This is a genomic window from Kribbella sp. NPDC055071 (genome assembly GCF_053608045.1).
Window position 1 is genome coordinate 166,322 of the sequence record NZ_JBSGUS010000011.1, and the last position, 101,252, is coordinate 267,573.

At 66.8% G+C, this 101,252-nt stretch carries 88 protein-coding genes and 1 tRNA gene (1 of these 89 cut by a window edge); 40 read left to right on the forward strand and 49 right to left on the reverse strand.

Features of this window, described 5'->3' with window-relative positions; genetic code table 11:
* Positions 1 to 871, reverse strand: partial view of a Pls/PosA family non-ribosomal peptide synthetase gene (locus ACWF4Z_RS19960; protein WP_452244569.1) — the 5' portion only. 3,062 nt of this gene lie to the left of the window's left edge; the window shows 871 of its 3,933 coding nt (coding positions 1-871); the start codon lies at positions 869 to 871; its stop codon lies off the left edge, out of view.
* A 73-nt stretch (positions 872 to 944) separates the two neighbouring features.
* A complete protein-coding gene (locus ACWF4Z_RS19965; protein ID WP_452244570.1) occupies positions 945 to 1,766 on the reverse strand; it encodes an NAD(P)H-binding protein in 822 nt (273 codons plus the stop codon).
* An 81-nt stretch (positions 1,767 to 1,847) separates the two neighbouring features.
* On the opposite strand from ACWF4Z_RS19965, the gene ACWF4Z_RS19970 reads away from it, so the two are divergent.
* The 3 genes from ACWF4Z_RS19970 (at position 1,848) to ACWF4Z_RS19980 (ending at position 5,802) form a co-directional block, all read left to right on the forward strand.
* Entirely contained in the window at positions 1,848 to 2,792 is a 945-nt protein-coding gene (locus tag ACWF4Z_RS19970; RefSeq protein WP_452244571.1) for an AraC family transcriptional regulator, read from the forward strand.
* A 73-nt stretch (positions 2,793 to 2,865) separates the two neighbouring features.
* Positions 2,866 to 4,701: an arabinofuranosidase catalytic domain-containing protein gene (locus tag ACWF4Z_RS19975; protein WP_452244572.1), complete on the forward strand. Its 1,836-nt coding sequence runs from the start codon at positions 2,866 to 2,868 to the stop codon at positions 4,699 to 4,701.
* A 78-nt stretch (positions 4,702 to 4,779) separates the two neighbouring features.
* Complete coding sequence (locus ACWF4Z_RS19980) at positions 4,780 to 5,802, forward strand: LacI family DNA-binding transcriptional regulator (protein WP_452244573.1); 1,023 nt, start codon at positions 4,780 to 4,782, stop codon at positions 5,800 to 5,802.
* Here the strand turns inward: ACWF4Z_RS19980 and ACWF4Z_RS19985 are convergent.
* The 5 genes from ACWF4Z_RS19985 to ACWF4Z_RS20005 are packed head-to-tail and all read right to left on the reverse strand — an operon-like array spanning position 5,799 to position 11,706.
* Positions 5,799 to 6,959 (reverse strand): Gfo/Idh/MocA family protein, encoded by a 1,161-nt coding sequence (locus ACWF4Z_RS19985; protein ID WP_452244574.1) that lies wholly within the window; start codon positions 6,957 to 6,959, stop codon positions 5,799 to 5,801. The two genes, ACWF4Z_RS19980 and ACWF4Z_RS19985, sit on opposite strands and share 4 nt — an antisense overlap.
* Positions 6,956 to 8,023: a Gfo/Idh/MocA family protein gene (locus ACWF4Z_RS19990; RefSeq protein ID WP_452244575.1), complete on the reverse strand. Its 1,068-nt coding sequence runs from the start codon at positions 8,021 to 8,023 to the stop codon at positions 6,956 to 6,958. Before ACWF4Z_RS19990 ends, ACWF4Z_RS19985 begins: the two co-directional genes overlap by 4 nt.
* 43 nt (positions 8,024 to 8,066) lie before the next feature.
* Entirely contained in the window at positions 8,067 to 9,713 is a 1,647-nt protein-coding gene (locus tag ACWF4Z_RS19995) for an extracellular solute-binding protein (RefSeq protein ID WP_452244576.1), read from the reverse strand.
* 11 nt (positions 9,714 to 9,724) lie between these two features.
* Positions 9,725 to 10,633 (reverse strand): carbohydrate ABC transporter permease, encoded by a 909-nt coding sequence (locus ACWF4Z_RS20000; protein ID WP_452244577.1) that lies wholly within the window; start codon positions 10,631 to 10,633, stop codon positions 9,725 to 9,727.
* Positions 10,630 to 11,706, reverse strand: coding sequence for an ABC transporter permease (locus ACWF4Z_RS20005; protein WP_452244578.1), 1,077 nt, complete (start codon positions 11,704 to 11,706; stop codon positions 10,630 to 10,632). Before ACWF4Z_RS20005 ends, ACWF4Z_RS20000 begins: the two co-directional genes overlap by 4 nt.
* A gap of 66 nt (positions 11,707 to 11,772) precedes the next feature.
* Between ACWF4Z_RS20005 and ACWF4Z_RS20010 the strand changes: the two genes are divergently transcribed.
* The gene (locus ACWF4Z_RS20010; RefSeq protein ID WP_452244579.1) at positions 11,773 to 12,783 is read left to right on the forward strand and encodes a LacI family DNA-binding transcriptional regulator; all 1,011 of its coding nucleotides are present in this window, start codon (positions 11,773 to 11,775) and stop codon (positions 12,781 to 12,783) included.
* A 214-nt stretch (positions 12,784 to 12,997) separates the two neighbouring features.
* Here the strand turns inward: ACWF4Z_RS20010 and ACWF4Z_RS20015 are convergent, their stop codons facing one another.
* The 4 genes from ACWF4Z_RS20015 to ACWF4Z_RS20030 form a co-directional block, all read right to left on the reverse strand.
* Positions 12,998 to 13,801, reverse strand: coding sequence for a right-handed parallel beta-helix repeat-containing protein (locus tag ACWF4Z_RS20015; RefSeq protein ID WP_452244580.1), 804 nt, complete (start codon positions 13,799 to 13,801; stop codon positions 12,998 to 13,000).
* Positions 13,802 to 13,873: 72 nt separating this feature from the next.
* Positions 13,874 to 14,650 carry an FHA domain-containing protein gene (locus ACWF4Z_RS20020; RefSeq protein ID WP_452244581.1) on the reverse strand — a complete coding sequence of 259 codons (777 nt, stop codon included), beginning with the start codon at positions 14,648 to 14,650 and terminating at the stop codon, positions 13,874 to 13,876.
* 1 nt (position 14,651) lies between these two features.
* The gene (locus tag ACWF4Z_RS20025; RefSeq protein ID WP_452244582.1) at positions 14,652 to 16,502 is read right to left on the reverse strand and encodes a protein kinase domain-containing protein; all 1,851 of its coding nucleotides are present in this window, start codon (positions 16,500 to 16,502) and stop codon (positions 14,652 to 14,654) included.
* Complete coding sequence (locus tag ACWF4Z_RS20030) at positions 16,463 to 17,551, reverse strand: neutral zinc metallopeptidase (RefSeq protein ID WP_452244583.1); 1,089 nt, start codon at positions 17,549 to 17,551, stop codon at positions 16,463 to 16,465. The genes ACWF4Z_RS20025 and ACWF4Z_RS20030 overlap by 40 nt, the downstream gene beginning before the upstream one ends.
* Positions 17,552 to 17,615: 64 nt before the next feature.
* On the opposite strand from ACWF4Z_RS20030, the gene ACWF4Z_RS20035 reads away from it, so the two are divergent.
* On the forward strand, positions 17,616 to 19,301 hold the full coding sequence (locus ACWF4Z_RS20035; protein WP_452244584.1) for a DUF2207 domain-containing protein: 1,686 nt from the start codon (positions 17,616 to 17,618) through the stop codon (positions 19,299 to 19,301).
* On the opposite strand, the gene ACWF4Z_RS20040 is transcribed toward ACWF4Z_RS20035, so the two are convergent.
* Both ACWF4Z_RS20040 and ACWF4Z_RS20045 read right to left on the reverse strand, forming a co-directional pair.
* Positions 19,298 to 20,308: a neutral zinc metallopeptidase gene (locus ACWF4Z_RS20040; protein WP_452244585.1), complete on the reverse strand. Its 1,011-nt coding sequence runs from the start codon at positions 20,306 to 20,308 to the stop codon at positions 19,298 to 19,300. The genes ACWF4Z_RS20035 and ACWF4Z_RS20040 overlap by 4 nt on opposite strands.
* A gap of 1,258 nt (positions 20,309 to 21,566) precedes the next feature.
* Positions 21,567 to 22,697 (reverse strand): neutral zinc metallopeptidase, encoded by a 1,131-nt coding sequence (locus tag ACWF4Z_RS20045; RefSeq protein WP_452244586.1) that lies wholly within the window; start codon positions 22,695 to 22,697, stop codon positions 21,567 to 21,569.
* 183 nt (positions 22,698 to 22,880) lie between these two features.
* Here ACWF4Z_RS20045 and ACWF4Z_RS20050 point away from each other — a divergent pair, with 183 nt between their 5' ends.
* Positions 22,881 to 24,563: a DUF2207 domain-containing protein gene (locus ACWF4Z_RS20050; RefSeq protein ID WP_452244587.1), complete on the forward strand. Its 1,683-nt coding sequence runs from the start codon at positions 22,881 to 22,883 to the stop codon at positions 24,561 to 24,563.
* Positions 24,564 to 24,621: 58 nt separating this feature from the next.
* On the opposite strand, the gene ACWF4Z_RS20055 is transcribed toward ACWF4Z_RS20050, so the two are convergent.
* The 4 genes from ACWF4Z_RS20055 to ACWF4Z_RS20070 all read right to left on the reverse strand — a co-directional run bounded on the left by ACWF4Z_RS20055 (position 24,622) and on the right by ACWF4Z_RS20070 (position 28,716).
* A complete protein-coding gene (locus ACWF4Z_RS20055) occupies positions 24,622 to 25,914 on the reverse strand; it encodes a peptidase C39 family protein (protein ID WP_452244588.1) in 1,293 nt (430 codons plus the stop codon).
* 76 nt (positions 25,915 to 25,990) lie between these two features.
* Entirely contained in the window at positions 25,991 to 26,548 is a 558-nt protein-coding gene (locus ACWF4Z_RS20060) for a GNAT family N-acetyltransferase (RefSeq protein ID WP_452244589.1), read from the reverse strand.
* 51 nt (positions 26,549 to 26,599) lie between these two features.
* A complete protein-coding gene (locus ACWF4Z_RS20065) occupies positions 26,600 to 27,430 on the reverse strand; it encodes a lysozyme (protein WP_452244590.1) in 831 nt (276 codons plus the stop codon).
* 104 nt (positions 27,431 to 27,534) lie between these two features.
* Positions 27,535 to 28,716: a neutral zinc metallopeptidase gene (locus ACWF4Z_RS20070; RefSeq protein WP_452244591.1), complete on the reverse strand. Its 1,182-nt coding sequence runs from the start codon at positions 28,714 to 28,716 to the stop codon at positions 27,535 to 27,537.
* A 74-nt stretch (positions 28,717 to 28,790) separates the two neighbouring features.
* Here ACWF4Z_RS20070 and cysS point away from each other — a divergent pair, with 74 nt between their 5' ends.
* The 4 genes from cysS to ACWF4Z_RS20090 are packed head-to-tail and all read left to right on the forward strand — an operon-like array spanning position 28,791 to position 31,909.
* A complete protein-coding gene (cysS, locus tag ACWF4Z_RS20075; RefSeq protein WP_452244592.1) occupies positions 28,791 to 30,236 on the forward strand; it encodes a cysteine--tRNA ligase in 1,446 nt (481 codons plus the stop codon).
* Between the two features lies 1 nt (position 30,237).
* On the forward strand, positions 30,238 to 31,194 hold the full coding sequence (rlmB, locus tag ACWF4Z_RS20080) for a 23S rRNA (guanosine(2251)-2'-O)-methyltransferase RlmB (RefSeq protein WP_452244593.1): 957 nt from the start codon (positions 30,238 to 30,240) through the stop codon (positions 31,192 to 31,194).
* Positions 31,195 to 31,226: 32 nt separating this feature from the next.
* The gene (locus ACWF4Z_RS20085) at positions 31,227 to 31,508 is read left to right on the forward strand and encodes a type II toxin-antitoxin system Phd/YefM family antitoxin (RefSeq protein WP_452244594.1); all 282 of its coding nucleotides are present in this window, start codon (positions 31,227 to 31,229) and stop codon (positions 31,506 to 31,508) included.
* Complete coding sequence (locus ACWF4Z_RS20090) at positions 31,505 to 31,909, forward strand: type II toxin-antitoxin system VapC family toxin (RefSeq protein WP_452244595.1); 405 nt, start codon at positions 31,505 to 31,507, stop codon at positions 31,907 to 31,909. The genes ACWF4Z_RS20085 and ACWF4Z_RS20090 overlap by 4 nt, the downstream gene beginning before the upstream one ends.
* A gap of 49 nt (positions 31,910 to 31,958) precedes the next feature.
* On the opposite strand, the gene ACWF4Z_RS20095 is transcribed toward ACWF4Z_RS20090, so the two are convergent.
* The 3 genes from ACWF4Z_RS20095 to ACWF4Z_RS20105 all read right to left on the reverse strand — a co-directional run bounded on the left by ACWF4Z_RS20095 (position 31,959) and on the right by ACWF4Z_RS20105 (position 34,589).
* Positions 31,959 to 32,846, reverse strand: coding sequence for a S1 family peptidase (locus ACWF4Z_RS20095; protein WP_452244596.1), 888 nt, complete (start codon positions 32,844 to 32,846; stop codon positions 31,959 to 31,961).
* A gap of 158 nt (positions 32,847 to 33,004) precedes the next feature.
* Positions 33,005 to 33,901 carry a S1 family peptidase gene (locus tag ACWF4Z_RS20100; RefSeq protein WP_452244597.1) on the reverse strand — a complete coding sequence of 299 codons (897 nt, stop codon included), beginning with the start codon at positions 33,899 to 33,901 and terminating at the stop codon, positions 33,005 to 33,007.
* 103 nt (positions 33,902 to 34,004) lie between these two features.
* Positions 34,005 to 34,589 carry a TetR/AcrR family transcriptional regulator gene (locus tag ACWF4Z_RS20105; protein WP_452244598.1) on the reverse strand — a complete coding sequence of 195 codons (585 nt, stop codon included), beginning with the start codon at positions 34,587 to 34,589 and terminating at the stop codon, positions 34,005 to 34,007.
* Positions 34,590 to 34,686: 97 nt separating this feature from the next.
* Here ACWF4Z_RS20105 and ACWF4Z_RS20110 point away from each other — a divergent pair, with 97 nt between their 5' ends.
* Positions 34,687 to 35,838, forward strand: coding sequence for an acyl-CoA dehydrogenase family protein (locus ACWF4Z_RS20110; RefSeq protein ID WP_452244599.1), 1,152 nt, complete (start codon positions 34,687 to 34,689; stop codon positions 35,836 to 35,838).
* Positions 35,835 to 36,602, forward strand: coding sequence for an SDR family NAD(P)-dependent oxidoreductase (locus ACWF4Z_RS20115; RefSeq protein ID WP_452244600.1), 768 nt, complete (start codon positions 35,835 to 35,837; stop codon positions 36,600 to 36,602). The genes ACWF4Z_RS20110 and ACWF4Z_RS20115 overlap by 4 nt, the downstream gene beginning before the upstream one ends.
* A 4-nt stretch (positions 36,603 to 36,606) precedes the next feature.
* Here the strand turns inward: ACWF4Z_RS20115 and dgoD are convergent, their stop codons facing one another.
* Both dgoD and ACWF4Z_RS20125 read right to left on the reverse strand, forming a co-directional pair.
* A complete protein-coding gene (gene dgoD, locus ACWF4Z_RS20120) occupies positions 36,607 to 37,752 on the reverse strand; it encodes a galactonate dehydratase (protein WP_452244601.1) in 1,146 nt (381 codons plus the stop codon).
* Positions 37,753 to 37,786: 34 nt separating this feature from the next.
* Entirely contained in the window at positions 37,787 to 39,013 is a 1,227-nt protein-coding gene (locus tag ACWF4Z_RS20125; RefSeq protein WP_452244602.1) for a DUF4032 domain-containing protein, read from the reverse strand.
* A gap of 149 nt (positions 39,014 to 39,162) precedes the next feature.
* Between ACWF4Z_RS20125 and ACWF4Z_RS20130 the strand changes: the two genes are divergently transcribed.
* From ACWF4Z_RS20130 to ACWF4Z_RS20150, 5 genes are all read left to right on the forward strand, one after another.
* Positions 39,163 to 40,155, forward strand: a complete 993-nt coding sequence (locus ACWF4Z_RS20130) for a LacI family DNA-binding transcriptional regulator (RefSeq protein ID WP_452244603.1) — start codon at positions 39,163 to 39,165, stop codon at positions 40,153 to 40,155.
* Between the two features lie 451 nt (positions 40,156 to 40,606).
* Positions 40,607 to 41,977: an ABC transporter substrate-binding protein gene (locus ACWF4Z_RS20135; RefSeq protein WP_452244604.1), complete on the forward strand. Its 1,371-nt coding sequence runs from the start codon at positions 40,607 to 40,609 to the stop codon at positions 41,975 to 41,977.
* Positions 41,977 to 42,933 (forward strand): carbohydrate ABC transporter permease, encoded by a 957-nt coding sequence (locus tag ACWF4Z_RS20140; RefSeq protein WP_452244605.1) that lies wholly within the window; start codon positions 41,977 to 41,979, stop codon positions 42,931 to 42,933. Before ACWF4Z_RS20135 ends, ACWF4Z_RS20140 begins: the two co-directional genes overlap by 1 nt.
* Positions 42,930 to 43,799, forward strand: a complete 870-nt coding sequence (locus ACWF4Z_RS20145; protein WP_452244606.1) for a carbohydrate ABC transporter permease — start codon at positions 42,930 to 42,932, stop codon at positions 43,797 to 43,799. Before ACWF4Z_RS20140 ends, ACWF4Z_RS20145 begins: the two co-directional genes overlap by 4 nt.
* Before the next feature lie 9 nt (positions 43,800 to 43,808).
* Positions 43,809 to 45,350, forward strand: a complete 1,542-nt coding sequence (locus ACWF4Z_RS20150; protein ID WP_452244607.1) for a glycoside hydrolase family 13 protein — start codon at positions 43,809 to 43,811, stop codon at positions 45,348 to 45,350.
* Here the strand turns inward: ACWF4Z_RS20150 and ACWF4Z_RS20155 are convergent.
* From ACWF4Z_RS20155 to ACWF4Z_RS20175, 5 genes are all read right to left on the reverse strand, one after another.
* On the reverse strand, positions 45,343 to 47,553 hold the full coding sequence (locus tag ACWF4Z_RS20155; protein ID WP_452244608.1) for a heavy metal translocating P-type ATPase: 2,211 nt from the start codon (positions 47,551 to 47,553) through the stop codon (positions 45,343 to 45,345). The two genes, ACWF4Z_RS20150 and ACWF4Z_RS20155, sit on opposite strands and share 8 nt — an antisense overlap.
* Positions 47,550 to 48,509, reverse strand: coding sequence for a hypothetical protein (locus ACWF4Z_RS20160; protein WP_452244609.1), 960 nt, complete (start codon positions 48,507 to 48,509; stop codon positions 47,550 to 47,552). Before ACWF4Z_RS20160 ends, ACWF4Z_RS20155 begins: the two co-directional genes overlap by 4 nt.
* Positions 48,506 to 48,724, reverse strand: a complete 219-nt coding sequence (locus ACWF4Z_RS20165) for a heavy-metal-associated domain-containing protein (protein ID WP_452244610.1) — start codon at positions 48,722 to 48,724, stop codon at positions 48,506 to 48,508. Before ACWF4Z_RS20165 ends, ACWF4Z_RS20160 begins: the two co-directional genes overlap by 4 nt.
* Before the next feature lie 18 nt (positions 48,725 to 48,742).
* Entirely contained in the window at positions 48,743 to 49,039 is a 297-nt protein-coding gene (locus tag ACWF4Z_RS20170; protein WP_452244611.1) for a metal-sensitive transcriptional regulator, read from the reverse strand.
* Between the two features lie 840 nt (positions 49,040 to 49,879).
* Positions 49,880 to 50,350: a nuclear transport factor 2 family protein gene (locus ACWF4Z_RS20175; RefSeq protein WP_452244612.1), complete on the reverse strand. Its 471-nt coding sequence runs from the start codon at positions 50,348 to 50,350 to the stop codon at positions 49,880 to 49,882.
* A gap of 115 nt (positions 50,351 to 50,465) precedes the next feature.
* Here ACWF4Z_RS20175 and ACWF4Z_RS20180 point away from each other — a divergent pair, with 115 nt between their 5' ends.
* Together ACWF4Z_RS20180 and ACWF4Z_RS20185 are read left to right on the forward strand one after the other, a co-directional pair.
* Complete coding sequence (locus tag ACWF4Z_RS20180; protein WP_452244613.1) at positions 50,466 to 51,386, forward strand: ABC transporter ATP-binding protein; 921 nt, start codon at positions 50,466 to 50,468, stop codon at positions 51,384 to 51,386.
* Positions 51,386 to 52,378, forward strand: coding sequence for an ABC transporter permease subunit (locus ACWF4Z_RS20185; protein WP_452244661.1), 993 nt, complete (start codon positions 51,386 to 51,388; stop codon positions 52,376 to 52,378). The genes ACWF4Z_RS20180 and ACWF4Z_RS20185 overlap by 1 nt, the downstream gene beginning before the upstream one ends.
* 60 nt (positions 52,379 to 52,438) lie before the next feature.
* Here ACWF4Z_RS20185 and ACWF4Z_RS20190 read toward each other — a convergent pair whose 3' ends face one another.
* Positions 52,439 to 53,518, reverse strand: coding sequence for an ABC transporter ATP-binding protein (locus tag ACWF4Z_RS20190; RefSeq protein WP_452244614.1), 1,080 nt, complete (start codon positions 53,516 to 53,518; stop codon positions 52,439 to 52,441).
* Between the two features lie 237 nt (positions 53,519 to 53,755).
* On the opposite strand from ACWF4Z_RS20190, the gene ACWF4Z_RS20195 reads away from it, so the two are divergent.
* Complete coding sequence (locus ACWF4Z_RS20195) at positions 53,756 to 54,775, forward strand: LacI family DNA-binding transcriptional regulator (RefSeq protein WP_452244662.1); 1,020 nt, start codon at positions 53,756 to 53,758, stop codon at positions 54,773 to 54,775.
* Positions 54,776 to 54,855: 80 nt separating this feature from the next.
* On the opposite strand, the gene snpA is transcribed toward ACWF4Z_RS20195, so the two are convergent.
* Complete coding sequence (gene snpA, locus ACWF4Z_RS20200) at positions 54,856 to 55,551, reverse strand: snapalysin (RefSeq protein WP_452244615.1); 696 nt, start codon at positions 55,549 to 55,551, stop codon at positions 54,856 to 54,858.
* 208 nt (positions 55,552 to 55,759) lie between these two features.
* On the opposite strand from snpA, the gene ACWF4Z_RS20205 reads away from it, so the two are divergent.
* Positions 55,760 to 56,263: a hypothetical protein gene (locus ACWF4Z_RS20205; protein ID WP_452244616.1), complete on the forward strand. Its 504-nt coding sequence runs from the start codon at positions 55,760 to 55,762 to the stop codon at positions 56,261 to 56,263.
* Positions 56,264 to 56,363: 100 nt separating this feature from the next.
* Here ACWF4Z_RS20205 and soxR read toward each other — a convergent pair whose 3' ends face one another.
* The gene (gene soxR / locus ACWF4Z_RS20210; protein ID WP_452244617.1) at positions 56,364 to 56,837 is read right to left on the reverse strand and encodes a redox-sensitive transcriptional activator SoxR; all 474 of its coding nucleotides are present in this window, start codon (positions 56,835 to 56,837) and stop codon (positions 56,364 to 56,366) included.
* A 545-nt stretch (positions 56,838 to 57,382) separates the two neighbouring features.
* Here soxR and ACWF4Z_RS20215 point away from each other — a divergent pair.
* Positions 57,383 to 59,587: a DEAD/DEAH box helicase gene (locus tag ACWF4Z_RS20215; protein ID WP_452244618.1), complete on the forward strand. Its 2,205-nt coding sequence runs from the start codon at positions 57,383 to 57,385 to the stop codon at positions 59,585 to 59,587.
* Positions 59,588 to 59,635: 48 nt separating this feature from the next.
* Here the strand turns inward: ACWF4Z_RS20215 and ACWF4Z_RS20220 are convergent, their stop codons facing one another.
* Positions 59,636 to 60,724 carry an aminotransferase class V-fold PLP-dependent enzyme gene (locus tag ACWF4Z_RS20220; RefSeq protein WP_452244619.1) on the reverse strand — a complete coding sequence of 363 codons (1,089 nt, stop codon included), beginning with the start codon at positions 60,722 to 60,724 and terminating at the stop codon, positions 59,636 to 59,638.
* A gap of 115 nt (positions 60,725 to 60,839) precedes the next feature.
* Here ACWF4Z_RS20220 and ACWF4Z_RS20225 point away from each other — a divergent pair, with 115 nt between their 5' ends.
* From ACWF4Z_RS20225 to ACWF4Z_RS20240, 4 genes are read left to right on the forward strand one after another with little or no spacing between them, the layout of a single operon-like run.
* Positions 60,840 to 63,989, forward strand: coding sequence for a penicillin acylase family protein (locus ACWF4Z_RS20225; RefSeq protein ID WP_452244620.1), 3,150 nt, complete (start codon positions 60,840 to 60,842; stop codon positions 63,987 to 63,989).
* Between the two features lie 32 nt (positions 63,990 to 64,021).
* Positions 64,022 to 64,636, forward strand: coding sequence for a YbjQ family protein (locus tag ACWF4Z_RS20230; RefSeq protein WP_452244621.1), 615 nt, complete (start codon positions 64,022 to 64,024; stop codon positions 64,634 to 64,636).
* Entirely contained in the window at positions 64,626 to 65,990 is a 1,365-nt protein-coding gene (locus tag ACWF4Z_RS20235) for a GH1 family beta-glucosidase (RefSeq protein WP_452244622.1), read from the forward strand. The genes ACWF4Z_RS20230 and ACWF4Z_RS20235 overlap by 11 nt, the downstream gene beginning before the upstream one ends.
* Positions 65,987 to 67,228, forward strand: a complete 1,242-nt coding sequence (locus ACWF4Z_RS20240) for an MFS transporter (RefSeq protein WP_452244623.1) — start codon at positions 65,987 to 65,989, stop codon at positions 67,226 to 67,228. Before ACWF4Z_RS20235 ends, ACWF4Z_RS20240 begins: the two co-directional genes overlap by 4 nt.
* Here ACWF4Z_RS20240 and ACWF4Z_RS20245 read toward each other — a convergent pair.
* Entirely contained in the window at positions 67,212 to 68,486 is a 1,275-nt protein-coding gene (locus tag ACWF4Z_RS20245) for a winged helix-turn-helix domain-containing protein (protein WP_452244624.1), read from the reverse strand. The genes ACWF4Z_RS20240 and ACWF4Z_RS20245 overlap by 17 nt on opposite strands.
* Before the next feature lie 9 nt (positions 68,487 to 68,495).
* Complete coding sequence (locus ACWF4Z_RS20250; protein WP_452244625.1) at positions 68,496 to 68,930, reverse strand: EVE domain-containing protein; 435 nt, start codon at positions 68,928 to 68,930, stop codon at positions 68,496 to 68,498.
* A gap of 67 nt (positions 68,931 to 68,997) precedes the next feature.
* Here ACWF4Z_RS20250 and ACWF4Z_RS20255 point away from each other — a divergent pair, with 67 nt between their 5' ends.
* Genes ACWF4Z_RS20255 through ACWF4Z_RS20275 form a run of 5 tightly spaced genes read left to right on the forward strand, consistent with a single transcriptional unit; the run spans position 68,998 to position 71,463 of the window.
* A complete protein-coding gene (locus tag ACWF4Z_RS20255; RefSeq protein WP_452244626.1) occupies positions 68,998 to 69,522 on the forward strand; it encodes a gamma carbonic anhydrase family protein in 525 nt (174 codons plus the stop codon).
* Positions 69,519 to 69,749, forward strand: coding sequence for a hypothetical protein (locus ACWF4Z_RS20260; RefSeq protein WP_452244627.1), 231 nt, complete (start codon positions 69,519 to 69,521; stop codon positions 69,747 to 69,749). Before ACWF4Z_RS20255 ends, ACWF4Z_RS20260 begins: the two co-directional genes overlap by 4 nt.
* A 48-nt stretch (positions 69,750 to 69,797) precedes the next feature.
* Entirely contained in the window at positions 69,798 to 70,160 is a 363-nt protein-coding gene (locus ACWF4Z_RS20265) for a cupin domain-containing protein (RefSeq protein ID WP_452244628.1), read from the forward strand.
* A gap of 57 nt (positions 70,161 to 70,217) precedes the next feature.
* A complete protein-coding gene (locus ACWF4Z_RS20270; RefSeq protein WP_452244629.1) occupies positions 70,218 to 70,661 on the forward strand; it encodes a nuclear transport factor 2 family protein in 444 nt (147 codons plus the stop codon).
* Between the two features lie 52 nt (positions 70,662 to 70,713).
* On the forward strand, positions 70,714 to 71,463 hold the full coding sequence (locus ACWF4Z_RS20275; protein ID WP_452244630.1) for a hypothetical protein: 750 nt from the start codon (positions 70,714 to 70,716) through the stop codon (positions 71,461 to 71,463).
* A gap of 873 nt (positions 71,464 to 72,336) precedes the next feature.
* Here the strand turns inward: ACWF4Z_RS20275 and ACWF4Z_RS20280 are convergent.
* From ACWF4Z_RS20280 to ACWF4Z_RS20295, 4 genes are all read right to left on the reverse strand, one after another.
* A complete protein-coding gene (locus ACWF4Z_RS20280; protein WP_452244631.1) occupies positions 72,337 to 73,668 on the reverse strand; it encodes an FAD-binding oxidoreductase in 1,332 nt (443 codons plus the stop codon).
* A gap of 800 nt (positions 73,669 to 74,468) precedes the next feature.
* Positions 74,469 to 75,812 (reverse strand): esterase-like activity of phytase family protein, encoded by a 1,344-nt coding sequence (locus tag ACWF4Z_RS20285; protein ID WP_452244632.1) that lies wholly within the window; start codon positions 75,810 to 75,812, stop codon positions 74,469 to 74,471.
* Positions 75,813 to 75,889: 77 nt separating this feature from the next.
* Positions 75,890 to 76,993, reverse strand: a complete 1,104-nt coding sequence (locus tag ACWF4Z_RS20290) for a serine hydrolase domain-containing protein (RefSeq protein ID WP_452244633.1) — start codon at positions 76,991 to 76,993, stop codon at positions 75,890 to 75,892.
* A gap of 42 nt (positions 76,994 to 77,035) precedes the next feature.
* On the reverse strand, positions 77,036 to 80,029 hold the full coding sequence (locus ACWF4Z_RS20295) for a PQQ-dependent sugar dehydrogenase (protein ID WP_452244634.1): 2,994 nt from the start codon (positions 80,027 to 80,029) through the stop codon (positions 77,036 to 77,038).
* Between the two features lie 159 nt (positions 80,030 to 80,188).
* On the opposite strand from ACWF4Z_RS20295, the gene ACWF4Z_RS20300 reads away from it, so the two are divergent.
* Complete coding sequence (locus ACWF4Z_RS20300) at positions 80,189 to 81,088, forward strand: GIY-YIG nuclease family protein (RefSeq protein ID WP_452244635.1); 900 nt, start codon at positions 80,189 to 80,191, stop codon at positions 81,086 to 81,088.
* 30 nt (positions 81,089 to 81,118) lie between these two features.
* A complete protein-coding gene (locus ACWF4Z_RS20305; protein WP_452244636.1) occupies positions 81,119 to 81,694 on the forward strand; it encodes a SecDF P1 head subdomain-containing protein in 576 nt (191 codons plus the stop codon).
* Here the strand turns inward: ACWF4Z_RS20305 and ACWF4Z_RS20310 are convergent.
* Positions 81,684 to 82,424 carry a TrmH family RNA methyltransferase gene (locus ACWF4Z_RS20310; protein WP_452244637.1) on the reverse strand — a complete coding sequence of 247 codons (741 nt, stop codon included), beginning with the start codon at positions 82,422 to 82,424 and terminating at the stop codon, positions 81,684 to 81,686. The genes ACWF4Z_RS20305 and ACWF4Z_RS20310 overlap by 11 nt on opposite strands.
* A 72-nt stretch (positions 82,425 to 82,496) precedes the next feature.
* Here ACWF4Z_RS20310 and ACWF4Z_RS20315 point away from each other — a divergent pair, with 72 nt between their 5' ends.
* Positions 82,497 to 83,297, forward strand: coding sequence for an amino acid-binding protein (locus tag ACWF4Z_RS20315; protein WP_452244638.1), 801 nt, complete (start codon positions 82,497 to 82,499; stop codon positions 83,295 to 83,297).
* Between the two features lie 19 nt (positions 83,298 to 83,316).
* Here the strand turns inward: ACWF4Z_RS20315 and def are convergent, their stop codons facing one another.
* Positions 83,317 to 83,949 carry a peptide deformylase gene (gene def / locus ACWF4Z_RS20320; RefSeq protein ID WP_452244639.1) on the reverse strand — a complete coding sequence of 211 codons (633 nt, stop codon included), beginning with the start codon at positions 83,947 to 83,949 and terminating at the stop codon, positions 83,317 to 83,319.
* A 50-nt stretch (positions 83,950 to 83,999) separates the two neighbouring features.
* Between def and ACWF4Z_RS20325 the strand changes: the two genes are divergently transcribed.
* Positions 84,000 to 84,479 carry a helix-turn-helix domain-containing protein gene (locus ACWF4Z_RS20325; RefSeq protein WP_452244640.1) on the forward strand — a complete coding sequence of 160 codons (480 nt, stop codon included), beginning with the start codon at positions 84,000 to 84,002 and terminating at the stop codon, positions 84,477 to 84,479.
* On the opposite strand, the gene ACWF4Z_RS20330 is transcribed toward ACWF4Z_RS20325, so the two are convergent.
* On the reverse strand, positions 84,445 to 85,842 hold the full coding sequence (locus ACWF4Z_RS20330; protein ID WP_452244641.1) for a pyridoxal phosphate-dependent decarboxylase family protein: 1,398 nt from the start codon (positions 85,840 to 85,842) through the stop codon (positions 84,445 to 84,447). The two genes, ACWF4Z_RS20325 and ACWF4Z_RS20330, sit on opposite strands and share 35 nt — an antisense overlap.
* Positions 85,843 to 85,901: 59 nt before the next feature.
* On the opposite strand from ACWF4Z_RS20330, the gene ACWF4Z_RS20335 reads away from it, so the two are divergent.
* Entirely contained in the window at positions 85,902 to 87,095 is a 1,194-nt protein-coding gene (locus tag ACWF4Z_RS20335) for an MFS transporter (protein WP_452244642.1), read from the forward strand.
* Here ACWF4Z_RS20335 and ACWF4Z_RS20340 read toward each other — a convergent pair.
* Positions 87,025 to 88,221, reverse strand: coding sequence for an MFS transporter (locus ACWF4Z_RS20340; RefSeq protein ID WP_452244643.1), 1,197 nt, complete (start codon positions 88,219 to 88,221; stop codon positions 87,025 to 87,027). The genes ACWF4Z_RS20335 and ACWF4Z_RS20340 overlap by 71 nt on opposite strands.
* 28 nt (positions 88,222 to 88,249) lie before the next feature.
* Here ACWF4Z_RS20340 and ACWF4Z_RS20345 point away from each other — a divergent pair.
* Positions 88,250 to 88,322 (forward strand) — tRNA-Thr (locus ACWF4Z_RS20345).
* Positions 88,323 to 88,419: 97 nt separating this feature from the next.
* Here ACWF4Z_RS20345 and ACWF4Z_RS20350 read toward each other — a convergent pair.
* Positions 88,420 to 89,592 carry a helix-turn-helix domain-containing protein gene (locus ACWF4Z_RS20350; protein ID WP_452244644.1) on the reverse strand — a complete coding sequence of 391 codons (1,173 nt, stop codon included), beginning with the start codon at positions 89,590 to 89,592 and terminating at the stop codon, positions 88,420 to 88,422.
* Positions 89,593 to 90,000: 408 nt separating this feature from the next.
* Positions 90,001 to 90,798: a WD40 repeat domain-containing protein gene (locus ACWF4Z_RS20355; protein WP_452244645.1), complete on the reverse strand. Its 798-nt coding sequence runs from the start codon at positions 90,796 to 90,798 to the stop codon at positions 90,001 to 90,003.
* 467 nt (positions 90,799 to 91,265) lie between these two features.
* Between ACWF4Z_RS20355 and ACWF4Z_RS20360 the strand changes: the two genes are divergently transcribed.
* Together ACWF4Z_RS20360 and ACWF4Z_RS20365 are read left to right on the forward strand one after the other, a co-directional pair.
* On the forward strand, positions 91,266 to 91,874 hold the full coding sequence (locus ACWF4Z_RS20360) for an RICIN domain-containing protein (protein ID WP_452244646.1): 609 nt from the start codon (positions 91,266 to 91,268) through the stop codon (positions 91,872 to 91,874).
* A gap of 238 nt (positions 91,875 to 92,112) precedes the next feature.
* Complete coding sequence (locus tag ACWF4Z_RS20365; protein WP_452244647.1) at positions 92,113 to 94,026, forward strand: Calx-beta domain-containing protein; 1,914 nt, start codon at positions 92,113 to 92,115, stop codon at positions 94,024 to 94,026.
* A gap of 395 nt (positions 94,027 to 94,421) precedes the next feature.
* Here the strand turns inward: ACWF4Z_RS20365 and ACWF4Z_RS20370 are convergent, their stop codons facing one another.
* A complete protein-coding gene (locus ACWF4Z_RS20370; protein WP_452244648.1) occupies positions 94,422 to 95,066 on the reverse strand; it encodes a response regulator in 645 nt (214 codons plus the stop codon).
* Complete coding sequence (locus ACWF4Z_RS20375) at positions 95,063 to 97,042, reverse strand: sensor histidine kinase (protein WP_452244649.1); 1,980 nt, start codon at positions 97,040 to 97,042, stop codon at positions 95,063 to 95,065. Before ACWF4Z_RS20375 ends, ACWF4Z_RS20370 begins: the two co-directional genes overlap by 4 nt.
* Positions 97,043 to 97,204: 162 nt before the next feature.
* Between ACWF4Z_RS20375 and ACWF4Z_RS20380 the strand changes: the two genes are divergently transcribed.
* The gene (locus ACWF4Z_RS20380) at positions 97,205 to 97,918 is read left to right on the forward strand and encodes a hypothetical protein (protein ID WP_452244650.1); all 714 of its coding nucleotides are present in this window, start codon (positions 97,205 to 97,207) and stop codon (positions 97,916 to 97,918) included.
* A 71-nt stretch (positions 97,919 to 97,989) separates the two neighbouring features.
* On the opposite strand, the gene ACWF4Z_RS20385 is transcribed toward ACWF4Z_RS20380, so the two are convergent.
* The 4 genes from ACWF4Z_RS20385 to ACWF4Z_RS20400 form a co-directional block, all read right to left on the reverse strand.
* Positions 97,990 to 98,124 (reverse strand): hypothetical protein, encoded by a 135-nt coding sequence (locus ACWF4Z_RS20385; protein ID WP_452244651.1) that lies wholly within the window; start codon positions 98,122 to 98,124, stop codon positions 97,990 to 97,992.
* A 200-nt stretch (positions 98,125 to 98,324) separates the two neighbouring features.
* Positions 98,325 to 98,957 (reverse strand): fibronectin type III domain-containing protein, encoded by a 633-nt coding sequence (locus ACWF4Z_RS20390; protein ID WP_452244652.1) that lies wholly within the window; start codon positions 98,955 to 98,957, stop codon positions 98,325 to 98,327.
* Between the two features lie 348 nt (positions 98,958 to 99,305).
* Positions 99,306 to 100,130, reverse strand: coding sequence for a class I SAM-dependent methyltransferase (locus ACWF4Z_RS20395; RefSeq protein ID WP_452244653.1), 825 nt, complete (start codon positions 100,128 to 100,130; stop codon positions 99,306 to 99,308).
* A gap of 394 nt (positions 100,131 to 100,524) precedes the next feature.
* The gene (locus tag ACWF4Z_RS20400; protein WP_452244654.1) at positions 100,525 to 100,971 is read right to left on the reverse strand and encodes an SRPBCC family protein; all 447 of its coding nucleotides are present in this window, start codon (positions 100,969 to 100,971) and stop codon (positions 100,525 to 100,527) included.
* Positions 100,972 to 101,252 lie beyond the last annotated feature (281 nt).

The following is a 101,252-nucleotide window of genomic DNA, read 5'->3' on the forward strand; positions in this document are numbered from 1 at the left end:
CGAAGATCAGCAGCCGGACCTGGTCGAGCGCATCGGCCGGCCAGAGCGCGGCCAGCGTCGGCACGGTTGAGACGATAGTGATGCCCTGGGCAACCAACCACGGCCCGAGGTCCATGCCGGTCCGCACCAGCGACCGCGGCGCCGGCACCAGACACGCGCCGTGCCGCCAGGCCAGCCACATCTCCTCGCAGGACGCGTCGAACGCGACCGACAGACCTGCGAGCACGCGGTCGTCCGGCCCGATCGGCTCCTGCTGCAGGAACAGCCGCGCCTCCGCATCGACGAAGGCCGCGGCCGATCGATGCGAGACGGCAACGCCTTTGGGTACGCCGGTCGAGCCCGACGTGAAGATGATCCAGGCGTCGTCGGTGGTCTCGGGTCCGACGGTCTCGCGTGGTGCTTGCGTCGTACCTGCGGAGTCCATCCGGGCGCTGTAGGGGTAGTCGTAGTAGCCGTCCGCGTTCTCGTTGCCGAGGACCGGAGCCGGCAGCGGCCGGGTGACCGTGATGACGAGGTCGTCGCCGACCGTTGCCGCCACGTCCGCTTCGCCGAAGACGAGCTCCGCGCGTTCGTCCGGGTCGTCGGCATCGACCGGGACGTACGCCGCGCCGGCTTGCAGAGTCCCGAGAATGGCGACGTACAGGTCGTTGTGCCCGGACGAGATCCGCACGCCGACGCGGTCACCCGGCCCGACGCCCGCCTCGACCAATCGGCTTGCGAACTTGGTCGTCTGGACCAACAGCTCGCGATAACTCAGGCTGACGCTGCCGTCGTCGAGGGCCGGCTCATCGGCGTACTTCGTCGCCGTCTCCTGCAGCACATCCACCAGCGTTCGCGCGGGTGGCGCCAGGTCCCCGCGTCGTAACGTCACGGCCGGATAATACGCCGCCCGGTAACGAATCGGATAACGCGAAGCGACGCGGAGACGTGAGATTCACTGCTGGTCAGAGATTCCACTGTCCTGCCGTCGCGGCGTCGGTGACGTAGAGCTCGAAGTCCCGGGCCGGGCGGCCGAGTGCTCGGTCCACGTCGTCGGTCACGGTTTCGGCTTCGCCGTTCGCGATCGCGACCAGGATGCTCGTGAGGAGTTGGGCGCCGCCGGGGGTGACGCCGTACTCGATCTGCCGCTTGGTGAAGTCGTCGGGATCGACGTCCTCGTAGCCGATCGGACGGTTTGTCGCTCGAGCGATGAGGTTGGTCGCTTCGCCGAAGCCGACTGGTCGTGGGCCGGTCAGTTCGTACACCTCGCCGCTGTGCCGGCTGTCGATCAATGCTGCTGCGGCGACCGCGGCGATGTCCTCGGCGTCGATGAATGGCGTCCGGCCGCTGCCGGTCGGCAGGGCGAGGACGCCGTCGAGGATGGCTTGACGCCACGGTCCCTCGCTGAAGTTCTGGGCGAACCAGTTCGGATGCAGGATGGTCCAGTCGATGCTCGAGGTGCGGAGCGTCTGCTCGACCGCGTGCAGTGGGTGCCCTTCCTCTTCGGCACGGGCGGCAGACAGCAGGACCAGCCGTCGTACGCCGGACTCCATCGCCCGCTCCGCGAATCGAGCCAGCCGCGCGCCGGCGTGCAGAGTCGGCTCGACGAGATAGGCGGCGGTGACGCCGTCGAGCGCGGTAGCCCAGGTCGTGGGGTCGTCGAGGTCGAGTCGTACGTCGCTGCCCGTGCGAGACGCCGTCCGGACCGGATGGCCGGCGGAGCGAAGGTGTTGAGCGACCCGACGGCCGGTGGTCCCGGTGCCGCCGAGGATGAGGTTTGTCGTCATGGCTTCAGCCAAGCCCGATCCTGGCAGACGATCCATGGGAGAACGTCGAAGATCCATTTGTGATCGTCTAGCCTGATTGGTGTGGATGTCCTGAGCGACCTGCTTCAGCGGGCGCAAGTGCGGGATGTGGTGGTCCGGCAATGGATCGCGCATCCGCCGTGGGCGGTGACGTACGCCGATGCTCCGTCGCTCACGGTCGTTGCGACGCTCGGTGGTCGGGCGTCGTTGCGGCTCGAGGACGGCGTACCGATGGCGTTGGCGGCGGGTGACATCGCGCTGATCACCGGGGTTGGCAGCTATACGGTCGCGGATGATCCGGCGACGGTGCCTGAGTTTGTGATCCGCGATGGCCGGAAGTACTCGGTGGACGGTGTGCCGCTGGAGCAGCAGGGGTTGTCGGCGCCACGCACGTACGGCGGCGACCTGTCGGGCGCGACGATCATGATCCGCGGCGCCTACGAGCTGCGGGGCGGGGTCGGTGAGCGGCTGCTGTCGCTGCTGCCTGCGTCTGCCGTGGTCCCCGCGGATCCGCGGACGCGGCCGGCGCTGGACATGGTCACCGCCGAAGTGTCTCGGGAGGAGCCGGGTCAGGACGCCGTACTGCATCGGTTGCTCGACTTCGTTCTCGTGCTGGCGTTGCGGGCCTGGTGTGCGCGACCGGAAGCCAACCTGCCGCCCTGGTACCACGCGCTGACCACACCGGCCGTCGGCGAAGCGTTGCGCCTCATCCACGCGGATCCCGGCCACCGCTGGACGGTCGCCGAGCTCGCCACCAAGGTCGGCCTGTCCCGCGCGACCTTCGCGGCCCGCTTCACTAAGTTGGTCGGCCAGCCACCGCTCGGCTACCTGACCAGTTGGCGGATGACGCTGGCCGCGGACCTCCTCCACGACACCACCGCGACCGTTGCCGTGGTGGCTCGCCAGGTCGGCTACCAGGACCAGTTCGCCTTCAGTGTCGCGTTCAAACGGGCCTTTCGCTGCTCGCCCTCGGCTTGGCGTCGAGGTGTTGACCTCGCGGAAATCTGACGGTACACCTCTCTGTTAAATCGATTAAGCACGATCAGGCACGGTCAACCCTTTGCTGAAGAGAGGTCCCGTGATGTTGAGTTCGCCCCGCCCAAGACTCCTCCCACTTACTCTCGGGATCGCGGCCCTGCTGGCCGCGATGATCGCCGTACCGTCCCAGTCGCCTGCTGCGGCGGCCGGACAGACCGAAGCCCCCTGCGACATCTACGCGAACGGCGGCACCCCGTGCGTCGCCGCGTTCAGTACGACGCGCGCACTCTTCGCGTCGTACAACGGCCCGCTCTACCGGGTGCAGCGCACCTCCGACAGCGCCACTCTCGATGTCGGACTCCTCGAGCCCGGCGGCTACGCGAACGCCGCCGCCCAGGACGCGTTCTGCGCCGGTACGACGTGCAACGTGACGGTCATCTACGACCACACCAGCCGGCACAACGACCTGACCATCGCCGGTCCTGGTGCCGGTGGGCCGCAGAACAAGCCCGCGAACGCCGCCGCCCTGCCGATCACGGTCGCCGGCCACAAGGCGTACGGCCTGTTCCTTCCGCCGGTCACCGGCTACCGGCGCGCGAGCACGGTGACCACCGGCACCGCTCGCGCCGGCCAGCCTGAGTCGATGTACGAGGTGGCCAGCGGCACGAACGCCAGCGACAACTGCTGCTCCGACTTCGGGAACGTCGAGACCGCGATCCAGGACACCGGTCGGGGCCACATGGACACGCTCAACATCTCGTTCCTCAACGCCACCGAGTCCGCCGATCCCGGGCCGTGGGTCGAGGCCGACCTCGAGGACGGCGTCTGGCAGGGCCGTACCGCGCACTGGGCCAACAACCGGGGAAACCCGAGCAAGTTCGTGACCGCCGTACTGCGGAACAACGGCCAGAACACGTTCTCCCTCAAGGGAGGCAACTCCCAGAGCGGCAGCCTGAGTACCTGGGAAGAAGGCCCGCTACCGCACCCGATGGCTCAGGAAGGCTCGATCGTCCTCGGCGTCGGCGGGGACAACAGCAACCGCGCGACCGGCACCTTCTTCGAGGGCGCGATGACGTCTGGCTACTCCTCGACCGCCACCGACGACGCGGTCCAGGCGAACATCGTCGCCCAGCACTACGACGGAACGAGTACCGGAGGTGGCCCTGGTGAGCTGATCTCCGCGCCCGGCGGCAAGTGCATCGATGTCTACGGCAACGACATCGGTACGAGCGGGACCGTCGTCGACCTCTGGGAGTGCCGCGACCTGGCCGCCGACATGCACTACGTTGCCTCGGACGACTACGAAGGCACCCTGCGCACGCTCGGCCGCTGTCTGTCCGCAACCGGTACGGCGAACGGGTCGTCGATCCAACTGGCCGACTGCTCCGCGGCCGGCGGCGAGGTCTGGCTTCCGCAGGCGGACGGGACCGTCAGGAATCCCGCGTCGGGTCGCTGCCTGACTTCAACCGGTACGACGGACGGTTCGGTGCTGCAACTCGCTGACTGTACGGCGGGTGCCCTGCAGCAGTTCGTCGTACCTGTATCGATCCGGAACCGCGGCGTGTGCGTCGATGTCGCCGGAACGGACAACGGCGGGAACAACGCGGTCGTGCAGCTGTGGGCCTGTCAAACGATCAAGACACCTGGTCCGCTCGCGAAGGACCAGCACTGGCGCTACAACGTGGCAGACCACACGGTACGGACGCTCGGACGGTGCCTGAGCGTGGCCGGCAACGGTACTGCCGATGGGACACGCCTGCTGCTCAACGACTGCAACGGCACCGGCGGGCAGCAGTGGACGCCGCAGGCCGACGGCACGATCCTCAATCCGCAGTCCGGTAAGTGTATGAGTGCGGTCGGTGCCGCAACCGCGAACGGCACCGCTCTGCAGATCCTTGGCTGCAATCAGGTCAGCACGGACAAGTTCCAGTTGAACTGATGCGAACTACGATCGATGAATGAACGGAACACCCGATGACCAGCTGAGGTGCAGCGACCCGAGAGTCCTGAGCTGAGGATGGCCGCGAACAAGAGGGTCACGATCTCCCAGGTCGCGGATCGGGTGGGCGTCACGCCCGCCACGGTGTCGATGGCGCTGGCCGGTAACACCAGGATCAGCGTCGGCACCAGGGCTCGGGTCGAGAAGGCGGTCGCCGAGCTGGGCTACGTGCCCAGCTCGGCGGGCCGCGCCCTGCGCCGCCAGGAGGCCGGCGCGGTGGCGTTGATCGTGCCGAACACGTCCGAGCACACCTTCGGGCACCTCTATTTCATGCACATCCTCACCGGCCTGGCCACGGTGGCGACCAGTCATGGCGCGCAGGTCATCGTGTCGACGAGTGACGGTGACTCCGGTACCGCGTACGAGCGCGTGCTCCGCGCCCGATCGGCCGACGGTGTGATCGTCACCAGCGCCGCGATCGACGATCCGAACATGGAGGCGTTGGTCGCCTCCGGGCTGCCCGCGGTCCTGATCGGGAACTTCCCGTCGCTGGTCGACTCCGTCAGCGTCGGCGTGGACGACGTCACCGCGAGTGAGACGATCACCCGCCATCTGATCGAGGTCCATGGCCGGCGCGACCTGATGCACGTCACCGGCACGCTCGACCACCAGACCGGGATCGACCGGCGCTCCGGTTTTCTCCGGGCGGTAGACGCGGCCGGCCTCGAGCCGACCGTGGTCGAAGGAGATCTCAGCGAGGCCTCCGGAGTTGCAGCGGTCGAGCGGTTGCTGGCGGATCCAGGCCAGGTCGACGGAATCGTCTTCGCCAACGACGACATGGCCGTCGGCGGCCTACGCGCCCTGACCGCCGCCGGCATCGACGTACCAGGTCAGATCTCCATCGTCGGATTCGACGACTTCGGTCTGTCCCGCCTGACCACACCAATGATCTCCACCGTCAGCGTCCCAGCCGAAGAAATGGCCCGGGTCGCCACGGAGAAGCTCTTCGCCATCATCGACACCGGCCCCACAGCCCCCGCCCACATCGAGCTCCCGGTCCGCTACACCTACAGACAGTCCTGCGGCTGCTCCGGCCTCTAGGCAGAGAACGCCTGGGTGATCGTGGTTTGGGGGGTGCCGCCGTTGAGGGCTGTGTAGAACGGGTGGCCCGGGGTGAGGTCGGTGCGGTGGATTTGGGTGCCGGTGATGGCTGAGGCGTAGAGGGCGGTGACGAACTCCATGGTTGGGCGGGTGCTGGCTAGCGTTGTCTCGTGGGGCCGGCCGGCCAGCATGTCGTCTACTAGGTGGGCGATTTGGGCTTGGTGGTTGCTTGGTATGTCGTCGCCCGCTGAGGCCGTCCATGGGTCGGTCGTGCTGTCGCCGATCTCGGACTGTGGTTTCTGGGTGCCGGGATCGAGGCCTAGCGTGGCTGCCTTGGCCGCGCCCGGTGCGGGCGAGAACGACCAGTCGGTATCGGAGTAGCCGTAGACGTGGTCGACCTCGAGGGTCCCGCCGGTCGTGTCGATCCGGATCCGGCTCAGCTCCCGGGGCGACAGCAGGCTGTTGATCACGGTCGCCACCGCACCGCTCTCGAAGATCACCGACGCCATCGACACATCCTCGAACTCGACCGGCCGATCCAGCCGGACTGCCGTCGCATTGATCGTGCGCCAAGGACCGAGGAGATGCAGTAGGAGATCGATCTGGTGGATGCCGTGGCCGAGCGTCGGCCCGCCACCCTCGCCGACCCAGGTGCCGCGCCACTCCGGATCGAAGTAGCTGACCGGCCGGAACCACAGCGTCTCGCAGACAGCGACCTGCGGCACACCGAGCGCGCCGCTGCCCAGCAGCTTCGCGGCGCGCAATCCGCCGGACCCGTGCCGGTGCTGAAAGATCACGTAGACCGAGCCCGCACTCGCCTTCTCGGCCTCAGCGACAGCATCCAGCTCCGCCAGACTCAACACCGGCGGTTTCTCGAGCAGGACCGACTTGCCGGCCGCCAGGATCTCGATCGCGATCTCCGCGTGGCTGCTGGGAGGCGTGGACACCGAGACCAGTTCGGGCTCCTCTGCCGCCAGCAGCTCCGTGACCCCGCCGTACGGCTTCGAACCGTACGTCGCCGCCGACTCCTCGGCCTTCGCCCGCACGATGTCGGCGACACCGACGAGGGTGATCCGGCCGGTGGCGGCGTACGCCTTCGCGTGCGCGCGGCTGATGTTGCCGGCACCGACGATGGCAACCTTCAGCTCGGCCGTCATTGGGCGGCTCCGCGGATGGCCGCATTCTGCTGGGCCGTCAGGGCCAGCCGCATCGTCTCGAAGGTGTGCTGCTGCGGCGCCGCGGTCGTGGTCCGATTGCGTACGTCGTTCAACAGGTCCGCGAAGTAGGTGAGCTCGACGTCGGAGCAGTCGATGTGCTGCATGCCGTCCTGATCGACCAGGAAGAGATGATCACCACCGTCGCGGCCCGCGATGTCGACGTACTTGCGCAGCTCGATGTACCCCTCGGTGCCGAGGATCATCAGCCGGCCGTCACCCCAGGTCGGCAAGCCGGCGGGGGTGTACCAGTCGACCCGGATGTACCCCTGCGCGTTCTGGCTGCGCAGCAGGATGTCGCCGAAGTCCTGCAGGCCGGGCCTGTCCGGGTTGGCGAAGTTCCCGACCGAGCTGGCCACGACCTCGGCGGTGCGGGCGCCGGTGAACCAGAGGAACTGGTCGATCTGGTGGGACGCGATATCGGCCAGGATCCCGCCGTACCGCTCCTTCTCGAAGAACCAGTCCGGCCGACCGGCGCCGCCACCGAGATGGCCGCGGTCGCCGATCCGGTGCGGACCGAGCCCGAGAGTCTGTACGACGGTGCCGATCCGCCCGTCGCGGGCGAGCTCGCCGGCCTTGACCACGCAGCGGACCTCGAAGCGCTCGGAGAACGTCACCGACCAGAACCGGCCACTCTCGGCGACCGCCTTCTCGATCTCCTCCAGTTGGTCGAACGTTACACAGCCGGGCTTGTCGGCGACCACGTCCTTACCCGCCCGCAAGGCAGCGACCGCGATGGGCCCGCGCCGATCGGGTACGGCGGCGGTCACGATCAGGTCGATGCCGTCCCGGCCGATCAACGCGTCGGGATCGTCGACCACGGGAACGTCGGGGTACCGCTCGCGGACCTGGACCGCGATCGCGGCCGACGGGTCGTCGGTCGCCATCGCGACGAACTCCGCGCCGGCGTTGATCAGGCCGGCGATCTGGCCGTGGATATGTGCGTGGTCCAGGCCGACTGCGGCGAACCTGACGATCTGCTGGGATGGTGCGGAACTGTCGGGCAACGGTATTCCTCTCGGTAAGGGCGTAGGAACTGAGAGCCACGCCCTAGCGCGATGCTTCGAGTGCTTGGGCGAGTTCCTCGGCGATCTTGTCGCCGCCCCCGCTCTTCCACTTCTTGACCGTATCGGCCCAGGCGGAAACGGGTTTGCGGCCCTGGATGATGTCGTTGGTGACCGTGGTGATGTCGGCGGCGAGCTGCGGGCCCTTGCGGATGTTCGTCTCGGAGAACAGGCCGGCGGCCGGGTCGGCGAGAGCGGTCGGGACGGTCTGTTTCATCGCGTTGAACTCGGCCTCGCTGCTGCCGGCCTTCTCCGGCAGGAAGATCGTCCACGGCGAATCCGTCTGGTACATCAGGCCGAGCTGGGTCTCGCTGAAGCCCTTCTCGGTCAGGACCGGGTTGCCGTTGACGACCGTGTGATGGATGCCGGCGCGGCCGAACTTGCGGAACAGGTACTCCTGGGTGCCGAAGGGCGCCGCGAGGAAGTTCAGGTACGCCAGCAGCGTCTCCACCCGCGCCTCGGCCTTCTTGCTGATCGCGGAGAAGCCGATGGCCGGCGCACCGATGGTGGGGGCGCCCAGCCAGATCCGGCCCTGGCCGGAGCCGTCGTGCTTCGGCGGCGGGATGATCGCGATCGTGGCTTCCTTCGAGATCGCCGTCTGCAGGTAGCTCGGCCAACCGGAGAACGTGTCCTGGACCAGTGGGCTCGAGCCGTTCGCGAACCGCGTCTTCATGTCCTGGTTCTGTCCCGAGAAGGCGTCCGGGTGGATGTAGCCCGAGCTCCACAACTTGCGCAGGAGCTCGAACGCGTCCGGTTGTGCCTCGTGCTCGAGGTAGCTGACCAGGGCCTTGCCGTTCTCGCTCCAGTTGTTCGGTATGTCGAACATGTTCCGGACGAACTGGGTCGGTGCCGTCGCCAGCGCGAACCGGTTCTGCCGCTTGTCGGTCAGTTCCTTGCAGAGGGCAACGAAATCGTCGGCGCTCTTGACTGCTGCCTTCAGCCCTTGTTTCTCGAGGATGTCGCCGCGGCTGTACAGCGCCTGCGAGCTGATCGCTCCGCGCGAGATCGGAACGCCGTAGATCTTGCCGCCGAAGATGGTCGCGTTCCAGGCGACCTCGGGCAGGTTCGCGAGGAAGGGATACTTCTTGATGTTGTCCCCGGACAGGTGCGGGGTCAGGTCCACCGCCTTCGAGGCGAGCAGTTGGGTGACCTGGGGGACGCCGGCGACCAGGAAGATGTCACCGAGCTGGTCTCCCGCGACCGCAGTGGCGAACTTCTGTGCGTAGTCGACCGACGGAGTCAGGCTCACCGAGACGGGCGATCCGACCTGCTGGTTGAACTCCTGCCAGAACGTGTTCTGTTCGACCTTCGGCGGGATCGGTGTGTTTGTCCACGTGAGTACATTGATCGGCTTGCCGTCGCCCGGTGGCTTGGTGATGGCCTGCACCGGGTTGGCCGGGTAACGGCTGAACGCGTCCGGGATCTTGTACTCCTCACCGGCGAACTCCGGCTTGACCCCGTCGTACCGGACATAGGTCGGCCGGACCTTCGACTCCGTCGAGGGGTCGGTGCCCGCGGTGGTGCCGCCGCGGCCGGCATTGGAGCAGCCGCTGATGGCACCGGCCACGCCGAGCGCACCGATTCCGCCCAGGAGAGCCCGTCGGGTGACCGGCCGTACATCGTGATTACTCATCTGAATCCCTCTCAGCCCTTCACGGCGCCGGTCAGCACGCCCTTGGCGAAATGCCGCTGGATGAATGGATAGACACACAGGATGGGGATCACCGAAATCATCAGGATCGCCATCTGGATGGACGTCTGGGGTGGGAGCGCCTCGCCCGCCGTCCCCAGGTCCTGGGCGCCGATCTCGACGCCGTTGACGACATAGGTCCGCAACACCAGTTGCAGCGGCCACTTGCTGCTGTCGTTGAGGTACAGCAGCGCACCGAAGAAGTTGTTCCAGTAACCGACCGCGTAGAAGAGACCGACGACGGCCACGACCGCCTTCGACAGTGGCAGGCCGATGAACCAGAACAGCTTCCACTCCGAAGCGCCGTCGATCCGGGCCGAGTCGAGCACTTCGGCCGGCAGGCCGATGAAGTACGCCCGTACGACGATCACGTTGAACGCGCTCACCGAGACCGGAAGGATGATGGACCACAGGCTGTTCAGGAGCCCGAACTGCTGGACCACCAGGTACGTCGGGATGAGTCCCGGGTTGAAGAGCAGACTGATCAGCACGAGCAGCAGGAGTGGCTTGTTGCCGACCGAGCCGCGGCGGCTCAGCGCCCAGCCGAGTGTGCAGGTGAGGAAAAGTGCGAGCGCCGTACCGACGGCGGTGACGAATCCGCTGATCACCAGCGCCTGCGTCACGGTCCCGCCGGACAGGATCGAACGGTAGGCCGACAGGTCGATTCCGTGGGTCGGGAACATCACGAAGCCGCCGGAGCGAGTGACCTGTTCGGGTGAGGCGAGGCTCGTCGAGATCACGCCGATGAAAGGCACGATCACCACGGCGCAGATCACGGTGAGAAAGACGGCCTTGACAATCTTCTCGGCGCGCCCCGGCACCGGCATTCCGCCGACCAGGACCTGTTGTGCTTTGGCGCTCATCCGCGGTACACCCCTTCCTCGCCGAGGCGATGTGCCAATTTGTTGGCCAAGAGGACCAGGGTCAGCGCGACCACACTTTTCACCAGGCCGACGGCCGCGGCCGAGCCCCAATCGCCACCGATGATTCCGTTGTTATAGACATAGGTGTCGAGCACTTCGCTCGCGTCGCGGCCGACCGCGGATTGCTGTAGGATGATTTGTTCGAAACCGACGGTCAGCGAATCGCCGAGTTTGAGAATCAAGAGCAGGATGATGATCGGTTTCAGGCCCGGAAGGGTCACGTGCCAGGTCTGTTTCCAACGGCCGGCGCCGTCCACGGCGGACGCTTCGTACAGAGACCTGTCGATCTGTGACAAAACCGCCAGGAACAAGATCGTCGCCCACCCGGTGTCTTTCCACATCACCTGGGAGGTCAGGAGTGCGCGGAACGCGTCGGCATTCCCGATGATGTTGATCGGGTCGTACCCGTGCGACCGTAACCAGTTGTTGATCATGCCGGTCCCGCCCAGTACCTGCTGGAAGACGGCGACCACGATCACCCAGGACATGAAGTGCGGCAGGTAGATCACGCTCTGGACGAACTGGCGGAGCCGGTTCGACAGAAGGCTGTGCAGGACCAGTGCGACGACGATCGGCGCCGGAAAGACGATGACCGTCTGGATCGCGGTCAGGATCAGCGTGTTCTTGACCGCATTCAGGAATTCGGAGTCGCCGTTGATGATCGTGGTGAAGTTCTGCAGGCCGGACCAGAGGCTTTTACTGACGCCGAGGTACGGCTGGTAATCCTGGAATGCGATGACGTTGCCCCAGAGCGGGAAATACTGGAATGCGAAGAGGACGAGCATTCCCGGGATCGCGAGCAGCAGTACGGGATAGTCGCGGCGCAATCGCGTGAACAGCGAGAGTTTGCGCGAGGCAGCGCGAGCCGGAGAAGCAACGTCAACATCGGCCACGGGCACTCCTCGGGTCAATCCATAAAAAAGTGATCGATCCACTTCTGAGTCGGTAGCTAACCGCAGCCCCGAGGGGGTGTCAACCCTTCGCGCCGGCCCATTTGTGCGGACCGCTCCCACCCGGCGCGGCTATCGGCTAACGTTCGTACTCCGCCGTTCCGGATGGTGGGACGCAAGGAGGGGAACGTGGCAGACGCAGGGGCGAAGCGGCCGTCGACCATCCACGAGGTGGCCCGGCTGGCCGGGGTGTCGCACACGACGGTGTCGCGGTATTTGCAGGACAAAGACAGTTTGAAACCCACGACCCGGGTCAAAGTGGAATATGCGGTCAAGGCGCTGGATTACCGGCCGAACCTGGTCGCCCGGTCGATGCGGACGCGGAAGACGAACCGGTTGGCGATCGTTCTCGCGGCCGGCGAGACCTTTCCCGGGCGGCTGCTCACGGCGGCGTCGGAGACGGCCCACCGGGCCGGGTACCAGGTCGAGGTGGTGAGCGTCGAGGGCGGTGCGCAGGCGCGGGCGGAGCGGATCGACGACCTGGAGCGATCCGGTCAGGTCGACGGGATCCTGGCCATCTCCTCGATCGCCGTCAAAGGCAAGCGCCGCTGGCAGGTTCCGTTCGTCGAGAGCGTCACGTACGACGACGAGCTGCGCGGGCTGGGTGAGCTCGCGGACGCTTCCGAGGTGCGGGAGATCATCCAGTACCTGCAGTCCTTGGGACATCGGACCTTCCTGCATGTCGGAGGCGCGATGTCGTTCGCTTCGGCGCGCAATCGCAAGAGCGTCTACCTGGAGACGATCGAGCGGCTCGGGTTGCGATCGGTCGGTGCGGTCGACGGTGATTGGCGGGGGCAGTCCGGGTACGACGCGATCACGAGCCTGCCGGACGATTGCGGGGTCACCGCGGTGGTGGCGGCGAACGACGTGATCGCGATGGGCGTGATCCGGGGGGCGCGGTCGCGCGGGTGGGAGGTGCCGCGCGACCTGAGCGTGTTCGGCTGGGACGACGAGGAGATGGGCCGCTTCTCGATGCCGTCGATCTCCACCGTCGCCGTCGACCGCGAAACCCAAGGCCGCGACGGCATCCGCCGCCTCCTCGCCGAAATCAACGGCGACCCCACCCCCGACCCCACCCCAGGCAACATCAACCGCCTAATCTTCCGCGAGTCCACCGGCCCCGCCCCCACCAACAGCTAAACCCCCCGCGCGCGACCTGTGCCATTTCAGGGGCCGGCCCCTGAAATGGTGGGTTGCGGCGGTGCATACCTGCGGCGCACCCCACCATTTGAAGGGCCGGCCCCTCAAATGGGGGAGTGGCGGGAGGGCTGGGTGGGGGTGGTCGGGTGGGCGGGGCGACCTGGGGGTGGTGGTGTGGGGTGGTCTTACCAGGGGGCGTTGATTGCGTTGTCTCTCATGGGGCGCATCCCGGCTTGGGGCCTTGGTAGCCGGGGCGGGAGGAGGTGTCGATTCCTACGTAGCACTCGATGGTGGTGCTGAGCTTGTTTTTGGTTATGTGGGCGTCGGTGGAGTGGATTGCCAGGCCGATCGCCTTGTCGGGGGCGGCGGCGAAGGTGTTGCCGGTGACGGTGAGGTGCTGGATGTCCTCGATCATCAACGCCTGCGAGGCATCGAGGGTCTCGCAGTAGTTGTTGCGGAACGTGAAGTTGTTGCTGTGACCGTGCCCGTCGCCCTCGCCGTCGTTCGGGCCTTCGGCCATCAGGCACATGTTGTCGATCTTTTCGCAGCGGTTGCCCTCGATCAGGACCCGCTGGCTGGGCGGGGTGTCATCGGCGAACGTCTGCATGCAGTCCGCGTGCCGGTCGTCGGTGTTCCGCGCGCCGCTGATCGTGTTGTCGAGGATCTTCAGGTCGTTGCCGAAGAACCGCAGCCCGTCGCCGTCCCCGCCCTTGGGGTTGGTGATCGTAAGCTTCTGGACGGTGATGTGGTTCCCGGTCACCTCGACGCTGGGCGCCTCGGCCTTGTCGATCTTGTAGTTCTGTACGACGACGTTGCTGGCGTCGACCGTGATCCCGTCGACCGCCTTGCCGTGGCCGTCGTACACGAGCGGCTTCGTCGGCGTCCCGCCCCTCGTGATCTCCAACCGGGCGGCCTTGGCGCTGGTCTGGCTGTCGGCGGGGGCTGAGGTAGGCGGCTTCTGGGCCGGTACGAGCCCGGCCGCTATGGCCGCGATCACCGCGATGAGCTGCTGCAACATGGTGGGACTCCTGCTCCGAAGGGGGCGCTACCCCGCGAAGCTAAGTCCGATCGTCGGGGACCCCTCCCGAACTCAGAGATCGAGTACGTCGAGGTCGGCCGGTACCAGCGTGGTCGACAGCAGCAGCGCCTCGAACAGGTTGTCGTTGAGTGCGTTCCCCACCGGCTCACCGACCTCTTCCCGGGTCAGCCCGGGGACGCCGTCGCGGGAGAGCCGCGTACGTACGTTGGCGACCAGGTGCTCGACTCGCTTGCCGGTCCAGCCCGCGTCGGGCTGTAGCTCGGCCAGCTGGTCCGCAGCCTGCCGCCAGGACAGGGGGAGCGGGTGAAGCTCGTGGAGGAGGTAGCGCTGGCCCACCACGGTCAGCACCAGCCGCTCGTCAGCCGAGAGCTTCCAGACCCGCGGTGGCTGCGTGGGCTCGGTGTGCCGGATCGCCGGCCGAGTACCGCTGTCACCGGCGACGTAGATCTCCATCAGGTGTTCACGACCGCTCGTACCCAGCACGAACAGCGGTGTGTAGCCGGCCGCGAGCGGTATGGCCTCCTCGCCCGCAAACAGCGTGTGCGCGTGTGGGAAGCGAAGAGGCAGCCGTCCGGTCGCAGTAACCCACCACTGCCCGGACCGGTAGGTGATCGACCCGTGCAGTCGGCTGACGCGCTGATCGTCTTCACCGACACACACGTGGACCTCAGGACGGTTCCGCCCGAACAGAATGGTCTGACCGGGTACGGGGTCTACCGAAACACCACCTGCGACCGTGAGGACGAAGATCGTGCCAGGACCCGCAGCCGGTACGCCGTGCGCCAGGCTGGCCTGGTCACGCGGAAGACTCCGGCCGATCTGCTCCACGTCAGGCCTTGGGGAGGTTCAATGCCACGGCCGTGCCGAGCTTGGTGAGCAGGCCGCACAGTGACGACGGCTTGCCGGGACCGGACGAGACCATGTGGATGAGCTCGTTCCCATCCTGTCCGTGCGAGTCCACGAACTTCCGGTACACGATCCGCAGACTGCATGTCCCCGGACCTTCGTCACCGTCCATGAGGAACCCGGATCGGCCGGCCAAGGACGTGGGTGTTCCGTCCGACGCGTTCAGCGGCTGGTTCCGGTCGAACCGCAGGTCCACCGACAGGTCGCTCGTCGTACTGTCCCAGGTGCAGCCCCACCCGCCGAACGAGGTCTCCGGGTGCGTAGCGTCCACCCCAGGGATCAGCTCGAGGGCCTTGTTGTCCAGCAACGAACAGGCGTCCACACGCGCCAACGACGCGGCCGGGAGCGGTTGCCTGCGCCGGGGGATCGGACCGGCCTTCAGCACCGCGATCGCCTTCTGCGTAACGGCTTCCGCCATCGCGCAGACATCCAGGCCGTCGCCTTGGGTCGGCCTGGCCTCAACCAGCACCTGGGTGTGGTCGGCCAGCACAAGCACCCGCGCGCACGCCCCTTCGTCGATCTCCTCCCGAATCACCGCGGTCAGGTTGCCCGTGAACTTCTGGACCTTCCCTGGCGGCAGCTCGGCCCCGGCCTCCGGCAGGTCGAGCTCGGCGCGTACGTCGACCTCCCGATCGCGCGTCCCCTCCACGACGACGTCACACCGGTCGAAGTTGCCGTACTCGCGCTCCAGCGTTGCATCCCCGAACTTGCTCAGCGTCGCGGTGTCGATCAGCGCACAAGGGTCCACCGTCAACGCGTTGCCCACCACCTGAAGCTGAGTGGGTGTCGGGCGCGGAGTCACCGAGGGCGGTGCCGGTGAGTTGGCGGCGGGCGACGACGTACCCGAAAACGCATGTGCCAGCACCAACGCCAGTACGACCGCCGCAGCAACGCCACCGGCGGCCGCCGGGATCACCCAGCGTCGCCGAGGCCGCGCAGGAGCCAGTACGGCGTCTCCGCCGAGCTCTCTGATCACCTCGGCATCACTCGGCCGCTCTGCGGGATCCACGGCCAGCATGCGGGTGAGAAGAGGCGTTAACGGACCGGCCCGGCGAATCGGCTCGAGCTCTCCGTGCGCTGCTTTACGCAACACCACCAGTGGGTTCGGATCGGTACCGAACGGCGAGTGCCCTTCCACTGCGGAGTAGAGAACAGCGCCGAGCGAGAAGACGTCGGACGCCTCCGTGGGTTCGTTGCCGTTGGCCACTTCCGGGGCGAGGTGTGCCGGCGTACCGACGGTCGAGGCGTCGGTCAGCGTCGCGTCGGCCCACATCCGCCGGGAGATACCGAAGTCCGCGAGCTTCGCCGTACCGTCGGTGGTGACGAGGATGTTGCCGGGCTTGAGGTCGCGATGGATCACGCCGGCCGCATGCACTGCCTGTAAGGCGGATGCGATCTGCAGACCGATCCGTGCGACCTCGTCCGGCGGCAGAGTGCCTCGTGCGGAGATCAGCTCGTCCAGACTGCGCGACGGCAGGTACTCCAGCACCAGCCAGTGCTCGTCGCCGTCGGCAACCACATCGAAGATGGTGACCACGTGCGGGTCGTGCAGTCTGGCGCCGGTGCGTGCCTCTCGGCGCAGCCGCCGCCCGTCCGGGTCGTCGACTCCGGGGTGTGCGCGCTTCAGCGCGACAACGCGATCCAGCTGCTGGTCGTGGGCGCGCCAGACCGAACCCATGCCCCCGGAGCCGAGTGGCTCCCCCAGAAGATAACGGCCCCCGATCAGCCGGCCGGTCACTTCACCAGATCCGCCGAGACCGCGAACGTGTTGCATGCCTTGTTCGCACCGATGTTGAAACCGTTCTGGATCCAGAAGCCCTGAGTGGTCGCCAAGCCATGCGTACGCTCGTCCTCCGGGGTGTCGGGCGTTTCACCGAAGCTGTTGCTGGACTGCTCTTTGAACTCGTCCAGCCGGTTGGTGAGCGGGTACGAATTCTCCACCGCCTTGCTGAACACCCCCGCGAAGCACGACGCCTGCAACTCGTTGCGCCGCGAGCTTTCGAGGGTCTCATCGGGGTGGTCCTGCAAGTACACGGCACGCGCGTAGAAGAGTCCAGTCACACCCTGCACATGGTGACCGTATTCATGCGAGATCGTCATCAGATAGGCCAGATCCTGCTTCGGACCGAACGCGCGGTTCATCTGCTTGACGTCGGTGTACATCACCTGGTTGCCGTAGCAGTAGAACGCCAGTACGCGACCCGACAGCGGCTGAAACCTTCCGCAGGGCGTGTTCACCGGCTTGTCGAACACGACCAGGCCCGGGTCCGGCTTGTCCTGTCCCAACTCGTGGAAGATCGGCCGCCAGGCGTCGTTCAGGCACTTGAAGAGCTTCTGGTAGTAGATCTTCTGCGCGGCGAGGCTGCCGTCGCCGAGGTCTGCGGCCGGGCAGTTCTGCGCAGCCAGTGGGCCGGTGCGGTAGATGTCCGCGTTGAGCAGGTAGTCCTCCGCCGTACCCTTCTGCGGGCTCGTGGTGGCCGTCGGCACGATCGTCGGACCGGTCACCTCCGGCTGGGCCGACGTGCCGCTGCTGCCACCGAGCAGGGTGCCGAGCACGGCGATCGACACCGCCACGAAGATCAGCAGGATGAACGCGAGGACGAAGATCCGGAGACCGCCACCGCGTCGGCGTGGGGGCTGGAACCCGTTGAACTGGCCTGGACCGCCGTAGTACGGCTGCGCCCATTGGCCCGGGTACTGCTGGACCGGCGGACCGAACTGGCCAGGGCGTGGACCCTGTGGTGGCCACGGTGCTGCTTGCGGTGGTGGGAGCACACCGCGAGGGGGTCCCGGTGGCGGGCCGTAGCCGTAGGGGCTGCTCACAGGACTGGCCTCCCTCGTCACCTTGAGTTGGCTGCACGAACCGGCACGAGACTACTCTCGACCCATGTCACTGAAGCGCCGACTCCTCCCGGCTGCCCTGCTGATCTCCTTGTCCGCTCCTCTTGTTGCCTTGAGCACGCTGCCTGCGCAGGCAGCGGACGACCAGATCACTGGCTATTCGGCACAGGCGACGCTGACCAAGGACGGCGTGCTGCAGGTCAAGGAGACGGTCGACCTGACCGCCGGGGGTACGACGTTCAGCCGGACGCTGGCCACGCGGGTCCGGTCGGACGACGAGCGGGACCGCACCTATGGTCTGAGCGATGTGTCGGCGACGGTGAACGGCCAACCAGCACAGGGTTTCCACAACGACGACATCGACGGCGGGCACAAGCTCACGCTGAACGTGTCCGGTCAGTCCAAGATCGTCTACAGCTACTCCGTCGACAACGTCGTGACCGACTCGACCGAGGGCCGCGAGGTGAGCTGGCCGGTCGTGCAGGGCTTCGGTGTGTCGATCCCAAAGGCCGACCTCACCGTCAACGTACCGTTCGCCACCTGGGTCACCTGCTTCGCCGGACGGCTCGGATCGAGCATGCCGTGTACGTCGTCGCAGCTGGCTGAGTCGGCCGCGTTGCAGATCGAACAGAACGGCGTACCCGCGGCTGGTCGCGTGACGTTCCTGGTCGGACTGAGCGACCAGGCAACGGTCAAGCCGAACGCGACGTTCCAGACTCGCTGGACACTCGGGCGGGCCTTCACTGTCGACTCCCACACGATCGGCCTGGCGGTCATTGTCTTCGGCATCGGACTGCTCGGCGCCGTCGCGCTGTGGTTCTTGCGCGGCCGGGACGCCGGCAAGGTGGGCGAGGGCGCTCCCGAGCGCCCGGTGCTGGACGGCGCCGACGGTCCGCAGTTCGCCGCACCGGACGGGATCCGGCCGGGCCAGGTCGGCACGGTGGTGGATGAGACGGCCGATGTCGTCGACATCACCGCCACCCTGCTGGACCTTGCCGTCCGCAACTACCTGACCATCGTCGAGCTGCCGCGCGAGACACATTTCGGCAAGCTGGACTGGGAGCTGCGCCGACTCCACCAGGGCGGTCCCGAGCTGCTTCCGTACGAGAAGGCCTTGCTGGACGCGGTTTTCGCGGACGGCGACTCCGCGGTGGTGTCCCAGCTCGGCCACTCACTGCGGCCGCGGCTCAACCTGGTTCGCGAGCAGCTGTACGCCGATGTCGTCACGCAGGGCTGGTTCAACAGCCGTCCTGACGCGGTGCGGAACCGCTGGACCACTGCGGGTGTGGTGCTGCTCGGTGCCGGCGTCGTACTGACCATCGTGCTCGCGATCGTCAGCAAGTACGCCCTGGTTGGGATCGCGGTGATGGCAGCCGGTCTGGTGCTCGCACTGGTCGGCCAGGCCGCACCGGCTCGTACCGCCCGCGGTGCCGCCGTGCTGGGTCGGGTGGCCGGTCTGCAGCGCTACCTGGCCGACGAGACGTCCGCGGACCTGCCACAGAGCCACCGGCTCGAGTTCGCGTCCAGGTGCCTTCCGTACGCCGCAGTCCTCGGGTTGACCGAGAAGTGGGCGTTGGAGATCGCGGCGACCGATGACGACGACGACCCCGATGCCGGCATCGGCTGGTACTCCGGTCCAGAGAACTGGCACCTGTCCGACATCGGGGAGTCGCTCAGCAACTTCGTCACCGCGTTCGGCGGCACGCTCACCACCGCGCGCCGCCTGTTCTAAGAAACAGCTAGTTCCGTGGCTGTGAAGGTGTTGCAGGCGTCAGGCATCTTCTTGTTGAAGCCGGCGATCGACCACTGGTAGTTGCTGACCCGGCTGCCGTGGTCGTGGACGCGCGGGCGGGCGTAGTCGTCGCCGCTGTGCGCGATCAGGAACCGCCAGTTGTCCAGGAGCGGGCCGCGCATCGGGGTGAACGCCGCGTTCGCGCCCAGGTAGACCGAACCCAGGCAGGTCGCCTGCAGCTCACGCCGGCGGCTCTCCTGCAGCTTGTCGGCCGCGTTCATCGACTTCGCCCGGACCTGTGACGATCCGAGGATGCCGGCCAGCTTCTGCACGTGGTGACCGTACTCGTGCGCGAACGTGTTCAGCATGATCGCCCGCGTGTACATCGGGTTCGACCTGTAGTACGAGTTGTCGACCGAGAACGGCAGGTAGATGGTCTCGTTGGCATCGCAGTACGACGCTCGCACGCTGCGCTGGGTGCCACACGGAGTGGTCAGCTTGCCGACGTACACGACCGCCTTGGGGCTGCGGAACGGCAGGTTGGCCTTCTTCATCGCCGACGACCAGGTGCTGTTCAGGCAGGGCAGGAGAGCGTTGTAGTACGCCTTGGTCACCGTGTAGTTGACCGGAGCCAGCTGGGGCTCGAGACACTTCGAGGCCAGGACCGGACCGACCTTGTACAGCGGGCTGGCCGTGACAATCTCGTCCGCGGTCGGGCCTGGGGGCTTGGTCGGTGTGGGGCTCGGGGTCTCCGACGGCGTCGCGGACGGGGTCTCCGAGGCGGGTGCTGTCGTCGGGGTGTTGGTGGCCTGCTTGTCGTCGTTGCCGAGGTTGCGGACCAGCAGGGTGATGCCGGAGCCGACAACCACGACGGCGAGAACCACCAGCACGATCAGGAAACCGCGGGAGGTCTTCTTCGGCTTACGCCGGCGACCACCACCGGGCGGCTGTGGGATCGGGATCGGCGGATACTGCCAGGTCGGAGCCTGCTGCACCGGCTGACCCATCGGCCCGAGCTGCCCACCCCCACCAGCCGAGTGCCGAGGCCCCCGCTGCTGCTGACCCTGCCCTTGCTGCGGCGGCAGCGCATTACTCCACGGCGACTGCTGAGGCGCCTGATTCGGCGAACCCCACAAATAAGAACTCTCCGAGTACGGCCCACCCGCCTGACCCCCACCCCCACCCTGCTGCCCCGGACCAGCCTGCCCCGGACCTGACTGTCCCGGACCGGATTGGGCTGAGCCCGACTGGCCTGGACCTGATTGGCCAGGACCTGAGTGGGTTGGGCGGGACTGCTGCGGCGCGGACTGCCACGACTGCTGAGCGGGCTGCCCCGGCCCCGACTGTGGCGGACCGGGCGGCGCGGGACGCGATGCACGACCGGCCTGCGGACCCGACTGCGATGAACCGGGCTGGGTCGGACCGGACCACGGTCCCGACTGTGCGGAACCCGACTGGGTCGGACCTGACTGCGGTCGCGACTGCGATGAACCCGGCTGCGTTGGACCAGGCTGAGCCGGACCTGACCAGGCAGGGCCGGACTGACCTGAGCCGGGCTGACCTGGGCCGGGCTGAGGCGGCCCTGACCGAGCTGGACCGGACTGGGTCGGTCCAGAGTGCGCGGCTCCGGGCTGGGGCGGACCGGGCTGGGCTGGGCCGGGCTGGGCTGGGCCGGGCTGGGCTGGGTTGGATTGGGCTGGGTTGGATTGGGGTGGGGTCGGGCGGGATTGTTCTGGGGTGGTTTGCCAGGTGGAGGGCTGGTCGGGGTCTACCGGGCGGCGGTTTGCCCAGCCCTGGCCGAACCAGTTGTTCGGCGGGCGCTGACCGGACGCCGGGTCCTGGAACTCACGCTTGGCCTCGGTCGGCCCGGTCCACCACGTCCGCGGCCGCCCGTCCCCCTCGGACTGCCCTCCCTGCGGCCGGCCGTCTTCCCCTGACTGGCCCTCCCGTGATTGGCCCTCCCGCGACTGGCCTTCCCCCTCGGCGCGCTCCGGCGGGCCGACCGGCTCATCACCGTCAGCCGGATCGCTCCCCCGGGAAGGGTTCCAGTTGTCCGACATCGATACTCCTCACAACCATGCTCTGTGTAGCCGTCTGCGTGGTACGTCCGGCGCTGATCGGGTGCGGGAGCCGCGCCGGTCGGTTCCTTCCCCCCAGCGACAGCCGCACACCCACCGGACATACTTTGCGTGATCCGGACCCGCCAGGCTAGTTACTCCGGCCAGTCGGCTCGCAGTAGCCCGGTCGGTCGGCTCAGTATGGCGCCTACTGCACCCTCGCACCCGAGGCGGTGAATGTGTTGCAGACGCTCGGGTTGCGTCCGTTGAACCCGCGCGTGGCCCAGTACTGGTGGTTGTTGGGGTCCCCGTGGTCGTTGTTGAGGTCGGTCACGTGCCCGATCAGCCACTGCCACTGGTACAGCGCCTGACCCGTGACCGGGTAGCTGCGCTTGTTGGAGCCGATGAAGATGTCCGAGAAGCAGGACGCCTGCAGTTCCTTGCGCCGGACGACTTCCAGCTCGGCCGCCTGGGACTGCGCCTCGTACTGGAGGTCTGCGCTGGCCGACAGGATCCCGGTCAGGGCCTGCACGTGGTGCCCGTACTCGTGCGCGAACTGGTGCAGCATCCACATCCGCGCCCAGATCTTCTGGTACGACTGCGGATACCGGTTGTAGTTGCCCATGTCCTCGTTGAGGTTCATGTAGATCGTCCGGGTGTTCCCGCAGTAGAACGGCGGTCCGCCGGCCGACCCTCCGATCCCGCAGGGGGACTGGATGCTGCCGCTGAACGCCACCACGTTCGGCCCCTTGAAGCGCCCGCCGGCCTTGGTCACCAGGGGAGCCCAGGCCCGGTTCAGGCACGCCAGCAGGTTCTTGTAGTTGGCTCGGGCACCGGCAGCCGTGGCCGGTCGGGACGCGGACTCCCGGCAGTTGACGGAGCTCATCGCTCCGACCTTGTAGAGCTTGTTCCGCGCCACCAGGTCGGTGTCCGACGGCCCGGGCTTCGTAGTCGGCCGGACCGTCGGTTTGGCCGTCGTGCGAGGCGCGGTGGGCCGAGTCGGGGGCGGCTGGGTACTGGTCGGCACAGTAGTGGTCTGCGCCACAGACGGGCTCTCCGACGGCTCGTACGTCGGGCTGTACGTCGATGACACCGTCGGAACCGGCGCACTGTACGAGTCGGGGCCGTTGTGCTTGAGGAAACCACTGATCAGCTGCAGCGCGACCACACCGACCACCAGCACGCCCAGTACGACGAACAGCGCGATCAGACCACCACGTCCCTTCTTAGGGGGCCGCGGTCCGCCCGGCGGCGGTCCCCAGCCGAACTGCGGTTGCCCGGGCCGATAAGGGGGTGGTGGCGGAGGGCCGCCGTACGCCGGTCCCTGCTGCCATGACATCGGCGGAGGTGGCGGAGGCGGCGGGTACTGCGGTCCGGGTGGGGGACCCCATTGGTTGCCTGACACAATCGGTCACCGTAGTGAGTGACGGGCTCACCCAGCCGTCCCCACTGTCTCCTGACACTTGTCAGACGCTAGGGTGCCCGTGTCAACCTGACCCTCTCTCTACGGTGTGATTGGGCGATGCGTCTACGTCTCCTCGGGCTCTCCCTGTGTGCCCTCGGCCTCTTCGGCCTGACCGCTGTCCCGGCCGGTGCGGCCGGTGGCGGTACTGCCGCCGACCCGGTTGTGACCAACTACGACAGTCAGATCCGGGTCGAACGTGACGGCTTGCTGAGGGTCTCCGAGACCTGGAAGCTGAGCAACGTGACCGGGACGTTCACCCGGTTCATCGTGACCAGGGAACATCTGGTCGACGACATCGACCACGTCCAGGAGATCCAGGACCTGCACGTCACCGCCGGTGGCCAGGCCAAGCAGACCGAGCAGAAGACCGACGGCGACGTCACCTCGGTGGCGGTCGCGGACGTCAGCGGCACCACCGAGCTGGACTTCACCTACACCGTCAAGGGTGCGGTCGCGAAGACGCTGAACGGTACCGAGCTGCAGTTCGCCCCGCTGACCGGTATCAACCTGCCGATCCAGGACGCGAACATCTTCTACAGCGTCCCCGAGGTCTCGCACGTCTCCTGCTTCGCCGGGCCGATCGACAGCAACATCCCGTGCTCGCTGGCGCAGATCGGTGAGAACTCCGGTCCGACGTTCCAGCAGTCGAACCTGCCGCCGGGGAACACGGTCAAGATGACGATCGGCTTTCCCGAAGGCCAGATCGCCGCGAACTCGATCGTCGAGTACCGCAAGACGTTCTCCCGTGCCTTCTCCACCGACACCGCCCAGTTGCTGACCGCACTGGCAGTCCTGCTGCTCGGTGCGATCGCACTGTTCGTCCTGTACCGGCTGCGTGGCCGGGACCGGGTCGACCCGCGGAAGGTCGTACCGGCGTCGCTGTTCAGCCTCGGCACGGACACCCAGATCAACTTCACCCCGCCGTCCAACCTGCGGCCCGGCGAGGTCGGCACGCTGATCGACGAGCGCATCGACCCGGTCGACGTCACCGCGACCATCGTCGACCTGGCCGTCCGTGGTCACATCACGATCATCGAGCTGGAGCATCAGTCCGAGTACGCACGTCCGGACTGGGAGCTGCGTCGGGTCGCGAACGCGCCGTCCGAGGAGCTGCATCGCTACGAGAACGTCCTGATCCGTGCGATCTTCGGCGATTCCGACTCCGTCCTGGTCTCAGAGCTCGGCCGTCAGGTGCGGGCGAACCTCGGCCAGGTCCAGGACGCCCTGTACGACGGAGTGGTCAAGCGCGGCTGGTTCAACGAGCGCCCGGACCGCACCCGCTCGCTGTGGGCGACGATCGGCATCGGCACCACCGTGGTCGGTGTGATCCTCACCGTGGTGCTCGCACTGCTGACGACCTGGGGTCTGCTCGGCATCGCGATCACCGTCGTCGGCGTGGGTCTGATCGTCGTCGGCCGCTACATGCCGGCCAAGGCGCCTGCGGCCGGCCGCGTACTTGGTCAGGTCGCCTCGATCCGTGGCGAGCTGCTCGAGATGGACATCAGCGAGCTGCCGGTCGATCAGCACGCGGACCTCTGCTCGCGAGCACTCCCGTACGCCGTCGTCCTGGGCGGTTCGGAGCGTTGGATCGACGCACTGGTCGCCACCGACACCACTCCCGACCAGGAGGACGAGGGCTTCCCCTGGTACCGCGGCCCGCGCGGCTGGCACCTCCAGTACCTGCCCGACTCGCTCCGCAACCTCACGACCAACCTGACCGGAGCACTCTTCGCCCGCTGAGAACCAGCACAGAACAGCGCCTGTCACACCGCCCCCGGTGTGACAGGCGCTGCTGTTCTCACCAGTTGTGCTGCGGATCCACAGGTGCCGGCAACGGCATGCCCTGCGGGTGAATGACGTACACGAGACCGCCGGAGTGCGGGACCCACGCGTTCTCGAACGCGGCCCGGTCGTACGTCGTCCGCACCTGGTCGTTGCTCGCGATCAGATGGGACGCCGGGTCGTTGACGACCACGTTGCCGGCAGAGTCGAAGCCGACGATCACCATCAGGTGTCCGTTGGTCCCGTAGCCCGCACCGGGCAGATCGCCCTTCTTGAACGACAGCGACGCGACCAGTGGGATCCCCGCCTTGATGAACTGCTCCGCCTCGGTCAGCGACCGCAGTCTGGTGATGAATCCGTCCACTCCGCGGGTCCCGGCGTATGCCGTGTTGAAGGGCCAGTTGCCGGCACCGTCGTACGCGTAGTCGAAGACGGACCGGGCCGAGTGGTCGACCTGTGGATCCGAGTCGGCCGGATCGACCCACGCGGTCTCGGCTGCGGTCGGACCGGCACCCCAGTAGTCCAGCACCATCGCGGTCGAGGTGGCCGAACACCATGCCTCGCCGCCACCGTCCCACTGTGGGTACTGACCGATATGCGTCTCCTGCGAGTACGTCGGAACGTCCAGTACGACGCCCTCCGCGCCACCAAGGGGGCTCACGGCAACTTTCGGGTCGGAGGGCAGCCGGGAGGCCATCGCGCCCACCGAGCGGACGATCGGAGACTGTGTGGTGCCGTTGAGTCGGTACAGCGTGACCTTCAGCTGCCACCGGTCGAGCCAGTGGCCAGACGCGGCGACGAAGGTGTCGACGGAGACGGATCCGTTCGCGTCGCCCTGCTGCGGTACGGAGGTCCGGTGGATGTCGCCGGCGGCCGTGTCGTCGCCACCGGCCCAGCGGCCGAGCACGTACCACTTGGTGGCCGCACCGGCGTCCGTCGTACCGGCCAGGGAGACCTCGATCCAGGTCCCGGGTGGCGTGGTCGCGTTCCAGGAGGCGACGAGCTCGGTCAGTCCGAAGCCGGTACTCACCTTCGGCGAGGTCCAACTGGTCTGGTCGTACGTCTTCGCGGTGCCGTCCCCGAACGGGTCGACGTACGACGTGGTGCCCGTCGACGTCCCGAACGTGAGGGCGCCGTCGGAGACGGTGGTGCCGGCCCGGGCACCGGAGAGGAAGTCGCTGGTCGACGTCCACGTGCGGTAGGCGATCTGACGCGGTGGGGCTACTTTGACGGCCTCGCTCGGCAAGCTGCCGGCGCTCAGCACAACCACACCGAGAATCAGGGCGGTGACGGAACGGGCGGTGGTCATCTTTCGACGGTAGACCCGGCATGACCGGCTGTCGCGGTGAACGTGTGCCTTGTTGTGTCGCGAGTAAGTCAAATAGTTACGAGCGTTTGTTCCACTCGTCGGCGAGCATCGCGAAGACCAGTTCGTCGGTCCATTCGCCCTTCAGGAACTCGTTGCGGACGAAGTGCGCCTCCTGCCGCAGGCCGAGGCGCTGCAGCAGCTTCGACGAGGCCGTGTTGCGGGCGTCCAACCGGGCGATGACGCGGTGCATGTCGAGCTCCTCGAACGCCAGCCGCAGCAGCTCCACAGCTGCCTCCGTGGCGAACCCACGCCCGGCCGACTCCGGATGGAACACGTACCCGAGCTCACCCGTCCGCTGCTCAACGCTCTGCACGAACAGAGTGACCTCACCGAGGTGCACACCGTTCTCGCGCTCGATCACGGCGAGCGTGAGTGCCTGGTCGACGGTATCCATCGGTACGTCGGTCATCCGCCCGACAAGGGCTTCTTTGACCTGTTCCGGCGTACGAGCGTCGTACAAGAGGAACCGGGCGACGTCCGGGTTGGACTGCAGGCGCAGCAGGTCGTCGTAGTCGGATTCGACGTACCGGCGCAGGGTCAGGCGGTCAGTCTCGATCGGCACAGAGAAGCTCACCGATCGAGACTATGCGACCGCTGCAACAGAATTTCCCCTGCTGCCTTCCTTCTAGCCGTTGGCTAGAGCAACCAACCTGGACTGGTCGCCGTTGAACCGGTCCTGGTCGATCGGCGTCGAGCTGTACTGCCAGATGGTGTGGAACGGCCAGCCACCGGGCAGTGTGCCGGGTGCGGAGGCGTACCGGGCCACCCAGAGCGGGTTGGTCGAGTTGAAGGCAGTGCTGTTACCGGTGCACTGGCTCCACCAGTCCAGGTTCGTGTAGATCACCGGGTCACGGCCGGTCCGGTTCTTGTAGGTGGTGAGGAAGTCGCGGATCCAGCTGACCATCGCGGACTGGCTCAGGCCGTAGCAGGTCGCGCCGTACGGGTTGTACTCGATGTCGAGCGCACCCGGCAGGGTCTTGCCGTCGCGGGACCAGCCGCCGCCGTGGGCCAGGAAGTACGTGGCCTGGTTCGCGCCGCTGGAGTCGTTCGGGGTGGCGAAGTGGTAGGCGCCGCGGACCATCCCGATGTTGTAGGACCCGTTGTACTGCTGGGCGAAGTACGGGTTCGTGTAGTAGTTGCCTTCGGTCGCCTTCGAGTAGGCGAACCGCTTGCCGGCGTTCCACTGGCCGGCCCAGTCGACGTTGCCCTGGTGGCTGGAGACGTCGATGCCTTCGACCGAGGCGGCGGGGGCCATCACTGCCGGAGCGGCGGTGGTCGTGGTGTTCTGCACCCAGCCCATGTACGCGTCGCCGGCCTTGTCGATGCCGTGCTGACGGGCTTGCGGGGTGGGCTGGTGGGACGCCGTGGCGTCAGGGTTGCTGGCTTGGGCGGAGCCGGTCGAGGCCAGGAGCAGGCCAAGAGTTACGGCGGCACCGGTGAACAGGGCGGATTTCACGGTGAACCTCCACGGGGCGGAGCGGGGGCGGAGCTCTACCCGACCATCGTGATCTCTGACGCAGGTAAGAATCAACCATTCGACGGAAACGAAATGGTGAGTAATTACCGTACGTACGTCGCCGCTGCGGTGAAGGTATTGCACGCGGACGGGCTCCGGGTGACGAAACCGGCGTTCGCCCAGCGCGGGATGACGGCCCGGCTGCCGTGGTCCGGCTGGTCGCCGTACTCGTCGCCTTGGTGGGAGTGCAGGTAGTCCAGCTGCGATTTCAGCAGTCCGGTCATGCCGTAGCTGCTCTTGTTCGCGCCCATGAACACGTTGCCGAAACAGGTCGCCTGGATCTCCAGCCGCCGGCTCAGCTCCAGCGCCTTGGTGGTGTTGCTCTGGTACGCGAGGTTGTCCTCCGCATCGAGGATCCCGGTCATGTTCTGTACGTGGTGCCCGAACTCGTGCGCGACCGTGTCGGTCATCGACGCACGCAGGTAGGCCAGCGCCTCCGTCCTGTTGTTGTATGTCGAGTACTGCTTGAACTCCTTGAGGTCCCCGTTGGTGTCCATGTAGATCGTCCGGTTCGCCCCGCAGTAGAACGAACTCGGCGCACCGCCGCTACAAGGTGTCACCACCGGCCCGGTGAAGGCGATCATGCGCGGCGCCACGAAGCGACCGCCGGACAGCGCGACCTGCTTCGGCCACGCGCGGACCAGGCAGGCGAGGACGGCGTTGTAGTACTTGCGCGCGTTGACGGCGCTGTTGGCGCGGGCGCCGGACTCCTTGCAGTTCACCGTCTTCTGCACGCCGGTCTTGTAGATCCGGTTCTTCGTGACCAGGTCGTTGTCGGACGGTGGCGGCGGAGTGGTCTTCGTCGGTCGCGGCTGAGTCGTCTTGACCGGAGGCGGCGGAGCGTTGGTCTGTGCCTTCGTCGGCGCGGTGGTGATCGTCGGGAACTCGGTCGGTTCGTACGTCGACGAGTACGTCGGTTGCGGGCTCGAGTAGCCGTCGGCCAGGTGCTTGTTCTTCTGCACTACCCCGTAGATCCACAACCCGACGATGCCGATCCCCAGGACGAGCACCAGGGGGACGACGATCCAGGGCGCCTTGCTCTTCTTCTTCGGCGGCGGGAAGCCGTTCGACCCCCAGCCGAAACCGGGCCCTTGCGGGGGCGGGCCTTGCGGCGGACCCCAGTACTGCGGACCACCTGGGGGAGGGCCGTACTGCGGGGGCCCGGACTGCTGGGGCGGTCCCTGGTACTGCCCGGGTGGTGGTCCGTACGGGCCCTGGTTCGACAAGACTCCTCCTGCGCTGGGGGGCGGTCAGGGACATCTTGTCAAGGAGAGGTGCCACTGACCGTTACCCTTGAGTGGTGACACTTCGCTTGTATGACACCGCGACAGCAACAGTGAGGGATTTCGTACCGGTCCGCCCGGGCCAGGTCGGGATCTACCACTGTGGGCTGACGGTGCAGGGTGCCCCGCACGTCGGGCACATCTACAAGGAGGTCGTCTTCGACGTCCTGCGGCGCTGGCTCGAGCGCTCCGGGTACCAGGTCACGGTCATCGCGAACGTGACCGACATCGACGACAAGATCCTGGCCAAGTCGGCCGACCGGGGTGTGCCGTGGTGGGCGCACGCCTACGAGTTCGAGCGTGAGCTGCACTGGGCGTACGACGTGCTCGGCTGCCGGCCCCCGACGTACGAGCCGCGCGCCACCGGCCACATCCCCGAGATGCTGGAGATGATCGCCGCGCTGATCGAGCGCGGGCACGCCTACGTCGCACCGGACGGGTCCGGCGACGTCTACTTCGACGTCAAGTCCTGGCCGGCGTACGGCGCTCTGTCACACCAGAAGATCCAGGACATGGAGGCCGCCGAGGACGCGGATCCGCGCGGCAAGCGGGATCCACGCGACTTCGCGCTCTGGAAGGGCTACACCGAAGGCACACCGCGGACGGCCTCCTGGCCGACACCGTGGGGTCGCGGCCGTCCGGGCTGGCACCTCGAGTGCTCGGCGATGGCTGGGAAGTACCTGGGTGACGAGTTCGACATCCACGGCGGCGGGCTCGACCTTCGCTTCCCGCACCACGAGAACGAGCTGGCCCAGTCGACCGCGGTCGGGCAGAAGTTCGCCCGCACCTGGATGCACAACGCGCTCGTCACCACCGCCGGCGAGAAGATGTCGAAGTCGATGGGTAACAGTGCCGTCGTGCGCAACGTCGTCGAGCGGGTGCGGCCGATCGAGCTGCGCTACTACCTCGTGCAGTCGCACTACCGGTCGGTGGTCGAGTTCTCGTTCGAGGCGCTGGACGAGGCCGCGAAGAGCTTCCAGCGGATCGACGGTTTCGTCGCGCGGGCGACTGAGGTCACCGGCGGGGTCGAGCCGTCGGCCGAGTTGCCGTCGGATTTCACCGCTGCGATGGACGACGATCTGGGCACGCCGGCGGCGGTCGCCGTACTGCACAACACCGTGCGCGACGGGAACAAGCTGGTCGCCGACGGGGATTCGGCCGCGCTGCGGGAAGCCCTGGGCTCCGTGCGCGGGATGCTCGGCGTGCTCGGGCTGGACCCGTTGGCCGAGCCGTGGGCGTCGCGCTCCGGTGCCGGTGACGAGCTCACCGAGGTTGTGGACGGGCTGGTGCACGCGCTGCTCGAGCAGCGCGCGGCCGCCCGGCAGCGCAAGGACTATGCCGCGTCGGATGCGATCCGCGACCGGTTGAAGGCACTCGGCGTCGCCGTCGAGGACACCCCGCAGGGGCCGCGGTGGTCGATCGCCGCGGCCGACTCGGGAACGACTACGACCGAAGGAAACTGAAGTGCCAGGCAGTAGCCAACGCAAGGGAGCCATCCGGAAGAAGCCGCGGGGTAACCCGACGGCCGGATCCGGTGGCCGCGTCCGCCGTGGTCTCGAGGGCAAAGGCCCGACGCCGAAGGCGGTGGACCGGACCAAGCACCCAGCGCACAAGCGCGCGAAGGCGCAGGAGCGGGCCAAGGACCGCCAGTCCAACCGCCCGGCCCGCAAGTCCAACGACTCCGGTACCGAGTGGGTGTACGGGCGTAACCCCGTCGTCGAGGCGTTGCGCGCCGGGGTACCGGCCGCCGCGCTACACGTTGCCGAAGGCACCGAACGGGACGCCCGCCTGCGCGAGGCCACGCTGCTCGCGGTCGAGCACGGCCTGTCCGTCCTCGAGGTGCCGCGGACCGAGCTCGACCGGGTCACCGGCGGTGGCGCCCACCAGGGTGTCGCGCTGCAGATCCCGCCGTACGAGTATGCGCACCCGGACGACCTGCTCGACCGTGCGTACGAGGCCGGTGAGGTGCCGCTCATCGTCGCGCTCGACGGTGTGACCGACCCCCGCAACCTCGGCGCCATCACCCGGTCGGCGGCGGCGTTCGGTGCGCATGGGGTGCTCGTGCCAGAGCGTCGTACGGCGTCGATGTCCGCGTCGGCGTGGAAGACGTCGGCCGGCGCCGCGGCGCGGATCCCGGTCGCTCGGGCCACCAACCTCAACACGGCGCTCAAGTCCTACAAGAGCGCCGGCCTGATGGTCGTCGGTCTGGACATGGACGGCGCGGTCGAGCTCCCCGACCTGGACGTGGCCACCGAGCCCCTGGTCCTGGTCGTCGGCTCGGAAGGCAAGGGCCTGGCCCGCCTGGTGCGCGAGAACTGCGACCTCATCGTCTCCATCCCGATGACGAGCATCACCGAGTCCCTCAACGCCGGCATCGCCACCGGCGTAACCCTCTACGAGATCTCCCGCCGCCGCGCTTGATGTAACTACAAAACGTAGTTACATTGATGGGTATGGAGACCATCGGGCTGCGCGAGCTGAATCAGAACCCGTCGAAGGCGGTGGCCAGGGTGCGCGCCGGAGAGACGATTGTCGTGACCGACCGCGGCCGGCCCGTTCTCCGGCTCGTCCCGGAGGACGAGCGACCAGGGGCGTTGCAACGCATGATCGACTCCGGCGAGGTGACACCACCGAGCGAACTGGGAATGCCCGACCTGATGCTGGAGCTGGCGCCCGAGGTCGAGAGCCTGTCCGACCTACTCATCGCCGATCGCGACAAGGAGCGGCGCAGGTGATCTACCTGGACGCCTGCGCGCTGCTCAAGTTCATCAAGCCGGAGGCTGAGTCGGCAGCTCTGCGTGCGTGGCGCGAATCGCTTCCGGCAGACACCGAGTTGCTGACCAGTGAACTGGCGAGGCTCGAGATCACTCGCACGTTGCTGCGGGCGGGCGTCGACCATCAGCAAGTTCCGTACTTCGCCGCTCAGGCGGTGCGTGGTGTGAACTTGGTCGATCTCAGTTCGACGGTGCTTGGTCGTGCGATGGCCTACCAGACGAGCAGGCTGGGCTCGCTGGATGCGATTCATCTTGCCAGTGCCGAGCCGTTTCGTGTCGAGTTGTCGGAGTTCGTCACCTACGACAAGGAACTGACGTCCGCGGCAGAGGAGCTCGGATTCCCAGTTCTCGCTCCGGCATGACGCACTGCAGGCCCGGGAGTGATCCCGGGCCTGCAGGTCATGACTTGGTTCAGTAGACGCTGACGCCGTAGCGCGACAGGGCCTCGGTGACGGGCTGGAAGTAGGTGGTGCCGCCGGTCGAGCAGTTGCCCGAGCCGCCGGAGGTGAGGCCGAGGGCCACACTGCCTGCGAACAGGGCACCGCCGGAGTCGCCACCCTCGGCGCAGACGTTGGTGCGGATCAGGCCGGAGACCTGACCCTCGGCGTAGTTCACCGTCGCGTTGACGGCCTGGACCGTGCCGCTGTGCACACCGGTGGTGCTACCGCTGCGCTTGACGGCCTGGCCGACGGTGGCGTTGGCCGAGGACGTGATGTCCTGGGACGAGCCGTTGTAGAGGTCGACCGTACCGGGGTGGTTCGTGTACGACGCCGCGTACTGCACGATCGCGTAGTCGTTACCGGGGAAGCTGGAGCCGTACGTGTTACCGACCAGCGTGGTCTTGGCGGAGTTCGCGTACCAGGCGGACGCGATGTTGCCGCAGTGGCCGGCGGTCAGGAAGAAGTACGTGCCGGCGCTGTTGCGGACGTTGAAGCCGAGCGAGCAGCGGTACTGGCCACCGTAGATGGCGTCACCGCCCGCGATGTACTTGGTCAGCTTGCCGGAGATCTTCTCCAGCGTGACCCGGTCACCGAACTGCTTGGTGACACCGGTCAGCGCCGACAGCTTCGCGCCGGCGACCGTGTCGTCGTACGAGACGATGATCCGGCCGTCAGGGTTGGTCTGCCAGGCGGTTCCGGGGATGGCCGCGTCCTTGTTCAAGGTCGCGGTGATGGCCGAGGCCGACAGCGTCGATGGGGCGACCGGCGCTGCCGAAGCCTGGGTGGCCAGCAGTCCGGCGGCAACGAGCCCGGCGGTGGCCAGGATCGCGGCGGTACGGCGAATGGGCGAAAACTTCACGGTTGAGCCTCCTCACGATGAGGACGCCTTCGGGGCGGGGCGTCCTTGACTTAACCGTGAGCGCTCCTACCCCGTTCTGTCCCTGAGTATTCAGCCGAATCCGCAGGGTAGGGAAAACCTACGTCACCCTTAGTCCTGGAGGACTAGGGGCGCAGGCGTCAGTAGACCGTGACGCCGTACGCCTTGAGGGCCTCGTACACGGGCTGGAAGTAGGTGATACCGCCCGTCTTGCAGTCGCCTGTCCCACCGGACGTCAGACCGAACGCGTACTGCCGGTAGAACAGCGGTCCGCCCGAGTCGCCCGGCTCAGCGCAGACGTTGGTCTGCAGCAGGCCGGCCACGCGGCCGTCACCGTAGTTGACCGTCGCGTTGAGCCCGGTGACCCGGCCGCTGTGCAGACCGCTGGTCGCGCCGGAGCGGTACACCAGCTGGCCGACGTTCGGGTTCATCGCGATGCTGATGTCCTGCGACTTGCCGTTGTACAGGTACACGCTGCCGCCCGGGGGCTTGATGCCGCTGCGGTAGACGACCAGCGAGTAGTCGTTCCACGGGTAGCTGGGCTGGTGCACGGTCCCGGTGAAGATCTTGTGGTCGAGGTCCTGGTACCACTGCGCGCCCTCGACACCGCAGTGCCCGGCCGTCAGGAAGTAGTACCTGCCCTTCCGCTGGACGTTGAAGCCCACCGAGCACTTCACGTCACCGCCGTACGTCGCCATGCCGCCGCTGATGTACTTCTGCAGCTTGCCGGGGAGCTTCTCGAGCGTGACGTTCTGCCCGAGGCTCTTGGTGACGTTGGTCAATGTGGTCAGCTTGCTGCCGGTGACAGTGGAGTCGTAGGAGACCACGACCGTGCCGTCCGGCTTCGTCACCCAGGCGGTGCCAGGAGTCTGGATCTTGTCGTTCAGAGCAGTGGTGATCACCGCCGCAGACAACCTGGGCGTCGCCTTCACCGGAGGGGGCTGCACCGGATCGGCCTTCGCCGGGACCGCGGCGGCCAGCGCCAGCGCGGTCGCGGCGAGGACCGCTCCGGTGCGTCGGAGGGTAAGAGCCTTCATACTCGACAGCCTTCCGTGACGAGCCGCGGGCGGTTCGGCCGTGGCACCTTCAGGACATCAATCGTTTGCCCGCCAACTCTAGGCGTCCGCAGTATCACCCGGATCAGTCGAGGCGCAGGGAGTGCAGGACGAAGGACGCGAGTTCGCGGTAGGCCTCGGCGTCGTTCAGGCCGGTACGACGGGCAATATCGCCACGCTGGATCGCCTGCATCGTGTGCGCGATCATCTCGGCCGCGAAGGCGATGTCGACCTGCCGGAACATCTTGTTCGTGATGCCGTCCTCGATCAGCGTCCGGACTCGCTCGGCCGCGATCCGGGTGTTCCGCTCGTACACCGACCGGGCCGGCGCGAACGTCGCGACGTCGTCCAGGAAGGTCCGGCTGGCCGGCCGGAGCGCGTCGGCGACGGCGTTCAGGTACGCCGCGATCCGCCGGTCGTGCCGGGTCTGCCGGGCCACCGCCGACTCCACCTGCGCGGTGGCATTCTTGAAGTAGTGCTTCACCACCTCGACCGCGAGCTGCTCCTTGCTCGGCGCGAGTGCGTACAGGGTTGTCTTGCTGCAGCGCAGCTCGGCGGCCAGGTCGTCCAGGGTGAACCGGCTGAAGCCTTGTTCGAGGAACAGGACCAGAAGCCGGTCGAGCAGCTCGGACTGCCTGCGGGTGCGGCGCCCCGGCACGACTGTTGTCATATCGAGACAGCATAGAACGATACTGGCGTATAGTCGTCAGTATCGCTCGCGGTATCATTTCGCCACGAGTGAGATCAGCCGTTGAGAGGGGTGCCTGATGGCTGTCGATCGTCTCCTGCCCACCGAGGAATCCACCGAACTGCTCGCCTTGGTCCGCGAGTTGTGCGCGCACGAGCTGGCGCCGCACGCCGCACAGGCCGAGGAGAGCGAGACCTTCCCGCGGGACGCGTTCCGCACGCTGGGCAAGGCGGGCCTGCTCGGTCTGCCCTATCCGGAGCAATACGGCGGGGGCGAGCAGCCGTACGAGGTGTATCTGCAGATGCTCGAGGAGATCGCCGCGGCCTGGATGTCGGTCGGTGTCGGCGTCTCGGTGCACACGATGACCAGCTATGCGCTGGCCACGTTCGGGACTGAGGAGCAGAAGGCGCGGTTGCTGCCGGACATGGTCGGCGGCGAGCTGCTCGGGGCTTATGCGCTGTCGGAGTCTCAGGCCGGTTCGGACATCAGTGGGCTGCGCACGTGGGCCGTCCGCGACGCCGACCAGTACGTCCTGCGCGGTACCAAGGCGTGGATCAGTCACGGCTCCCACGCGGATTTCTATACGACCTTCGCCCGTACGTCGGACGACCCGAAGCACGGCATCTCCGCCTTCTACGTCCCGGCGTCGGCCGAGGGGCTGAGCTTCGGTGCACCCGAGCGGAAGATGGGTCTGACCGGATCGACTACCACGCTGGTGAACTTCGACAACGTGCGCATCCCGGTCGACAACCTGATCGGTGCCGAGGGCGATGGGATGCGGATCGCCTTGTCCGCGCTCGATTCCGGCCGGCTGGGGATCGCCGCCTGTGCGACCGGACTCGCCCAGGCCGCGCTCGAGGTCGCCGCGTCGTACGCGAAGGAGCGGGAGCAGTTCGGGCATCCGATCGCGGACTTCCAGGGTGTGCAATTCATGCTCGCCGACATGGCGGCGGCGGTGGAGTCGGCGCGCTCGACATACCTGCAGGCCGCGCGCCGGCGGGATCTCGGGCGGTCGTTCACGCAGCAGGCAGCGATCGCGAAGCTGGTCTGCACCGACGCGGCGATGAAGGTCACCACGGACGCGGTCCAGGTCCTCGGTGGGTACGGTTACACCCGCGACTTCCCGGCCGAGCGCTACATGCGCGAGGCCAAAGTCACCCAGATCTTCGAAGGCACCAACCAGATCCAGCGGCTCGTCATCAGCCGCGACCTGTTGAGGAGTGTGGGATGAAGTTCAGCTCGTCCGATGTCGCGCTGGTGACCGGCGGCGGTTCAGGGCTCGGAGAGGCGACGGTACGGCGGCTCGCCGCTGACGGACTGGGTGTCGTCATCGTCGACCTGCCGTCGTCGGCCGGCAAGGCGGTCGCGGACGAGCTGGGCGACCGGGTCGTGTTCGCCCCCGCCGACGTCACCGACGAGGCCGCCGTGACCGCGGCCCTGGACGCGGCCGCCACCCTCGGCGACCTCCGCGTCGTCGTCACCTGCGCCGGCATCGCCACCCCCGGCCGCGTCGTCGGCCGGAAGGGACCGTTGCCCCTGGCAACCTTCCGCCAGGTGATCGAGGTCAACCTGGTCGGCACCTTCAACGTCCTCCGCCTCGCCGCCGAACGCATGATCGCCCAGCCTCCCACCGAGGACGGCGACCGCGGCGTGGTGGTGATGACCGCGTCCATCGCGGCGTACGACGGTCAGATCGGCCAGGCAGCCTACGCAGCCAGCAAGGGTGGCATCGTCGCACTCACCCTGACCGCAGCGAGAGACCTTGCCGACAAGGGGATTCGGGTCGTCACCATCGCTCCCGGCACCATGGAAACCCCCATGCTCGCCGGCCTGCCCGAAGAAACCCGCACCATCCTCGAGCAGCAGATCCCGCACCCCTCCCGCCTGGGCCACCCTGCCGAATACGCGGCCCTCGTCCACCACATCCTCGAGAACCAACTCCTCAACGGAGAGGTCATCCGCCTCGACGGCGCCCTCCGCATGCCACCGCGCTAAGCGGTCACCACTCCGCGAACGAGCCGTCCTCGTGGCGGAAGACGGGTGAGCGCCAGCGATGGGGTTCGGCGGCGGCTGCGCGGACGGCGTCCTCGTTGACTTCGATGCCTAGACCGGGGCCGGTCGGGCGGGCGACATACCCGTCCACGAAGGCGAACACGGACGGGTCGACGAGGTAGTCGAGCAGTTCGTTGCCGCCGCTGTACTCGATTCCGAGCGACTGCTCCTGGATCAGGAAGTTCGGGATCGCGAAGTCGATCTGCAGGCTGGCCGCGAGGGTGATCGGGCCCAACGGGCAGTGCGGCGCGACGGCGACGTCGTACGCCTCGGCCATGGCGGCGATGCGTCGTACCTCGGAGATCCCGCCGGCGTGCGAGATGTCGGGTTGCGCTACCGCGAGACCGGTGGTGAGGACGTCCCGGAAGTCCCAGCGCGAGAAGAGCCGCTCACCGGTGGCGATCGGGATGCTGGTCGACTCGACGATCCGCCGCAGGTCGCGCGAGTACTCCGGCGTGACCGGCTCCTCGACGAACAACGGCAGCAGCGGTTCCAGCATCGGCAGCAACTGCCGGGTCGCAGCGGTGCTCAATCGCCCGTGGAAGTCCAGCGCGATGTCGACGTCGTCACCGAGCGCGGAGCGCAAGGCCTCCACTCGCGAAACCATCCGCCGCAGATCGCTCGCGCCCGGGATCGGCGGCAGCGCCTCGGACACGTTGATCTTGACCGCCGTGAAACCGCTGGCCACCTTCGTTTGAGCGTCGTCGACGAGCTCAGCGTTGGACGCGCCGTGCGCCCACGTATACATCCGAACCCGATCCCGCACCGGCCCACCGAGCAACTCATGCACAGGTACGCCGTGATGCCTGCCTTTGATGTCCCATAGCGCCTGGTCGATGCCGGCCAACGCGCTCGACAGCACGGCACCACCGCGATAGAAGCCGCCCTTGGCCATCACCTGCCAGTGTTCCTCGATGCGCAGCGGATCCTGACCGACCAGGTCCTCCAGCAACGCCTCGACGGCACCCCGAACGGCCTCCGCGCGGCCCTCGACGATCGGCTCACCCCAGCCGCTGATCCCCGCGTCGGTATCGATCCGCAGGAACTGCCACCGCGGCGCCACCAGGAACGTCTCGTATCCCACGATTTTCACGTTTCAACCCTACCTACGCGCGCGGCGAGAGGGGTCAGTCCGCCTCGAGGGTGGTCGGGGTGGGGAGGGCGAGCTTCTCGTCGGGCTTGGCGCTCAGCACGTTCTGCACGTACGAACGCGCCGCCTCCAGGGTGTCGACCTCATGACCGGCTTGTTCGGACAGGAACCAGCGATGTTCGAGCACCTCGTGGAAGACCTCGGCAGGCTCGAGCTTGCGCTTCAGGTCGCGGGGGACCGAGCGGACGACGGGCTCGAAGACGTTGGTCAGCCACTCGTGCGCGACGATCTCCTCGTCCTCGTTCTGCTGGTTGGTCGCGGCGGCGTAGGAGTCCAGGTCGTTCAGCAGGCGGCGGGCCTGGTTCTCCTCGACGTCCAGACCGGTCAGCCGGAGCAGTCGGCGCGAGTGGTGGCCGGCGTCCACGACCTTCGGCTGGATGCGGACCTGGCTGCCGTCCCAGTCGGTGATGATGTCGATCTCGGCGACATCGAAACCGAGGTCGTTGAGTCGGCGGATCCGCGAGTCCAGCCGGTGCATCTCGTCGTTCGCGAACTCCTCGGGCGCGGTCAGCTCGGCCCACAGCGCGTCGTACCGGTCGTTGATCGACTGGACCGTCTCCATGGGATCGATGGCCTCGTCGAGCAGCCCGCCCTCCTGCAGGTCGAGGAACTCGCCGAAGAGGTTGATCTCGGCGGTGTAGAGGTCGTGCGCGCGCTGCCCGTCGGAGATGTCCTGGTGCAGCTCGCCGGTCTCGGCGTCCACCAGGTACGCCGCGAACGCGCCGGCATCCCGGCGGAACAGGGTGTTGGACAGCGAGCAGTCACCCCAGAAGAACCCGTTCAGGTGCAGCCGGACGAGCAGCGCGACCAGCGCGTCGATCAGTCGGTTGACCGTGTCCGGGCGGAGCGTGCTGGAGAACAGTGCCCGGTACGGCAGCGAGAACTGCAGGTGCCGGGTGATCAGGATCGAGTCGATCGGCTCGCCGTCGCGGTCCAGCCGGTCGGTGATCACGCCGACCGGTTCGACCGAGGGGGTCTCGAGCCGTTCCAGGTCGCGCAGCAGCCGGTACTCGTGCATCGCGAGATGCTCGAGGACTTCCTTGATCGCGTACACACTCCCGTTGACCCGGACGAACCGGACCACGTGCCGCGAGATACCGCGCGGCAGCGCGACCAGCTGGTCTTCGGGCCAGTCCTCCAGCGGCACATCCCAGGGGAGCGACAGCAGGCCGGTGTCCGGGCGAGTGGCGACGAATCGAGGCACGAGGACCAGTCTGTCAGGATTTCGCCCACAAGCTGAGTCCTCAGGGAGCGGGTCCACGTCGCGAAACGGTCTCCGGTGAGCAGGACTGCTCACGAAATGCCGCGCAAGTGGTTGCAAGTTCTTGCGTTGGGAGGCGTAGAGTTTGCGTCATGACGCGACGACTTGCCGAGGTGGCCAAAAAGGTCGGGGTCAGCGAGGCCACGGTCAGCCGGGTACTCAACGGCAAGCCCGGCGTGTCCGAGGCGACCCGCGAGGCCGTGCTGACCGCGCTCGATGTGCTCGGGTACGAGCGTCCCACGCAGCTACGCGGGGACCGGGCCAGACTCGTCGGGCTGGTGCTGCCCGAGTTGCAGAACCCGATCTTCCCGGCGTTCGCCGAGGTCGTCGGGGGAGCGCTGGCTCAGCAAGGCTTCACGTCCTTGCTCTGCACGCGGACCGTGGGTGGGGTCTCCGAAGCTGATTACGTCGATCTGCTCCTGCAGCAGCAGGTGTCCGGGGTGGTGTTCGCCGGTGGGTTCTACGCGCAGGCGGACGCTCCGCACGCGCACTACGAGCTGATCCAGGAGCGAAAGCTGCCAACCGTGCTGGTGAATGCGGCGGTCGATCACCTCGGGTTCCCGCAGGTCTCGTCGGACGACACCGTTGCCGCGGAGATGGCGATCGGTCACCTGCGCGCGCTCGGTCACCGCCGGATCGGGATGGTGCTCGGGCCGCGCGACCACATCCCGTCGCGGCGGAAGCTGGACGCGTTCCTCGCCTCCGAGGAGGCGGATCCGGAGCTGGTCGAGCACACGATGTTCTCGCTCGAGGGCGGGCATGCGGCCGCGACCCGGCTCGTGAACAACGGCGTCACCGGCATCGTCTGTGCCAGCGACATCCTCGCCCTCGGTGCGATCCGCGCGGTCCGCCGCGCCGGCCTCAGCGTCCCCGAGGAGGTCTCGGTGATCGGGTACGACGATTCCGCGATGATGAACTGCACCGATCCGCCCCTCACCACCGTCCGCCAGCCCATCGACGCCATGGGCCGAGCCGCCGTCGACATGCTGGTCGCCCTGATCGAACGAGCCGCCGTCCCCGCCGACGAACTCCTCTTCGAACCAGAACTGGTAGTCCGAGCCTCCACCGCCAGAGCCCACATTTAACCCCCAGCCACCCGGCTAACCCCAGCCACCCAGCCAACCCCCAGCCACCCGGCCCCGAACCCCTGCCAGCCGGCTAACCCCAGCCACCCGGCCCCGAACCCCTGCGTTCCGCCCCGCATCAGCCGACCACCCACGCAGCCCCACCTCCCCCATTTGGCTGGCTGACCCAGCAATTTGGCTGGCTGACCCACGTGGTCGGGGGTTTGTGACCCTGAACGTGGGTCACAAACCCCCCCATTTGGTGGGTCGGCCAGGCAAATCCGGTCGGGCAGGCACAGGGGGTCGGTTCGGCTAGGTGCTCGCTCGCCCACCCCACCTGGGTAGGTGGGGTCGTTGGCGTGGGCGGGACTTCCTTGCCAAAGTCACGATTTTGCATTCTCTGATTCAACTATTGCGCTCCACTGTCGAGTTGCCTACGGTGTGCGCAAGGTTCAAGGGAGAGGGTGGATCGATGAGGACAACGCGCCGTGGGCTCAGCCTGGTGCTGGCGATGGGACTCGGGCTGGTGGCCGCGTCCTGCGGTTCGGGGGACGCAAACAAGCCTGCCGCCGAAAGTTCGGCGGACGGGCCGGTGACGATCACGGTGGGCTGTCAACCACCGAAGAGCAACCCAAAGGAGCGCACCGCCTGGGACGCGGACGTGGCGGCCTTCCAGAAGCTGCACCCGAATATCACGGTCCAGAGCAAGGACGCGTTTCCGTGTATCAACCCGGACACGTTCCAGGCGAAGCTGGCCGGCGGGACGCAGGAGGACGTCTTCTACGTCTACTACACCGACGTCCAGAAGATCATCAAGAACAAGCAGGCCGCGGACATCAGCCAGTACGTCGGCGATGTCAAGGAGATCAAGGACCTGCGCCCTGACGTGATGGGCGTGTTCAAGGACGGCGACAAGACCTACGGTCTGCCGCGGAACAACTACAACATGGGCCTGGTCTACAACCGCAAGCTCTTCACGCAGGCCGGTCTGAACCCGGACAGCCCGCCGAAGACGTGGGCCGAGGTCCAGGACGCCGCGAAGAAGATCGCCGGCCTCGGTGCCGGGTACGTCGGGTACGGCGAGTACTCCGCCGGTAACACCGGTGGCTGGCACTTCGCCTCGGAGCTCTACGCCCGCGGTGGCTCGATGGTCAGCGAGGACGGCAAGACCGCAGCGTTCAACAGCGCCGAAGGCAAGGCGGTGCTGGAGAACCTGAAGAAGATGCGCTGGGACGACAACTCGATGGGCAGCAAGCAGCTCCTCCAGTGGGAGGACCTGATGCGCATGATGGGCGGCGGCAAGCTCGGCATGATGATCGGCGCGCCGGACGTCGTCCAGTCGGTGAACAACGACTTCCAGGGCAAGTTCGAGGACTACGGCGTCACCGCCGTACCGGAGTCGGAGGGCAAGTCCTCGCTGAGTGGTGGCGACGGCTACATGTTCAACCCGAAGGCGACCCCGGCGAAGATCAAGGCAGGCCTGCTCTGGCTGCAGTTCCACGAGCTGACGCCGGGTCAGGGCCAGTTCAACTACCAGCGCGCCAAGGCCGACGGCCGCCCGGTCGGGCTGCCGATCCCGGACCTGTACGGCGACTCCGCGCCGGGTAAGGAGATCGTTGCCCTGCGCAAGCAGTACGCGACGGTCCCGGTCGACCACTTCACGCCGTACGTCGACGCCCAGTCGACCATCACCAACAAGGTCGAGCCGCCGAAGGCCCAGGAGCTGTACGCCGTCCTCGACGTCGCGATGTCCGCGGTGCTGACGCGCAAGGACGCCGACATCGACAAGCTCCTGTCGGACGCGGAGAGCAAGGCGAACAAGATCCTCGCAAAGAACACGTGATGGCTGTTACTGAACAGCAGGTACGCCGCCCCCGTTCGACGGGGGCGGCGGACCCGCGACCTGACCAGGACCACCACGGCGCTTTGCGGCGCGCGTTCGGGCGGAACCTCACCGCCTACGGGTTTCTCTGTGGCGCACTGATCTGTTTCGCCTTGTTTTCTTGGTATCCGATGGTGCGGGAGGTGATCCTCAGCTTCCAGCAGAACAACTTCGTCGATCCCGGCACGTGGGTCGGCTTCGACAACTTCAAGACCGTGATCGAGGACCCGGCGTTCCGGTCGGCGTGGTTGAACACGGCCGTGTTCAGCGCCCTCGCGCTCGTGATCGGCTACGCGGTCCCGTTCGTGCTGGCCGTCGTACTCAACGAGCTCAAGCACGCGAAGGCGTACCTGCGCTTCGTCGTCTACCTCCCGGTGATGCTTCCGCCGGCGGTCGCAGTTCTGCTCTTCAAGTGGTTCTACGATCCGGGATCCGGCCTGTTCAACCAGATCCTCGACGTCTTCGGCATCCCGCCGCTGAGCTGGCTGGACTCCACCAGTACGGCGCTCATCAGCCTCGTGCTCGTGTCGACCTGGATGAACCTCGGCACCGGCACGCTGATCTACCTGGCCGCGTTGCAGAGCATCCCCGGCGATCTGTACGAGTCGGCGGAGCTGGACGGCGCGGGCCTGTTCAAGCGGGTCTGGCATGTGACGATCCCGCAGACCAAGCTGATCCTGCTGGTCATGCTCCTCCTGCAGGTCGTCGCGACCATGCAGGTGTTCATCGAGCCGTACCTGCTGACCGGCGGTGGTCCGGAGAACGCGACCGTCACGGTCGCCTACCTGATGTACCAGTACGCCTTCAACTTCGGCGACTTCGGCGGCGGTAGTGCGCTCGGACTGATGCTGATGATCGTGCTGCTGGTCTTCTCGACGATCTACCTGCGGGTGTCCCGCGAGGAGGATGCCCGATGAGGACACTCGTCTCGCCGTTGTCGTTGCGAACCCCGATGGGTCGGCTGATCTACTGGACGACGCTCGTGGTCGTCGTGGTCGGGTTCACGTTGGCGTTCGTGTTCCCGCTGTACTGGATGGTGACCGGCGCGCTCAAGTCACCGGAGGAGCTGGCGCAGATCCCGCCGAGCTTCTTCCCGCAGCATTTCGACTTCGGCGTCTACAAGGACGCGTGGGAGCAGCTCCAGCTCGGGGTCTTCCTGAAGAACACGATCCTGTACGCCGGTGGCGCGTGGCTGTTCACGTTGGGAGTCGACGTGACCGCGGCGTACGCGTTGTCGAAGCTGCGGCCGTTCTTCGGCAAGGTGATTCTCGGCGCGATGCTCGCGACCCTGATGATCCCGCCGATGGTGCTGCTGCTCCCGACGTACCTGGTCGCGAAGGACCTGCCGATCTTCCATACCAGTCTGCTGAACACGCCCTGGGCGATTTGGTTGCCGGCGGCAGCGAACGGGTTCTTCGTCTTCCTGCTCAAGCGGTTCTTCGACTCGATCCCGCGCGAACTGCTCGAGGCGGCCGAGATCGACGGCGCGTCACCGCTGCGGATCCTGTGGTCGATCGTGCTGCCGGTATCGCGGCCGATCCTCGGCGTGGTGTCGATCCTGAGCGTCGTGACGGTGTGGAAGGACTTCGTCTGGCCGCTCCTGGTGCTGCCGGAGACGGACAAGATGTCGATCAGCGTCGGCATCGCGTCGCTGTCCGCGCAGATGCCGCAGAACGTGCTGATCGCTTCCCTGGTGATCGCGAGCCTTCCGACCATCCTGGTCTTCTTCGTATTCCAGCGCAGCATCATGGCCGGCCTCACCGCCGGTTCCCTCAAAGGTTAAGGAGCTTCGATGGCAGACGAATGGTGGCGTGGGGCTGCGATTTATCAGGTCTACTTGCGGAGCTTTGCCGATGGCAACGGTGACGGGATCGGGGACCTGGCCGGGCTCCGGCAGCGGTTGCCGTACCTGGCCGAGCTCGGCGTGGACGCGATCTGGCTGAACCCGTGGTACCCGTCCCCGATGGCCGACGGCGGGTACGACGTCGCCGACTACCGCGCGATCGACCCGGCGTTCGGCACGCTGGCCGAGGCCGAGGCGTACATCGCGGAGGCGCACGAGCTGAACATCCGCACGATCATCGACATCGTCCCGAACCACGGATCCGACCAGCAGGACTGGTTCGTCCAGGCTTTGCAGGCCGGGCCGGGGTCGCCGGAGCGGGAGCGCTTCCTGTTCCGCCCCGGGCGCGGTGACCAGCCGCCGAACGATTGGCAGTCGATCTTCAACGGTCCCGCCTGGACCCAGGTCGAGGACGGCGAGTGGTACCTGCACCTGTTCGCGCCCGAGCAGCCCGACTTCAACTGGCGTAACCCGGAGGTGGTCGAGGAGTTCCACGACATCCTGCGGTTCTGGCTGGATCGTGGCGTCGACGGCATCCGCATCGACAGTGCCGCCGTACTCTTCAAGGACCTGGACAGCGTGGCGGAGTCGTACACCGACCACGACGAGGTGCACGAGGTGTACCGCGGCTGGCGTCGCATCACCGATCAGTACGAGGGCCGCTTTCTGGTCGGCGAGATGTGGATGCCGGACCAGGAACGGTTCGCGCTCTACCTGCGCCCCGACGAGATGCAGACCGCGTTCAACTTCGACTTCCTGTCCCGCCCGTGGGAGGCCGACGAACTGAAGGCGTCCATCGACCTGACGCTGTCGACGCACGTCCCGATCGGCGCACCGCCGACCTGGGTGCTGTCGAACCACGACGTCACCCGCCCGGTGACGAAGTACGGCCGGCCGGACACGTCGTTCTCGCATCAGGACCGCAAGCACGGCATGTTCACCGACCTCGCTCTCGGTGAACGCCGGGCCCGCGCCGCGGCGCTCCTCGCGATGGCGCTCCCCGGTGGTCTGTACGTGTACCAGGGCGAGGAGCTCGGCCTGCCCGAGGTCGAGGATCTCCCTGACGAGTTGCTGCAGGACCCGATCTTCACCCGATCCCAAGGCACCGACCGCGGCCGCGATGGTTGCCGTGTGCCCCTACCGTGGTCCGGAAAGGAGCCCCCGTTCGGTTTCGGCACCGGCACGTCCTGGTTGCCGCAACCGGCCGACTGGAAGAACCTCACCGAGGAATCCCAGCGCGACGACCAGAACTCCATGCTCACCCTCTACCGCAACGGTCTCCGCATCCGCCGCCACCACCTGGGCGACGGAACGCTGACCTGGCTGGACTCCCAACCCGGGGTCCTGGCCTTCAAACACAACGACCTGATCTCCGTCACCAACCTGACCGCGTCGCCCGTCGAGCTTCCGCCGTACGACGAATTGCTGCTGGCCAGCATCCCGTTGGACAACGGGCTGCTGGCCGGTGACAGTACAGCCTGGATCAGGTAAGTGGACGGAATCGTCGTAACCGAAGGCTGTTGGAGACGACGAAGACGGAACTGAACGCCATGGCCGCGCCGGCGAGCATCGGGTTGAGCAGACCGGCGGCGGCCAGTGGCAGGGCGGCCACGTTGTAGGCGAAGGCCCAGAACAGGTTGCCCCTGATGGTGCGCAGCGTGCTGCGGGACAGCCGGATGGCGTCCGCGGCCGCTCGGAGGTCGCCCCGGACCAGGGTGAGGTCGCTGGCTTCGATCGCCACGTCGGTGCCGGTGCCCATGCTGAGACCGAGGTCGGCCTGGGCGAGCGCGGCCGCGTCGTTGACGCCGTCACCGATCATGGCGACGACTCGGCCCTCGTCCTGCAGTTGCTTGATCGCGTCGACCTTGCCGGCCGGCAAGACCTCGGCGATGACCTCGTCGATGCCGACCTCGCCGGCCACCTTCGTCGCCACCGCTTCGTTGTCGCCGGTCAGCAGGACGGGCCGCAGGCCCAGCTCACGGAGCTGGCGAATCGCCTGCACAGACGTGGGTTTCACCGTATCCGCGACTACCAGGACGGCTCGTGCAACACCGTCCCAGCCGACGGCGACCGCCGTACTGCCCTCCGCCTCGGCGTGCTCCTTGGCGTGCGCGAGTTCGGATGGCAGGTGCTGGCTCCACTCCTCCAGCAGCCGCGTCCGCCCGACGAGGACGGCGTGACCGTCCACAATCCCTTGCACACCAAGGCCTTCGACGTTCCCGAAGTCCTCGACCTCAGGCAGCTTGCCGACCTCAGCGGCGGCGGCACGAGCAATGGCCTGGGCGATCGGGTGCTCGCTGGAGTCCTCGAGCGCACCGGCCAATCGCAGTACGTCGGCTCGGTCTTGCCTTTCAGCCAGCAGTACGTCGACCAGCTCCATTCGGCCCGTGGTCACGGTGCCCGTCTTGTCGAGCACGACGGTGTCGACCCGACGCGTGGACTCCAGCACCTCCGGGCCTTTGATCAGGATGCCCAGCTGCGCGCCTCGACCGGTCCCGACCATCAACGCGGTCGGCGTGGCCAGGCCCAACGCACACGGGCAGGCGATGATCAGTACGGCGACCGCGGCCGTGAACGCGACCTCCGCCGGCGAGCCGTTCCCCAGCCAGAAGCCGAGAGTCGCCAGCGCCAACCCGATCACGATCGGTACGAAGATGCCCGACACCTTGTCGGCCAGTCGCTGGACCTCAGCCTTCCCGTTCTGCGCGTCCTCGACCAGCCGCGCCATCTGCGCCAGTTGGGTATCCGCGCCAACGCGAGTAGCCCGTACGACGAGGCGCCCGCCCGCATTCACCGTCGCCCCAACGACCGCGTCACCCGCGCCGACCTCGACCGGCACGGACTCGCCGGTCAGCATCGACGCGTCGACTGCGCTGCTGCCAGTCACGACGACTCCATCGGTCGCGATCTTCTCGCCGGGCCGGACCACGAACTCGTCACCCTCGACGAGCTGGTCGGCCGGGATCCGGGTCTCCGTGCCGTTCCGCAGTACGGCGACGTCCTTCGCGCCCAGCTCGAGCAGGGCCCGCAGCGCTGCACCCGAACGGCGCTTGGCGCGAGCCTCGAAGTACCGGCCGGCCAGGATGAACGTGGTGACCGCGGTCGCGACCTCGAGGTAAATCTCCTCGGCGCCGCTGCCTCGGGACGGGATCAGGGTGAACGGCATCTTCATCCCCGGCTCGCCCGCGGTGCCGATGAACAGCGCGTACAGCGACCAGAGGAACGAGCTGACCACGCCCACGGAGATCAGCGTGTCCATCGTGGTCGCCGCGTGCCGCAGGTTGGTCCACGCTGCCTTGTGGAACGGCCAAGCCGCCCAGGTCACCACCGGGAACGCCAGCGTCAGCGAAGCCCACTGCCACGACGTGAACTGCAGCGCCGGGATCATCCCGAACGCGACCACCGGCACCGTGAGCACGATGCTCGCGATCAGCCGCTCCCGCAGCGGTTTCAGCTCGTCCGACTCTTCCGGCTCGGTCGAGTTTTCGGAAGGCAGCGTCGCTGTGTAGCCGGTTTTCTCGACCGTGGTGACCAGGTCGTCGGGGGTGATGCCATCGGCGTACGTCACCTTCGCCTTCTCGGTGGCGTAGTTGACGGTCGCCGTCACCCCGTCCATCCGGTTCAGCTTCTTCTCGACCCGGGTCGCACACGAGGCGCAGGTCATCCCACCGATGATCAGCTCGACGCTGCTCATGAGGTGTGCACCTCCTCCTCGTGGCTGTGCGACTCGGTCTCATTCGGTACGGCGGTTGGCGGCGCGATCGTGGTGCCGTCGGAGCTCACGCGGACGGTGAACTCCGCGGTGTGCACCTCGCCGGCATGCTGGAAGTCGAGGAACAGGCTGTAGGTACCAGCCGTCGGGAACGTCGTCGCGAACCTGATCGCCGGGCCGCCCTTCATCCCCGGCTCCGCATGCTGCGCCGGGTGGTTGTGCAGGTAGGCGAGATCGCCGCTGCGCAACGAAACAAGGTGGCCGAAGGCACCCAAGTACGGCTCGAGATCCGTGACGGGCTTGCCGCCACGGATGACCCGGAACGTCAGCTGGGATTCCTTCCCGGCGACCGGAGTCCCTTCGAGGGTTACGTCGTACCCGTGATCGCTGTAGATGCTCGCGGGATCCGTGAGCGGGACTGGGATGAAGAGACCGGAGACGTTCACATCCGTGCCGAGCGTGAGGTTCCGGTCGAGGTCGGCCGGCTGGAAGTCCGTGTACAACCGCCACGTGCCGCCCGCGGTGAACGTGAACGGGATGCTCCACGTCCCGCCCGCATCCCGGGTCGGGTGCACATGATGGAACCCGGACAGATCCCGCCGTACGACGATCAGGTGCAGGTCCTTCTCGTGGGTCTTCGTGTACTGCGTGACCGGTTTGCCGTCCGGCCCCTGAATCGTGAAGCGCAGCTCGGTCTTCTGGCCGGCCGCGAAGAACGTCATTGCCGGCGACAACGTGTACCCGGCATCGGAGACCGCGAGCCCGGGCAGTTGCCCGCCCGCGTCGTGCGTCATCTCAGCCATCCCGGTCCCCTCTCCCTGCGCGGGAGTGGCCGCCGCGATCGGGTCGACCGCGGAGCCGATCGCGTAGGCCGCCCCGAAGGCAAGCGCCAGCGCACCGGCGAACGCACCCAACCGGAGCGCGGCGGCCCTCCTCACGACGCCGCCAGCTCGTACCCCGCCTCGTCGACGGCCTCGCGTACGACGGCCTCGTCGAGGGCGGACTCGCTGGTCACATGGACGGCAGACGTGCCGCCGGCGTTCAGGTCGATCGTCACCTCGGTGACACCGTCGAGCTTGGTCAGCTCCTGGGTGACGGCCGACGTGCAGTGAGCGCAGGTCATGCCGGCGACGGAGTACGTGGTGGTGGTCATATCAATGCTCCTTGATGTCTAGCTACGGACCAGGCGGGCGATTGCGTCGGAGGCCTCGCGAACCTTCTCCTCGGCCTCGGCGCCACCCTTCTGCGCGGCCTCGACCACGCAATGCGAGAGGTGTTCGTCGAGCAGCTCCAGCGAGAACGACTGCAATGCCTTGGTCGCGGCCGACACCTGGGTCAGGATGTCGATGCAGTACTTGTCCTCCTCGACCATCCGCTGCAGCCCCCGGATCTGCCCCTCGATCCGCCGCAACCGCTTCAGGTGGCTGGTCTTCTCCGCGGTGTACCCGTGCACGTGATCGGCACTCATCCGAACTCCTCCTACTACCCCTCGGGGGTATGTCAACGACACGAAAGTACCCCCTCCGGGTATCACACGCAAGTCGCGCTGCAATACCTGCAGGGGGTATTCGGCGGACGTGGTTCGTCGCGTGGGTGTGGTGCGGTGGTTCGCCCCCGCGTGCTACGCGGCCGCTCACCTCGTCGCTGCCCTCCCCACCGCGTCCGCTTCGCCCGCCCCGACCCTCCGGCTACCGCCGGCATACCTTTCCGGCTGTCGCCGGTACCTGCGGCTACCGCCGGCGTTGCTGTTCCGGCTACCGCCGGTACTGCGGCTGCCGCCGCGTGTTTCCGGCTGACGCCGGGGTTCCGGCCGGCTCCGCGGATCCAGCACCCTCCACCCCAGCAACCACGACCCCAGCAACACGTCCCCAGTGACAATCTCAACCGATATCCCATCAGGTTGTCCGTTATCCCCCCGAAATGCAGTGGAAGAACGGACAACCTGATGGGATATCCCGTGAGATGGCTAGCGACGGATCGCTCAATTCGCCGGGGGATCCGGCGGCCACCCACCACATCCCGTCCGGCGAACCACATCCACCACTCACCCGCGAGCGCAAGCTCGCCGTCCCCGCCGTCAGCCGGAATACTCCGGTGGCGGCCGGAAGAAGCGCGGCGATAAGCCGCAAGTGGCCCGCGCCAGTCGGAAGACAGGCGGCGGCAGCCGCAGGTACACCGGCGATAGGCGGAAGGGGAACGCCGGCGGCAGCCGGAGGGTGGGTCGGGGCGGGCGAAGCGGGCGCGGTGGGGAGCGCAGCGGCGAGGTGAGCGGCCGCGTAGCTCGTGGGGGCGGACCGCGTGTCCGAGGTTAGAGGTTCAGCTCGGTGAGACCCGGGTGATCGTCCGGCCGTGGGCCCGGGGCGTCCCAGTGGAACAGGCGGTCCGACTCCGCGATTGCCTGGTCGTTGATGCTTGCCCGTCGCACCCGCATCAACCCGTTCTCGTCGAATTCCCAGTTCTCATTCCCATGGGAGCGATACCACTGACCCTCAGCATCATGGGACTCGTACACAAAGCGGACCGCGATGCGATCGTCCGTGAAAGCCCACAGCTCCTTGATCAGTCGGTAGTCCAGTTCTCGCGCCCATTTCTGGGTGAGGAAGTCGACTACCTCGGCGCGGCCGTTCACGAAGACGTCCCGGTTCCGCCAGTACGTGTCGGGGGTGTAGGCGAGTGAGACCGCCTCCGGATTCTGGTTGTTCCAGGCGTTCTCCGCGGCGCGGACCTTCTGGATCGCCGTCTCCCGCGTGAACGGGGGCAATGGGGGGCGAGCGTTCACGACCAGCTCCTTCGGTTGACTGTATCCATTCAATAGTGGACTACATCGCGGGATATGCGATGACCCAACAAACCTGGCACTCTGTGCGTCTGCTCACTGACGAGAGGGGGCGCTGATGCCGGATACGGCCGTCAGCACGCGCGGACTGCGCAAGACCTACCGGACCCGCCGAGGCCGGAAGGTGGTTGCGGTCCAGGGGCTCGACATGGACGTTCCGGCGGGAGGAGTGCACGGGTTCCTGGGGCCGAACGGGTCAGGAAAGACGACCTCGATCCGGATGTTGCTCGGGCTGATCCGGGCCGACGCCGGGACGATGACCGTGTTCGGCAAGCCGGTGCCGGCTCAGCTGCCTGAGGTTGTGGGTCGCGTCGGCGCGATTGTGGAGTCGCCGAAGTTCTTTCCGGCATTCACCGGCCGGAAGAACCTCGAGCTGTTGGCCGAGGCGATCGGCGCACCGCGAGGCCGGGTTGGTGAGGTGCTCGACCAGACCTCGCTCGGTGAGCGCGGCAACGACCGGTTCCGCGCGTACTCGCTGGGGATGAAGCAACGGTTGGCGATCGCGGCCACGCTGCTGAAGGACCCCGACCTGCTGATCTTCGACGAGCCGACGAACGGCCTGGACCCGGCCGGCATCCGGGAGATTCGCGAGACCATGCGCTCACTCGGCGACCGGGGGAAGACGGTGCTGGTCAGCAGCCACATCCTCGCCGAGGTCGAGCATGTTGCGGACACGGTCTCGATCATCGGGCACGGCCGCCTGCTGGCCGCCGGTACCGTCGCGGAGGTGATCGGCAGCGGTACGGCGACAGCCGTCAAGGTTGCCGTGGACAACCATGAGGCCGCAACCCAGATCCTCACCGCGGCCGGGATGACGGTTCGGGCCGATGGCAACTACCTCCTGGTGGACGGTGTCGAGCATTCCGCCGATGTGACCCGCCGGCTAGCGCATCAGGAGTTGTACGTCTCCGAGCTCGTCCCGGTCCGCGCCGACCTCGAGTCGGTCTTCCTCGAGCTGACCGCCGGGGAGGGGTTGTGATGCTTCGCCTCACCCGAGTCGAGCTCCGGCGGCTGACCGCTCGCCGCCTCACCAAGATCGGCGTGGCCGGGCTGCTGCTGATCACCGCGTTCCTGCTCTTCGTCTCCTGGCGGGACGCGCGGCCGCTGAGTCCGGCGGAGCAGCAGGCCGCGCAACTGCAGTACGAGTCCGCCCACAAGGACTGGGTCGATCACGCAGCCGAAAACAAGAGTGCCTGTGAGAAGGATTGGCCGAACCAGCCCGATCCGAAGCCGTCGATGGCTGACATGTGTTCCTTCCCGGAGCCGACGGCCGACGAGTTCGGCAAGCCGCCGACGGTCTACGCCGAGGTGATGCCGGACTTACTGCAAGGCTCGTCGTACTTCCTGGCCTTCGCCGCGTTTCTGATCGGGGCGAGCTTCGTCGGCGCCGAGTTCAGCAGTGGGGCCATCGGCAACTGGTTGACGTTCGAGCCTCGGCGGCTGCGCGTGTACGGGAGCAAGTTGCTCGCGGCAGCGATCGGGTTCGTGCCGATCGCGGTGGTCGTGCTCGGTATTGCTGTGGCGGGTGTGTATCTGATCGTCCATCAGCTCGGCAACACGTCGACGACGACTGGCAAGGTGTGGGGTGATCTCAGCGCGATCACCGGCCGTGCGGTGCTGATGGTCGCGCTCGCCGCCGCGCTCGGCGGAGTCGTGGGGTTGCTGCTCCGGCACACCGCGGCCGCGATTGGTGTCGCGATGGGATATCTGGTCCTGGTCGAGGGCGTCTTCGCCGGGTTCCTCAGTAAGGCCCAGCCGTGGCTGGTGAAGGTCAACTTCGACGCGTTCGTCCGGCACGACACGAGCTACTACGTCAATCAATGCCGTACCGAATCCGACGGCAGCTACATGTGCCAGCTGGTCGAGAAGCCGTTGTCGTTCGAGCACGGCGCCTGGTACCTGAGCATCCTGGCCGTTGCCGCGATCCTCCTCGGCGGCGCGGTCTTCTACCGCCGCGACGTCAACTCCTGACCGACCAAAAGGCAAGGCCCCGGATGGAAACCATCCGGGGCCTTGCTTGATTGCTGTGGATCAGGCGGTCAGGCGCTCGTCCGTCGAGGTCGAGAACAGGTGCAGCTTGTCCGGCACCGCCGCGAGGCGGATGGTCGAACCCTTCTCGACCGGCATCCGGGCGTCGATGCGCGCAACGATCTGCTGGTGCTCGTCGTTGTGCTCCGCGGTGCCGTACAGGTACGCGTCGGCGCCGAGCTCCTCGACCACGGCGATCTTCACCGGGAGCCCGGTGTCGGAGACCTTGAAGGCCTCCGGGCGAACACCGATGGTCAGGGTCTTGTCGCTGCCGGCCTTGGCGAGAATGGCGCGCTCGACCGGGATCACGTAGTCGCCGACCTTGGCGCCGGTCTCGGTGATCTCGGCCTCGAGCAGGTTCATCGCGGGCGAGCCGATGAAGCCGGCCACGAACTTGTTCTTCGGAGCGTCGTACAGGTTCAGCGGGGTGTCGACCTGCTGGAGCAGGCCGTCCTTCAGTACGGCGACGCGATCGCCCATCGTCATGGCCTCGACCTGGTCGTGGGTGACGTACACCGTGGTGACACCGAGACGCTGCTGCAGCTCGGCGATCTGCGTACGCGTCTGCACGCGCAGCTTGGCGTCGAGGTTCGACAGCGGCTCGTCCATCAGGAAGACCTGCGGGTTACGCACGATCGCGCGGCCCATCGCGACGCGCTGACGCTGACCACCGGACAGCGCCTTCGGCTTGCGGTCCAGGTACTCCTCCAGGCCGAGCAACTTCGCGGCTTCCTGCACCCGCTTGGCCCGGTCCTCCTTGGAGACGCCCTGCATCTTCAGCGCGAACCCCATGTTGTCGGCGACCGACATGTGCGGGTAGAGCGCGTAGTTCTGGAACACCATCGCGATGTCCCGCTCTTTCGGCGGACGGTGCGTGACGTCGCGGTCGCCGATGTAGATGGAACCCTCGTTGACCTCTTCGAGGCCGGCGAGCATCCGCAGCGAGGTGGACTTGCCACAACCCGACGGGCCGACGAGAACCATGAACTCGCCGTCCTCGATCTCGAGGTTGAGCTTGTCGACGGCGGGGGTGTCACCACCGGGGTAGATCCGGGTGGCGGCCTTGAAAGACACAGTAGCCATGACTGAGTACATCCCTTCACCGGCAGGAACGTGCCGGACGATCCGAGTAAAGGCCCCCGGGCGGGGGTCCGCCCATCCTCGCCCGCCCCGCTCGTCCTGACAAGGTCCGCGGGCCCTGACGTGTCCATTTTGTTCACCTGGTGGACAACTCCGCGCAGTCTCCGTCTGCAAGTTCTTGCAGGATCTTGCTGCAATGTCAGCCTGTGGCTGGGTACAGTGCCGGGCGTGAGTAGTGGAGTGGGTGGGAGGGCACGGCTGGCGGACATCGCAGCGAAGGCGGGAGTCAGCGAAGCGACGGTCTCCAGAGTGCTGAACGGCAAGCCGGGGGTGGCGGAGGAGACCAAACAGTCCGTCCTGACGGCGCTCGACGTACTGGGGTTCGAACGGCCGACACGGTTGAGACGGCGCTCGGCGGGCCTGATCGGGTTGGTGATGCCGGAGCTGATCAACCCGATCTTCCCGGCGTTCGCGCAGGTGATCGAGTCGGCGCTGTCGCAGCGCGGCTTCACACCGGTCCTGTGCACGCAGTCCCCGTCCGGCGCGACCGAGGACGAGTACGTCGAGATGCTGCTCGAACGCGGTGTTTCCGGGATCATCTTCGTCTCAGGTCTGCACGCCGACACCGGCGCCGACCATGCCCGCTACCAGGGGCTGGTCGACCGGCGGTTACCGGTCGTGTTCGTGAACGGCTGGCTGCCCGGGGTCGAGGCGCCGTTCGTCTCGTCGGACGAGTACGCCGCGATGGAGCTCGCGGTCTCGCATTTGGTTGCCCTCGGCCACCGTCGGATCGGGTTCGCCTCCGGTCCGGAACGGTTCATCGTCGTACAGCGGAAGCTCGCGGGCTACCGCACCGCCATGAAGGCCCAGCTCGGGGTCCCCGACGAGGACCTTGATGCGCTGATCTCACTGAGCATGTTCGGCGTCGAGGGCGGTGCCGCGGCAGCCCAGCCACTCCTCGACAACGGAGTCAGCGCAGTCATCTGCGGCTCCGACATGATGGCGCTGGGCGTCATCCGAGCCGCCCGCCAACGCGGCCACGCCGTCCCCGAAGACCTCTCGGTCGTCGGCTACGACGACGCCCCCATGATGGAATTCACCGACCCGCCCATGACAACAATCCGCCAGCCGGTCCAGTCAATGGCACTCGCCGCGGTCCAGTCCCTGCTGGAAGAGGTCAGAGGCCACGCCACACCCCACACCGAATTCCTCTTCCGCCCTGAGCTTGTGGTCCGTGGTTCCACCGGACCTGCTCGTTAGACAGATACAGCCCAGGTACGGCCTTCGACCCGAGGTGCCCCCTGCCGAGCACCCCGGGTCGAAGGAATCGGGCGCGCCTACTACTTGGAGACGTGGAAGGCTGCGGTGGGGAGGCTGGTCTTGCCGTTGACCCAGAGGGCGTTGACCTTGGAGCGTTCGGTGGCGTCCGGGTAGGGGTTGGTGCAGGACGGGCCGGGGCCGCCGCCGGACATCAGTTCGGAGCAGGGGCCGGAGTAGTGGTCGGGGAGGCCGAGGACGTGGCCGGTCTCGTGGGCCACGATCCGCGTCTTGTCGTACTGCTGGGACTGGGCGTAGTCGATGAAGACGTAGCCGCTGCCATGGCCGTCCGTGGATGCGTACGAACCGCGGGAGTCGTTGCCCTCGGTGTAGTAGAAGTCGTAGTTGCTGCCCTCGACGAGTTTCACGTTGCTGACGCTCGAGTTCCAGATCGACGAACTGGAGGCGATCTGGGACGCGAAGGTCGGCGCGTCGACGGCGTACGTGACGGTGACGGCGGCGAGCTTGTTACCGGCCTTGGCCTGCTTGGCGCGGGCGGACTTCATCACGGCGTCGTAGAACGCCTTGGTGGCGGCTTCGTCCTGCGGGGAGCCGACGTACGCGGCCCGGCTCTCGGCGGTGGAGACTGACGAGCTGGTGGTGGCCGGTGCCGTAGCAGTGGGGGACGCGGCGCTGATAGTTGGGATGGCGACGGTGGGGACGGCCAGCGCCGCGGCGGCTAAGCCCGCGAGCGACGTCAGGATACGGCGATGCGACATGGGAGGGCCTCACTCCGGATCTGTGGCGGACAGCGACCGGCGGATTACCGTTCGCTATGCCGGGATGGTGCCAAGCGCCGCGAGATTCCGCACCAGATCGCGAAAAACCCTCGGGTTAACCCGCGCCGCGCGATCGTCGTTCTATGGCACCCATAACTGGGTTGTTATGGCTGGGACCGCTCCCGGCCGGGCCGCTTAGGGTGTTCGCATGCGCTCTGTCGGGAAGGTGCTGCTGTACGTCGTGGCCGCGCTCGGGCTCCTGGCGATGGCGCTCGCTGGGTTCATGGGTGCGCTGTGGGGATTTGCGGATCAGTACGCGTCGCACTTCACCTACACAGTGGGGTTCAAGGATCCTGGCGACGAGTGCGGGAACAACGACCTCTCGGTCGACAAGGCCGACGGCCATCCCTTGACCTGCGGCTTCGGCGTCTCGGTGGTCAAGCTCCCGGGCTTCACCGACGAGCAGAACGACGCCGTCCTCAAGCTCTCCGAACAGCTCGGCGCGGGCGGCTTCACTCCGGCCGAACGCGACCAACTCCAGGCCGAGGTCAGCGGTATCGCCGCGTCTCTCCCGTTGGACCGTCGCCCCCACCACCCGTGGCTCTGGGGCTGGAAGCTGGGCGTCCTGGGCCTGATCGGGCTGGCCGTCCCCGTCACCATCTTCCGCAGAGTGACCCGCAACACCCGAACCCAGCGCCGCCGACGCTGGTAACGCTGCAGCTACCAGCCAACGTGTGACGCCGCCGCCGGCCGTTACCCGCCGGCGATGCCGCCGCTGGCCGTCACCCAGCGGCGAGGCCGTCGCTGGTGGCCTACTCGCCGGGGATGCCGACGTTCAGGAGGCGGGCGCCGGGGCCGCGCTCGGCCAGGCGGTCGTTCTTGTTGTAGAGGTTGCAGCGCTGGAGGCTCAGGCAGCCGCAGCCGATGCAGCTGTCGAGGTCGTCGCGGAGTCGCTCGAGCTCGGAGATCCGGTCGTCGAGGCGGCTTCGCCATGACTTCGACAGCCGGCTCCAGTCCGCACGGGTCGGCGTCCGGTCCTCGGGCAGCGAATCCAGCGCTTCCTTGATCTCCGCGAGCGCGAGACCCACCCGCTGAGCCGCTTGGACGAACGCGATCCGCCGCAAGGTGTTGCGCTGGTACTGGCGCTGGTTGCCGGCCGTCCGCCGCGAGTCGATCAGACCCTGGTCTTCGTAGAACCGCAAGGCCGACGCCGCGACTCCGGACCGATGTGCGATCTCCCCGATCGAGAGCCAATGCTCCTTGCTGGGGACGTTCTCCACTCCCATACCGCCACCCTAGAACCGCGCACCAAAAACTCAAGGACACTTGAACTGCTCGAAGGGGCCCCAGGCACCCACCAACCAACCGACAGCGCCCCCCACCAAGCAACCGACAGCGGCCCCAACCAACCAACCGACAGCGGCACCCGCCCTCGCCAAGGCCGACTTTGTGCACGAGATCCGTGTTCTGCGGCTTCCGGCGTACGGATCTGGTGCACAAAGTCGGGTTTGGGGTTGAGTGGGCAACACCAGTTCGGGGGGTGGTCTGGTTGTGGGGGACGGGGGGTGTGGGTGGTTAGGGGTGGGGGGCGGGTCGGGTATACTTTTCGTTGTCGGTGCGCGCGTCGCGTCACCAGAGTTCTTCCCAGGCGCTCCGACCCGTCGGTTTCAGCATCCCGCTGAAGTTTCCCGGCGACATGGGTGCAACGCGATAGCACCCGCAGGTCGATGCCCGTCTCCTGTTCAGCACGGTCCGTCCGGTCATTTTCGTGACCGGCGCTCGCGTGCGGCTGCGATCCGGCTAATCGTCCGTGACGTTGAGAGAGAGATTCGTGACCCAGCACCACCAGGACCACCCCGACTCCGGCGGCGAGCAGGCCGACGGACCGGTCAAGAAGCCGCGGCACAAGAAGTTCCAGAACCAGTCGTTCGGTGAGCGGATGGCCGCGCAGGCCGACCAGCCGACGACGGCGCCTTCCGGCGAGGTTCGGAACGACGTTGCCCGTGGTGAACGCCGTGGCGGACCCACCCAGTACTCCGACCGCGGAGCCCGGACCGACCGTCCGGCACGTACCGAGCGCCCGGTGAAGGGCTACCGCGCCGAGCGCAGCACCCAGTCCTCCAGCCGTCCGGAGCGCACCGAGCGTCCGCAGTACGGCGACCGCACCCGCACCGACCGTGGTGAGCGGCCGCAGTACAACCGCGACGACCGTCCCGCGTTCAACCGCAACGACCGTAGCGACCGTCCGGCGTTCAACCGCGACGACCGTAGCGACCGTCCGGCGTTCAACCGCGACGACCGTAGCGACCGTCCGGCGTTCAACCGCGACGACCGTGGCGACCGTCCGCAGTACAACCGCGACGACCGTCCGCAGTTCAACCGGAACGATCGCGGTGACCGTCCGGCGTACAACCGCGACGACCGCCCGCAGTACAACCGTGGCGACCGGAACGACCGGCCGCAGTTCAACCGCGACGATCGCGGCGACCGTCCGGCGTTCAACCGTGACGACCGTGGCGACCGGCCGCAGTTCAACCGTGGTGATCGCACCGACCGGCCGCAGTTCAACCGGGACGAGCGGTCGTCGTACCGGCGGGATGACAAGCAGTACGAGCGGCGGGAGCGTCCGGCGTTCGCGGAGACCCGGCGCGAGGAGCCGGTCGACCTCGGGACCGTTGCCGACGACAACCAGTTCGCCGCGCTCGGGATCGCGCCGCGGATGGTGCAGCGCCTGGCCCGGGACGGGATCACCACTCCGTTCCCGATCCAGACCGCGACCATTCCGGACGCGCTGGCCGGCCGGGACGTGCTCGGTCGTGGCCAGACCGGTTCCGGCAAGACCCTCGGGTTCGGCCTGCCGACGCTGATGCGTCTGGCCGGCGGTCACACCGAGTCCCGTCGCCCGCGCGGCGTGGTGCTGGTCCCGACGCGTGAGCTCGCGATGCAGGTGCACGACGCGCTCGAGCCGCTGGCGCACGTGATGAACGTGTCGCTCAAGCTGATCGCGGGCGGCCTGCCCTACCCGAAGCAGATCGAGGCGCTGCGCCGCGGCGTCGACCTGCTGATCGCCACCCCGGGCCGGCTCATCGACCTGTGCGAGCAGGGCGCTGCCGACCTCGGTGCCGTGGAGATCGCGGTCCTCGACGAGGCCGACCACATGTGCGACATGGGCTTCATGCCGGCTGTCACCACGCTGCTCGACATGACCCCGCCCGAGGGCCAGCGGCTGCTGTTCTCCGCGACCCTCGACAACGACGTCGACACGATCGTGAAGACCTACCTGAAGGACCCGGTCACGCACTCGACCGATTCCGGTCAGGCCACGGTCACCACGATGGAGCACCACCTGCTGGTGATCGAGCCGGGTCACAAGCAGTCGCTGACTGCTGAGCTGGCCAGCCGCGACGGACGGACCATCGTGTTCGTCCGGACCAAGCTGGGCGCCGACCGTGTCGCCACCCAGTTGCGGGACCGTGGCGTGATGGCCGCGGCTCTGCACGGCGGCCTGACCCAGGGCGCGCGGAACCGGACGCTGGACCAGTTCAAGGACGGTTCGGTCCCGGTGCTCGTGGCAACCGATGTCGCGGCTCGCGGTATTCACGTCGACGACGTTGGCCTGGTCGTCCAGGCTGACCCGCCGGCCGAGCACAAGGACTACCTGCACCGCGCCGGCCGGACGGCTCGCGCCGGTGGCAAGGGTGCGGTCGTCACGCTCGTCCTGCCGCACCAGCGTCGCGGGATGATGCGGCTGGCCGAGTCGGCCGGCGTCGCCGCCGAGCCGGTCCGCGCCCGTCCGGGTGACGAGCTCGTCACCGAGCTCACCGGTGGCAGCAAGCCGTCCGGGTACCCGGTGAAGTTGCCGGCTCCGAAGACGCGCTTCAACAAGGGCAGCGGCAACGGCGGCAAGCGCTTCGGCAGCAGCCGTCCGGGTCGCAGCTTCGACAGCCGGGACAGCCGCGACAGCCGTGGTGGCAGCAGCGGACCCCGTCGCAGCGGCGGGCCCCGTCGTACCGACGGAAAGTCCTACCAGCACTGAGAACTGAAACCCCGGTTCCCCTGATCTACCAGGGGAACCGGGGTTTTCTCAGGTCAGAACGGCCCAGAGCCGGGCGATGACGGTCGCGATCTCGTCGGCGCCGAGCGGGACCAGTTCGAGCACGAGCTCGTCGTCCGCGACCCGATCGGTCATCACGTAGATCGGCGGCGTCCCCGCCTCGAGCTCGGTCGCGACGCGCTTGGCGTCCGGCACCTTCAGCAGTACGCGCGACACCTGCAAGCCGGTCGGATCCCGGACCACCTCGGCCGAGACCTCGGGGATCTTGCCGGCCGCGTCGGCGAAACCGACCACCTTCGCCAGCTCGTCGGCCTCCCACTTCATCCGGTCGAACGCCTGCCACTCCTCGAGCGCCGCGATCACGCCGATGATGGCCTCTTTGGTTGCTTTCATCCCGCGCCCGATGCCCTTGTCCTGGGCTCGCACGGCTTGGATCAGCGGCCAGCTCCCGGCGATCAGTCCGGCGGTGGGTGAGCCGAGGTACTTCTGCCCGCTGACCAGCACGAGGTCGGCACCGGTCGCGAGCAGGTCTGCCACCCGAGGGAACTGTGCGGCGCCGTCGACGATCGCGGGCACGCTGCGCCGGTGCGCCGCGCGGATCGCGGCCACCAGATCGATCGGTTCACCCTGAGTCAGCCGCGACGATACGAGGACGAGGCAACTGACGTCCGGACCGTCGAGCTCCTCCTCCAGATCGCCAATGCCACAACGGTTTTCGTCACCCGCGAGATCCACGTGGGCACCGGCCAGCCGGATGGCCTGCAGGATCGAGTGCCCGTAGTCGACCACGTGACAGGCCGGCATCACCACGCGATGATGCATGTCCGTTGCGTCCGGCAACGTGGCGATCCGGCGCGGGTCGGCGCCGGTCATGGTGGCCGCGACGGCGAGCGTGATGCCGGCCGCGGTGCAGTGAACGACGGCGCCCGCCTGAGCGCCGGTCACCTGGGCGATGGCCTCGCTGGCCCGGTCGGCGAGCTCGTCCATCACGAAGAATTCGGGCAGTGCCTGTGCGACGGCCTCCGCCACCCCGTAGGAACTCCGCGACACCCCGAGCGGGGTGAAGGTCCCTCTGGCGTTGATCACCACACTCAACCGATACCGATCATGGATGCTCATGGTGTTGCCGAGCGTAATGGTCACAGACAGCAATTGGCGAGACCCTGGGCAGTGAGATCTTGACCCGAAGCTACTGGTGAGTCATTCTCATTTTTACTCGACCAGGGAGGTTTCCGTGCCCCGCCCCGCACTCCGAACCCGCCTTCGTACCATCACCGCCGCAGCCACTGTTGCCGCCGTACTGGCTGCCCTGCCGACTCCGTCCCAGGCCCGACCGGAAGCCGTTGCCGCGACCCCTACGGACTACTGCGTCGGACAGTGCCGTGACATCCTTCCGCCCGGTCAGAACGGCAACGCCACCTTCACGGATCTCCTTGCTTTCAAGGCGTTAGGGGTCAGGCCGGCTCACTTCAGCGACTCGCTGAAACCCTACGAGGACCTGGTCTGGAACTCGCAGGGTATGACCGACGACGGCCTCGCGCCGTACTTCGACGACTCGTCGTTCGGGGTGAAACCGGGCGACGTCGCGAGCACGATCCACCCGCGCGCGGACGTCACGATCGTGCGGGACAAGTCGCGCGGCATCCCGCACATCACCGGCACGACCCGGCAGGGCGTGATGTTCGGATCCGGGTACGCCGGAGCCCAGGACCGCCTGTTCGTGATGGACGTCTTCCGGCACCTCGGCCGAGGTCAGCTGACCCCGTTCGCCGGGGGCGCGGCAGCCAACCGTGAGTTCGAGCAGGAGTTCTGGCGGACCGCGCCGTACACGGAAGCCGATCTGCAGCGCCAGTTCGACGACGCCGACGACCTGTACGGCGCCGACGGCCTGAAGATGCAGCAGGACATCCAGGCGTACGTGGACGGCGTCAACAACTACATCAACACGGTCGGCATCGCGTACCCCGGTGAGTACGTGGCGCTCGGCCTCGACTGGCCGACCCAACCGTGGAAGGTGACCGACGTGGTCGCCACCGCGGCCGTGGTCGCGGGCATCTTCGGCACCGGCGGTGGGCAGGAAGTCCAATCGGCGTTGGCATTGCTCGAGGCCCAAGCGAAGTACGGCGTTGCCCAGGGCACCAAAGTCTGGGAGTCGTTCCGGTCCCAGAACGACCCCGAAGCCAGTACGACGGTGCACAACGGCGCAACCTTCCCGTACGGTACGACCGCTCCGAATCCGGCCGGTCGCGCGATGCCGGACCGCGGTTCGGTCACACCCGAGCCCGAGGTGATCAACCAGACCGTCAACGCGAAGGCTGCGGCGAAACCGGCGCCGAAGGGTGCGGAGTCGCTCAAGGGTGTCTTCAACGACGGAGTCTTTCCCGAAGGCTTCGGCAAGAAGGGCATGTCGAACGCGCTGCTCGTCTCCGGCGCGCACACCGACAGCGGAAACCCGGTCGCGGTCTACGGCCCACAGACCGGCTACTTCGCGCCACAGTTGCTCGTGCGTCAAGAGCTGCAAGGACCCGGCGTCAGCTCGCGCGGGATCGCCTTCGCCGGCCTCAACTTCTACACACTGATCGGCCGCGGACCGGACTACTCGTGGAGCGCCACATCCGCCGGGCAGGACATCACCGACACCTTCGCCGTACCGCTGTGCGAGCCGGGCGGCGGGACGCCGACGAAGAACTCGCAGTACTACGAGTTCCGCGGCCAATGTCTCCCGATCGAACGGCTCGAGCGGAACAACGCGTGGTATTCGAGCCTTGGCTCGTCGGAGCCGGCCGGGTCGTACACATTGGTTGCCCTGCGCACCAAGTTCGGGATCGTCACGCATCGCGGCACGGTCGGCGGCAAGCCGGTCGTATTCACCAAGAACCGGTCGACGTACGGCAACGAGGCCGGCTCCGCGCTCGGGTTCATGCAGCTGAACGACCCGGACCGGATCCACTCGGCGAGTGACTTCCAGAAGGCCGCGACCAACATCGGCTACACCTTCAACTGGTTCTACACCGACAAGACGTCGATCGCGTACTTCAACTCCGGTGACAACCCGGTCCGCGCGGCCGGCGCCGACTCCAACCTGCCAACCTGGAGCTCGTACGAGTGGCAGGGCTGGAACCCGACCACCAACCGGGCCACCTACACCCCACCGGCACAGCACCCACAGGTAGTCAACCAGGACTATCTGACCAGCTGGAACAACAAGCAGGCGCCCGGGTTCTCCGCGTCGGACGGGCAATGGGGATACAACTCGGTCTATCGCAGCCAGCCGCTCGACGACCGGATCAAGGCGGTCATCAACAGCGGCCAGAAATTCACTCGCGGCAAGTTGGTCGAGGCGATGGAGGATGCCGCGACGGTCGATCTGCGCGGTGACCAGGTCCTTCCTTACTTACTGAGAGTTTTGAAGTCGGCGCCGATCACCGATCCGACGGTCGCCGATGCGGTCGCCAAGCTGACGGCCTGGCAGCAGGCAGGTAGTCACCGGAAAACGCCGACCGCGGCATCGAAGACCTACGACAACGCCGACGCGATCCGCATCCTCGACGCGTGGTGGCCGATCCTCGTCCCCGCCGAGTTCAAGGACCTCGGACCCGACCTGTACGCCGCACTCGTCGCCAACCTGAAGATCGACGAACGGCCGAGCGCGCAGGGATCGTCGTTCCAGAGCGGTTGGTGGGGATTCGTCCAGCGCGACCTGCGCAAGGTGCTGGGTGATCCGGTCAAGGCGTCGCAGCCGGTCACGTTCTGCGGCGGTGGTTCGTTGACCGCGTGCCGGTCGGTCCTCACGGACTCTTTGCTGGCGGCAACCAAGGTGCCGGCGACGACGACGTACCCGGCCGGGGACTGTGCGGCGGGCGATCAGTTCTGCGCCGACCAGATCGTGCACCAGCCGATGGGTGGCATCACCCAGGACCGGATCGCGTGGGTCAACCGGCCGACGTACCAGCAGGTGATCGAGTTCCCGGCGCGACGCGGTGACGACGTCAGCAACCTCGCCGCGGGGAAGACCGCTACCGCGAGCAGCTACGAGACCGGCTGGTACAACTCACCACCGGCGCAGGCCGTCGACGGACTGTTGGACACGCGCTGGGCCAGCGACTGGTCCGATCCGCAGTGGCTGAAGGTTGACCTCGGCAACGAGCAGACCGTCGGCCGGGTGGTGCTCGACTGGGAGGCGGCGTACGGGAAGTCGTACACGGTGGAGGTCTCGCGGGACGGGACGAACTGGCAGCAGGTGTACGCGACGGCGAGCGGGAACGGCGGGGAGGACGTGGTCCGCTTCGCGCCGACACCCGCGCGTTATATCCGGGTCACAGGGACACAGCGGGCGACGTCGTACGGGTATTCGTTGTATGAGCTGCAGGCCTACCGACAATGAGACACAGCAGATGGTGATGCCAGGATGAGGGTATGACGCAGAACTATCCTCCGAACCCGAACCAGCCCCCGCCTGGATATGGACCGCCGGCCCAGGGGCCGCCGCCGCAGGGATACCAGCAGGGTCCGCCCCCGGGCTACGCGCCGCCGCCATCCGGGTACCAGCAGGGTCCGCCGCCGCAGGGCTACCCGCAGCCCGGGTACGGCCAGGCGCCGGGCAACTACCAGCCGACCCAGCAGAGCGCACCGCATGTCGCTCCGCAGGGTTCGCCGTACCCGGTGCTCGTGTCGACGATGAACGACCTGCCCGGGTACACCGCGGACAAGGTGTTCGGCGAGGTGTTCGGCCTGACCGTACGGACCCGCGACTTCGGGTCGAACTTCACCGCGAGCTTCCGGTCGCTCGGCGGTGGCGAGGTGCCGGAGTACACCCAGATGCTGGCCGAGTCGCGGCACGTCGCGGTGATGCGGATGTGCCAGATGGCTCAGCAGATGGGCGCGAATGCGATTCTCGCGATGCGGTTCGACTGCAACGAGATCGCCCAGACGATGAGTGAGGTCGCCGCCTACGGCACCGCGGTGGTCGTGCGCAAGGTCGAGCCGCGGCCGCAGGACACCCCCGATGAGGATGATGCGCATGCCAGCTGAGTTGGTCTTTCCGCCTGGATTTCGGTGGGGGGTGTCGACGTCGGCGTACCAGATCGAGGGTGCCGCGGCCGAGGGCGGCCGCGGTCCCTCCACCTGGGACACGTTCTGCGAGCAGCCCGGCAAGATCCTGAACGGCGACACCGGCGCGGTCGCCTGCGACCACTACCACCGGTACGCCGAGGACGTCGCGCTGATGCGTGAGCTCGGGGTCGACACCTACCGGTTCTCGATCTCCTGGTCGCGGATCCAGCCGACCGGTGAAGGACCGGGCAACGCCGCCGGTCTGGACTTCTACGACCGGCTCATCGACACGCTGCTCGGCGCCGGGATCCAGCCGGCGCCGACGCTGTTCCATTGGGACACCCCGCAGCCGTTGGAGGATGCCGGCGGTTGGCTGTCGCGGGACATCTGCGATCGGTTCGCCGACTACGCGACGCTGCTCGGCGCGCGGTTCGCGGACCGCGTGCCGATGTGGATCACCATCAACGAGCCGGTGGTACTCACCCTGATGGGCTACTCACTCGGTGCGCACGCGCCGGGCAAGGAGTTGCTCTTCGACGCACTGCCGGTCGCACATCATCAGCTGCTCGCGCATGGTCGCGCGGTGCAGGCGCTGCGAGCGGCCGGCGCGACCTCGATCGGTATCGCCTCGAACCACGCGCCCACCTGGCCGGCCAGTGACAGCGTCGAGGACAAGGAAGCGGCCGGTCTCTACGACAACCTGATCAACTGGATGTTCTCGGACCCGATCCTGCTGGGGAAGTACCCGGCCGGTTTCGAGGCGGCGATGCCTGGTCCGGTCGAGGACGACCTGGCGATCATCTCGACGCCGCTGGACTGGTTCGGGATCAATCACTACGCACCGGTCTCGGTCGGGGCGGCGACCGGTCAGGCAGACACCGCGGCGACGGACGGGATCCAGCTGCCACCGGGACTGCCGTTCGAGCCTCGGACACTCACCGGGTACCCGACGACGGACTTCGGCTGGCCGGTCGTGCCGTCGGCGTTCGGCGAGATCCTCAAGACCTTCAAGGAGCGGTACGGCGATCGGCTGCCGCCCCTCTACATCACCGAGAACGGGTGCGCGGTCAACGACGATCCCGTTGATGGTGTGGTGGCTGATCAACGGCGGATCGACTACCTGGACGGGTATCTGCGGTCGTTGCGGGCGGCAATGGACGACGGGATCGACGTCCGCGGGTACTTCCAGTGGTCGTTGCTGGACAACTTCGAATGGGCGGCGGGGTATGCGCAGCGGTTCGGGTTGGTGCACGTCGACTTCGACACGTTGGCGCGGACGCCGAAAGCGTCGTACCACTGGTTCCGTGAGCTGATTTCGCAGAGCCGGTCATGATTCCGGAGCCGGGGGTGGTGCCGGCTTTCGCGGAACCGACGGTTCGGGTCCGAGGGCGGTGGGCGGCGGCCGTCGTGCTGGCGAACATCGGGGTGTTCGCCGCCTGGCTGGGGCCGATTCAGGTGCTGCTCGCGAAACAGTCCGAATCGATTGCTCCAGGCAACAAGGAGTTCGTCTTCGGGCTCGTCACCGGGATCGGCGCCGCCGTTTCGGTCGTGGCGAACCCGGCGTTCGGCGCGATTTCCGACCGGACGATGTCACGCCGCGGGCGCCGGGTGCCGTGGGTCGTGGCTGGCGCGCTCGGTGGCGCGGCCGGGTTGCTGATCTTGTCCGGCGCCTCCGTGGTCGGGTTGATGGTGCTCGGTTGGTGCCTGATGCAACTGTTCGGGAACGCGTTGCTGGCGGCGATCACCGCGGTCGTGCCCGACCGGGTGCCGGTCACCCAGCGTGGAGTCGTCGGGGGCTGGGTCGCGATCTCGCAGGTGCTGGGCGCGCTGGTCGGGACGGCGTTGGCCACGCTTGCGGGTGGGATTGCCTTTGGGTACATCGCGTGCGCGGTCTTCTTGCTGCTGTCCGTCGTACCGTATTTGCTGCGGAGTGGGGATACGCGGCTGGTGGAGCGGCCGCAATTGGTGTGGTCGCAGTTCCTCCGCGGGTTCTGGGTCAGTCCGCGACGGTATCCGGACTTCGGGTGGGCGTGGTTGACGCGGTTCCTGTTCAACGTCGGGAATGCGTTGGGGACGCTGTATCTCTTTTACTACTTGCAGGATGAGGTCAAGGTGTCCGATGCGGGCACCGCCGTACTGATCCTGACCGCGATCTACAGCGTGTGCGTGCTCTGCACGGCGATCGGCTGTGGCAAGTGGTCAGACTCGCTGTCCAAACGGAAGATCTTCGTCACTGGCTCTGGCCTGGTGATGGCCGCAGCCGGGATCGTCCTGGCCTTCTGGCCGACCTGGCCCGGTGCGATCCTCGGCGCGATCGTTCTCGGCGCCGGCTTCGGCGTCTACCTTTCCGTCGACTTCGCGCTCTTGACCCAGGTGCTTCCGAGCGCCCGCGACCGCGCCAAAGACCTGGGCGTCATCAATATCGCCAACTCCCTGCCGCAGGTGTTGGCCCCGGCCGTCGCCGCGCCGATCGTCAAACACCTCGGCGGCTACCCGGTCCTCTATCTCGTCGCCACCGCAGTCACAGCCGGCGCCGCCGTACTGGTCCGCAACATCAAGTCAGTCGCTTGAGGGCCCGTCCGAGTTTGCTGGTGGCAGTGATGTGGATGTGGTCGAGGCCAAGCCAACGGGCCATCAGTTGGAGCTCGGCGACCAGGGGCTCGATGAGGTCTGGTGCGTTCGGTTCGGGGGTGACTGTGGGGACGACGAGGGTGGAGGCCTGGCGGTCGGACTTCAGGTCGACGCGGGCGACCAGGCGATCGCCCAGCAGGAACGGCAGGACGTAGTAGCCGTGCACGCGCTGGGGCGCCGGCGTGTAGATGCTGATGCGGTAGAAGAAGTCGAACAGGTGCTGCGTACGATCCCGGTTCCAGATCAGCGGGTCGAACGGCGACAGCAGGGCTCGCGCGTCGATCGGGCGATCCTGCGCCTGATGCCAGCGATAACTCTGCTGGGACACGCCTTCGACCCGGACCGGAACGAGCTCGCCACTCTCGACCAGCTCTCCGATCACCCGGCGGGCAGTTGCTACCGGCAACGGAAAGTGGCCGCCGCCCGAGCCGCAGAGCTCGCGCACCGTGGCGATTCCCAGGCCGCGCGCCGCGATCCGCACGAGCTCGCGAAGGGCCTCGTCGGCCGTCAGTTCCGGCGCGGACAGCACCTCGGCCGGCACGACCCGCTCGGTCAGGTCGTAGACCCGCTCGAAGTGTCGCCGCGCCGCGATCGTCACCCGACCCGCGCAGAACAAGTACTCGATCGCGATCTTCGCGTCCTGCCAGTTCCACATCCGTCCCGTCGACGGATCCGGATCCGGGTCGGTCCGCTTCCGTCGTACGCCGTCCGGGCTTGCCTCGCTCGCCGTGAGGGGACCCCGCTCGGTGACCATCGCGAGCACCTGATCCACGTACCCGGGCCGCTCCGCGGCGAGCCGCCGCATCCCCATCACCACCGACCACGGCGCACTCACCTCCGGACCCACGTCCTCGCTCCACACCTGGCGCTCCGCGGCCCGCATCCGCCAGCGCAGCAACGAGTACGAGCTCAACGGCAATAGTGCGGCCTTGTGACCCCAGAAGTACTCGAACAGCTCCCGCTCATGACCCCAGCTCATCCGGTCCAGCGTCGTACGCGCGTAGTCCCCAGCCCGACTGAACACCGGCAAGTAGTGCGACCGGCACAACACGTTCACCGAATCCAGTTGCAGCACCCCGGCCGCGGACACGGCCTTCCGCATCCGCCGTACGTCGCCTCGCCCGTCCGGCCGGGCCGCACCGAACCCCTGTGCCGCGAGGGCAACCCGCCGAGCCTCCTCCACCGAAACCGAGTCCATGTCCCGAAACTAGCGGACCATGACCTTGCGGAGGGTCTCGAAGTCCTCGGGGGCGAGCGAAACGAGCCCGCGGCGGAGTTGGTAGCCCCAGTTGGGCGCCTGGGTCAGCTGCAGCTCTCCGTCGAGCTCGCGCAGAGGCGCCGGATGAACCGGCAGGAACTCGATGCGCCGGCGCCACGGCTCGACGGTGCCATGGGAGCCCATGTCCATCGGCGCGGCCTGGTGCGGCTCGGTGTCGGCGACGACGCCGAGGGCGGTGAACGCCCGCAGCGGCTTCTTCTCGCGATAGCGCTCGGTGGGCGAGTAGATGACGAACCCATCACCCTGCCGCAGCCGGGCCACGCCGTACCGCTTGCCGTGGTTGAGCTGGATGAACCCTTGCTCGACGCCGATCGCGGCGTGTTCGGCCGAGACCACTGCGAGCCATGCCTGTCGAATCTCCATATCCCGAGTGTCGGGCCTGATATCTGACATCCTTTGTCGTATATCTGAGGGCGTTAAAGTCAGGGGCATGCCGCTGTTTTCGTTTGAAGGTAAGAGCCCGACGGTGCATCCGGACGCCTGGATCGCACCCACCGCCACGCTGGTGGGAGATGTGGTGGTCGAGGCCGGCGCCTCGATCTGGTACGGCGTTGTCGTCCGCGCCGATCTGGGCACGATCACGATCCGGGCCGGCGCCAACATCCAGGACAACTCCGTGCTCCACTCCGGCAGCAACGGCTGTGAGGTCGGCCCGAACGCGACCGTAGGTCACCAGTGCCTCGTGCACGACTGCACGATCGGTGAGCAGGCGCTGGTCGGGAACGGCGCGATCGTGCTCGACGGCGCGGTCGTCGGCAAGCGCGCGCTGGTCGCGGCCGGGGCGACGGTCACGCCGGGTGCGGTGATTCCGCCGGAATCGGTGGCGATGGGCAGCCCGGCGAAGAAGATCGTGCCGCTGGAGGGGACAGCGAAGCTGTTCGTCGACCACAACGCTGCCGTCTACCACCACCTCGCCGAGCGCCACGCCGCCACGGTCGAACAGGTCGACGGATGAGGTCCCGCCGGCCGTGGTTCGCGCCGGCGTGGGCCATGCTGCTGGCCATAGTTCTGCCGGTGCTCGGCGTGGTCGTGTTGTTCGGCGGTGGTCTCGCGATGGCGATCACCGGGTTGGTGCTGGGACGGCCGGTTCTCGGCTGGTCGGGGGTCGCGCTCGTCGTGGCGTCGGTGGTGATCCTGCTCGTGCTCCGTCGTACCGCTCGGCCTCGTAAGACAGGTCTGTGAAAGGAACCCCTGCGAAGCTAGCGTGGCAACTGATCCAGGGAGGCGTTCATGAGCGAGATCGCGAAGAGCGGGGCCGCGGTGATCAACCGCGCGGACGGACGGAACGACGGTGAGGACTGGACCGAGAACTACACCGAGCTGCCAGGCGGCGCCGGAGTCTCACTGATCCTCGAGTCCACCACGCTGGAGGGTGTAGGGCCACGCCTGCACAAGCACCCGTACGCCGAGACGTTCATCATCCGGCGCGGTACGGCGACGTTCACCGTCGACACCGAGGAGATCGTCGGCACGGCCGGCCAGATCCTGGTCGTCCCAGCCGACACCCCGCACAAGTTCCGCACCGGTCCCGGCGGGTACGAGGCGGTCCACATCCACGCCAACCCGACGTTCGAAACCATCTGGCTGGAGTAGCCGATCACCGGAATCGGGTGATGCCTCCCCGCCTGTGGGCTGGTTAGCCTGAGCTCCATGACCGAGTACGACGATCGCCTGGCCATCCGCGAGTTGTTCGACGCGTACGCGCACTGCGCCGACCGCCGGGACGCCGAGGGGCAGATGGCGCTGTTCACCGAGGACACGCGCTTTCTGGTCTACATGGACGCGAAGTCGGCCGAGCCGACGCAGGAGTTGCACGGACGTGCGTCGCTCGCGCCGGTCTTCGACGACCTCAACCAGTACGACGCAACCACACACTTCAACGGCCAAAGCACCGTCGTACTCGACGGCGACAGCGCCACCGGTGAGAGCTACTGCATCGCCCACCACCTGACGATCGCCGAGGACGGCAGCAGGACCCTAATGATCGCCTCCATCCGCTACCTCGACACGTTCGCCAAACAGGACGACACCTGGCTCTTCGCCGAACGCCGCCTCCTGGTCGACTGGACCGAGACCCGCCCCTCCACCCCCTGACGCCGCGCTGTTGTGCAAGGCAATGATCCTGGAGCTTCTCTAGACTCTTCGGATGGACGATCGGCAGAAGGCGCGGATCTTGGTGCGCGAGACGTGGGCGGCTTGGTCGGCGTATTCGGAGGCTGTCGCCACGCGGAGACGGGTGAACCCGCAAGCCGCATACAGGGCACGACGCCTCGCATCCCTGACGGGGAGAGCCGGATCTGCGCTGTTCCGGCTGGCGTGCGACGATCTTGATGATCTGGGCCCACGCATCGCCTACGGCGAGATGGCCCAGATCAACATTTCAGTGTTCGCGACCAGTGGGCGAACAGTCGGTGGCTATGCGATCCAAGAGGCTCGGCACGAGTTGTGGGCACTGCACGGTCTTGATCTCGCCCTCGGGATCGGGGCGGTCCACGCGCTGCTCCACACTGATCCAATCGCTGTCGAGTTCTCCTCGACCGGCGAGACCGGGGAGGCTGACGGCGAGGACCGGGTCGCGGCAGCCGCGAGGGCCAGGCTGGATGTCGCCGCCCGCCTGCAGCAGCGGCCTGGCAAGCGGCCGAAGGATCCGATGACACCCGAGCAGCTCGATGCGACCCTGCGCGCCCGCGTCAAGTTCTTCAGCACTGACCAGCTCCTGCTGGCAGGTTGTCAGTTGAGGACCTGCCAAGGCCTGGACCCGCTCGAGGAGGCGGAGACTCTCGTGGTGGAGGCAAGAGCCATCTACAGACACCTCCTCGACCACGGCGTCCGCTTCACCGCCGACGACCTGACCCACGCCGAAACCCGCTGCAACAAGATCCTCGCAGGCCTCTAATTACAAGGACTATGAGGATTGTTCAGAAGATCTTGAAGGACAGGAAGACCTCAAAGAAAGAATAGGAAAGAGAACAGAGAGTGGCTGGGAGCTTGGCGGGCTGGGTGCGTCGGTGCGGCCGGTTGGTGGTCGGTGTGTCGGGGGTGTAGCGATGCGCGGTGGGTGCGGGATCAGGGTTGACAAGGATCAGTTGCTGAGTGAGCGATCTCCAGGACCGTCCAGGCGCTGACGGTAGTGGGCCGCCGACCTCAGCCAGGCACCCAGCTCCCTCTCTATCCTTTCTTTCTTTTGTCTTTCTCTGAGGGCTATTCAGAACCCTCAAAAAAAGGAAACAAATCAAAAGATGAGAGATTGGAGTGCCTGGGTGCCTGGCTGGATCGGCGCGCAGGTGCGGCGGGTCGGGATCGTCTACCGAAAGGCGCGTGACTGTTGCTCGGACACGCTCTGGGGTCGGCGGACAAGCAATAACCTGTCCGCGGACCCGGCAAGGTATCCGCGCCCGCCGCATGTCACCCGTTCCGGGCCAGGGGTGTCGAGCGTCGCGGACCAGACTATGTTCAGCTGGCTGGTCGACGAACCAGGCTCGTCAGCTGAGCATCCACAGCAGCTGCACCCCGAACGCCAGGCCATCACAATCGTCGCCCAGCAGGCGAAACACGCCTGACCTCCGCCGGAACCACAGATTGTGATGGCCTGGAGATCCGCCCACTGAGTGAATGGTCCTCGGCAGCCCCGATCCCTGGCATCCGGTGAGTCGCCGCACTCCTCACCCGCCGACCACCAGCTGGCCGCACCCACGCACCAAGCCTGCCAGGCACCCGGCCACTCCATCTTTCTTTCCCTGTCCTTCTATTTTCTGTCCTTTGGTTCGGTCTAGCTTTGGATGTTGTGGTTTGTAGCGAAGAGGTTGGTGGGGTCGTAGTGGTGTTTGGCGGTGGCTAGGCGTTTGTGGGTGGGGGGTGGGTAGATGGCTGCTACGTCGTCCTCGGTTGCGGTGGCTAGGAAGTTGGCGTAGGCGCCGGTGGTGTGGGGGGTAAGTTTGGTCCAGATCGCTTCCAGGGCTGGGCGTCCGGCGGCGATCGCGGGTGGGGGACCGATGATTGTGGTTGCGAACATCAGTTCGGCTTGGCGATGCGCGTACGCCGTTGCCTCGGCCGGGACCCGTGCCACGGCAGCGCCGACGCTGCGGATGGCGATGATCGGTGGGCGTTCGGACGTCGCGATCTCCGCGAGCAGCCGAACGGCATCAGCGACGGAATCCTTGTCGACAAAGGCACTCCGCGTGACGAGCTGGATGCCCGGCGGCGGAACCGCGCCGTCGACCAGGACATCGGCGTACGGGCGCAACGCGACATCGTCATCGATCACGGTGCCCAGCCGGCGGATCGGGTCGATGGCGTGCGCCGCAAGGGCAGCGTCATCCCCGTCGAAGACGACGTGGATCTCGACCGGTGCCGCTGGCCCGCCGGCGAACGGGTTGGCGAGGTTCGCGATCGAGGTGAGCTCGTCCGGCGCAGTACGAGCGTATTCCGCCCACCCCTGCAGCACGGCAGACGCCTCCGCCGCGGGGAAGGCGATCTTCCCGTAGAACACGTCCGTTGTCGGATGCGCGGCAAACTCGAAAGCGGTCACGATCCCGAAGTTCCCGCCGCCACCGCGGAGTGCCCAGAACAACTCCGGGTTCTCGTCGGTAGACGCCCGTACGACGCTCCCGTCCGCAAGCACCACCTCAGCGGCGACCAGGTTGTCCAGCGCCAGACCGTACTTGCGGACCTTCCACCCGATGCCGCCGCTCAACGTCAACCCGCCGACACCCACGCTCTTCGTGTCACCCGACGAGATCGCCAACCCATGCGGTGTCAGCGCGCTCGCCACCTGCCCCCAGGTAGCCCCGCCGCCGATCCGAACCAGGTGCCGCTCCTTGTCGACAACCTGAATGTCGGCCAGCCGGCTGAGATCGATCACCACCCCGCCGTCGTTCGTCCCCAACCCCGCAAAGCTGTGCCCACCACCCCGGACGGCCAGCGAAAGCCCGGTCGCGACGGCGAAACCCACCGCGACTTGAACATCGTGCACATCGAGCGGCCGCAGTACATAGGCTGGACTGCCCTCAACCAGCACCGTCCGGCGAGCCGCCTCGTACCCCTCGCTCGAGGGTTCGACGATCTCCCCACCGAAGTCCCGGCGCAAAAGCTCTGAATTCATGACGTTCCTTCGTTCGTCCCGACAAGTGACGAACACCAGACGCCGCTCACCCAGCTCTTGTGACAAAACTGCCCCGAGGGAATGTCCGGCTCTTGCGGATGTGTGCGTTGAGCGGACACCGCTGCGCGGCGGCTGTCTTGTTGCCGCCCTTCGGCGGGGGCGCGGGTGGTCGATCCGCACTCGAGTGGTGTGCGCGAACTGGGTGTGATCACGGCAGTGGAGCGTGGTGGGCGGAGCTCCAGGCCATCACGATGCGCCGATCCCCGGGAGTTCAGGCGGCGAGCCCCTGGGCGAACGGGCATTGTGATGGCCCTGGGATCCGCGGTGCAGGGCGATGGCGGCTGAGGCGAACCTGTGCCACTCACCAACGGGCGGTTCAGCCGAGCCAGGCAGGGTGGTTGAGCCTGCCCGGGTGGGTGTCGGTTGCTCGGTGGTCTGGTTGGTGAGTGTCGGCGGTCCGCCCATCGCCCACACCAGTCACAAGAACCGCAGCATCCCCGCACCCGCCGTCGAGTCGCGGGTTCCGGCTCCACATCGGCGAAGAATCCCGCCGGAATCCACGAGCCGAAGACCCGGCCCGAACCAATCGCTACGACTCAACGCACCCGGCCCTCTCGGCAGGGCCCCATTTCGGGGGTCGGCCACTGAAATTCGGGGGTCTGCCCCTGACGTTGGGGGTTAATCACCCGTATCCAGGGTCCGCAACCCCGCATCTCAGGGGTCCACCCATCAAATAGCTCAACCCACACATCTGTCACAAGAGCCGGATGTCCCTCGGCGCGGCTGGTGGCGGCCAGTGGTTAGCGCAGTCGGATCGTGACCAAGGTGGTCTCGATGTTGCTGTCCACGAGGTTGCCGTTGGTGTCGAAGGCGGCGGGACCGTCGGTCATGCCGAAGTCGTTGTCGTTGATGACGGCGAGGGTGTCGTGGGGGAGAAGGGCGATGCCTTCCATCTTCTTCGGGGCGCCGGGCACCTTGTTGAAGTCGATGAAGAGCTTCTTCGCCAGCACCGGAACACCCGCAGCCTTCGGGTCCGCCAGTGCCTCGTACGACGGAGTGGTCGCACCCTCGTCCCACGTGGTGCCGAGGATGTTGTCGCGGTCGCGCAGTACGACGCGCTGCAGCCGAGCAGCGTTGTCGGTGCGCTCCTGGACCAGGAGGGTTTCGGGGCCGGCGGCAACGACCGAGGATATCTTCAACTCGGTGACGTCGTCCTCACCCGGGTCGACCACGCCGACCGGGTCGAACTGGTAGGCGTACTCGGCGGTGACCTTGCCGCGACGCGGTGAGAACCGGACCAGGCGCGTGTTCAGCGACGCCTCGCCGATCTTCTTGTTGGGGTTGAGCAGCGGGCTCTGCAACGCAAGGACCAGGTCGCCACCGGGCAGCTGGGCCAGGCCTTCGAAGCCGCGGTTCCCCTTGCGGGTAAGGAAGATCGACGGCAGCGCCTCGACCACCGGGTAGTCCGCACCGGTCAGATTCAGGCCCTCCGGCACATAGCGCGCCAGCACGCGGCCGCGGCTGGACACGTGCACGAGCGACGGGCTGTACTCGTCGACCAACCAGAACGAGCCGTCGTGGGCGCGGACGATGCCCTCGGTGTCCAGACCGTTCGGGTCCAGGGGCAGCTCGGTGGAAGCGTCGTACGTGTAGGGGGTCTCGTCGCGACTTGCCTGGTTGGACAGGCCGGTCACCGCCTTGCCGTGGCGAGTGGTGATCGGGATCGCGTCGATCACCTTCAGCTTCTTGCCGTCGATCTTGACCTTGACGATGGCCGGGTCGAAGCCCGGGACCGGGAACGTCCGGCGGTTCTTGCCGTCGATCTTGATCTGTCCGTTCGGCCCGCGGTCGGTGACGGTCCAGAACTCACCCGGGCGCTCGGCCGGGTAGATGTCGCTGCCGATGCCGCCCAGGTCGACGCCGCGGTCGTTCGCGACGGATCCGGGCAGCAGGCTGTTCGAGAACTTACCCAGCGCGAGGTCGGGCAGCGTCGCCGTCCCGACCACCTTCGGCCCGGACGAATGCCCCGCCATTGCCGGACCTGCCGTACCCCCGACCAGCGCCGCGACCGCCACCACCGACGTCGCCACCAGCCACTTGCCACGCGACACGGACGTCGCCACCAGCCACTTGCCACGAGACATGAACGTGCTCCCCTCCACCGGATGTCATCGCGACAGTTGTCGTGACGGGTTAACGACACCTGTCGCCCCGATGAACGTCACCCCAAGCAGTCGCGTACGACGGAGACGAGCCGAGTCGCCCGTGCGTCCCCGTGACCGATCATCCGGTTGGCGACGTACGCGAAGCCGACACCGTACTCGGCGTCACCGAACGCGAACTGCCCACCGGCTCCGTCGTTCCCGAAACTCCGCGCACCCAGCATCGGCCGGAAGCCCGAGTCCAGCAGTACGCCGGAACCCCAGCGCGCGCCCGCATCGAAGCCGAGGAACCCCGCACCCGCGGACACCTCTCGGGTCAGATCGCTCAGCGTCTCGGGCGACAACAGCCGCAAGGCCGCCGCATACACGCCGGCCAGCCCGGTCGCCGATGCCACCGCTCCGGCCCCCGGCAACTCCATCCCGAGCAGGGCGGGATCGTTCCACCCGTGCGGTACGTCGAGACCCGGGAAGACCAGTGCGCCGTTCATCGTGACAATCCGCATCAGCAGGTGCTCCGGCGGCAACGACGGCCGCCCCTCGGCCTCGGCCAGCCTGGCCAGCGTCGGCAACTCCGATTCAGGCAGACCGATCCACGCCCGCAGCCCGAGCGGATCGCCGACCCGCGACCGGAAGTATGCCCCCGGCAACTGTCCGGTGATCCGCCGAACCACCTCGCCGAGCACGAACCCGAACACATGACCGTGATACTCGTACGACGAACCCGGCTCCCACAACGGCTTCTGCGCCTCGATCGCCTCGATCACCGGAGTCCACGCCGCGATCTCGTCGAAGCTCAGCGTCGCGTCGAGCACCGGGATCCCGGCCCGATGCCCGAGCATCATCCGGGCCGTGATCTTCTCTTTGCCCTCAGCAACAAACGCCGGCCAGTAGTCGCCGATCGGTGCATCCAGCAACAGCTTCCCGTCCTGCGCGAGCAGGTGCACTACCAGGCTCACGAGCCCTTTGGCACAAGAGAAAACGGGTACTACGGTCTCGCTGTCCCACTGCCGTCCGGGCGCGGCCTCGCCGTCCCAGAGCTCGACCACCTTGCGGTCGTCGACGTACACGGTGACCGCGGCCCCGAGCTCGGGGAACAACGAGAAGTTCTCTGCGAACGCATCGGCAACCCGGCCGAATCCTTCATCGACCCAGCCGTTGCTCATGCTCCGAGTCTATGTCCCGGAGCATGAGCACGACGACCGAATTTACGGCAGGACCCATTTCTGGTTGGTGCCGTTGTTGCACGTGTAGATGAGGAGCTTGGTCCCGTTCGTGCTCTTGCCGCCGGCTGCGTCGAGGCACAGGCCCGCGTTGACGTTGAGGAGTGAACCATCTGCGCGTGGACGCCACTGCTGGCCTGCGCTGCCGTCGCAGGGCGACATCACCGCGGGTGTCAACGGTGTGGTGGCGCGGGCGTCCAGGCAGTTGCCCAGTGAGCGCACTGTGCCGTCGTCCGAGGACGGGGTCCACTGCTGGTTGGTCGCGCCGCTACACGTGTTCAGGGCGACCGTCCCGGCGTCGACGCACTTGCCGGCGATCCCGGTCATCGCACCCGTGTCCTGGAACACCCCGAGCTCCCACAGCGAGTAGTAGCTCCCAGCCACACCCCGAGCCGTCGCGTTGATCCGCACGTACCGGGCGTAGTTCGGCGTGAACGTCAGCATGTCCGTCCCACCGTCGCCGGCGGTCGTGGACGACACCGTCTTCCAGGTCCGCCCGCTCGTGGAGACCTGAATCTGATACGCCTTCGCGTACGACGTCGACAGCCAGTTCAGCAGCACCCGATTCACTACCTGGACCGACCCGAGATCGGCCCGGAACCACTGCGGATCGGTCCGCGCACTGGACCACGCGGTCGTCATCGACCCGTCAACGGCCTTCGCCGCCTCCCGCCCCGCGAGGTACACACTCGACGCGGCGGCCGGATGACCTTGGGCCAGATTCCGCTTCGGTACGTACGTCGCCGTATATGTTGCCGGCGCCTCCGGCGCGATGAAGTTGTGGCTGCGCGCTCCGCCGTCGGACCACGACGAGAACCGGTAGACCTGGTTCGCCGAAACCTGCAGCGGCTCGGCCGACACCGACTCGCTCGACCCGACAATCGTCGTACCGACCGAGGGCGTCGTCGCTGTCGTGGCGAGATACGTCAGCTGCAGTCCCGACGGCTGTGAGGCGAACGTGAGCCCGACCGTCTGCGGATCCAGCCGCACGCTCTTCGTATCGGTCAACCCACTCGCATCGGTCGCCGTCAGCTTGAGCTCCAGGTACGACGGATACTCGTGATCCGGCGCGGTGAACGTGCCGCTCGCCCCGGTCATCGTGGTGATTTGATGCGTATGGCAATCACTGGGGCAGTGATGCATGATCAACGCCCAGGTCAACGCCGAACCAGGTAACTGACCTTGCTCCGGGTCTGTCGCAGACCCCGAGAAGCTGATCGTGTCCCCGACCTTCCACTTCGTGGCCGGACCCGGCGAAGTGATCAAGGCCGTCGGTGCGGTGTTGGCGACGTTGATCTGGGTCGACGTCGTGCCGGTCGTGTGTCCGTCGGACACCTTCAGTCGGGCGGTCACGCTGCCGCTGGTCGTGTACGTGTGCTGCACGGTCGCGGAGGTCGAGTCGTCGTACACACCATCACCGTCGAGATCCCACGCGTACGTGAGCGGATCGCCGTCGGCGTCGTTGGACGCGGTCCCGTCGAACGTCACGGTCAATGGGATCGGCCCGCTGGAGGGATCGGCGTTGATCACGGCTGTCGGCGGGTTGTTGGTCGCGTCGTAGACGTACCGCAGGATCCGGCCGCCGTTGTAGTCGACCGCGAAGAGGTCCCCGCCCGGCCCGCTCTGCAGCCGCACCACTCCGGGGCCTGTGGCGAACTGCTGGATCTTGGTCGGATCCGGCAGGCCGTCCGCGCCGGGCATCATCGCCCACACGCAGTCGCGGCTGTAGTCGGCGAAGAAGAGGGCGCCGTCGTACTCGGGCGGGTAGTTTCCCCCACGGTAGAAGGACATTCCGGAGATCGACGAGCTGCCGACCTTGCAGGTCTCGGTGCTGGTGACGTGGTCGCTGTGCTTGTAGGAGAAGTACGGCGCCGTCGCCGTACCACCCGTGTACAGGCTCTCGCAGAGGTTGATGTTGAGCGCATCCCAGGCAGGCATGCGGTTGACGCCTTCGTAACAGGGCCAGCCGAAGTTCGTCACCTGCGCCGTCGGGCTCACGACCCGGTCGATCTCTTCGTACTGACCCTGCCCGACATCGCCGGCCCAGATCTCGTTGGTCCCCGGGCGGAAGTCGAACCGCATCGGGTTGCGCAGACCGGTGGCCACGATCCGGCGGGTGTTCGGGTCCGCGCTGCTCGAGGCCGGGTTGCCCGGTGCGGCCTGGCCGGTGTCGGGGTCGAGGCGGATGATCGATCCGTCCAGGCCGGTCGGATCGGCGGTCGTGCGGACGTCCTGGGCGCGCAACGCACCGCCCTCCGCGGTCGGCGGTGTGAGCGTCGCGCCGACGGGCGCGGTCCCATCGGCACAAGGGTTGTCGGGCGTGACATCCGAGGCCGGCAAGCCGTCCTGGCCGTAATCGGTGTAGCTGAAGCTGGCGCCGTCACCGCCACCCGCGTACAGCATGCCGTCCGGGCCGAACTCGATCGAGCCGATCGAGTGACTCGGGAAGACCTGGCACCAGTCCTCAACCAGCACCTGTTCGGCGCCGGTTCCGTCGAGTACCGAGAGGCGGGCACTGGCCTGGCAGCCGTCGCCGTTCGGGCCGGGCGGTGTCGGACAGGGGTCGTCCGAGGTGTTCGGCGTACCCCACTTCGGGGTCGGTCCGCCGATCAGGCCGTCGTGTGTGTACAGCACGTAGATGCGTGGATCCGCGGGGAAGTCCGGGTGCAGCGCGAGGCCGAGCAGGCCGCGGTCCCAGTAGTTGTAGACCTCGGTGCGGAGATCGGCGTACACACTCGGCGTCGGGTCGTCGAGCGAGTCGAAGACCTTGATCAGGCCGCTCTTCTCGGCGACGAAGACCCGGCCGTCCGGCGAGAACACGACGTTCGTCGGCTGCGTCAACCCACTGAACACGGCTTCTTCGGTGAACCCGGTCGGCGTGACCGTGGCCCGCGCAGGCTCGATCGCCACGAGCGGTGCCAGCAGCAGCACACAGACCGCGGACAGGACACAACGCACCCACTTGGCGGAAAACAGCATGAAGCCCCCCAGGACCCACAACCCCGGTGCCCGGCCTCACAACCCCCTGCGAACACTCGGAGTGACCGCCAGCATGACGGCGCGCCCACGTCGATGCAAGACCATCGACGCATTCGTTTCAAACACTCCACTCATTTTCTACTGCTAGTCAGGTGATGGATGCAGACTGGAGTTGTGAAGGCTCAGGTACGACGGTTGCCGCTCGGGCCGGGGGTGTATCGGTTCCGGGACGACGCCGGGAAGGTGCTCTACATCGGCCGCGCACGCAACCTGCGACGCCGGGTGCAGTCGTACTGGACGCACCTCGGCGATCGTCCGCATCTGGCCCGGATGGTACGGCGGATCGCCCGCGTAGAAGGAGTTTGGTGCGACTCCGACCACGAGGCCGCCTTCCTGGAACGCAATCTCCTCGAGCACTCGAAGCCGCGGTGGAACCGGACCGAAGGTGGCGCGGAGGTCGTCGGCTACATCCGGTTGGCCGGCGGAACCAAGCCCGGCTTGCGATTCGAGCACACTCCGACGGCAGATCACTACGGGCCGTATCTCGGTGGACTGCAGATCCGGAAGGCGATCTCGGGACTACATCGCGTGCTTCCGTTGCAGTACACGGTCGAAGAGGACGGCTCGGCCCGCGAGTTCGGGCAGCTCTTCGGGATCGGGCCCGGCGATCGTGACGCGCTGACTCGTACGGCGATCGCCGTACTGGAACGCGATCCGGCCGCGGTCACCGCGCTGCGGGACGAGCTGATCCGGCGGCGGGATCGGGCGGCCGGTGAGCTTCGCTACGAGTTCGCCGGGAAGGTGCAGGCTGAGCTCGAGGCGCTGGACTGGATCGTTGCGGAGCAGAAGGTTGCGTGGCTCGATCCGCGGGACGCGGACGTGTACGGGTGGGCGGACGGCGTACTGGTGCATTTTCAGGTTCGTGGTGGGCGGATGTGCACGTGGACGCAGCGTGCGGTGACCGAGCGGACGGCTCGCGATCGGGTCGCTTCGACGCCGGTGCTGTGGCAGTCGTTCGCGCAACGCAACGCCGAATTGGCGGCGCGATTGCTGGGGTAGGTGACTCTTGCGGTCCCTAGGATTGTGGTCATGGTGCAGCTACCGCAGTATCCGCCGCCGGTACGACGGCGTCGTGGGCTGCTGGTGCTCCTCGGCAGCCTCGTGCTCGTGTTGGTCGTCGTTGTGGGTGCCTTCTTCTGGTTGGTCTACCAGATGAGCGATCCGAAGGGCGCCCCGGCGAACAACCGGCCGGCGACTCCGACTGCGGTCGAGTTCCGGCGCGTGCTCAAGGCTGACGCCGGTGCTTGCCCGTCGCCCGCGCCGGCCGGGGCCTTCTGCGGATCGGGCCTGCGCTACACGCTCGGCAAGGTCGAGCTCGACGGCAGCCACGTGACCGAGGTCAAATCCGCCAAGTCCGAGCAAGGAACGCCGCCGTACTGGTATGTCAGCCTGACCCTCGACGACGTCGGCACGCGGCTCTTCGGTGACCTCACCGCGGACCTGGCCAAGAAGCCGGCCGGGTCAAACCTGCTCGCGATCGTGGTCCGCAACGAGGTCGTGGCTACGCCGTCCGTCAGCTCGTCCATCCCCGGCGGTCAGGTCGAGATCGCCGGCAACTTCACGCAGGCCGACGTGGAAGCGCTGGCGGCGAAAATCACCGGTTAGTGACCTCGAAGGCCACGACCGCGGCGGCGACGGCGACGTTCAGGGACTCGACGCCGGAATGCAGCGGGATCCGCAGGTCGGAGTCGGTGGAGACCGTGATGCCGTTGGTCTCGCCGCCGAGGACGTAGACCGCGCGAGGGGCGAGGTCGGTCTTGAACAGGGAGTCCTCGGTCCGGGCCGAGAGGCCGTAGACGTGGTAGCCGGCGTTCCGGAGCAGGTCGACCGCCGCCTTCGCGGTGGACGTGTTCACGATCGGTGCCTGGAACGCGATGCCGGCCGATGCCTTGATCACCAGCGGGCCGACATGCGGCGTACCGGCTCGGGGCAGGATCACGCCGTCGAACCCGGCGCCGGTCGCGGTGCGCAGAATCATGCCGACGTTGCCGGGGTTGGTGACGCCGTCGAGCAGGAACACGTTCGTCGGGCGCTTGGCCCGGTCCCGGATGAACTCCTCGAGCGGCGTCATCCGTGGCGCGTCCACGTCGGCGACCACGCCCTGATCGTGTTTCCCGTTCCCCGCCAGCCACTTGACCCGGCTGGCCGTCGCGCGCTCGACCGGCGTACCGAACTTCTCCGCCGCCCGCAGGATCTCCTGCATCGACTGCCCGGTCGCGTTGTCGGCCAGCACCACCTTCGCCACCGACAACGCCGGGTCGTGCAACGCCTCCAGCACGGGTTTGCGCCCGTACACCGTGATCCACTTGTCCCGCGGCGACTTCCTCGATTCCACCCGCCTACGGTACGCCGGACAACTTCACGCCGGCGCAACAGCGTGGCAACGCGGCCCGGTCACGCTGGACTCATGGAACCGTTGCGTACGGCGCTGACCGGCGGGATCGCCTGTGAGGTGTGTGGACGGCTCCCGCATCCACGGCGACTCCGGCTGACCCTGGCCAAACTGGTTGCGATCTTCCCGGTCGAGTTCTTACTCCATGCGGTGGTGCTGGCGCTGCATCCGTCGTACGTCGTCGCTGTCAGCGTGCTCGTGATCGTGACGACAGCCCTGGTGATCTGGGTGATCGAGCCGTCGACCATGCATCTCCTGCGCTCCTGGCTGCACGCGCCACCGCCTCGGCCGGCGCCTGGGTTCGATGCGTTGTGGCGGATCCGCGCAACGCTCGACGACCGGGCCGGCACACTCGAGCGACTGACGCATGAGCTGGCGGATCTGGATGCGAACATCCTCGGCCTGCACGTTCATCCGCTGGACACCGGCGTCCGCGACGAGCTGGTCGTGGCGACGCCCGAGGGGGTCGGGCCAGAGTTGTTGCTTGCGGCAATCGAAGCTGCGGGGGGTCGTGACACTCACGTCTGGCCGACTACCACGCTCGCCTTGGTTGACGGTCAGACGAAGGCACTCAGCTTGTCGGCTCGGGTGGTCAGCGATCCAGCCGAACTCCCGCACGCGGTCGCCGAACTCCTCGGCGCCCAACTGGTCACCGATCTGTCCACATCGCTACCGCCGGACGTCTTGAAGATCCCGTCGCCGTGGACCGGACTACTGGCCTTCAGTCGCCCCAACGAGCCGTTCACGCCCGCCGAGTCCGCCCGAGCGCATCGCCTTGCCGAAGTGGCCGAACTCGCCAGCCGCACTACTCGGTGAGTCCGGCGAGCTGGGCGCACTACGCGGTGAGTCCGGTGAGCTGGCGGGCTCTCGTGGCGCGGCGCTTCATGACGGTGGCGCGTTCGCGGGTCGAGGTGGTGAGGGCGCGGTCGCGGGCGGCCGGCGACAGGTGGTCGACGTACACCTGACCTTGAAGATGTTGCGTCTCGTGGAGGAGGCAGCGGGCCAGGTAGTCGGTGGCTTCGACGGTGAACGGTCGGCCGTCCAGGTCTTGCGCATGGAGGGTGACTCGCGCAGGGCGGGCGAGCGGTGCGTAGACGCCGGGGACGGAGAGGCAGCCTTCGGTCCCGTCCTGATCGCCGAAGAAGGCTGCGGCAGTAGTGATCGTGGGATTGATGGCATGGCCGAGGTGGCGGGTGCCGAAGTCGTCGGTCAGGTCGTACACGAAGACTTGCGCGTCGACGTCGATCTGGTTCGCGGCCAGGCCGCAGCCGTCAGCGACCCACAGAGTCGCGAACAGGTCGTCGATCAGCCCCGCCCACCGGTCGGCCCCGAACTCGCTGACCGGCCGACACGCCCGATGCAGGATCTCCTCGCCGTACTCCGTGATCCGCCGCGGCGTGCCGCGACGAACCTCGTCGATCATCGCCGGGAGGTTGCGGGCCGGGCGGCCCTGGATCAGCGTGCGCATGCTCGCAGAATACTTTGCAAAGGATCGGCTTTGCAAAGTAGGGTACGGGCGTGGACTCTTCGGCGGAGCGGCGTACGGCGATGTTCGGGCACCCGTTGCGGGATGCGCTGCTCGGGTTGATCGATCGGGACGGTACGACGACCTCGACGATCGCGGCAGGTGAGTTGGGGGAGAGCAGCGGCGCGTGCTCGTTCCACCTGCGCCGCCTCGAGGCCCTCGGGCTGGTCGAGGTGGCGCCGGGCGCGGTCGGCCGGGTCAAGCCGTGGCGCCGCGTCTCCGGCCAAGCCGACTCGACGCTCAACCGTGAGCTCGAAGACGTCGCCTACGCCAGTTGGTTGGAGACCCGAAAGGAGTCAGCCACCGTGGAAGACTTCGCCTTCAGCGAGGTAGTCGCCCTGACCGAGGGGCAACTGGTAGACCTCCGAGCCCGCCTCAACCAGGTGATTCGGTCGTTCGCCGACAACCCGGCGCCGGATGCCACCGACACGGCGGTGATCATCCGGGCCTTCCCGATGAATCCACCGTCCTGATCTCTTGCCGTGAGACCTGCAGGACCGCGGCGGCGGAGCGGTCGATGTCGGACTCGTCGGTGGTCCAGTTGCTCACCGAGATGCGCATCGCTGCCTTGCCCTGCCAGGTGGTGCCTGACATCCAGGCGGTCCCTTCCTGCTGGACCGCGCTGATGACGCGCCGGGTGAGCGCATCGTCGCCGCCGAAGCGGACCAGGACCTGGTTGAGGACGACGTCATTCAGTACGGCGACGCCGTTCGCCTCGAGGGTGTCCGCGAACCGGCGAGCCATCGCGTGACACCGGTCGACGATCTCGGCGATCCCGGACTGCCCGAGCGCGCGGATGGCGGCGTACACGGCGAAACCCCGCGCGCGGCGGGAGAACTCGGGGTTGAAGTCGAGCGCATCCCGCTCGCCGTTCTCGTCCTGGATCAGGTACGCCGCTCTGATCGACATGGCAGCGCGGTGAGCCTCCGGGTGAGCGCAGAGAACGAGGCCCGAGTCGTACGGCACATTCAGCCACTTGTGCGCATCTGTCGCCCAGGAGTCGGCCCGCTCGATCCCCTCGATCAACGGCCGCAGCGTGGGGCTGACCGCGGCCCAGAGCCCGAACGCGCCATCGACGTGAACCCAAGCGTCCTCAGCCAGAGCACAAATCTCAGCGATCGGATCGAATGCTCCGGTGTTCACGTTTCCCGCCTGAGCACACACGATTGTCGGACCACCCCGCAGCTCTGCCGCCAACGCATCGGCCCGCATCCGGCCTTGATCGTCGACGGCGATCGGGACGATGCAGTTGGTCCCGAGCCCGAGGAACCGGAGCGCCCGGTCGATCGTGTCGTGCCGCTCCGCTCCTGCGAGGACCCGGATCGGCGGCGCACCGATCAGACCGTCGCGCTCCACGTCCCAGCCCGCTCGTTTCAGCACCTCATGGCGAGCCGCGGCGAGAGCGGTGAAGTTCGCCATCTGGGCGCCGGTGACGAACCCCACCGACGTCTTGGCCGGCAGGCCGAACAGCTCGACCAGCCAGGCAGCTGCCACCTCCTCGACCACAGCCGCCGCGGGGGAGGCGGCGTACAGGCCTGCGTTCTGGTCCCACACGGTGGTGAGCCAGTCAGCGGCGAGTGCCGCCGGCGTCGCCCCGCCGAAGACGAACCCGAAGAACCGCCCGCTCCCACTCGGCAGCAGTCCGTCCTCAACGCCCTTCGCGAGGTGCGCGACCACGTCTCGCGGATCCGTTGGCTCGGTCGGCAGCGCGCCGCCGAGTGCGGCGCGAAGCTCGGCGGCGGTCGCGCGCGGTCCGACCCGGCGCTCGGGAAGCCCGTTCAGGTACGTCGTGGCGCGGTCGAACGCTTCGGTGAGGGGTCCTTCCCAATCAGGCATGTTTTCCTTTCTACGCCTTATGCGTGTGATACGGCGGGTGACGGCATTACAGTTCGCCCATGCGGATGACGGGCCCGATGACCGGGAGTCGCTGGACGGCGATCGTCGGTTATTCCCTGGTCGGTGCGGCGACCCAGCTCGTCTGGCTCAACTTCGCCGGCGTGACCACCGTCGCGGCCGCCCACTACGGCGTCTCCGAGGGCGCGATCGGGTGGCTCGCCCAGGTTTTCCCACTCCTGTACGTCGTACTCGCGATCCCGTGTGGTCTGGTCCTCGACCGCTGGTTCCGGGCCGGCCTGATCGCGGGCGCTGTGCTGACGGCTTTGGGCGCCCTGGTGCGCTTGGTCGGGGACGACTTCGGCTGGGTGTTGGCCGGGCAGATCGTGGCTTCGGTTGCCCAACCGCTGGTGCTGAACGCGGTCACCGGCATCACCGGCCGCTACCTCTCGGAGAAGGACCGCCCGACCGGTATCGCGGTTGGTACGGCGAGCATCTTCGCCGGCATGGTGATCGCCTTCCTGCTCTCCGCGATCTTCACCACCGGCGATTCCTTGGGTGCGATGCTGATGGTGACCGCGGTGTTCTGCGTACTGGCGGCGCTGCTGCTGATCCTTGCCCTGCGCAACCAGGGCTCCTTCGAAGTGGTCCGCTTGAAAGCTGACCGTGGTGCTTTGCGAGTCGCCTGGGGTGACTCCCTCATCCGCCGCCTCTGCGTGCTCGCGATCTTCCCCTTCGGCGTATTCGTTGCCATGAGCACCTTCGCCCAAGCCCTGCTGGAACCCGCCGGAGTCAGCGGCGGCACCGCCAGCACCATCCTCCTGGTGAACGTCATCGCCGGCGTCCTGGGCAGCGCAGTCATCCCGATCCTCGTCGTACGACGCCGCGCTGAATCAGACCTGTTGATCCTGAGCCTGACGGCCACCGCAGCCGCCTGTGTCCTCCTGGCCTTCGCCCCTGGCGTCCTCACCGGCTTCGTCGCCATCACCCTGATCGGCCTGCTCCTCCTTCCCGCTCTCCCGATCGTCCTGGAGCTGGTAGAACGCCGTACCGGAGAAGCCGAAGGCACCGCGGCCGGCCTCATCTGGATGGCCGGCAACCTAGGCGGCCTCGTGGTCGCGGTCATCGTCGGTCTCCTGGTCGACCACCCCACGGCCGCCTTCCTGGTCATGGCTGCGATCGCGATCAGTGCGGTTCCTGGGGCTCGCGCTCTCCGGCGGCCGATCGCCGAACTGCGAGCGCAGTCAGCGCCGTGACCACCAGCCCACTGGTGCCTGCGGCAACAAACGTGACGCGCGCGTCGGTGTGTTCGAGCAACAATCCGCCCAAGACATAAGACACTCCGGCTGCCAGACCGATTGCGCCGTACAGATTGCCGAAAACACGACTGAGCAGGTGCGCCGGTACGACGCGTTGCAGGTGGGTGTTGATCGCGACGTCGAGTCCCGCGATGCCGAGACCGCGGATGATCTGAATCGCGAGCGCGGCCCAGATCGCCCAGGCCAGCCCGGTGAACAGGTTGCCCGCGTTCGTCACCGCGAACCCGGCGAGCAACAGCGGGATCATCCGGAACCGGGTCGCGTACTTGGTCAGAACGGCGTACCCGACCGCGAGTCCGATGCCGACCCCGGCGTACAGAATCGCAGTGGATGAGTCGGTCCCGTGCAGCTCGTCCTTGCCGAGAAACACGATCGCCACATCGTCGACCCCGCTACACGCAACGACGCCGAAGAACCCGAGCCCGATCACCCGGATCGCCTTCGACCGCCAGATGTACCCGAGCCCGTCGCGCGCATCCCTGACCAGGCTGTGACCCGATCGCTCGGCCTTGGGCAACTTCGGCAGACGGCTCAGCAGCGCGGCCGACGCGAAGAAGGTGACCGCGTCGATCAACAGGATCCCGCGTACGTCGGTGATCAGGAACAACCCGGCCGCGACCACCGGCCCGATCGCCTCGAGCCCGTTGGTCCCAGCGCCGAGCGCCGAGTTCGCCCGTTCGAGCTCCTCGTCCCGGACCAGCGCCGGCACCGCACTCCGCGAACTCGCCTGGAAGACCTGCGCGGCGATACTCCGTACGGCGACCAGCACCAGCAGGATCGGAAGAGGCGGCAAGGTGACCGCCATCGCCACCACCAGCGCCCCCTGCAACACATCGCAACAAACCATCACCCGCTTCAGATCGAACCGATCCCCGATCGCCCCCGCGAACGCCCCGAACAACCCCGGCGTGAAGTCCCCCGCCAACAACAGCAACGCCACCGCCAACGCCGCCCCGGTCGCCTCCTCGACGTACAAGAGCAGCGCAACCAGCCCGACCGAGTCCCCCAAAAAAGACACCGCCCGAGCCACCCACAACCCCCGGAACCCCGGCGACCCCCACACGATCCCTTAGTATGGACCGGCACACCCAGCCGGTGTGGCGCAACTGGCAGCGCACCGCTCTTGTAAAGCGGGGGTTAGGGGTTCGAGTCCCCTCACCGGCTCTCTCACCAGGCAACATGCCCCGGAGGTAATGAACTTCCGGGGCCCAACTCACGGTTTACTCACGACTTTGCCTCCGCAAGCGGGTCGAGATTGGCGTTAGATCTCAGGTTCTGCCGACGCTTCGCGATCCTGCTCATGGATGTGTCTCAGCGCCGCTTCGAGGTGCCCGGCAGCCTCCGGATTCCGGCGCCGCCGGCCGAAGTAGTCGTCGACTGTCGTCGAGGTCTGAGCATGCCCGAGTTGATCGGCGACCTGTCGCGGAGTCTGCCCGGCGCTCTCGAGAATCGTCGCGGTGGTCTTCCTGAACACGTGTGCTGTCACCCACTCGAGTTCGTCGGCCAGGGAGCGCAGGCCGGCGAGCTCCGTGAGTTCGAGCAGGGCGGCTCGATCTGTCCGGGGCAGCCGGTAGGTTTCGGCGAGAGTGACCGCTTCCTCGGCGGTCAGTCTCACTCGGCCCGTCTCTATCAAACTGATCCGCGTCTTCCGCCAACCGAGTTTGTCGACAGCCTGGGTCTGCGTGAACCCGGCGGCGCGTCGATGGTCGCGAAGCATCTTGCCGAGTTCCTGCCGCCGCTGGCCCCCGATCGGTCGGCGTGCATCGCGCAGGGCCTTCTGAACGTTGTGCGGGTCGCGGAACCCGCCATTGCTGTCCGGGAAGATTGGCGTATCGAGGGAAGTGCCTGGTGTCCATCGGGCGAGCAACATCTCCAGGGCCCATGGCGGCAGGCCCATGATTCGATCACCGGCTGACGACTTGACCCGGCGCCGTATCAGGCCCTTGCCTCGGATCCGTTGGATCTGATGACTGCAGTCGACCTGACCGGTCTCGCGGTTCACATCCCGCCAGGTGACGGCCAGGCTCTCACCGATCCGTTCACCGGTGGCGATCATGAACTTGCTCAGGTCAACGAGGTCGGCTTTGACTGCTCGCTCGTCTTGCCGCATCAACTCGAACCATTGCTCGCGCTCGTCAGCCTCCAGTGCCCGGGGTAGTCGCTTCTTGGACGTTGCCCGGATCTTGATCTCCCGTACCGGATTGGCCGTCAGCGCGCCGTGCGTCACCGCCAACGCGAACGTGCCGGTGAGGATGCTCTTGCAGGTCTTCGCACTCGCCGATCCAACCTCGTCTCTGATCGCCTTCACGACATCGCTGACCCGAGGCGTGCTCGCTTCCCCGAGGCGTAACGATCCAATGCGCGGCGCAAGATTCTTGTCGTACTGGTACCGGTAGGTGTCGTACGTGCCAGGTGACAGCACGTCCTGATCCACGAGGTCCTGCACCTCAGCCAGATACAGCTCGGCCGCGACAGATACCCGGTCGCTGGACTTCAGCCCTCCCGCACCACCAATCCGCTGCCGCGACTTCAGGGCTCCCCGAAGCCGATTCTCAGCCTGACTGGCCGTACGTCCCCACCTCGCGACCGGCCGCGTCCCCCCATCAAGATCCCGAAACTGAGCCCGCGCCTCATACCTACTCGCCCGGCCACCACCGTCCCACGTGACCGCCCGCGACGTGATCTTTCCCCAAGTCCCAACCGGCAACGGTTCCCTCGCCATGCAGACCTCCCGGAACAATAAGAGGTCCGTTCAACGCCCGAGCCGACACGTCTTTGGCGGGCGCCGTCTCGGGCGGATTGGCCCGACGCGTCTGCGCTGAGACTGGGGCCGATGTGAAACTCAGCGACGCCAGGTCGTGAGTTCGCCGTCTGGGCACGCGACGGCGAGCTGGTCGTCTGAGGACCACGCGACATGCTGCGCGCGCCCATGAACAGCTGGAGTGGTCCGCGGATTGCGGTCGGGGTCCCAGATGCAGATCCCCCGCCGAGGTCCTGCTCGCCATCCACCGACGGCGAGTTCGCCCCGCGGAGACCAGGCGAGGCTGTCGACCCGACCATCGAACCTCTCGAGTATCAGCGCGCCCTGACCAAACTCTGGTCTCCACTGTGAGATGACGCAGACTTGACTGCCTCGGCGGTTTGTCTCGCTCCATCCCCAGGCAAGGGTCCCGCTCGTGGACCAGGCTGCGGCGAGCTCACGGTGACTGCTTGGTGATATGAACTGAGCGATCGAGGTACGACGCCGGGAATACCAGAGCGTCAGAACGTTACGCCCGGCCCGATCATGATGTCCAACCGCTATCAGCCCGCCCGATGACCAGGCGACGGTGGTAATCGGCCCCACCTTCATGTCGACCTGCTCCGTGATGAGACCAGTCGCGGGATCCAAGATGATCAGCAACCCGGTGCCCCTGGAGGACCTACATCCCAGCGCAGCCTGACCGTCATCGTTGACGTCAACCGACAACACCTGGTCGACGGCCTCGGGCAGGGCTATCCCCTCAGTAATGCCGTATTGATCTACCTTGATTGCCATCCGGGCATCGACGGTCAGACGCTCACCGACGACAAGCAATTGCTCATTCTTGAGCCAACTCAAGGCCTTCACGACACCGCCGACTTCAAGCGACGTAGTCACGTTCCGCTCGATGTCGTACCAGACAACGTGGTCCGATTGACCGGCACGTGACCACGCGCCCGCGAGAATTCCCTCGCTGCTCCACGAAAGGGCCCGAGGTTTTCCAGGAGTCTCCAGCGAACGAGCACGCCACTCTGCCGAGTCGACACCGTCACCACCAGTCCGATCCGCCACATCCCCACCTCCATCGGCCCGATGTCGGAACAGGATTGGTACGGCCAGTGGGCGTACATCGGATCTTGACGCCGGCGCTTCGTCCGCGACATCGAGGCTCTCAGCAGCGGACACGAGACAACTAAGGCGGTCCTGCCCGCATTGCTCGCCCGCCTGCGCTCATCGGTTCGACTGACCACGGCTGGCCATGCTGCGGTCGATGCCGTAGGCAACACCGCTTCGAACTGAAGGGGAGCGTCACGTCGTACTAGTTGTCGAGTGACTGGTAGGTCGCCCAGCCAGAGCCGGCGGCCGTGACGATGATTGAGGTCTCCTTGATGTCAACAAAGAATCGCCTGTTGAGGCGTTCGCTCAGGTTCGCGGTCGGCGCGTTGATCAGTACGAGCTTCCTTGCCGCAGCTGTCCAACCGGCTTCGGCGACAACGGTCCTCAAGCTGGCGCCTGGAACGTACAGGCTCGACAGCTATTCGGGTCTCACGTTGACGGCTCTCCCGCCGCTTCCGAACGCTACTACTGCCTGGACGGTGGTGCGCCCTGCAGAGTCGCCGCTGCCGGACAGTCAACGCTCGGAGGTGTTTGATGCACCGAAGGGTTCGTACATCTGTAGTTGGGGGGCCAGCCATGGCTTCGCGATCGCATGCCTGGACGTGGTGGATGGCTCCAAGTCGCAGGGGATGTCAGTCGTGGTTCGGCCGTTCACCGGACAGCCGTCACAGCAGTGGACCCTCGAGCAGACGTTCACAACAACCCCTGGTCCCAGTGTGTTGTTCAAGGTACTCAGGAACGTCAACAGCAGGATGGTCATCCAGACATATCCTGCAGCCGGCCACTTTCCGCAACAGATGCCACTCAGTATGGCTATGCGTCAAAAGCAAGAGTGGATTCCGGTGAAGCTGAGCTGATAGCCGTTTCGCCGCAGCGTGAGGGCCTGGACCAAGCAGAGGACCAGCTCGACTGACCCGAACCACCTATCTCTGCGGTGTCTTCATCGGACCGGGGCACGGAAGCCCCGTCGAGGCGGCCAATCCGGAAGCTCACGTCGCCCACGCCTGGCACACCCTCAACGCCTCCAATTGGTGACCATTCCCCCCGAAAGGAATCCTCACAATGTTCCGATCGTTGTTGACGAGATTTGGCCCCATGGTTCTGCTGGCGACTTTGCTGGCTCCGCTTCCGGCTCAGGCGGCTGTACATGCCCCCTCTTCGGCTTCGTCGGCGTTCCCGCCGGCGGCGGGCAATGGTCGCATCATCTTTGAGATGTTGGGTGGGCGCTTCTTCACCATGGCGCCTGACGGGACTGATCTTCAGTGGCTTAATAGCCATTGGGACAGATACAATCCGCGTTGGTCGCCAAACGGCGAACGGATCGTCTTTGGTCGAGCGTCCATCGAAGATGCGCAAGGTGAAAAGCATCAGAATATTGCGACGATGCGGTACGACGGCACTGACGAGCACATCGTCAGTAACTGGAGAGGTTCGAGCCATCCGGCCTGGTCTCCTGATGGACAGCGGATAGCGTTTGAACTTAATCACACGCTCTGGGTGATGCAGGCCGATGGTAGCGGAAAAAGGGCGCTGGCTTCCGGTGTAAGAGGGCCATTCTCATGGTCTCCTGACGGAACGAGGATTTTGCATGAGGCTGCGCTGAGTCACGACTTCGGTGGCGTGTACGTGACGAGCGTCGATGCGGCTGGCACCTTCCTGCTTGACCACGATGGGGGCGAGCCGAGTTGGTCGCCCGACGGGAGCAAGATCGTGTTCTCCACGAACTCTGCCCTTGAGCTGATGAACGCTGACGGATCGAATCAGCATGCAATCCTGGATAATACCTATCTCAATGACGAGTCCAGGCAGCCATCATGGTCGCCGGACGGTAAGACAATTGTTTTCACGGTTCGCAAGAGTCTGTACGAGATATCACCGGAAGGTACCGATCTAGTTCATTTGCCGTTGCCTCCGCTCGAAACTGCAGAATGGCCGGACTGGCAGCGTGTTCCTGTCGCCGATGTGGCTGATGCTGTCGGGTCGGAGGGCAGCGCCGGTGCTCCTGGGCAGGTGAGTTTCCGCGTGGATTTGAGTTTCCGGTCCGCTGTGCCTGGCGTGTTGAAGGTGGCGACGACCGATGAGACTGCACATGTCGGGGCCGATTTTGTGGCGCCGGCGCCGTCGGTTGTGGTGCCGGCTGGGGTCGACCACGTCATGGTTCCGGTGAAGCTGATCGGTAATGGTACGACTGAGCCGGATAAGCGATTCGGGTTTCGGGTGGTCGATGCTTCGATGCTTGGAGTTTCGGATGGCTTCGCAACTGGGCTGATCCAGGATGACGATCCGATTCCAGTGGTTTCGGTCGTGGATGCTGGATTTGCCGAGGATCAGCAGGGCATTGTGACGGTGGCGCTGGATCATCCGGCGTCGTATCCGATCACCGTGGGGCTGGGTAGTGTTGATGGCACGGCAACGGCGCCGGAGGACTACTCGGCTCTGCAGAGGCAGGTAACTTTTCCCGCGGGTTCGGTGAAGGCGACGGTGCCGGTCGAGTTGACTGTCGACGATGTCGTCGAGCCGGATGAGACGTTCACCGTGCGCGTGGTCGACGCTCCAGGAAGTGTGGCAGTGGGCAAGACAGGGACGATCACCATCCTGAACGACGACGCGACCCTGTCTGCTTTGGATGCGGATATCGCTGAAGGGGTACCCGCGACTGCTGCTCTGTCCAAGACGGGCCAGGATGCCCTGCCCGGTCAGGCGCCGCTGCGGTTCTCATTGAAGCTGTCTCTGCCTTTGTCCAAGCCGGTGACGGTTCACTATGCCACCGTCCGTCGGACGGCTGAGCCCGGCGTGGATTACGACCCGGTCGAGGGCATTGCAACCATTCCGGCAGGGCAGCCGCAGACGGTCGTGTCCGTACCGGTGAAGGACGACTCAGTGATGGAACCAGACGAGACGGTCGGTCTGGTGTTGTCGAACCCGCAAAACGCAACGCTCGTGGGTGGTCTCGCAATCGGTACCATCCACGACAACGACTGCCCCACCGAAGGCGGCACCTGTATCTGACGCCAGTGGAGGCCTGCAGTGGCAAGACCCTGCGTAAAGCATGCTGGCAACACAACGGCCCGAGAACAGACCGCGATGTCTGCTCGGGCCTTTGTGTTGTTGTTAGATGCGCTGCCAGGAACTCGAACCGTGAACTCGCTGACCTCCGGCGATGAGCGAAATCTCTTACCCACAAGGGATTCCGAGGTAGCAGCGTACGCGTCGGTTCTCGTCGCTCATCATCGTCTCGCGCTACTTGAGATGCGTAAGAGGTGAGTCAGAGGCTTGCTTGAAACGGCCCACCGCGGTCAGAGCATCGCAGAGCAGTTGTGCACTAGAACCACGCGGCGCATCCGCGAGCAGGTCGAGACCGACGATCCGAGGTCGCCGGCGATTCGCTCCGGCGGGGGAGAGCGCTAGCTGGAGTTTCCCAGGCCGGCGGTGCGGGCTCGGATGATGGCTTCGGGGCGGGTGGCTACCTGGAGTTTGGCGAAGATGCTGGTGATGTGGTTGCCGACTGTTGGCGGGGCCAGGGCGAGGCGGTGGGCGATCGCGGCGTTGCCCAGGCCGGTGGCGATCAGGTCGAGGACCTCGCGTTCGCGCGGCGTCAGCTCGGGGAACGCGGGCTGGTCGGGGTGTGGGCCGGACAGGTAGGCGAGCGCTCGGCGGGCGACCCCTGGACCGAAGATCGCCTCGCCGGCGGCGACCGCGCTGATCGCCCGGATCACGTTGTCCGGCGCGGCGCCCTTCAGTACGTACCCGCGTGCGCCCGCTCGCATCGCGGCGAACACCGACTCGTCGTCGTCGAACATCGTCAGCATCAGCACCGCGACCTCGGGCGCGGCCTTCGCGATCTCACGCGTCGCCTCGATCCCGGTCAGGTCGGGCATCTGGATGTCCATCACCAGCACGTCGGGGCGCAGGGTGACCGCCGAGCGAACGGCTTCGGCGCCGGTGGCGGCAGTGCCGACGAGTTCGAAGCCGGCGTGGGCCGACAGCAACGCGCCCAGGCCTTCGCGGACGATGCCGTGGTCGTCTGCGACCACGATCCTCAGGTTCATCGACGAGCCCCTTCCAACGGCAGTACGACGTCGACCGTGCAACCGGTTCGGTCGTACCGGATCTCGCACCGCCCACCTAGTTCGCTGGCTCGCTCGCTCATCGAGGTCAGCCCGACTCCGGCCTTCCACTCTGGACCCGCGTTCGTCCCGTTGTCGAGGACGCCGAGTCGCAGTACGTCGGTGTCGACACTAAGCCGTACGGCGGCCGTCGTCGCCGTCGAATGCCGGATGACGTTGGTGAGCGCCTCGGTGGCGATCCGGTACGCGGCCACCTCCACCGCGGCGGGCAACTCCGCCAACTTCGCCGGGGCATCCACGGTCACCGTCAGCGCGCCGCCATCACCGCGACGCGACGCCATCGCCGCGTACTCGCGCAAGGCTCCCAGCAGCCCAAGCCCGTCCAACGCAGGCGGCCGAAGCTCATAGACCAGCCGCCGGATCTCCTCCACCGCACCGATCGCCTGGTCCCGCAGTTCGGCGAGCAAGGCCGACGAGCGCTGCGGCTCGGCCTCGATCAATCGCCGAGCCGCGTCGGCGTTCAGCACCACCGCGGTCAGCACCGGTCCCAGCCCGTCATGCAGATCCCGCCGGATCCGCCGCCGCTCCTCCTCCCGCCCGCTGATGATCCGCTCCCTGGAGTCCCGCAGGTCATCAGCCAGCCCGTTGGCCTGTACTGCGACCGCCAACGGTGCCGCGAGCAACGAGAGCACTTGCTCGTCGGCCGCATTCACCCGCGACTCACCCGCGCGCAGCCCCACCACGAGTTCCCCGAACCGGACTTCTCCAGAGCGTAACTCGATCGCATGCCGGGCCGCGGGCAGTTCGCCGTACGCCGAAAGCTGCTTGCCCTCGACAACGATCGCCGCGGCCGGGAAGCGCATCACCCGGCAGAGAGCGGTCAGTACGCCGGGCAACCCCTCGCCCGACCCCATCTGGGCACCAACTTCCGCGATCGCCCGCACCGGATCCCGCCGCGCACCGTAGAACGCGCGATGAATCAGGCGTTGAAGCCAGACCCGGACCGGGTTGAACGCGAGCGCTATCACCAACGTCGCAAGTACCGACGCGTTGCGGTCGAGCAGCGCGATCAGACCGAAGTAGGCGACGACGACCCCACCGACCAGGATCAGATAGAGCAAGGACCGCGACACCACCAGCCGGATGTCGAGCAACTGGTACCGCAGTACGGCGATCGCGATCGCCAACGGAATCAGCAGCAGCGGCAGAACGCCCAGCACCAGCGACTCGGACGGCACCAGGTTCTCCAGCCCGAAGCAGGCCACGATGACCAGCAGCGCGAGCAGCAACCACAGCACCTGGCGGCGGACCTGCTCCGATCCGCTGCGATAACGCAGTACCACCGCCACAAGAGCCGCGACGAAGCTGACCAGCAACCCGGCACTGCTGATCGCGCCGAACACATCAACCGCGGCAAACCCAGTCCAGTGCGGATACCCCGGGATGCCGATCTCGGCCGACAGCCCACCCTTGCGATCCAGGACACCGGTAGCCGTCCACAGCACCGCATTGACCACCAACCCCACGACCAGCCAACGCCAGCGACCCGAAAGCAGGCGTCCGTCGGGGAACAGCACGAGCGTCAGCGGAATGAACAGCGCCAGGGCCGGAGCCCAACCGCCGTTCGTCACCGTCGCAAGAAGCCTCCACCCGACCGTGGGCTCGCCCAGCCAGGCGAGCAGGCTCAGACCGGTCGCGGTCGACGCGTAGCAACAGCCGCCCACCAGCAACGACCAGCCGATCGGGTTTCTCGGCCGGTAGTACGCGATCGGCCACCCGGCGAGAGCCAGACAAAGACCGATGGCTGCGTTGGAGACGACGAACAGGTCGGTCAGTCTGGCCCAGCTCAAGTCGGAGGCAGGCGCAGCCACGGCGGTGACGAGGGCTTCCAGCAGCGCAACGGCGAGCAGGACCGATGCCGCCGTACGGCGTCGGTCGCTCGGCCCGGACTCGCTCATCTGCTCATCATCAGGCCGGTCACCCCTGATCGAGTAGGGGCCTGCCCCCAGATCACCCAGGAACCTTTCTCGCCTGGACCACAGGCCGCGCACCTGCCGGTCGGGGGGAGTCGCGGCCGACGCTGAAGCCAACACATCCACTTCAGCGCTTAGGAGCAAGTCATGTCAGAAACCCAAGTCACCACCCCCGCAAGCAAGAAGGCCGTCCGCCGGCCACGCGATGTCCGCGGCTTCTGGCGGGTGTTGCTCGCCGTGGTCGCACCGCTGCCGATGCTGTTCATGGGCCTCTACTACCTGGTCAGCCCGGTCGGCGGCGATGCGGCCTTCAAAACCACAGTGAACGCGGTCGCGGCCGACCCCGGCCGGTTCGAGCTGATGCAGTGGCTCCAGGTGCCGTTCTTCCTGCTCATCCCCGCGATGTTCGCGGCGGCGTGGGTGTCCCGGCGTACGGCGCCACGACTGGCCACCGCCGGCGGCCTCCTCGCGGTCGGTGGGATGAGCGCCGGCTTCTTCCTGCTGCCCGGCGTGGTGACGCCCGAGTTCCTCACCGTCCACGACGGGCTCGACGCCGGGGTGATGGAGAAATTCGCGGACGTCTACGAGAAGCAGGCGACCGTGCAGATCGGTAGTCTGCTCTTCATCCTCGCCGTCACCTTCGGACTGCTGCTGCTCGGGATCGCCTTGTGGCGCAGCAAGGTCGCGCCGGCCTGGATGGGCATCGCCCTCGCCCTCGGCGGCTTCACCCACCCCTTCATGCCCGGTCACCTCGCCGCCGGCGCCGGCCTAGTCGTCGCCGCTATCGGGTTCGCGGGCGCATCGGTCGCGCTACTCAAATCCTCCAACGACAACTTCGATCTACCGCCGCTGCAGAGGTAGGCGGTGCCGGCTCACCCCGAAGGTCAAATCGATAAGCAAGATCGCCGCGCCTGACCGCGAACTCAGGACTGTCAGACGCTCCGGGTCAGGTCCTCTATCAGGGCGTCGAGGACCTGACCGGTAATACTGCCCGGGATTGCGTCCTCGATCGGCCGGCAGGCCTCCTTGATGGGGCCGAGTGCCGGAGCCGCGAGTAGTCGTCGCATCCACCTAGGACACTCAGGCCGCCGACGGCAGTTGGTCGAGCCATCCGCTGAGCAGGCTGGTCGTGTCGGCGCTGGCCTTGGCCGGATGCGGTCGACGGTCCACAAGTGCGGGCTAGTGCCATCGCCGTACGGCGTCCTCGAGGTTCCAGCCTGTGATCCGAACCATCCGCCCCCAGTCTTACGCCGAGTAGGACTCTAGGTCAGGCCCCGATCGCGACTGTCAGGGCGTTGCTGAAGGTGGACTGGTAGTTGTCGTCGTCGATTGCCTGGATGGCGAAGGTGTGGGTGCCTGGTTCGACGCACTCGTTGACGATGAGGTCGCGGACCGAGACGTTGGTCTGATTAGTGGCGAACACAACGGCGCCGTCGATCGCGAGCTGGTAGTGGACGGGCTTGGTGTGCTGGGAGACGTTCCACGCCAGGCCGGCGACCCGGCCGCCGGTACTCACCGTATGCAGTCCGGTAGGTGCAGATGGAGGCGGCCCGACCCGCGGCTTGGTCTCGAAGGTGAATCCGACAGGTGCGGATCGGTTGCCGTTGGCATCAATGGCCTGGACCGTGGCTCGGTAGGTGGCGCCGGCCTCGAGTCCACCAAATGCCTGAGTGGGCGTGAAGGCGACGGCCTGCTGAGCCGTGCCCTGCAGGCGTACGTCGTACCGCAGCTGGCTGGCTGGGGCGTCCCAAGCCAGCCGAGCCCAGGTGAATGAGACCTCCGACAGGTGAACGTTGGTCGGTGCGTCGACGGTCGCGGCCCGGGCCGGTGTTGTCGTCAGGACCGCAAGGGTGGTTACGGTGAGGAGAGCAGCGAGGATGTGGTGAAGGCGTGCGCGCACAGTGGACCTCCAGTGAGCGGTGCTGGTCAGCAGCAGTACGCACGCAGTGGGTGGTTTGGTTCGCTCCTGGACAGACGACGACGCCGCCGTCGTCCGAGATGGGGAATCTCCGGGGGTGGACGACGGCGGCGTCGGCTTGGTTCAGCCCGGGAACGGATCCACGTGCTGTTGGCCGGTGGTCCCCTAGGCGGGGACGCTCTTGCCGTGTTGGTATCGGTAGTCCAGGTGAACGTAGGCAGCGGTGCATTGGCACGCCGGGTCCATGTCGGCGTCGCACTTGCCCCACTTCAGAGTCGTGTTTGGGTGATCCGAGTGCTGGGCTCGAGCTCGTCCGGTCTTCACCGTGGCTCAGCTCTTGTGGGCGCGTAGTGAGTATGTGACGGGTAGCGCCGCGCCACCGACTGTCAAGGTGTAGTTGCCATCAGCATCTTGGGTCGTGATGCCAGGTCGGGGTTCCTGGTCGGAGAGATGTTCGGTGAGGTGCTGGATGGTGAAGCCGGCGGTTGCCGCCGCCGTGACGATCTCGCCGAGGCCGTGTGGGTAGCTGACTGACGGCTGTGCGATGGGGACGTCGGCATCGGCGTACGTGCCGATCCACTGGTCGAGGTGGGCGGCGCCGCCCTGGACCGGCGTTCCAAACACAAGTGGTGTGGTCGAGTCCAGCGCCAACAGCAGCGGGTGCAGGTCGACCAGCACCAACTTACCGCCCTCCCGGAGCGCCCGGTGAGCTCCAGCAAACCAAGCATCGATATCGGAGATCCAACAAAGGACTCCGTACGACGCGAACACGACATCGAAGCGGCCGTCGAGATCGGCCGGAAGTCGCATCGCGTCGGCTTGCACGAACTCGGCCTCGAGACCCGCGCGCGCCATCAACTCGTGAGCGCGGTCGACGGCAAGTGCGGAGAAGTCCAGCCCGGTCACCCGCGCGCCGCGCCTCGCCCAAGTCAAACTGTCGATACCGAAGTGGCACTGCAGATGCAACAAGTCGAGACCGTAAACCGTACCCACTGCCGCAGCCATCTCGTCCTTCACGATCTGACTCAGCGAACTCTTGCCTGCCAGAAAGCCGTCGATGTCGTAGTACGACGTGGAGTTCTCGGTATGCGCGATCGCGAGCCGATCCCACAACAGCCGATTCCACTGAGTGTGCATGTCGATATTGGTGCTCACCTCGATCAGTACGGATCCTCGTCAGCCAACGGTTCCCGCGCTGGTTCTGCTCCGAGAGACAGTGACAGTGCGACGGAGACGATCAACAGCAGCGTGGAGTAGAGGATCCCGGCGGCAGCCGAAACAACTGCCCACCTGAGCCCGGCCGCTGAGGTCGCCACGACCCGCCCAAAGCTCTGCACCCGCGGTGAGAACGCCTAGCCCAGTCCAGATCGACTCTGGTCCGGCGTTCCGTGCGATGCTGGCGATCGCCGCGACTTCGAGCGCGATGACGGCCGTGATCAGTCCGGCAAGCTGCATCTGAATCTCCTGATCACAGTACGTCGACCCTCCTGGAGTGGTTGTTCCCAGCCCGCTGTGGGTTTCGTCCGCTGTTGGCACCTCCCGGCGCGCGTCAGGTGGTTGTGTGTTCGAGATGTGTGCGGAGGTTCGCCAGGGAGGAATCTATGATCGAGTTTCCGGACAGTTGAATCAGGGGAGTGCAGAGGATCCAGGCGCCTCGGAGGTCGACGTTGAGTAGGTAGCTGACCAGCGTGCGCGTCGCTCCTAGGCTGGAGCATGACCAGGCACCGCTTATCGGCAGTGGTCCGGACTTGTGAGTGAACGACCAAGTGGTGCCTGGAACGAAGGTGTCGACGGTCGAGTATGTGACGAGCCTTCGGCCGGCGACCAGGGCAACCTGTCGGAGTTCTGTTCCGATCTGCATCGGACCAGCCTGAGTTTGGCTGGATTCGAGAACTTCCGAGCGCCAATCCCCTGCGATGGCGAAGCCGCAGAGGCAGTCGAAGACGGCCTGCTTCGGTCGTGCAATGGAGACCATGCGCTCGAAGGTGATTCTCATACGGCTCTACCTGTCCAGTCGCCGTCATCGGATGAGACCGATTCCATCGATACGTCGCCGAGCGGAAGATCAGTTCTCGTGAACGCCCCGCCTTGCAGCACTCGTGATCCGTCCCGGTGGGGCTCTTGCGTACCTGGAGCCGTGCTGAATGTTCCGGGGGCGCGGACCGCAGCGCGTAGCTGTATCGCTAGTGGACCGTTTCTGAAGTTTGGTGACGGTTGGCTTTCTTGAGGATCTGGTCGGGTGTTTGGGTCCAGACGAAGGGATGGCAGCGGTCGTTC

What these genes read in the sequence shown, in the direction of transcription:
- ACWF4Z_RS20375 (WP_452244649.1), bottom strand. Translation starts at nt 97,042, where the DNA reads ATGAGCGAGTCCGGGCCGAGCGACCGACGCCGTACGGCGGCATCGGTC.
- ACWF4Z_RS20185 (WP_452244661.1), top strand. Translation starts at nt 51,386, where the DNA reads ATGCTTCGCCTCACCCGAGTCGAGCTCCGGCGGCTGACCGCTCGCCGC.
- ACWF4Z_RS20135 (WP_452244604.1), top strand. Translation starts at nt 40,607, where the DNA reads ATGAGGACAACGCGCCGTGGGCTCAGCCTGGTGCTGGCGATGGGACTC.
- ACWF4Z_RS20270 (WP_452244629.1), top strand. Translation starts at nt 70,218, where the DNA reads ATGACCGAGTACGACGATCGCCTGGCCATCCGCGAGTTGTTCGACGCG.
- ACWF4Z_RS19995 (WP_452244576.1), bottom strand. Translation starts at nt 9,713, where the DNA reads ATGAGTAATCACGATGTACGGCCGGTCACCCGACGGGCTCTCCTGGGC.
- ACWF4Z_RS20230 (WP_452244621.1), top strand. Translation starts at nt 64,022, where the DNA reads ATGACGCAGAACTATCCTCCGAACCCGAACCAGCCCCCGCCTGGATAT.
- ACWF4Z_RS20255 (WP_452244626.1), top strand. Translation starts at nt 68,998, where the DNA reads ATGCCGCTGTTTTCGTTTGAAGGTAAGAGCCCGACGGTGCATCCGGAC.
- snpA (WP_452244615.1), bottom strand. Translation starts at nt 55,551, where the DNA reads ATGTCGCATCGCCGTATCCTGACGTCGCTCGCGGGCTTAGCCGCCGCG.
- ACWF4Z_RS20265 (WP_452244628.1), top strand. Translation starts at nt 69,798, where the DNA reads ATGAGCGAGATCGCGAAGAGCGGGGCCGCGGTGATCAACCGCGCGGAC.
- ACWF4Z_RS20330 (WP_452244641.1), bottom strand. Translation starts at nt 85,842, where the DNA reads ATGCCTGATTGGGAAGGACCCCTCACCGAAGCGTTCGACCGCGCCACG.
- ACWF4Z_RS19980 (WP_452244573.1), top strand. Translation starts at nt 4,780, where the DNA reads ATGGCCGCGAACAAGAGGGTCACGATCTCCCAGGTCGCGGATCGGGTG.
- ACWF4Z_RS20150 (WP_452244607.1), top strand. Translation starts at nt 43,809, where the DNA reads ATGGCAGACGAATGGTGGCGTGGGGCTGCGATTTATCAGGTCTACTTG.
- ACWF4Z_RS20180 (WP_452244613.1), top strand. Translation starts at nt 50,466, where the DNA reads ATGCCGGATACGGCCGTCAGCACGCGCGGACTGCGCAAGACCTACCGG.
- ACWF4Z_RS20275 (WP_452244630.1), top strand. Translation starts at nt 70,714, where the DNA reads ATGGACGATCGGCAGAAGGCGCGGATCTTGGTGCGCGAGACGTGGGCG.
- ACWF4Z_RS20365 (WP_452244647.1), top strand. Translation starts at nt 92,113, where the DNA reads ATGGTTCTGCTGGCGACTTTGCTGGCTCCGCTTCCGGCTCAGGCGGCT.
- soxR (WP_452244617.1), bottom strand. Translation starts at nt 56,837, where the DNA reads ATGGGAGTGGAGAACGTCCCCAGCAAGGAGCATTGGCTCTCGATCGGG.
- ACWF4Z_RS20140 (WP_452244605.1), top strand. Translation starts at nt 41,977, where the DNA reads ATGGCTGTTACTGAACAGCAGGTACGCCGCCCCCGTTCGACGGGGGCG.
- ACWF4Z_RS20015 (WP_452244580.1), bottom strand. Translation starts at nt 13,801, where the DNA reads ATGTTGCAGCAGCTCATCGCGGTGATCGCGGCCATAGCGGCCGGGCTC.
- ACWF4Z_RS19975 (WP_452244572.1), top strand. Translation starts at nt 2,866, where the DNA reads ATGTTGAGTTCGCCCCGCCCAAGACTCCTCCCACTTACTCTCGGGATC.
- ACWF4Z_RS19985 (WP_452244574.1), bottom strand. Translation starts at nt 6,959, where the DNA reads ATGACGGCCGAGCTGAAGGTTGCCATCGTCGGTGCCGGCAACATCAGC.
- ACWF4Z_RS20290 (WP_452244633.1), bottom strand. Translation starts at nt 76,993, where the DNA reads ATGAGCAACGGCTGGGTCGATGAAGGATTCGGCCGGGTTGCCGATGCG.
- ACWF4Z_RS20400 (WP_452244654.1), bottom strand. Translation starts at nt 100,971, where the DNA reads ATGAGAATCACCTTCGAGCGCATGGTCTCCATTGCACGACCGAAGCAG.
- ACWF4Z_RS19965 (WP_452244570.1), bottom strand. Translation starts at nt 1,766, where the DNA reads ATGACGACAAACCTCATCCTCGGCGGCACCGGGACCACCGGCCGTCGG.
- ACWF4Z_RS20055 (WP_452244588.1), bottom strand. Translation starts at nt 25,914, where the DNA reads ATGACCACCGCCCGTTCCGTCACCGCCCTGATTCTCGGTGTGGTTGTG.
- ACWF4Z_RS20245 (WP_452244624.1), bottom strand. Translation starts at nt 68,486, where the DNA reads ATGGACTCGGTTTCGGTGGAGGAGGCTCGGCGGGTTGCCCTCGCGGCA.
- ACWF4Z_RS20240 (WP_452244623.1), top strand. Translation starts at nt 65,987, where the DNA reads ATGATTCCGGAGCCGGGGGTGGTGCCGGCTTTCGCGGAACCGACGGTT.
- ACWF4Z_RS20105 (WP_452244598.1), bottom strand. Translation starts at nt 34,589, where the DNA reads ATGACAACAGTCGTGCCGGGGCGCCGCACCCGCAGGCAGTCCGAGCTG.
- ACWF4Z_RS20155 (WP_452244608.1), bottom strand. Translation starts at nt 47,553, where the DNA reads ATGAGCAGCGTCGAGCTGATCATCGGTGGGATGACCTGCGCCTCGTGT.
- ACWF4Z_RS20380 (WP_452244650.1), top strand. Translation starts at nt 97,205, where the DNA reads ATGTCAGAAACCCAAGTCACCACCCCCGCAAGCAAGAAGGCCGTCCGC.
- ACWF4Z_RS20285 (WP_452244632.1), bottom strand. Translation starts at nt 75,812, where the DNA reads ATGTCTCGTGGCAAGTGGCTGGTGGCGACGTCCGTGTCGCGTGGCAAG.
- ACWF4Z_RS20100 (WP_452244597.1), bottom strand. Translation starts at nt 33,901, where the DNA reads ATGAAGGCTCTTACCCTCCGACGCACCGGAGCGGTCCTCGCCGCGACC.
- ACWF4Z_RS20050 (WP_452244587.1), top strand. Translation starts at nt 22,881, where the DNA reads ATGCGTCTACGTCTCCTCGGGCTCTCCCTGTGTGCCCTCGGCCTCTTC.
- ACWF4Z_RS20190 (WP_452244614.1), bottom strand. Translation starts at nt 53,518, where the DNA reads ATGGCTACTGTGTCTTTCAAGGCCGCCACCCGGATCTACCCCGGTGGT.
- ACWF4Z_RS20260 (WP_452244627.1), top strand. Translation starts at nt 69,519, where the DNA reads ATGAGGTCCCGCCGGCCGTGGTTCGCGCCGGCGTGGGCCATGCTGCTG.
- ACWF4Z_RS20110 (WP_452244599.1), top strand. Translation starts at nt 34,687, where the DNA reads ATGGCTGTCGATCGTCTCCTGCCCACCGAGGAATCCACCGAACTGCTC.
- ACWF4Z_RS20000 (WP_452244577.1), bottom strand. Translation starts at nt 10,633, where the DNA reads ATGAGCGCCAAAGCACAACAGGTCCTGGTCGGCGGAATGCCGGTGCCG.
- ACWF4Z_RS20035 (WP_452244584.1), top strand. Translation starts at nt 17,616, where the DNA reads ATGTCACTGAAGCGCCGACTCCTCCCGGCTGCCCTGCTGATCTCCTTG.
- def (WP_452244639.1), bottom strand. Translation starts at nt 83,949, where the DNA reads ATGCGCACGCTGATCCAGGGCCGCCCGGCCCGCAACCTCCCGGCGATG.
- ACWF4Z_RS20385 (WP_452244651.1), bottom strand. Translation starts at nt 98,124, where the DNA reads ATGCGACGACTACTCGCGGCTCCGGCACTCGGCCCCATCAAGGAGGCC.
- ACWF4Z_RS20315 (WP_452244638.1), top strand. Translation starts at nt 82,497, where the DNA reads ATGGAACCGTTGCGTACGGCGCTGACCGGCGGGATCGCCTGTGAGGTG.
- ACWF4Z_RS20115 (WP_452244600.1), top strand. Translation starts at nt 35,835, where the DNA reads ATGAAGTTCAGCTCGTCCGATGTCGCGCTGGTGACCGGCGGCGGTTCA.
- ACWF4Z_RS20250 (WP_452244625.1), bottom strand. Translation starts at nt 68,930, where the DNA reads ATGGAGATTCGACAGGCATGGCTCGCAGTGGTCTCGGCCGAACACGCC.
- ACWF4Z_RS20165 (WP_452244610.1), bottom strand. Translation starts at nt 48,724, where the DNA reads ATGACCACCACCACGTACTCCGTCGCCGGCATGACCTGCGCTCACTGC.
- ACWF4Z_RS20235 (WP_452244622.1), top strand. Translation starts at nt 64,626, where the DNA reads ATGCCAGCTGAGTTGGTCTTTCCGCCTGGATTTCGGTGGGGGGTGTCG.
- ACWF4Z_RS20045 (WP_452244586.1), bottom strand. Translation starts at nt 22,697, where the DNA reads ATGTCATGGCAGCAGGGACCGGCGTACGGCGGCCCTCCGCCACCACCC.
- ACWF4Z_RS20025 (WP_452244582.1), bottom strand. Translation starts at nt 16,502, where the DNA reads ATGCAACACGTTCGCGGTCTCGGCGGATCTGGTGAAGTGACCGGCCGG.
- ACWF4Z_RS20305 (WP_452244636.1), top strand. Translation starts at nt 81,119, where the DNA reads ATGGTGCAGCTACCGCAGTATCCGCCGCCGGTACGACGGCGTCGTGGG.
- ACWF4Z_RS20300 (WP_452244635.1), top strand. Translation starts at nt 80,189, where the DNA reads ATGCAGACTGGAGTTGTGAAGGCTCAGGTACGACGGTTGCCGCTCGGG.
- ACWF4Z_RS20335 (WP_452244642.1), top strand. Translation starts at nt 85,902, where the DNA reads ATGCGGATGACGGGCCCGATGACCGGGAGTCGCTGGACGGCGATCGTC.
- ACWF4Z_RS20220 (WP_452244619.1), bottom strand. Translation starts at nt 60,724, where the DNA reads ATGAGCATCCATGATCGGTATCGGTTGAGTGTGGTGATCAACGCCAGA.
- ACWF4Z_RS20280 (WP_452244631.1), bottom strand. Translation starts at nt 73,668, where the DNA reads ATGAATTCAGAGCTTTTGCGCCGGGACTTCGGTGGGGAGATCGTCGAA.
- ACWF4Z_RS20085 (WP_452244594.1), top strand. Translation starts at nt 31,227, where the DNA reads ATGGAGACCATCGGGCTGCGCGAGCTGAATCAGAACCCGTCGAAGGCG.
- ACWF4Z_RS20130 (WP_452244603.1), top strand. Translation starts at nt 39,163, where the DNA reads ATGACGCGACGACTTGCCGAGGTGGCCAAAAAGGTCGGGGTCAGCGAG.
- ACWF4Z_RS20370 (WP_452244648.1), bottom strand. Translation starts at nt 95,066, where the DNA reads ATGAACCTGAGGATCGTGGTCGCAGACGACCACGGCATCGTCCGCGAA.
- ACWF4Z_RS20145 (WP_452244606.1), top strand. Translation starts at nt 42,930, where the DNA reads ATGAGGACACTCGTCTCGCCGTTGTCGTTGCGAACCCCGATGGGTCGG.
- ACWF4Z_RS20295 (WP_452244634.1), bottom strand. Translation starts at nt 80,029, where the DNA reads ATGCTGTTTTCCGCCAAGTGGGTGCGTTGTGTCCTGTCCGCGGTCTGT.
- ACWF4Z_RS20170 (WP_452244611.1), bottom strand. Translation starts at nt 49,039, where the DNA reads ATGAGTGCCGATCACGTGCACGGGTACACCGCGGAGAAGACCAGCCAC.
- ACWF4Z_RS20040 (WP_452244585.1), bottom strand. Translation starts at nt 20,308, where the DNA reads ATGGGTCAGCCGGTGCAGCAGGCTCCGACCTGGCAGTATCCGCCGATC.
- ACWF4Z_RS20205 (WP_452244616.1), top strand. Translation starts at nt 55,760, where the DNA reads ATGCGCTCTGTCGGGAAGGTGCTGCTGTACGTCGTGGCCGCGCTCGGG.